This is a genomic window from Qipengyuania flavescens (genome assembly GCF_029688735.1).
Classification (GTDB): domain Bacteria; phylum Pseudomonadota; class Alphaproteobacteria; order Sphingomonadales; family Sphingomonadaceae; genus Qipengyuania.
The window spans coordinates 1-109399 of record NZ_JARULD010000005.1; the positions used below are offsets into that span (position 1 = coordinate 1).

Sequence of the window (109399 nt, forward strand, 5' to 3'; positions counted from 1 at the left end):
AGACCATATAAATAGGCTGCGATATCTGCCGCCTCAGCCTCGCTAATTGGCATTGGCGGCATGGAAGAGCCCTCCTTGACGGCAGGTGCGTTGCGGATGAAGGCCGCCAATACATCCGGCCGGTTCGGCAATTGACCAGCTATCAAGCCGACATCGTCGAAGCCCTCAATCGATGGTCCCAAGCGCCCGGATGGCCAGTCCAGCCCGGGGATTTCGTGGCAAGATCCACAGCCTGCGCGCTTGATTGCTGCTAAGCCCCGATCCTTCGGGCCGGTAGCCGGCTCTCGCCGCGTCTCGACCGGGTCCTTGCATCCGGCAAGTGGTGCACAAGCGGCTAAGGCTACGCCAGTCACGATGGCTTTCCAATTCCGATGCCGATGCTCCACACTCCCCATTCCCATGGGAACCGGACAATTGCACGCTTCGTTCCCGCCAGACGATGCTTTTCCGCCCTAACCTGTCCGTCACCGCCCTTTCCATGGCGCTGGCGTCATGCAGTCCTGCCCCGACCGACGATCCATTCGACGACACCGGCGAATTGATTGCTTTATCGGGCGGGGACGCGGGTCCGCAGGCCGCGTGCCATACTTGTCATGGGCTGGACGGTCGCGGCGACGGGGCTCTGGTGCCGAGAATAGCAGGTATGGATACGGGGTATCTGGTGCGGCAGCTTGGCTTTTACGCGGACGGGCAACGCAGCCATCCCCAGATGTCCTGGCTTGCAGGCCGTCTAAATTCCGAAGAGCGGTTGGCTGTGTCAGCCTATTACGCGGCCATGGATTTACCGGAGGACGTGAAAGGAAGCGAGATTTTGCCTGAACCCTCGTGCGAAATCGCTAAAGCGTACGAGATCTATCATGCAGGTTTGCCCGAACGCGCTCTTTCGTCTTGCGCCTCTTGCCATGGAGAAACAGGTCTGGGTTCGGGTGCCGGCAATCCAGCCTTGGTTGGTCAGAACGCCGCTTACCTCGCCGAACAACTGCGCCGTTGGCGAAACGGCGAGCGATATGGCGATGCGCTGAGCGTCATGCACGATGCGGCCAGCAAATTGCGAGAGAACGAAATCAGCCCACTCGCGGCGTATATTGCGTATGGTCCGGAGCCGTCTCGTCGTCTCGGATTTCCGGTAGAATGCCCCTGACTGTATCGTCGCGATCCCAGAAATGGTGTTTCAACGCCGCAATGACATGAAGTGGCACGAGCAGTGCGAGGCCGATGACGCCGAGGACATGAACGCTCTCCGCCCAGTCGAGTACCTGATACTGCCACGCTGGGGAGAGTGTATGAAAGGGCATCGGGGGTATCGCGACCAATCCGGCAAGCCGCAGGGGCTGCACCGGCTGTATCGCCGACCACATCGCCCATCCGCTCAGCGGAAGTAATGCGAACAAGGCGTAAAAAAGGTACTGTGTGATATGTGCTGCCGTGCTCTGCCAGCCGGGCGCATCGGCATCATTGATCGGATCGGGGACGAAAAGTCGCCAGCCGAATCTCAAAATAGCAAGGAGCAGGATGGTCAGCCCCAGCTCGCTATGCAATTCGTAGGTGGCAAGTTTGCTGGCCCCGACCGGATAGCGCGACATCATCCAACCTGAGCCAAGCTGAAAAAGCACTAGCCCTGCCATGATCCAGTGAAACCACACGCCTACCGGAGAATATTTCCCCTGCTCGGTATAACTGACCGCCCATCTACGGATCAGATCATGAAGCCTCATGCAGGCGCTCTGCTACCAAGCGATCGATAAAGTATCGACAAAGCGGCAATTAAGTAGACCAGGCTCGCCGGTGCCCACATGATGATGCCCGCAATCTGCTGATCCTCCATCGGCGAGAGACCCCAGGACTGCGTCGTCAGCCAATGCGGAGCAAAGTAGGCTCGGTGCGCAAATGTCAACAATGCACCGAGTGCACCCATCGCGACCATCGTTGCGAGCAACGCCGTCGTGGCCGCGGGTGCTGGCGATCGAATGACCTTTATCCACCATATCGCAGCCGTGGCGACGATGCTGATCTGCATGATCCAGAAAATGCCGTCGCTGTTCATGGCGCTCTCGTACAGGAGGGGCGCATGCCACAGCCAGAATGTGAGGCCATGGACCGCTGTCCAGACAGCCAAGGTACCGGGAATTTCGGTTTCCTCGGCCCGGAATGCGGCAACGATCAAGGGGGCGAGCAAAGTGGCCAGTATAACGTCGTGAACGATGCGGACTGTGAACAATGCGGACCCGAGCGCGCAGAAGGGGCTGATGTAGAGAAAGCCGAAGACAGCCAGCATTGCGTATGTCGGCATGGCCCTCAGTCTTTCGCGTTGCCAATATGCGACCCCGGTCACGACCAGAAGACAGGCAATCAGTTCGGGTGCAAAATTCCAATGGGTCACCCAACCCTCAGGATCTGGGGCCATTCCACAGTAAGGCAACCAATTGTGCAGCAGTCGTCTCCGGTGAAGGTTCGGTGCGATCAGTTATCAAATGCTCACAACTTCTATTGGTGTCCTGTAAACCGACAAAATAAGCAGGAAGCGATAACGGACGCCGAGTTCAATCACCTCCTCCGGCTAGCCACAGACAGCCTCGCGGCAAGAGAAACAAAACTGAGGGATTGGCAGTGATCCATCCGGCTCACCACGCGTACAGAAACGCCACGCCCATAGGATCGGCCTGAAACGCTTGGCCGACGAATTCGCCGGCATCCCGCATCCTTCAAGGTTGGGTCAGGTCGATTCCGAATTACGCGGCACTTTCGTGTGTGGCAGACACGCCGCAAATGACTTCGATGCTGTACTGTTTGATCAAGAATTAGCTGATTTGCGCGATCTGCCGTCGGCAATTCTGGGAAAGCGAGAACCCGCAGTTTCTTGCGACGCCGTTCGTGATCCGGGCTTCTGCATGTCGCGGTTCAACGGCAGGTTGGTCCATGCAATCGAAGACATCCAGCTTATCCAAGCAGTCGAAAAGGCCCTCACGACCGCAGGGTTAGCGCTCTCGATCTCCGATCACTCCGCGAGCTTTCGAGTCTTGAATTGCTCGGCCGATAGCCTGTCGATGCGCGAATGTGTGAATCTATTGATGCAGACGCTGCTTTTCAACGCGCGCGAGCTGCAAGCAAACATTGCTCTCGTCCGCCAAGCGATGGCGCACCCAGTTGCCGGCCTGCTCGATAAGACTGATGTGGCAATCCGGATCAATGCGGTTCAATCCATTTTCAAGCCCATGCGGACAGACGCAGGCCAACACTTCTCGAATTACAGATCGCCAGCGATGCGCCGGACCGAGCGACGCGAGCGTCTGCAATCTCGTTTGCCGGGCCAGCCTATTCCGCCAATTGCCACGCCCGAAGGAACGGTAAGCTGAAGTGGCTAGAGCCGCTTCTGCGGCAGCGCCTCAATCAACGGAGCGGACGCGAAATGGTAAAAATTGCGGACGCGCCTCGATGCCATCATCCCCAGACTGTCGGAGCGTTTGGGGGGCGTTGCCTGGCGGCCTCCCGTTCGTACCCAACAAGGTCCTCCGTATTACAAGGAACGGGCAGCGCGAATGTTTCGAGACAAGGAACCGAACGGCCGTTGCAACCCGGCATTCTGGCCTTACTCCGGTCGAATGCCTCGCCGTAGGCGTCTGCCGCTTCGTCTCTTTCCTTGCGCAGGAATTTGAGGAGATGACTGCTTATAGGGAGAAGAAAAGAAAGCTCTTGCTTCGAGGTGCCGATGGCTTGTCCCCATTCGGCTTTGCAGATCTTCGGAGAGGATCGCGAACCAGGATCAGGGAACTCATAGATCACTATCGAAGGACTATTCTCCCGGATTTGAGCTTTGGCAGTAAATCTGGGCGGAAAGAGCCGATCGCCTCATACGACAGGCAGAGCGACAAGGAAATCGATACCGCTGCAAATCGCGACTGAGTTGGCAAATATTGCCGCTCAGAAGCGAGCCATTGAAGCCGACATCGATCTCGTCGAGTTACAGATTGCCAATGGCAGCCGCGCGATCACTCCAGAGACAATTGAAAAATTTGGCCCGCTGATCTCATCGAAGCTGCAAGACCGCAACGCCACTCTGCGACGCGAATACGTCCGGCTTCTCATCGAAAAGGTGGAAATCGGAAACGATATGATACGCATTACGGGCTCGAAAGATGCTTTGGCCGCTGCAGCTTCATGCTCCCAGCAAAACGGAGTGCCCAAAGCTGTACGTAGATGGCGCACCCGACAGGATTCGAACCTGGGACCTCTGCCTTCGGAGGGCAGTGATTTAGTGTTTCCTGAAGTTCATAGCTGTCAGAAACTCCGCTTTTCAGTATCTTGTTGTCGCCCATTGTGCACCCATGTATTACGTACTTATTACGTACTTATTACGTACGAAATTTCGGAAGGTTCTATGGCGCGCGACCTTAGCAGAGTGGGAGACAGGGAGCGCCTAAAGCCTAGGCGTGACCCTTATTGGCAACGCCTGTCCACCGGTTCCTTTTTGGGTTTTCGCCGCTCCAAGCCGCACGGTGACGGCACATGGATCGCGCGAGCGCTGGATGGTGAAAAACACAAATATGCCTTTTAGACTCTTGGCGATTTCGGTGCATTGCCCAAGAATGCGCGATTTGCGGCTGCGAAGTCTGAGGCGGAAGCGTCCGCCGACCTTACGCAGAACGGTGGAATTGCATCCCTAGAAATTGTCACCGTTTCCGATGCTTGTCGCGTGTATGCTGAAGGGAGGCCTGACGCAGAGGGCCGCTTCCGGAGAAATCTATACAGCGATCCTCTAGGAAGGGTGCGATTGGACAAGCTGCGCCGACATCATGTTCAATCCTGGCGCAGCCGTCTGGAAGCAAAGCCAGCGCTGGTGAGCCGCCGAAAGGCAGGCGAGAAACTGTACCGAGAGCGATCTCCAGGAAGCGTGAACCGGGAAGTGGCCATACTGAGAGCCGCTCTAGGAAGGGTCCTTCCTCCCGGTCCTCCTAAGACCAATGCCGCTTGGCAGGAAGCTCTTCAGAAGATTCCAAACGCGGATAGGCAGCGCACGCTGTATCTCGACCGGGAGCAGCGTAAGATGTTGCTCGACAACACCGATCCAGAGGCGAAGGAATTCTTCGAAGCATTGTGCTTGCTCCCACTTCGACCCGGGGCACTCGCCCGGCTGAGCGTGGGAGATTTCGATTCCCGCACGCATCAACTGACAATCAGAGACAAGGGTGGCACGCTGCGTCGCATCCAAATGCCTCTGGCCGTGTCCAAGCTTTTTAGGATGGTGGCTGAAGACAGAGATGAGGGTGCCCCCTTGTTCCTGCGGTTCAGCGGAGAGCCTTGGGACAAGTACGCCTGGAATAGGTCAATCAAGAAAGCCGTAAAATTATCAGGCCGACCGCCAGAAACCTCGGCCTATACGCTCCGCCATAGCACGATTACCGATCTTGTTAGGACAGGTTTCCCTCTGCTTAATATCGCCCAAATTTCCGGTACGAGCTATGAAATGATTGAGAGGCATTATGGACATCTAGGTCGTGAAGCCGCGCTTGATGCCCTCAGCACGCTGGAACTTTAGTAAAAATTACTCTCCTCATCACAATTGGGGAGATTATCGAGAAATTTTACTAAGTCCGAATGAAGAATGATGGTTCTCCTCCCAAGCTTCTTCCCGCCAATCTCCCCCACATTCAGAATGCGATAGAGTTTTCCTCGGCTTATCCCAAGCATAGCAGCCGCCTCTTCCATGCTGTAAGCAAGAGGCTCGATCTTTCGACCACCACTGACCGAAGATAAAGGTTCGTGCTTCATTTCTCTTACTCCGGAAAATTCATCTCCTTCCCTTATAGGAAGATTTTCCGGAAAAATTTCTGGTTCGGTGATTTTTTCAATCGCGGCAGATATGGCTGTTTCAATCAGGGAGGAAGATGAGGTGTGAGCCAGATACTAACCCAATCCCTGTCAATTCAACGGATGACCGGATTTGTCGTAGATTGATGGCAGGTCGGCATGCGGCATGGAAAAGATGGAGCTGAGTGAGTGAGGGATGCAGAGTATCGGGCATGGCTCGAAACCCAAGAGTTGGTGTCCAGCAGCGTCAGTACGAAAATGTCGGACGCTCGCCGGGTTTCTCAGGCTCATGGCGACCTCGACCAGCACTTTGTCAACGACCAGATGGCATCGCTTCTCGCTAAGTTCGCCTATTCAAAGGCTGATGAGGAGCAAGGACGGGCCAACCCGACCGAGCTTCCGATCGAAGGCAATCTCTACAACAACCTTTCCGGCTACCGCTCTGCGATCAACACATATCGCAGATTCTGTGAGGCCGGCGATAATCCGCAGGGGCGGCTGTCCGGCCTTGATCGGCAGATAATTCTGAATGCGATCGCCGCTTGCGACAAGGCCGGATCGGTTGCCGCCTTCGTGGCGACGCTCGAAGATCGAGGGCAACCCAGCAAATATTGGCTTCTGCACGAAGGCAATCGCTATCCCAGCAAAGCCATCGTCCATTGGGCCATGCGTGAGCGCAGTATCGACGCAAGTGCGGGCGGCAGCTTGTGCAAGGCTACGCTGGAGGAGCTCGGTTTCGTCGTCATTGATTGGCCCGAACTGCAACGTGCCCGGGAGAACTTCCTGCGTCAAATGCCCGGCTTCACTAGCTTCCGAGACGCGGATGGATCCTATTGGGACGTAGAGCGGCGATACAAAAACCAGTTGGTTGAGGATGCTCGCACTATCGCATAGGGCGAGGGTGACGATCGGTCTGCAGGTGAGGCCATCTACCGCATACTGGTTGGGGGGCAGCAGGGTGTGCCGCTAAACTGGCGCACCTTGCCAGAGATACAGCAAGCCGATGCTATCTTGGCTGACCGCTTTTACAGCGCTCTCGGTGAGCTAGCTCGCAGCCAGTCGCCGATCGACGAAGCTATCGCATCCGCTGCGCATGAACTCGAAGCGCTTCGCGAAAACGGTATCGCCGGTCTGCGGCGGGGCGAGGTCCTTTCTATACCGATCACCGTGTGGGCGACACTCCACCCCGAAGAAGCCAGCTGGTTTAAGATCGCGAAGATCGAAGAAATGGGTAAGCGTTTCTTCGGTCGAAAGCTCTTCCCGCAGAACGAGTTCCGCGAATCCGAAAGCATGCTGCGAAACCAGGCCTGGTCGATGTCTGCAGTCAGATGGATGACAAAATCACCGCCAATCCGTTCCGATTGCTGGTCGATCAGCATGTCGGGGCGAATCTGCGAGGCCATCTGGTCGATGATTTCGGCCGAGACCTCCGGCAAGCGCGAATGCCCGATCGTCTTGGTGAGCATGGTTAGCACGATTTCCCTCCGCGCTTCGCGTTGCGCGAGGCTCTGTGTGGTTGCCGTATCCTTCGTAATGACGGCCGAGCCGCGTCCTACCACTTCATCGGCCTTGGCCGGGGCGGCAAGCGCAAGAGAGGCTGCCAGAGCAGTGATGGATGCCCGGTAAGTACCGCGCAGCAATGTGTTTTTTCCTGCCGACATCAGCATGGATTCCTTTTTCTTCGTGATTTCGGACAGAGCTTCAGAAGTCAGTCGAGAGGGAGACGTCGCCGGCCTGTATGTGCGTTTCGCCATTCGGCAGTTCGAGGATGGTGACGTCCCCATCGGGGCCGGCCTCGACCAAAGCGTCGACCGGGCCGCCGCTCGATTTATTCGGTGAAGGAGGGGCTTTGCCGTGAAGGGCAGCAAATCGATCGGATCTCCGAAGACCGGCGAACGCTGCATCGTTGAGCGCAGTGGCCGCATTGGGCAGGCCAAGCTCGATGGCCTTTTCCAATTCGTCGAAGGCGCGGCCCTCGTTTCCCGCCAGCGCCTCTGCACGCGCTTGTTCATAAAATGCGGAAGGATCGTTCGGATGGGCTTCTACAACATCGGCAGCAAGCTCGACCGCCCGCCCGAAGTTGCGCGCGACGATCTCGGCGCGCACCGCGTCGATGCTTTGCGAACCGTCAGACCAATCGTCCAATCCGCAACCACATAACAGAACGGGGAGAAACACTCCCGCGCTGCGCGCCAAAAATCTCGCCATTTCTTTCCCCCCTGGGATCGCAATCTCTTTCGGATTCAGCGATCTAGGTGATGCATAATCAGATCCGGCTAAGTTTCTAGATTAATTTCTTAATAATTTTCCGTGCGGTGGAAAACTTAGTTGCCGTGGGTATTTGACCGATTTCGCCATTCGTCGAAGAACGGCACTAAATCAGCAGGCAACTCGGCGGCGAATGCTTCGTCCAAGTTGTATTGCGGCATAGCCTCGGAAACTGCATCGAGAAGCGCCTTGCCCTGCGCAACGTCTTTCCTTCGCTTCAAGGAATTGCGCTTGGCCTGCGAGCCCAGCCATAGTTTGTGGAGCGCGAACCAGCGTGGATCGGGCGCAACAATGCGTGCGGGGGTTCCGTCGCGGCATGGCACGACTTGATCGACGCGGCGACCGGGTAGCAGCCATTCCTGTTCCGGCAAGGGCACGGGCTTGGGCCGGTCTTTAGCTCCCAGTGTCTCAGCCCGCGACGGGGCAACCAGCAGCTCGACCTCGTAGGCCTTGGCGTTGCGCGCCTGAAAGTCGCGTTCGGTGTTGATCGTGAAGGTGGGATCGACCGCCTTCAGCATCTCCCACACGACAGCCTCGTTGGCTTCTTCCTCGGCGGCCCAGGCGAGATCGAAGTCCTCAGTTTCATCAGGCACGTCGTTGAAACTTCCCGCCGCCTCGATCGCATAGGCCGCCATGGCGTTTGTACCGACGACGAGAAGGTGGGAGCCCAGCAGGCCGCGGCGATCGGCCTCCCTCAGTATCGGGCCGGCGTCTGCTGACAGGAGGGGGAGGCGGAGTGCGCGCGCGATCCGGCTGCTCTCGGACAGCGCCTCGCCCGCGCCTTCGCGGCGCTGCTTGGCGGACTGTTTGCGCTCCCTGTATTCCTCGAACTGCTGCTGCTTCTCGTCATCCCAGGCGCCAAGGCTCGTCCCGTTGCCCGATCTGTCGTGAATTTCGTAAAGATACTCGTACTCGCCGACCTTCTTGCGGCGCAGGTCGTAGGGCAGGGATGCAAGGTCCCGCTCGGCCTCGATCCATACTTCATAGCGCTGGCGCAGGTTGATGAGCGCGCGTTCCTGCTCAGGTGAAAAGGGGCGAATAACAGGCATCAGGAGTTGTTATCCCACATTCTGCCGAGTCGCAAGAATGTGGGATAAATAAGGATTATTGGAAGGGGGAGGGGTGGCTGACGCCGGAAGGTGAAAATTCCATCCAGGGCGCGCAGACTTGCAGCCAGCTGCGCGCCGCCCGGAGACATTCCATGAGAAAGAAGACCAACGGTGCCGGTGCGGTGTCCTACGCCCGTGCCTTGAAGGTCTGTCAAAATCTGGCGGTGCTCACCGCCTACGAAGTGCTTGGCGACCAGATATTGCATCCCGCCGATGAGCGGCGATCGTCGCCGACCGAATCTTTGGTTCTCATGCCGGGCATCCGGCTCACCTCGGATAAGATGGCAGAAGGTATTGCGAGGCTTGGCACGAGCGCCCTCGGCGTGAGGGCGGTCCAGGCTTCTAGCGGCGAATATATTGCCGACTTCACAGTGCTCTTCGCCACCGGCGCAAGCGCGGAACGCTATCAGGACATGCGCGCATGGCTCCACCGCGACGAAGGGCTCTATCTCATCCCGGATGACACGGGGAGGGGAAGCGGAAAGCCATCGCGTAACGCTCTCTGCTTGGACTTGAGCTGTTCTGGGTGAAGCTGGTCATCGAGCTGATAATAGGGAGCCATCGCGCCAGCGTAGCGCAAATTCGCAATTGCACCAGTGGGATAGGTGTTTGAGCCCGATCTGCTCTGACAGCTTGCATGCGAAGCCGCACCAATACGATCATTGATCGCTTCGTCGGCCGCTTCACCGCCAGCCATTCGTGTCGGACTGGGATGAGTGATTCACTCGATAGCATACGGAAAACATACCGCAAGAATTGCGTACGCATTACGTACGCGTCTCGTATGAGCCATCTAAGTCATTGAAAAGGTGGCGCACCCGACAGGATTCGAACCTGTGGCCTCTGCCTTCGGAGGGCAGCGCTCTATCCAGCTGAGCTACGGGTGCTTGCGGGGCTGTTCGGCCCTTCGGCGAGCGGGCCGCTTAGCAAAGCGGGCAGGGGCTCGCCAGTGCTAATCGCATTCCCGCGGATCGGCGCGCCGCGTTAGCCATTTGGCAAGGAGCGGGGCGTAATTCTTGCCGAATGAGCGCGATCTCCCACGAATTCGACCTGAGTGAAGCCACCATGCTGCCGCCGGCCGATCCGGGTCCGCGCGCAGTGCCCGAGGTCGAGGATCTCGCTGCCCGCTGGGAGGCGGTGCACGAAGCAGCCGCAGCGGTCGGAAAGCTGGCGCAGCTGGGGCGCGAAACCCTGACCGAAGACATCGCCTCGCTCCCGCTTCGCGCCGCTGCGAGGGGCGGATGGCATTATGAGATGGTTGCCCGCGGAATCGACGATCTGGCCGCCGTCATGCAGCCGGGCCTGCGCGCGCTGCTGTCGCTGACGGCCGGCGGGCAAGATACGACTGCCGCCGCGCTCACATTATGGCGCGAATTCCATATGGCGCGCACGGCCATTCTGGGCTTGGTCCCGGTCGAATAGTCTCTGCAAATTGAATTACCGGTCGCGACGCTTGACTGCGTTCGCGCTCTGTTCCAATTGGAGGCGATGACCGAACCGGCTCTCGCCCAAACAGATACGGCTGCCAACGTGGCGCGCGGGATCGCGCGGCTTTTCGCGCGCAACGACATCTGGTGCATCCCCGAGATGCCGCTGCGTAACGGGCGGCGGGCGGACCTTATGGGCATCGATCCCAAAGGGCAGGTGATCATCGTCGAGATCAAGGTCCAGCGCAGCGACCTGCTGGGTGATGGCAAATGGCCCGACTATCTCGACCATTGCGACCGATTTTATTGGGGCGTACCGCCGGGGCTCGATCGCGCACCGCTAGAAGGTCTGGACTACCAGCCGGACTGCTGCGGCATCATCGTGGCCGATGGCTACGACGGCGAGATTCTGCGCCCCGCGCCACTTCGTCCGCTGGCCGCCGCGCGTCGCAAGGTCGAGGTCGAGCGGCTGGCGCGTGCCGCCATGCGGCGCACGACCGTTGCCTATGATCCACACTGCGCGCCCTGGGGCGGCGGGGACTGACACAGGACCTGTTAACCGGCTTCGGGTTAGGGCATGGTCCGACCAAGCCATGTGGACCGCCATCATCCTTTCCGCCGTTTCGATGACGCTGATCGTCGCCGCGCGCTATGCCGCGACGAGCGGGCTGTTCGCGGCGATCACCGGGCGTGTGAAGCCCGGCTATCATGCAAAGCTCGGCCCGCAGATCAGGCGAGAAATCGGCTGGTCGCTCGCGTCGGCGGCGATCTACGGAATTCCGGCAGGCGTGGTCGCCTGGGGCTGGCAGGAACGCGGCTGGACACAGATCTACACCGGCTGGAACGACTATCCGCTATGGTACCTCGCCCTCGCTCCACTGCTCTACCTGTTCGCGCACGACACCTGGTTTTACTGGACCCACCGCTGGATGCACGAGCCGCGCCTGTTCCGCATCGCCCATGCCGTCCACCATGCCAGCCGCCCGCCGACGGCCTGGGCGGCGATGAGCTTCCATCCGTGGGAAGCGCTGACCGGGGCGATCGTCATCCCCCTGCTCGTCTTCGTGATCCCGATCCATGTCGCCATGCTGGGCGTCGTCCTGCTGGTGATGACGGTGATGGGCGTCACCAATCACATGGGTTGGGAGATGTTCCCCCGCCGGCTGGTTCATTCGCGGTTAGGCGGGTGGCTGATAACCGCCAGCCACCACCAGCGTCACCACGAAGAATACAAATGCAATTACGGCCTCTATTTTCGCTTCTGGGACCGGCTGTGCGGAACCGACCGCGGCCTGAGCGCACGCATATGAAGCGCGGACCTAGAACGAAAGCCATCGCCCTGCTGGCTCTGCCCTTTGGCTTGGTGCTGGCCGGCACATCGCCGCATATCGACCAGGCCAAGGTCACGGTGACCGTCACCGACCTGCGCAATGCCGAAGGGGTCGTGCGCGCCTGCATGACGAAGGACGAGAGCAAGTTCCCAAAATGTCGCGGCGTTCCGGGTGCCTACGCCACCACTGCGGATGCGCGCGAGGGGACCGTCACCTTCACCTTCTCCGACGTGAAACCGGGCCGCTATGCCATCGCGCTGCTGCATGACGAGAACGGCAACGGCAAGGCCGACCGCGCGCTCGGCATGATGCCGAAAGAAGGGTTCGGTTTCTCGCGCGATGCGAAGGTCCGCATGGGGCCGCCCAGCTTCGAGGATGCGGTCTTCCCGGTCGGTGCCGCGAACGAGAAGCTGACGATCCGCATGCGCTACATGCTGTAACGCCACACGCTGCTGGCGCGGCAAAGGTTGGTAAACGTATTTAACCATATGTTTACCACGCACCCTTCATACCCCCCTGCGAACGAGCACAACTCTTCGGGGGCGTAGGAAACCATGGACAGGCTAGGCGGCTATTTCGGCGCGCATGAACCGGACGATCCGGTCGACGACTATGTCGACGAGGACGATGCCGATATCCAGCCCCCGCCGTCTCCCGTCGGTCAGGACGAGCGGCGCATGCAGGTGCGCGCCTACAACCACTGGGCCAGCCTGCTCGGCGATCGCAACTATCCCGACATCGACGATCTCGAGCCCGACCGGCTCGACGACTTCGGCCCCTATTCCGTGCTGCTCGACTTCACCGACGGGATCGAGGACCCGGCCGTGCAATATGTCGGCGCGGATCTGGCCGACGAGTGCGGCCATGACGAGCTGATCATCCGCCTGTCGGATGTGCCGAGCCGCTCCGTGCTCAGCCGCATCACCGACCACTACATGCAGATCCTCGCCAACCAGGCGCCGATCGGATTCGAAGCGGAATTTGTCAACGATCGCGGTTCGACAGTGCTCTATCGCGGGATTTTGCTGCCCTACTCGAGCGACAACGAGACGATCGATTTCATCTACGGCGTCATCAACTGGAAAGAGATGGCCGACCAGTCGACGGCGGACGAGCTGCTGCTCGAAATCGGGCAGTCGCTGGGCGAACACGAGGAAGAAGCGGCCAGCTCCGCCGAGCCGGATACGCTCGAAACAGCCGAGACCCTGACAGCCGCCGATGGTGCTGAAGAAGCGGTTGAGGGCGAGGACGTGAGCGACGACATTCTCGACCTCGGCAGCGCGGAGATGGTCGTGGAAGAAAGCGAAGACGCCCTGCCCCTGCCCGCCTTCGGAGCAAGCGCCACTAGCGAGCAGGACATCGGCTCGAGTCGGATCGACGCGCTCGGCAATCCGATCGGCGCGCACCCCGGCCAGGACGACACCGACTATGTCGACGATGGCGGCGGGTTCGACGATTTCGACAACAGCATAAAGACGGCGGCCGATTACGGCCTGCCCGACTGGGACGAAGATCCCGAAGCCGACGATGTGGACGATCTGGTCGATCCGCTCGACGACGAGGAAGCCTCGAGCAGCCTGATGTCGCTCGTCAGCCGTGGAGAGCGGAGGAAGAAGGCCGTCGACCTTTCGGCCAGCGAAGCCGCGCCTGCCGTACCGCAAGGCTACGAAGGGGAAGAGCCCGATGCGGCTTTTGTTATGCCCGAAGCCTATACGCCGCCGGTGGAGGACGAAGCCGAGGCGGACGAAACATCCGAATGGGCGGATTGGGATGGCGCGGACGAGGCGGTCGAAGCCTTCGAACCGGAACTCGCGCCCGAAGAAACACCCGAGCCCGAACCGGTCGCCGAAATGGTGCCGGAACTCGAACCGGAAACGGCGGTCGAGGCGGAGCCCGAAACCGACTCGGTCCCAAGCGAACCGGACTACCGGCCGGCCGTCGTGGTCGATCCCGAAGATGCGCCGGAAGGCCTCTACGATTGCCTCGCCGCAGCGCGGGAGCAGGCGCAGGCTGCACAGAATACCGAGGATCGCAGCCGCAAGGCGCTCTATGCCGCGGTCGCGCTGGCTTACGACTTCAGCCTCGAATCGCAGGACGATCCCGACGGCTTCGAAGACCTGCTTTCGGACAACGGCCTGACCGTTCAGGACCGGGCGCCGATGACGCCGGTGGTCAAGCTGGTCTTCGGCGCGGATTACGACAAGACGCGCCTTACCGAATATGCCGCCGTCTTGTCCCACGCCCATCGCCTCAACGTCGAGCGCGGTGCGCTGGCAGCCTTCCTCCACGAAGCCGAGGGCGGGCTCAAGGGCGTCGTCCAGGCCGAGCGCCGGGCGCGCAAGGAAGAGCAGGGCAAGCAGGTCGACGACCACAAGGCGATCAAGCCCGCGCTGGCACGCAAGCTGCGCAAGCTCGACGAACTGGCGCTGGCCGATCTCGACGAACACGGTCCGGAATTCGCGCTGGTCATGGTTCGCCGGACACCTTCGGGCGAGCTGGTTGTGCTGGGCGAATTGCCCGAGGATATCCCGGCGCTGGAGCGCGCCGCACGCAAGCTGCTCGGCTGACGCGGCTTACGCATTCCAACTTTGCAGTTGCTTAGGGGGCCCGCGCTTCGCTAGCTCCGGCGGCGATGCCCTTTCGCCCGACCGCTCCGGTTCGTATCCAGCCCTATTTCGGCTATCGCAACGAAACCCGCCTGTTCATCACGGGCCGCGCCCTGCGCTCGCGTGTGGGCGCCTTCGAGAAGCGCAGCAAATGGCGCGCCGCAAAAACCATGCTGGCGCAATTCGCCAGCCACGAGGTGCCCGAACTGCCGGTCCAGCTGGAGATCGTCAGTCCCTCCGGCGAAAACCGGCGGCATCAGGGGCTGACCGACAAGGAAGGTTTCGTTCGCTTCGACATTACGCTCGACGGCGACTGGCCGCTGGCCGACACGCCGGAATGGGAAACTGTCGTCTTCCACTGGAGCAATGGCGAGGGCGAACATTGCGTGGACGGACATGTCTTGGCTCCCGGCCGGACCACCGGCCTCGGTGTCATTTCCGACATCGACGATACAATCATCGAAACCGGCATTACCGGCGATTTCCGAGCGGTGCTGCGCAACTGGCGGCGCGTGTTGCTGCAGATGCCGGAAGAGCGCATTCTCGTGCCGGGTGCGGATGTTTTCTACAACGCACTCGGTGGCGGTGAGCCCCTATCCGAAGGGCAGGGTCATGCGGGCGAGCATCTGAGAGCAAGCGACCGGCCGTTCTTCTACGTTTCTTCAAGCCCGTGGAACCTCTTCAGCTACCTCGTTACCTATATCCGAAGCCGCGGACTGCCGCTTGGCCCCATCATGCTGCGCGACTGGGGCCTCAACCGCGACACGTTCGGATCGGGCAGCCACGGTGCCCACAAGCGCGCCGCTATCGAGGGCATTCTCGCGACCTATCCAGATCTCAAGTTCGCCATGATCGGCGACGACAGCCAGGGCGATCTGACTGCATTCGGCGCCATCGCGGTCGATAATCCCGGCCGCATCCGCGCTATTTTCATTCGCAAGGTCGGCGAAGCCATGAGCCCCGAAGAAACCGCCGCCAAGGCCGCGATCGAAGCGGCTAACATCCCGCTGTGGCTGGGCGACAGCTATGAGACCGGGCACGAATTTCTCGCCTCGATCGGCCTGCTCGGCGATCAGGAAACGCGCGCGATTGTCGATACGATCAAGGAAACGGACCCGAAAGCGAAGTGAAACGCATGCTGAAGATAGTCGCAGTGCTGGTCGGCATATTCGTGCTGCTGGGGATTGGCCTGTGGCTGGCGGTGCGTGCGAATGGCCCTGCCGTCCTCGACACGGTCGACCGGATTGCCGGTCCCTCGAACGAAGTCGAACTGGTCGAAACCGCGCGCTATGGCGACAATCCCGAGCAGAAGCTGCGCGTCTATCGCGATGAAACGGCATCCGGCCCGCTGCCCGTATTCATCTTCTATCACGGCGGTGCATGGGCGCATGGCGACCCCGACGATTACGGCTTCATCGCGCGCAATATCGCGCCGGAAGGCTATGTCGTGGTTCTCGGCGGTTATCGCTTGAACGAAGCTGGCCGTTATCCCGCGATGCTGCAGGATACCGCGTCGGTCATTGCATGGACGCGTGCCAATATCGCGCAATTCGGCGGCAATCCCGACCATATCGTTCTGTCCGGCCATTCCGCTGGAGCCTACAATGCGGTGCAGGTCGCGCTGGATAAGCAATGGCTCGACGATGCCGGAGTCCCGATGGACGCAATTCGGGGCGTGGTGGGCCTGTCCGGGCCCTACGATTTCCACCCGTTCGACACCGATCGCAGCAAGGCCGCCTTCGAAAGCGTGGGTGCCGGACCGGAAAGCCAGCCGGTCAATCAACCCCTCGCTAATGCGCCGCCAATGCTGCTGGTCCATGGCGAAGCCGACACGGTCGTAAAGATCCGCAATTCGCAGGCACTGGCGCGCGGTCTGGACGAGGCTGGCTCGCAAGTCGACACACTGTACCTACCCGATGCCTCGCACAACGCGCCTCTGCTCGCGCTCACCAGTCCATGGCGGCGAGACCCTCAGGTGTTCGACCGTGTGACGCAATTCCTGCGCCGGGTTACCGACGTTTCAGTTCCGGTTCAGGCCGCGAAGCCTTAGCACGGCATGATGCGCTTTCTCGCCCGCCTGCTCGCCGTTCTTGCCGCCGCCATGCTGGCCGCACAGCCGGTCGCCGCACAAAGCGTTCTGCGCGATGCGGAGACCGAGCAATTCCTCGACGAAATATCCGAACCGCTGATCGAAGCCGCCGGGCTGGAGCCGGCGAATGTCGACATCATTCTGGTCAATGATCCCTCCATCAACGCCTTCGTTGCGGGCGGGCAGGCAGTCTATATACATAGCGGCCTGATCGAGGCCGCCGACAGCGCCGGAGAAGTCCAGGGCGTGATTGCGCACGAACTCGGCCACATCACCGGCGGGCATATCATTCGCTACAGCGAAGGTATCGGCACGGCGTCGAAAATCTCGCTGCTCTCCGTGCTGGCCGGCATTGGCGCGGCCTTGGCAGGCGCGGGTGAAGCTGCGGCGGGGATCATGGCGCTCGGCCAGCAGGCGGCGATGGGCAAGTTCCTCGCCTTCACCCGCACGCAAGAAGCCTCCGCCGACCTGGCTGGTGCGGAATATCTTTCCGAAGCGGGAATTTCCGGCCGCGGTTCGCTGACCTTTTTCGGCAAGCTGCTCAACCGTGAATTCCGCTATGGCTACAGCCAGTCCGACGAGGCAGGCTTCTACCGCACCCACCCGCTTTCCGGCGATCGCATCCGCACGCTGACCGAGGTCTACGAAAAAGACCCGGCCTGGGATGCGCCGCGCAATGCTGCGCAACAGGCCAGGTTCGAGCGGGTGAAGGCCAAGCTCACCGGCTACATCGCCAAGCCGAACGAGACGCTGCGCGACTATCCCGAAACGACGAACACCATCCCCGCGCTCTACGCCCGGGCCTATGCCTACCACAAGAACGCCCGCGTCGATCGCGCACTGGAAACCGCGGATGCGCTGCTGGCGAAGGACCCGGAAGATCCGTATTTCCTCGAGCTGAAGGGTCAGGTGCTGCTCGAATCGGGGAGGCCTACCGAAGCGCTCGATCCGCTTCGCCGCGCGACAACTCTCACCAATTCGCAGCCGCTGATCGCCAGCATGCTGGGCCACGCGCTGATCGCGACCGAGGACCGGGTTAATTTCGAAGAGGCCGAGAAAGTGTTGCGCGCTGCCGTGGGCCGCGACCGCTACAATCCCTTCGCGTGGTACCAGCTTGGCGTGGTTTATGCCGAACGCGGCGACATGCCGCGCGCCCGCCTTGCGAGCGCGGAGCAGCAGGTGATGAGCGGGCAGTACGGCCTCGCCATGCGCAGCGCGCAATTTGCCGAGGCGGCGCTGCCCCACGGTTCGCCAGACTGGCTGCGCGCGCAGGATATCGGCATGCAGGCCCGGGCCCTGCTGGAACGACAATGCGAAATGGAAAAGGGTCGCAATTGCGACGGACGGCGTTAGGGTCGCAGGCGACATGAAACGCAACCTCGTCACTGCGCTGCTGGCGCTTGTCTTCGGCTTCCTGGGCGCCGCGATCTGGTCGGCAAGCGGGCTCGGCAACGGGCAGACGCGCGAATACCTCGTGTCCAATCCCGACATTTTGCCCGAGATGGCGGAAGCCTATCAGCGGGGGCAGGCGAGTGATCGGCTGGCGCAGGTGGACGACAGCGTGCGGGAAGCCTTCCCTGGCGCGGTGCTCGGCAATCCGGACGGGTCGAAGGTGCTGGTCAAGTTTACCGACTACGGCTGCACCTATTGCCGCCAGTCCATCGCGCAAATCGACGCAATGATCGCTGCCGATCCCGACCTCAAGGTCGTGGTGCGCGAATGGCCGATCTTCGACGGCAGCGAGCAGGCGGCGCGCATGGCCCTCGCCGCGGCGCGACAGGGCAAGTACCCTGCGTTTTACCACGCCATGTTCGAACTCGGCCCGCCGAGTGAAGCGACGATCGCGCAGGCCGGGCGGATCGCGCAGCTCGACATGGAGGCGGCGCAGCGCTTTGCAGCGTCGGAAGAGGCGACTGCCGAACTCGCGCGAAACATGGGCCTGGCCCGCACGCTCGGGTTCAGCGGCACGCCGAGCTGGATCGCAGGCGACGAGGCGATCGAAGGGCTGGTCCCCGCAGCACGCCTGCAGGACGCGCTCGACAGCGAGGCCTAGGAACTACTCGTCGAGCGCCTTGGCATAGGCGGAGGCCAGCGGGCGTGCCATCACCCGGCGCACCATCGGTTCGAAGAATTCCAGCGGTTCGCTGTCGTAATCCGGGTCGAACGCCGCCTGGTCGTATTTTTCGCAGAATTCGCGGCACGCCTCGTAATGCGGATTGTCCTTGAACTGGTCGCGCGCGTTCTGGTCCATGCCCAGGAAATGGAAGTAGTAATATCCCTGGAAGGCGCCGTGGTTCTGGCAGATCCAGTGGATCTCCTCGCTCACGAAGGGCTTGATGATCGAGGCCGCAACCTCGGGATGGTTGTAGCTGCCCAGCGTGTCGCCGATATCGTGCAGCAGCGCCATCACCACATATTGCTCGCCGCGACCGTCGCGATGCGCGCGAGTCGCGGTCTGCAGCGAATGCTCCAGCCGGCAGACCGGGAAGCCGCCGAAATCGCCGTCGAGCAGCTTCAGATGGTCGAGCACGCGATCGGGCAAGCCCTTCGCAAAGGCGCGGTATTCGCCTGCAATCAGGTTCCAGTCTTCCTTGGTGCCTTCCTTCATCTCGCGGAATTTCGCGCGTTCCGCGACCGAATGGCCTATGTTTTCCTGAATGCCCATCGCATGCCTCTCTCGCTTTGCCTGTTGCAAGCAGTGTAGCGGCTGGCGCAGTTCGTCGCAATTGGGCTAGGGAGCAGGGCAATGGCCGTGTTGCCCATCCGTCCGACGCCGTTCTTCGCCAACAAGAACCAGGCGTTCTGGAACCTCCAGCTGGCCGGCTGGGGCGGGGCGACGATGCTGCGCGCAATGTCCGCGCTCGCCAATGGCCAGCCGGCCGACCGGCTCGTCATCATCCTGATCGCGACGATCACAGGCTTTTCGATCAGCCTGATCCTCGCCGTCGTCTACAGCCAGCTGATCAAGCAGAAACCACTGGTGACCTGGGGTGTCACCGCTGTCGTGCTAGGCGGCGCGACCGGCGTCTATGCCTTCATCGACAGCTGGGTGCTGGAGGTGGCAGGCGGCGCCAATACGGGCAATTTCGCCAGCCTCTTCGTCGGCATCTTTTTCTTCGACCTCACTCTGCTCGGCGCGTGGTCGGCGCTTTATTACGCGATCAATTTTTTCCTCCAAGTGGAGGAACAGGCAGACCGGCTGGAGCGGCTGGAAGCGCAGGCCACGAGCGCGCAGCTCGCCATGCTGCGCTACCAGCTCAATCCGCACTTCCTGTTCAACACGCTGAATTCGATCAGTACTCTGGTGCTGCTGAAGCAGACCGAGACGGCCAATGCGATGCTCACGCGCCTGTCCAGCTTCCTGCGCCATACGCTGGTCACGCAGCCCGGCGGCAAGGTGACGGTGGCGCAGGAGGTGGAGACGCTGAAGCTCTATCTCGATATCGAACGCATGCGCTTCGAAGAGCGGCTCCGCACCGATTTCCGCATCGAGGAGGAGGCCGCCAAGGCCACTCTCCCCGCCATGCTGCTGCAGCCGCTGGTCGAGAACGCGATCAAATATGCCGTCAGCCCGCAGGAGGAAGGGGCCGAGATCGCAGTGATGGCGCAAGTCGTCGGCCCGCGCCTGCGCGTGACCGTGTCCGATACCGGTCCCGGCATGAATGCGCAGAACGTCGAGGACGGGCTCCCCGCCGTACGCCCCAGCCGCGCGCGCCGCGATTCGACCGGCGTGGGCCTCACCAACATCCGCGACCGCCTCGCCCAGGCCTATGGCGAAGAACATCGCTTCGAAATTCGCTCGCCCGAAAGCGGGGGCTTTTCGGTTCTCATCGAACTGCCCCTGGGATCGGACGAGGAGCCGGCCGCGCTAACCTCAGCGCCACAATCCGCCCCCCAAACCGCAGCATCCCAGAAACCCGCGGGCCCCTCACCCGTTGAACCGCTGCAACCTCCCCGGAAAGCACCGCAAACGACATGACTATTCGCACTATCCTCGTCGACGACGAAAAGCTCGCCATCCAGGGTCTCCAACTGCGCCTCGAAGCGTTCGAGGACGTCGAGATCATCGAAACCTGCCAGAACGGACGCGAGGCGATCCGCGCGATCAAGACGCAGAAGCCCGACCTCGTCTTCCTCGACATCCAGATGCCCGGTTTCGACGGTTTTTCCGTCGTCCAGGGCGTCATGGAAATCGACCCGCCGCTGTTCGTTTTCGTCACCGCGTTCCAGGAACACGCAATCCGCGCCTTCGAGGCGAACGCGGTCAATTACCTGATGAAGCCGGTGGACGAAGACAAGCTGGCCGATACGATCGAGCGCGTCCGCCAGCGCCTCGCCGAAAAGAAGAGCACCGACGATGTCGAGCGGCTCAAGAACGTCCTCTCCGAAGTTGCGCCCGAAGCGGCCGAGGAACTGGCGTCCGGCGAAGATGCCGAGACCGCCGGTCGGTACGAGAAGCTGATCAACGTAAAGGATCGCGGCCAGATCTTCCGCGTCGAGACCGACACGATCGAGCATATCGAGGCCGCGGGCGACTATATGTGCATCTACACCGGCGACAATTCGCTGATCCTGCGCGAAACGATGAAGGATCTCGAGCGCCGCCTCGACCCGCGCAAGTTCCAGCGCGTACACCGGTCCACCATCGTGAATCTCGACCAGGTACGCCAGGTGAAGCCGCATACCAACGGCGAATGCTTCCTTGTGCTGGATTCCGGCGCGGAGGTGAAGGTGAGCCGTTCCTACAGGGATGTCGTTGCTAGGTTCGTCCACTAAAAACCTTGGATGAGTCCGTTTGCCCTGAGCTTGTCGAAGGGCCGCCCTTCTTTTCGATACCAGCATCGGAAGTAAGAACGGTGCTTCGACAGGCTCAGCACGAACGGAGAATTTCTTTTGTTTAGACTCGCAGGCTTCGATCTCGACCAATTCGTCCGCGATACGCTGGCCGAAGATTTGGGCGAGGGCCTGCCCGGCGGCGGGGTGGACGTTACAAGTGAAAGCGTGATCCCCGCCGACGCGCGCTTCGCGGGCGTGATGGACACGCGCGATGCGATTTATGTCGCGGGGCTATTGGTGGCCGAGGCGTTCTTCCGCGCGCTCGATGCGGACATTCGGATCGATATTCTTGTCGAGGAAGGGGCTAGCGTATCCGCAGGCACCGATCTCATGCGACTGGAAGGCAATGCCCGCGCCATGCTTACCGCCGAGCGGGCTGCGCTCAACACGGTGCAGCACCTCTCCGGCATCGCGACCATGGTCGCCCAATATGTCACCGCGATGGACAATCCCGACTGCACTCTGCTCGACACACGCAAGACCATCCCCGGCCTGCGACATCTCGAGAAATACGCCGTGCGCATGGGTGGCGGCGCTAATCACCGCATGGGCCTGTGGGATGCCGCGATGATCAAGGACAATCACGTGCTTGTCGCCGGCAGCGTGGGCGAAGCCGTCCGCCGCGCGGTCGAGGCTGGCGTAAAGGATATAATCTGCGAGGTCGACCGGATCGACCAGATCGAACCCGCGCTCGAAGCCGGTGCCACCCGCCTGCTGCTCGACAATATGGAGCCGCCGGCCTTGCGAGAAGCGGTCGCGCTGGTAGCAGGCCGCGTGCCGACCGAGGCGAGCGGCGGGATCAACCTCGACACCATCAAGGCAAAAGCGGCAACAGGCGTGGACTACGTCTCCGTCGGCCGCCTCACACAAAGCGCGCCCGCCGCCGATATCGGACTGGACTTTACGCCGCTCTGATTACGCGGCATCTGCCGTCCAGTAACGCAAATCATGCGGGAGAGACCGGGTGCGCCCCCAATCCATAGTCCTGTTCGATCGCCTGTTTCTGGCGTCGCTCGTGCTGGCCCTGATGAATGCCGTGCTTGCCTATTCAACGCTGGTCGAAGAGGTCGAGGCCGATCCCGCGCTTGCGCAAATCGGTGGCGGGCCGATCGTCATCGGAGTGGTGCTCACCAGCCTGCTGATACCGCTGGTGCTGTGGTATTTCATCGCGCACCGCGCCAGTAACATCGCCAAGTGGCTGCTAGTCGCCCTGGTTGCGATCGGCCTGTTCTTCGGCAATTTCAGCTTCAGCGATGGATTCAACTTGCCGGCAGTGCTCGGCCTCGTGGTGACGCTGCTGCAGGTCGTCGCTATCGTCATGCTCTTCCGTGCGGATGCCCGCGCCTGGCTCGAAGGCGACGCTGCCGCCAGCGAATGACACCTCCAGCTTGTGTGACACTGTGTTGTGCCATCTTTACGCTAAACAAGTAATCGGCCATTCCCCAGATGGACGGGTGGGGAGAGAACATTGAAGCCAAGGTCGATCAGCCGGTTCGAGGGGTGGTACTTCCTCGCGGTCGTGCTCAGCATCGTGTCGACGGCGCTCGGCTGGTCGGACATGTCTACCTATACCGACGCTGTCATCGACGAATCCGGCGCAAGTTCGCGGGGTATGGGTCTTGTTCTGCTGTTCTCCTCGGTGGCGATGTTCCTCGTGCTGGCGCTGATCTTCTGGGCCGCCATCGTGCTCTCGCGCCTTGGCGCTGCCCGTTGGGTGCTGGCCCTCCTGATCGCCTATGCCACCTATTCGGTTGGCATGCGGATCGCCAATACTGCCATGGGTCTCGGCCTCATCGCCGACATCGCTGCCGTGGCGAGCGCGGCCATCGCCGTGTCTTTCCTGTTCAGAGCGGATGCTAGGGCATGGTTCGGCAAGGATGACGGGCAGGTTTCCGATCAGGTCTAGCCTCGCCCGCGCTGCAATTGCTGCGCTGGGTCTGGGCAGTATCGCCAGCCCGGCGCTTGCTCAATCCTACCAGTGCCGTCTTCCCGCTCAACTTAGCGTCCCCGCAATTACGCCGGATGCTCCGCCGCGCAGACTGCCGGTGACCGGCTACACGCTGGCGGTCAGATGGAGTCCGGAGTTCTGCAAGGGCCGCGAGGGGCAGGCGCGCCATGCCCGCCAATGCTCGCACCGCGCGGGCCGCTTCGGCATGGTGGTGCACGGATTGTGGCCGGAGAGCGGACGGACATGGCCGCAATGGTGCGGATCGCAGCGACTGCTGACCGCGCGAGATTTGCGCCCGAACATGTGCCTCTCGCCCTCCGCCAGCCTGCTCGCCCGGCAATGGGCGAAGCACGGCAGCTGCATGACGCGCCGCCCGGCGACCTATTTCAAGGTGACCCGCATTCTGTGGAACGGCCTGCGCTGGCCGGACTTCGACCGCATCAGCCGCGAGGACGACCTGAAGGCCAGCACGATCCGCACACGCTTCGTCGACGCAAACCCCGGCTGGACCCGCGCGGCAGTAGGCGTGAAGCTCAATTCCCGCGGCTGGCTGCAGGAACTGCGCCTCTGCTACGACAAGCGCTTCATGCCCAAGACTTGCGACCGGGCACGATTCGGCGCGCGAGATGCGGTGCGGGTGAAAATCTGGCGGGGTTTGTGAGATCCCCCTCACCAAACCCAAATATATCGGTCGCCCTCCGTGGGCCCTCGCTCAGCGCCGCGCCCTAAAAAACTCGCGCATCAGCTCCGCTGCGCGCGCCTCTCCCATGCTGGAGTAGACTTCAGGCCTGTGAAGGCACTGCTTCTGTTCGAAAACTCGCGCTCCGTGCTCGACTGCGCCGCCCTTCGGGTCGCTTGCGGCGTAGTAGAGCTTTGCGATGCGCGCATGGACGATGGCGCCGGCGCACATGGCGCAGGGCTCCAGCGTAACCCACAAATCGCAGTCGGTCAGGCGTTCGTCGCCCAGTGCCTCTGCGGCGCGGCGGATGGCGAGGATTTCCGCGTGGGCGGTGGGGTCGTGCGTCTGGCGCGGCGCGTTGTGCGCCTCTGCGATTACCTCGCCATGGCGCGTCACAACCGCCCCCACCGGCACCTCGCCCGCCGCCGCGCTGGCTTCGGCCAGTTCGAGCGCGCGTTGCATGGGTTGCGGGAGGGTCCAGGCGGGCATATCGAGGCCTCGCTAGCCCCCGCGTAAGGGCGGCGCAACGTGCTTGACGATTCGCACCCCCGCCGCTATGCGCGCCGCTTTCCGGGATAAACGAACCCCGCATCCGCCTCGCGCGGGCAAGGGAACGCGCCCAACCATTCGAATCGAACGAGAGACGTATCATGTCGCGCATTTGCGAACTCACCGGCAAGGGTCGCCAGGTCGGCCACAATGTGAGCCACGCCAACAACAAGACCAAGAAGGTCTTCCTGCCGAACCTGCAGAACGTCACGCTGATGAGCGAAAAGCTCGATCGCAGCTTCAAGTTCCGCGTCTCGACCCAGGGCTTGCGCTCGGTCGAACACAATGGTGGCCTTGACAACTGGCTGCTGAAGACCAAGGACGAGAAGCTTTCGGCCAACGCGCTCAAGGTGAAGCGCGAGCTGAAGAAGGCGAACGCCGAAGCCGCTTAAGGACGAGCGCTGCGGCGCTACTCCTGACGAGCAGACGAAAGGGCGCGCGGGGTCACTTGCGCGCTTTTTGTTGTGGGAACCTCTCCGGTTCGTCCCAGCGAAAGCGGAGCAGAAGGGTGCGCTGGTAACGCATCATATTATCGTCCGAAATGATCCAAATGTGCCGGCCCTCAGAATTTTCGGTCACGGCTAGGCCTTCGTAGTTCTCCTTGGGAATATCGTCTCCGGTTTCGGCAATAAGTCGTAGTTCGACGGTGTTTCCGGGGGCAATCTCGTCCGTGTCGAGGATCGCGAAGGCCGTATCGAATGCGGGCGGGATCGCAAAAACCAGTCGCCTCAACAGCACGAGAATACGGTTCTCGTCGAGTACCGCCATATCGACCGGGCTATATCCGTCCGGTACGATCACGCGGAGCGGCGCGCCGCTCGCCCCGGCCACCGGATCGTCCTCGAAGACCACTGCTCGGTGGATCTCGTCACCCCAGCTTTCCGGGTCTTCCTCGATCGCCAGGAAGCGACCGTCGCTCAAACGGACGAACGCCTCTGCACCGGTATTGTCGCCCCAATTAGCAATTAGTGCCGGTTCGACAGTCCCCTGAACATCCAGCTCCGGTCCGAACCGGCGAATGGAGTTCGTGCCCTCGTATGCGCCCCAAAAGGTCCCGCTTTCAGGATCACGCGTAAGCGATTCGAGGTCCGCCAGGATCTTGTCGGTATCGCTCGCCGTCCCGAACCAAAGCAGATCCGGAGAGGGCCCTCTTCGATCCGGACGGCTGAAGATAAGGCGGCGGCCGGTATCGCTGGCTGCCATGAGCCTGTCGTCGGGCAGGGAAACGAGCGCGGAATAGCCGCCGAACATGTTGCGAAAGCCATGCAGGGTCCAGCCCCCGTCGAGCACCAGCGGCCCGAAACGGCCCTGCTCGATTGTCAGGGGCGCGATGGCCACCGTGGGGTTGCGCACCTTCGGTTTGGGCGGCGAGTGCACGAAGGTGCCAGGCGCAAGTGCTGCCACAACCAGCAGCGCGAGCGCGAGCCGTACGGGGCGCATGTCAGAAAGCGTCCGTCATCGGGCAGCCGCAGTTCGGATCAGGGCATCGGCCCGAGGAAGAGCAGCGGGTCGAGCCGCGCATTCTTCCACTTGATGCTCCAGTGGAGATGCGGCCCTGTGGCGCGACCCGAGGCTCCGATGCGGCCGAGCGGCTGGCCCTGCTTTACAGCCTGGCCATCGCGCACGAGCAGCTCCGAAGAATGGAGGAAGGCGCTGTTGAGGCCCTGTCCATGATCGATGATGAGCAGCTGACCCTCGAGACTGAAATCGCGCTCGGCTAGCGTTACTATGCCGTCCGCCGGGGCGACATAGGTCGTGCCTGCGCCGCCCGCGATATCGAGGCCCGAGTGATAGCTCCCCGGCTCGCCGCGGTAGATGCGCTGCGATCCGAAGCGGCCCGGAATGCGCCCGCTGACCGGCCAGATAAAATCCTGCCGCCAACCTTCGGCACCGGTACGCTCCTGTCGGGCATCCCAGATCGCGGCGAGTTCCGGGCGGCGGCGCTGCATGAAGCTTTCCGAAGCGCCCCCGGCTCGTCGCGCGACATTCACGCGCTCGATATTCCAGTCGCGCGGAGCGATGGTGAGCGGACTGCGGATCGTGCGGCCATCCGCCAGCGTCGCGACGAGTTCTGCCGAGGCGCCCGCATCGCGGTCGAACGCGGCGAAGAAACGACCCTCGTCATCGAATGCCACCTCTTCCTCACCGAGCTGCAATTTCGTCGCGCCGCCCGGCGCAGTGCCACGGATCCAGCCGCCTTGCGTCAGTTCTCCATCGAAGCTGAACGTGGCCGGACGGGTCGGCTCGGACGGGGTCGGACTAGGTGCGGGAGTCGGCGTGCGAACAGGCTGGACGACCTCCGTCGGCCCTGCAGGCTGAACGCTTTCCGAAGGATCTGGCTGCGATACACAACCGGCAGTAATCAGGACTAACGGCGCGACCCGTGCGAAACTCACGGCTTCAGCCGCTCGGTGGCGAGCTGGGGACTCGCATAAGGCTCTTGGTGCTCCACCGACCAGTAGCGCAATTCGTCCAGCGGGATCGGCACGCCGCTCATGGCGCAGATCACGTGCTGGCCGGGGCGCAGCACGCGAAACCCGCTCGGCCCGTATTGCAGTTTGGCTTCGCCGTTCGACGGCGAGGAATTCTTGTTCATCAGCATGGCGTAAATCCTAGCAGGTCCACCTTAACCGAACAAATCATCCTGCCTGGGCGGTGTTCCGGTGGCAGAGGGCGTTCGCTTCGGTTTCGGCGCGACCGGTGCATTGCCGGTCGTTACCTCCAACTCGCCATCGCGGAACTTGAGCGTCAGTGCCGCCTCCTTCGCAGCCTCCGCCCGGTCGGTCACCGTACCGCTCGACCCGATCACGCGGACATATCCGCGCTGCAGAGGCCGGTCGGGGTGCAACTGCTCGGCAAGTCGCACCAGCGATGCGAGGCGCTCACGCCGCTCCGATAAAGGCCGTTCGATCAATGTGCGCGCCAGGCGGATGCTATCGAGCCGCCCGCGCGCCTCGCGCAGCCGACCTGTCACCAAGGCAGGCGAAAGCCGCAATTCGCCCAGCCGCTCCCGCCCCCTGGTGGCGCGATCGCGCAGCCCCTGCTGCAATCGCGCGGCCAAATCGTCGAGCTTTTGTGCCTGCGGTTGTAGCAATGCCTCGCGCTTCGGCAGGCGTTGCACGCGCGCCTCCAGCCGCTCGCGGCCCACCTGGACCGGGCGCAGGATCGCACGTTTCTTGCGCGCCTCGAAATCCGCCAGCACCGCGGCAAGCTCGGCGCGCACCGGCACCGCCATTTCGGCGGCGGCGGTCGGCGTCGGCGCGCGGCGGTCGGCCGCATAGTCGGCCAGTGTGGTGTCGGTCTCATGCCCCACCGCGCAGATCGTGGGGATCGGGCAGTCGGCGATGGCGCGGACCACCGCTTCCTCGTTGAAGCTCCACAGATCCTCGATCGAACCGCCGCCACGCGCAACGATAACGAGGTCCGGACGGTCGGGATGGTCTTCCGGCATAGCGGAAAAGCCGCGCACCGCGCCTGCCACCTGCTCCGCCGCGCCCTGCCCCTGCACCAGCACCGGCCAGACGATCACGCGGCTGGGAAAGCGGTCCGCCAACCGGTGGAGGATGTCGCGGATCACCGCGCCGGTGGGGGAGGTCACGACGCCGACGGTGCGCGGCAGGAAGGGCAGCGCCTGCTTGCGCTCGCTGTCGAACAGCCCTTCCGCCTGCAATCGCGCGCGGGTCTTCTCGAGCAGCGCCAGCAGCGCGCCCTCGCCCGCCAGTTCCATGCGCTCGATCACGATCTGGTATTTGGAGCGGCCGGGATAGGTCGTCAGCTTCCCGCTCGCGACCACTTCCAGCCCGTCTTCCGGATTGAACGGCAAGCGGCCTGCATTGCCGCGCCACATCACCCCGTCGAGCACGGCCTTCTCATCCTTGAGCGCGCAATACATATGCCCGCTCGCCGCGCGCTTCACGCCCGACAGTTCGCCGCGCAGGCGCACGAAGCCGAAGCGGTCCTCCACCGTGCGCTTCAGCGCATTCGATATTTCGCTCACCGTCAGCGGCTCGGCGTTGTCGCCCGCGCGGCCCTTCGCTACCAAGTTCGCATCGTCAGTATCTGGTGGGAAATCGGAAGCCATGAATATCCTGTTGCTCGGGTCGGGCGGGCGCGAACATGCGCTGGCTTGGAAACTGGCGCAATCGCCGCTGTGCGACAAGCTGTGGGCGGCACCGGGCAATCCCGGCATCGCACAGGAGGCGAGCTGCGTCACGCTGGATGCCACCGACCACGAGGTAGTCATCGCTTTCGCGCGAGAGAACGACATCGGCCTGGTTGTGATCGGCCCGGAGGCTCCGCTGGTCGACGGCCTCGCTGATTCGCTGCGCGCCGCGGGCATCGATACCTTCGGCCCTTCGCAGCAGGCGGCGCAGCTCGAGGGCAGCAAGGGTTTCACCAAGGAGCTGTGCCAGCGCGCAAACATCCCCACTGCGCGATACGAGCGCTGTACCTCGCTGGAGGCGGCGTGGGGCGCGCTGAAACGGTTCAAGCCGCCCTTCGTGCTCAAGGCCGACGGGCTGGCCGCGGGCAAGGGCGTGGTGATCGCCGAGACCTATGAGGAAGCGCAGGAAGCGCTGAACGAAATGTTCGACGGCAAGTTCGGCAGCGCGGGCAGCGAGGTCGTGATCGAGCAGTTCCTGATGGGCGAGGAGGCGAGCTTTTTCGCCCTGACAGACGGCGAGACCATCCTCCCCATCGGCACCGCGCAGGACCACAAGCGGGTGGGCGAAGGCGATCGCGGCCCCAACACTGGCGGTATGGGCGCATATTCCCCCGCCCCGGTGTTGACCGATGAACTTCAGGCGCAGGTCATGCGCGAGATCGTGGAGCCGACAGTGCGCACCATGGCCGCCGAGGGCACGCCCTATTCGGGCGTGCTCTATGCCGGATTGATGCTGACCAGGGACGGCCCGCAACTGATCGAATACAATGCGCGCTTCGGCGATCCCGAATGCCAGGTGCTGATGATGCGGCTGGAAAGCGACCTCGTCGAGCTGATGCAGGCCTGCGCGCGCGGCACGCTGGCCGAGGTCGCCACGCCCGCGCTGTCGGACGATTTCGCGCTGACCGTCGTGATGGCGGCAGAGGGCTATCCCGGCACGCCGAAGAAAGGCGGGACGATCGATCTGGGGCAGGCGGAGGCCGGCAGTGCCAAGGTCTTCCACGCCGGCACCGCGATGGAGGGCAGCAAGCTGGTGTCGAGCGGCGGCCGCGTTCTCAACGTCACGGCCACCGGCGCAAGCGCGACCGAAGCGCAGCGCGCCGCCTATGCCGCAGTCGACGCGATCGACTTTCCGGACGGCTTCTGCCGCCGCGACATCGGCCAGAGGGAAGTGCGGCGCGAGCAGCATGGGTGAGGCGTGTCGAGCGGCTTTGGGGCCGCTCTTGGGTTGCGGGGAAGATAGAACGGATAAACCGGAAGTGGGTGGAAAGCGGACATCCGAGTAATGCAGAAAAAATCAGACAAAGAGTGAGATTGTCATGCCGAAAAGCGCGAACAGTGCAAATACGCCCCAAGCTATTACGACATAGTTCACTACGTAGCGGCCCACGGTTTTTGCCGTAGTCCGTGGTCTGACAATCCTGAAACTGAAGGCAAAGATTGCAGCGCCATAGGCTGCAACTCCGAGAAGGAGGAAGCTTGTTGAAATCGAGCGGGGTTCAACGAAGAACAACGGGACTAGAGTAGCGCCCAATGCAGCCTGCGCCGGAGCAAACGCCAATCCGAACTGACGTTCAGCGGCTTTGTTTGCCCTCTGTGTCACAAGCCATTCCGGTTCGTCAGGTTGTGGTGGAGGTAGGTGCATTCCAATCCGATCTATAAAATCAAGCTTTCAGGACATTTGCAGGTTCACAGAACGTCAGCAATCGGGCCGTAAGCGAAATGACAGATTTTGGCTGCTTTTTGTAGGATAGCGGTCAATCTCAAGGACGCCACCTTCCGCTCTTTCCTACAGGTGAGCCAGTACGGTATGATCGGGATGCTCTTTGAAATCATGCTCACTCCCAACGCAAAAAGCCCCGCCGAACGAGCGGGGCTTTTGCATTTTCGGAATGCGTCCTTATAAATATACCGGGGGCCGCGGTAATGTGTTTCGTCAACTTGCGTTTCGCACACCAGGCCGTCACGGGGTGACGTCGAAAAACGGACCTAGCCCAGCTTCTGGCTCACCAGTGCCTTCAGATCTGCTTCGCTCCGCGCGCCGTAATGGCTGATGATCTCAGCCGCACAGATTGCGCCCATGCGGAGGCAGGTTTCGAGGTCCTCGCCGCGCGCGTGGCCGGTGAGGAAGCCCGCAGCGAAGAGGTCGCCTGCGCCGGTGGTGTCGACCACCTTCTCGACCGGCTCGGCAGCCACTTCGGCGCGGGTACCGTCGGCGATGGCTACGGCTCCTTTGGCGCTGCGGGTGGCAACGATCACCGGGACCTTGCCCTCCAGCGCGGCGAGGCCGGCGTCGAAATCGCTCTCGCCGGTCAGCGAGGCGAGCTCGTGTTCGTTGACGAACAGGATGTCGATCTGCCCTTCCTCGATCAGCGCGCGGAAATCGTCGCCGTGGCGGTCGATTACGAAACTTTCGCTGGCGGTAAAGGCGACCTTGCGCCCGGCCTTGCGTGCAACGTCGATCGCGTGGCGCATGGCGCTGCGCGGTTCCTCGGGGTCCCAAAGGTAGCCTTCGAGGTAGAGGATGCCGGCGCTGGCGATCAGCTCGTCGTCGAGCGCTTCGGGCGGCAGGAACTGGCTCGCGCCGAGGAAGGTGTTCATCGTCCGCTCGCCATCGGGAGTCACGAAGATGAGGCAGCGCGCAGTCGGCGGCTCTTCGTCGCGGGCAGGCGTGTCGAAATCGATGCCGACGGCGCGGATATCGTGGCTGAACACATCGCCCAGCTGGTCCTTCGCCACCTGGCCCACGAAAGCGCATTGCGCGCCCAGCGCGCTCATCCCGGCGAGCGTGTTGGCAGCCGAACCGCCGGAAATCTCCTTGGCCGGCCCCATGGCGGAATACAGTTCCTCTGCCCGCTCGGTATCGACCAGCGTCATCCCCCCCTTGGCAAGGCCGAGGTCCTCGATCAAATCGTCTTTACAGGGCGACATCACGTCGACGATCGCATTGCCGATGGCGATAACGTCGTAACGGGGCTGGGTCATGGGTACTCCGGTGGTCTGGATTTTCGATATGTCGGGCGCGGTTAGCGGTTCATCGGGGGAAGGCCAAGCGCGGCGTTGACTTGATGCCCGCCGCCGCCCAATCGGCACGGCAATGATTTCGCTGCCCCGCGCCCTGTCCCTCGCCCTCGGCCAGCTTGGCGATTCGGCCATCCTGCGCGTGCTCGGCAAGAGCTTGGCGGTGACGCTGGCTATCTTCGTGGCGGCGGCATTTGCGCTGAATGCGGCCCTGCCGTGGCTGCTGTCGCGCTGGATTAACCTGAGCGGCGAGGTCTACGCCGTTCTGTCGATCCTCATCTTCGTGATCGGTGCGTGGCTGCTGTTCCGCATCGTCGCGCTGGCCGTGTTGCAATTCTTCGCCGATGAAGTCGTTCATGCGGTCGAGGCGAAGCACTATCCCGCCCATGCCGCCGGGGCGCGCAAGGTGCCGTTCGGTGAAGAGCTGTTGAACAGCCTGCGCGCCACAGGCCGGGTCATCCTGTTCAACCTGCTTGCCGCGCCCATCGCCGTGGCGCTGCTGTTCACCGCCATCGGCCCTGCGATCGTGTTCTGGTTCGTCAACGCCCTGCTGCTGGGCCGCGAGTTGCAGGACATGGTCTGGCTACGGCACAGGCGTGACGCAGTGGAAGTCCAGCCGATCGGCGGCCTGACCCGTTTCGCGCTGGGCGGCGTCGTCGCCGGCCTGCTGGCAATACCCTTCATCAACCTTCTTGCGCCCATTATCGGCGCGGCGAGTGCGACGCATCTGGTCCACCGCAGCACACGGAAACCGATCGACCATGCGCAGTAGCGTCCTCCTCGTCCTCCCACTCCTCGCTGCCTGCGCGACCACGCCGAGCGGACCCGCGGCACCGACGCAACAGCCGCGAGCAGAGCCTCCGCCGCAGGACATCGTCACCGCTCCTTCGAGCGGCGGTTTCATCGCCCCCCGCGTCATGAACCTGCCTGGGCTGGAGGGCGTGATCGGCAAGAACGAGACTGCACTGGCCAATCTGTTCGGCCCGCCCCGCCTGACGGTAAAGGAAGGCGATGCGCGCAAGCTGCAATTCGTCGGCCCGGCCTGCGTGCTCGACATCTATCTCTACCCCCTTGAACCGCGCGGCGAGCCGAGCGCGACCTTTGTCGACGCGCGTCGGGCCAGCGACGGGCTGGACGTGGACCGCGCCGCCTGCGTGAAGGCGCTGCGCCGCTAACCCGGTCTTAAGCAAACCGCGCTAGCTTCCTCGCGACGTGAAACTTACGGGAAGTGGGCAGGCAATGAGCGTGCATTTCGGCGAATTGGCGAAGAAGATCGGCGCGGACGGCGCGATTACTGGCGCGGACGTGCTTGCATTGCGGCGCGAGGCTTGGCCGGACGGGCGCATCTCGCAAGGCGAAGCCGAGGCGATTTTCGCGCTCAATCACGAGCTGGCGACCAAGCCCGCCGAATGGGTCGACTTCTTCGTCGAGGCACTAGGCGAATATGTGATCAACCAGCGAGCGCCGGCAGGCTATGTCGATGCCGAGAACGCGCAATGGCTGATGGGCCAGATCGATGCCGACGGACAGCTGGGCTCGATGGCCGAGCTGGAACTGCTGGTCCGCGTGTTCGAGCGGGCGCAGAACGTGGCGCAGTCCCTTAAGGACTATGCGCTGAAGCAGATGGAAAAGGCGGTCATCGAAGGCACAGGTCCGACCCGCGATGGCGGCGCGCTGGAAGCAGGCAATGTCAACGCGACTGAAGCGAAGCTGCTGCGCCGCGCGATTTTTGCGCCGGCCAGCGAGCGACCCGCTGCGGTCGGTCCGAACGAGGCGAGCATGCTCATCCGCCTGAAAGATGCGACGCTTGGCGCGGACAACGATCCGGAATGGAAGCGGCTGTTCGTGCAGGGTGTCGGGAATTACCTGCAGGGCTACAGCGCCGAGAACGCGCAGATCAGCCGCGAGCGGGCCGGCGAGTTGCAGGCCTTCATGGCCGACACCTCCTCCAGCGTCGGCGGCTTTCTCGGCCGCATGGCGAAATCCGCACCGAACTCCTTCGGCGTCGTTTTCGGGCGAAAGGATTATGATCCGGCGCGCGAAGAGCTTGTCGCCGAGGCCGAGGAAGTCACCGGCGACGAATCGGCCTGGCTGGCGGCGAAGATCGAAGCGGACGGCAAGGTCGACGAATACGAGCAGGCGCTTCTCGACTTTCTCGCCGAGGACTGACTAGGCCTTACTGGCTGGGTGCAATCGTAGCCGATATCCGGTCGATCTAGACCATGAAGCTTTCGCCGCAGCCGCAGGCGCCTTTGGCATTGGGATTGTCGAACACGAAGCCGGCGGTGAAGTCGTCCTCAACCCAGTCCATCGTGCTGCCGATCAGGTAGAGCACGCTTGCGCTGTCGATGTAGAAGATGCCGCCCGGGGTTTCGATCTTCTCGTCGAACTTCGCCTCTTCGGTGACGTAATCGACCGAATAGGCGAGGCCCGAACAGCCACGGCGCGGAGTCGAGAGTTTCACACCGATGGCATCCTCGGGCGCTTTCGCCATCAGGTCGGCGACACGCTGCTCGGCGCGCTCGGTGAGGATGACGGCGGCCTTGGGAGCCGGACGTGTAGTGGTCTCGGTCATCAGAGCATCCCCAGTTCGAGGCGCGCCTCATCAGTCATTTTTTCGGGGCCCCAGGGCGGATCCCAGACGAGATTGACCTCGGCATCGCGGACGCCCGGCACACTGGCGGCGCGTAGTTCGACCTCGCCCGGCATGGTCTCCGCGACCGGGCAATGCGGCGTGGTGAGCGTCATGGTGACGGTTACGTCGCTCTCGTCGTCCACATCCACGCCATAGATCAGTCCCAGATCGTAGATGTTCACCGGGATCTCGGGGTCGTAGATCTCTTTCAGCGCGGCAACGACGGCCTCGTAAAGATCGCCGCCCGGCGCGCCTGCGGGCACGTTTTCCGGCTTCTTCTGCAGGAAACCTTCGAGATAGTCGCGCTTGCGCTCCATGCTTTCGCGGGGAGACTCCTCCGTATCGACGGCATCCTCGACGCGTGCGCGTTTCGGCTTTTCGGGCGGCTTGCCCACAACGGCATCAGCCGGCGAGGGAGCCGCAATGAAATCCTGGTCGTTGTTCGTTTCTTCGCTCATCCGAAGATCCTTTGGGTACGGTCTATGCCGCGCAACAGGGCGGCGATATCGCTTTCGTCCGAGTAGAGCCCGAAGCTTGCCCGCGCGGTCGCGGGGACGCCGAGGTGCTCCATCAGAGGCTGTGCGCAGTGGTGTCCGGCACGGATCGCGACATTCTCTTCATCCAATATGGTGCCGAGATCGTGGGGATGAACCCCCTCCATTGCAAAACTGACGATCCCGGCACTCTCGTCGGGTCCGAACAGCGTCACCGAATTGAGATTGCGGAGTTCGTCGCGCAATTGCCGCGCGAGGCCGCTCTCGTGGGCAAACAGCCTGTCGGGACCCATCCCGGCGACATAGTCGATCGCCGCATGCAATGCGATCGCCTCGGTGATCATCGGCGTGCCTGCCTCGAAACGCTGCGGCGGCGGGGCATAGGTGGTTGTGTCGAATGTGACCTTGTCGATCATCGCGCCGCCGCCCTGCCATGGGGGCATTGCATCGAGGATCTCCTCGCGCGCCCACAGCACGCCGATGCCCGTGGGGCCGTAGAGTTTATGGCCCGACCAGGCGTAGAAATCGCAATCGAGCGCCGCCATGTCGAGCGCCATCCGCGGCGCGGCCTGGCAGCCGTCGAGCATGATCTTCGCGCCGACCGAATGCGCAAGGTCCGCCGCCTTGCGCGCATCAAGGATGGAACCCAGAACATTCGATACGTGCGCAAGAGAAACCAGTTTGGTTCGCGGCGTCAGCAGCGCCTCGAGCGCGCCAAGGTCGATCCGGTGGTCCTCGGTCAGCGGGCAGACGTCGATCTGCGCACCGGTCCGCTCGGCGACCATCTGCCAGGGCACGATGTTGGAGTGATGCTCCAATGTGGACAGGACGATCCGGTCGCCCTCGCCGATCTGCGTCATGCCCCAGCTGGCGGCGACGAGGTTGATTGCCTCGGTCGCGCCGCGCACGAACACGACTTCGTTCTCGCTCCGTGCGCCCATGAAGTCTGCGACCCGGCGGCGGGCGGCTTCGTACCCCAGCGTCATCTGGGCCGAGCGACCATAGACCCCGCGATGCACCGTCGCATAATCGCGGCCGAGCGCATGGCTCATCGCATCGATCACCGGATGCGGCTTTTGCGCCGTCGCGGCCGTGTCGAGATAGTGCCACGGCGCGCCGTCGCCCGTTACGAGGCCGGGGAAATCCGCTTTGCGCGTCAGAGTTGCCGTCTCGTTCACAGGTTCCGGTCCACCTTGGCGAGCGCAACGTCCATCAGTTCGTCGCGCAAAGCCTCGTCGTCGAGATTGACCAGCGCATCGCCGAGGAAGGCCTGCGCGAGCAGGCGCTTTGTGAGCTCCGGCGAGACACCGCGCGCCGCCATGTAGAAGCGCGCATTCTCGTCCAATTGGCCGACGCTGGCGCCGTGGGCGCACTTTACGTCGTCGGCAAAGATCTCGAGCTGCGGCACGGCGTTCACGCTCGCGCCCTTTTCCAGCAGCAAGCCCTTGAAGTCCTGCGCCGCGTCGGTCTTCTGCGCATCGCGCACAACGTCGATACGGCCGAGGAAATTGCCCGTGCCATGACCCCAATGAACCGCCCGGACGACCTGATTGCTGGTCGCCTCGGGTTCGGCATGGGTCACATGCGTAACGAACTCGCGTACGGTTTCCCGCCCGCCGACCGTGATGCCGCCAAGCTCGAAATGCGCGCCTTTCTTCAGCACGACCTCGATCTCCAGCCGCGCGAATTCGGCGGAAGCAAGCACGGCAAAGAGCTCGCAGGTCGCGCCCTCGCCCACGGTCACGCGCCAGCGGTGCAATTCGGTCGGCTTGGTCGCCTCGCCATCGGCCACGACCAGCGTATCGCGAAAGCTCTCGCCGGCGGGCACATCTATCGTGCGCCATTGGTCGAGCGGCACGCCCTGCAGCCGCTCGACGCGCGAATAGCGCCAGGCTTCGTCCTTGCGGGTGGGAAGATCGGCGACTTCGCTCATAGCTCGCCTGCCCGGCTCTGCGCGAGGCGCATGACGGCCGTCTTGTGATAGGCATCCATGCACGGCACCGCGCCTTCGGCGATGGCCTGCACCTGCGCCTGCTTTTCCTTGCGGGCGATGTCGGACGCCATCACCTCGTCGATCTGCGGAGCGAGCTCGCCCATGCAGGTCAGCATCGCGCCGCAGCGGATCGCATCGACCATCTCGTCGCCGCTGCTTTTCTTCGTGCGGCAGGTGAGCTTGCTGTCAACCTTCGCGAGGCCGCCGTTCCATTCGTGCATCCGCTCGCCGATGACGACGATCTGTTCTTCGACCTCGGTCTGGGGTTCGGGCGCAGCATCCTGCGCCGCAGCTGCGTCGGGCAAGGCCAGCATCAGGGCAATCGCAAGCGTCCTCATGCCGCCATCACCGCGTCGTAGCCCTCTTCCTCGAGCCGCACGGCCAGCTCCGGCCCGCCGGTCTGGACGATGCGGCCCTGCGAGAGGATCGAGACCTTGTCGGGCTTCACCACTTCGAGCAGGCGCTGGTAGTGCGTGATCAGCAGCACCGCCTTGTCCGGGGCGCGCATGATCGAATTGATGCCTTCGCCCACGACGCGCAGCGCATCGATGTCGAGACCGGAGTCGGTTTCGTCCAGCACGGCGAACTTGGGATCGAGAATGCCCATCTGGACCATCTCGGCGCGCTTCTTCTCGCCGCCGGAAAAGCCGACGTTGACGTGACGCTTGAGCATTTCGGGATCGAGCTTGAGCAGCGCGGATTTTTCCTTGGCGAGCTTGAGGAATTCGCCGCCAGTCAGCGGTTCTTCGCCGCGCGCCTTACGCTGCGAATTGAGCGCCTCGCGCAGGAACTGCACGTTGGACACGCCGGGAATCTCGACCGGGTACTGGAAGCCGAGGAACAGCCCCGCCGCCGCGCGTTCGTGCGGCTCCATGTCGAGCAGATCCTCGCCGTCGAAACGCACGCTGCCGCCCGTCACTTCGTAGCCGGGACGGCCGCCGAGCACATAGGACAGCGTGGACTTGCCCGCGCCATTGGGCCCCATGATCGCATGGACCTCGCCCGCGGGCACGGTCAGCGTAAGGCCGTTGAGGATGGTCTTGCCGTCTATCTCGGCAGTGAGGTTTTCGATTTCGAGCATTTACCTGTCGTTCCTGCGCGGTCCGCCGGTGCGGTTCGGGCGCGAATAGTGCTGGTTGGGATTGGCCTCGCGGTGGGCGCGGGCCCGGGCTTTCTTGTCTGCGATCCGCTCGCGCATCGCGATGGTGAGGCGTTGGAGCACATCGTCCATGTTCTCGAGGATTTCTGCGGCGGGAATGCGCATCACGCGGATGTCGACCGCCTCGAGGCTCTTGTCGCGGCGCTTGGCCAGCGTCTCGTCCGCATCGTCCTCGTCGATCATCACGGCGAGGCCGAGGTTGTGGCAGTTGAAATCGACGATTGCGCTGCCGACGACGGCGTGGCGGGTGAACTTGTAGCGGCCCATGTCGGCCTCGGCGAATTTCTTCGCCAGCGCCTTGTGCGCCTGGGTCGAATGTCGCCGCAAATCGCGCGCGCGATCATGCAGCGCGTCGAGCCGCTTGTCCGAAATCTCCCACCCGCGGCCCTTCTTCTTGAGCGCGGGAGTGTCGTCGGCGATCTCGGATGGATCGCGGAGCTGGAGGGTCTTGCGGTCGGTCATGCCGCCTCTTCCTCTCCAAACCAATGTAGGCGCATAGCGTGAAGAAAGGCGGGATCTGTGACCGGATATGGGCAAGCATCCCCTAGTACCGAATCTATACCACAATCAGGACAAAGGGCGGTGAAAGGGTCCGGCGCCTCCGAATAAGTGCCTTGGGTCTCTTCAATCCACTCTTCGATGCTCGCAGGCGAAAAGATCGATTCACAGTGGAAACAACCGCACTCATTGCTTTGGCGTAGGAGCATTCGATTGGTCGCGGCAAGCCGGTGAGCCGCTTGGATTATTTGTGGGTCGAGCATCACCCCACACTCCCCTCGAGCGAGATCGCCAGCAGCTTCTGCGCCTCGACGGCGAATTCCATCGGCAGCTCTTTCAGCACCTCTTTCGCAAAGCCGTTGACGATCAGCGCCATCGCTTCCTCGTCGTCGAGGCCGCGCTGCATGGCATAGAACAGCTGGTCGTCGCTGATCTTGCTGGTGGTCGCCTCGTGCTCGATCTGGGCGGTGGGGTTCTTCACCTCGATATAGGGTACGGTGTGCGCGCCGCACTGGTCGCCGATCAGCAGGCTGTCGCATTCGGTGCGGTTGCGCACACCATCGGCATTGGCTGCCACGCGCACCATGCCGCGATAGGTATTGTCGCTCTTGCCTGCCGAAATGCCCTTGGAGATGATCGTCGAGCGGCTGCCCTTGCCGTTGTGGATCATCTTGGTGCCGGTATCGGCCTGCTGGTAATTATTGGTCACCGCGACCGAGTAGAACTCGCCCACGCTATCCTCGCCGTTGAGCACGCAGCTGGGGTATTTCCACGTCACGGCGCTGCCGGTTTCGACCTGCGTCCAGCTGACCTTGCTGCGCGCGCCCTGGCACAGCGCGCGCTTGGTGACGAAATTGTAGATCCCGCCGACGCCTTCCGAATTGCCCGGATACCAGTTCTGGACGGTCGAGTATTTGATCTCGGCATCTTCCATCGCGACCAGCTCGACCACGGCGGCGTGCAGCTGGTTCTCGTCGCGCATGGGGGCCGTGCAGCCTTCGAGGTAGCTGACGTAGCTGCCCTTTTCGGCCACGATCAGCGTGCGTTCGAACTGACCGGTATTCTCCGCATTGATGCGGAAATAGGTGCTGAGCTCCATCGGGCAGCGCACGCCTTCGGGTACGTAGACGAAGGTGCCGTCGGAAAAGACTGCGCTGTTGAGCGTGGCGAAATAATTGTCGTGCTGCGGCACCACTTTGCCGAGCCACTTCTTCACGAGGTCCGGATATTCGCGGATCGCCTCGCTGATGGACAGGAAGATGACGCCGGCGCGCTTCAACTCCTCGCGGAAACTGGTGGCGACGCTGACGCTGTCGAACACGGCGTCGACGGCGACCTTCTTGGCGCCCTTCACGCCCGCCAGCACCTCCTGCTCGCCGAGCGGGATGCCGAGCTTGTCGTAGACCCGCTTGATCTCGGGATCGAGGTCGTCGAGCGAATCGAGCTCCACTTTCTTCTTCGGCGCCGCGTAGTAATAGGCATCCTGGTAATCGATCTCGGGATAGCCGAGCTTCGCCCAGTTCGGCTCTTCCATCTCCTGCCACAGGCGAAAAGCCTTGAGCCGCCAGTCGAGCATCCATTCGGGCTCGCCCTTTTTGGCCGAGATGAACCGGACGGTGTCCTCGTTCAGGCCCTTCTCGGCAAATTCGGTCTCGATGTCGGACGACCAGCCGTGTTCGTACTCGGCCGCCTTCTCGGCAGCTTCACGGGCTTCGCGGTCCTGAATATCGATATCTTCGCTCATGCCATTTCTTCCATTCGTGCGAGCTGCGTCAGCGGGATGGCCGCCAGCGCGCCGCGCAATGCATCGTTCACGACCGGCCAGTGCGGCTTGACCGAGCAGTCATGCTCGACCGAGCATTCCGTGCCTTCGACGCAGGCGGTCAATGCGATCGGCCCCTCGACGGCCTCGACGATATCCGCCACGCTGATTGCTGCTGCCGGGCGGGCCAGTTGCAAACCGCCGCCTGCGCCGCGCGTCGAGCGGATCAGCCCGGCTGCGGATAGCTTGCTCACCAGCTTCTGCACCGTCGGCAGAGGCAATCCTGTTTCACCCGCCAGTTCCGCAGCATTCGTCCGCTCACCACCACAGTGCCGCGACGCGGCGCACATCGTGACGACAGCATAATCTGCAAGATTGGATAGGCGCATAGCTCGTTCGTATTAAATCGGACCAAATCGTTCCGATTGCCGAACTAATGGTCGAGACACGCATTTTCAACGCATTTCCGCCAGTTGCGAGTCGTTAGCAGCTAGCGGATTTCCTTGCCGAGCTGCTTGGCTTCGCCCGATCCGAACAGGTCGACCGAGCCGTAGCCTTCCGGCCCGAGCATGTCGTGGACCGGCGATTTACCTTCCGGCAACAGGCGCTTCGGCGTCCGCCCGGTGAAGAAACGGATTTCCTTGATGAGGTGCGCCTGGTCGTAAAAGGCCTCGCGGATGTCGGCCTCCATTTCCTCCGAAAGCTCGGGGAGCGAAAGGAGCGTCGCCGCGCGGACTGCGCGATAGCGGCGGACGAGCCGCACGGGGGACTGTCCGAAGAATTGCGCCACGAGTCGCTGCACCTGACGGCGCGAATAGGGCAGGCTCTCGTAAAGTTCTTCCAGATCGGGGCGGAAGGAGGCAGACAGCCATTCCAGCGTCCGGTCGATGACGTTAAGATGTGCCTCCGGCAGGCGCGAGAGGCTGTGACGCACGACATCGGCCATGGCGTCGAGGATGCCCTCGTCGTCGAGTTGGCCCTTGCGCCAGCGCTGCGCCAGACCTTCGAACACTTTTGCGCGATCCTCGCTCAGCACCCGGTCCGGCTCCAGGAAGCAGTCGTGGTGTTCGTTCACCGGCAAGCCGGTCATCGCTGCCCAGCCCCGGAAATTCAACGAGACGCCAAACATCTTGGCGGGCCCCTTGATATGGAATTCGCGCGCCTGGCAAAGCGGAGCGAGAAAGAAAGCGTCGCTTGTCTCGCCGACCTGGCCATCGTCGAACTGCATCCGGCCGACGCCTTCGACAAAGGTCGTCATCTGGCCGGAATAGGCCGGCAGGACATCGACCAAGTCGGCATCCTCACAACGCCACACGTACAGGGAGTTCAGGTACCGCGAAAGATCGTCGGGCGCGGCGACGAAATGAAAAAGATGCTGCTCTTCGTCTGGTGAATCGTCAGCCAACTGCGCCCCCGCCGCTTTGCCCCGATGATAAATTGTATAAATACGTCATTGCTGCGAAGCGCAACCCGCTGTCAACAAACAATCCAGCCACACGCGTATGACAGTCGACAAAAAAAGGGCGGCCCCAATACAGAGCCGCCCCTTGAAGTCGAGAACTCGTTGCAATGCTGCTCCGAGCCCTTCGGGTCGCAGGAGTGTGATAGACCGAGTCTGTTACATTTGATTGTATGCAAGCGACACTATCGCAAAATTCGTTATTGATGGCGCGCAATATGTGCCCCCGAGACCGGCCATTGCGCGGAATCTCGACAAGGTTGCGGGCCTTCGCCATAGGCGCGCCATGCTGTTCGATCTCGCGCGCCCCGCTCTCTTCCTGCTCGACCCGGAGCGCGCCCATCGGCTGACGATCCGGGCACTGGCAGCTATGCCGAGCCGCGCTGCCGGCAGCAAGGGGCAGGAGAACGCGCTGGGCATTCGCGTTGCCGGGATCGACTTTCCCAATCCTCTCGGCATGGCAGCCGGCTTCGACAAGGATGCCGAAGTGCCCGACCAGCTGCTAGGGCTGGGTTTCGGGTTTACCGAGGTCGGATCGATCACTCCGCGCCCGCAAGCCGGCAATCCCAAACCGCGCCTGTTCCGCCTGGTCGAGGACCGCGCGGTGATCAACCGGATGGGCTTCAACAATGCCGGGTCGGAGATCGCACGCAAGAGGCTCGAAGCCCGCCGAGGGCGATCCGGAATCGTCGGCATCAACGTCGGCGCGAACAAGGATAGTGAGGACCGCACGGCCGACTACGCCGATATGACCCGCATCATGGCCCCGCTGGCATCCTATCTGGCGGTCAACATTTCCAGCCCCAATACGCCCGGTCTGCGCGCGTTGCAGGACGAAGGCGCATTGAATGGCCTGCTCGATGCCGTGCTGGAGGCCCGGGGCGGCAAAGGCCCGCCGGTGTTCCTGAAAGTCGCGCCGGACCTCGAGCCTGCGGACATCGACGCGATCGCGCGCATCGCGATGGACAAGGGGCTCGGCGCACTAATCGTCTCCAATACGACCATCCGGCGCCCGGCGCTGCGGTCATCCGATGCGGCCGAAACGGGCGGCCTGTCCGGGCAGCCGCTGCGCGACCTCGCACAGCAGCGATTGCGTGACTTCCGCAAAGCCACGGGCGGCGTGCTTCCGCTGGTTGGAGTCGGCGGCATCGCGAGCGCCGAAGATGCTTGGGCGCGTATCCGCGCCGGGGCCAGCCTGGTGCAGCTCTACAGTGCGATGGTCTATGAAGGGCCGGGCCTGCCGCGGCGCATCCTTCGCGGCGTGGAGCGGCTGATGCAGCGCGACGGCTTCGCTTCGATTGCCGAAGCGGTCGGAAGCGAATAGCAAGCGGCGGCATGAACCGCCTCGTACTCGCTTCGCTCCTCGCGCTCCCGCTCGCCGGTTGCGCCACCTATCCCGCCGATTCCGCGCCTGACGATGGTGCAGCCGCTGCTTCGCCTGTCTGGGCGGTCAGCGCCGCCGATCCACGCGCGCAGGAGGCAGGCGAAGGCATCCTGCGCAAGGGCGGCAGCGCAACCGACGCAGCCATCGCCACCATGCTCGCACTCACTGTAGTTGAACCGCAAAGCTCCGGCATCGGGGGAGGCGGCTTCATGGTCCGTGGCACTGCCGATGGTGGCGTGACCAGTTACGACGGGCGCGAAACCGCTCCGTCCGGCGCAACGCCCGAGTGGTTTTTCGGCGAGGATGGCGAATTGCCGCCGTTCATCGAATCGGTCCGCAGCGGTCTCAGCGTCGGCGTGCCGGGCAATATCGCTTTGGCGGCGAAGGCGCATGCCGAACATGGGCGCTTGCCCTGGGCGGAGCTGTTCGAACCGGCGATCGCGTTGGCCCGCGACGGCTTCGAGATCAATCCGCGCATGCACAATTCGCTGACGAGCGCCAAGAACCGTGCGGCGTTCAGCGAGAGCGGCCGGGCGTTGTTCTACGATGCCGCCGGCGAGCCGCGGGCTGTCGGAACGCGGGTGGTGAACGAGCCGCTTGCCCGGACCTTCGAGGCGATTGCCGCAGGGGGCAGATCCGCGTTCTATTCCGGCGATCTCGCCGCGGAGATCGCCGCGACCGTCGCCGCGGACACGCCGCGAGCTGGCGCGATGACCGCCGCGGACGTCTCCACTTACGAAGCGAAAGAGCGCGACGCGCTGTGCGGCGATTATCGCGGATATCGCGTGTGCTCGATGGGCCCACCGACATCGGGCGGGATCGCCGTGCTGCAAATCCTCGGCCAGCTGGAGCGGTTCGACCTGACCGCGCTGGGTGCCGAAAATCCGGTCACCTGGCACCTCTTCCTCGAATCCCAGCGCCTCGCCTATGCCGACCGCGAGCTTTACGCGGCCGACAGCGATTTCGTATCCGTCCCGGTGCGCGGCCTCGTCGATCCGGACTACCTCGCAGCGCGCTCGTCGTTGATTTCCGCCGACAGCACCATGGGCGAAGTTACAGCGGGTACGCCGCCGGGCGCACCGCAGGCGCTTGGCGACGGCGACGAGCCCGAAGAGCAGGGCACCACGCACTTCGCGGTGGTCGACGATGCGGGGACCATGGTCAGCTATACCTCGACCGTCGAGGGGCCGTTCGGTTCGGGCCTGATGGTCGGCGGCTTCTTCCTCAATAACGAGCTCACCGATTTCAGTCGCGCGCCGGAGGTGGACGGGCAGCTGGTCGCCAATCGCGTCGAACCGGGCAAGCGACCGCGCAGCTCGATGTCCCCCAGTCTCGTTTACGATCCCTCCGGCCAGCCCTTCATGGTGGTCGGCGCAGCGGGCGGGGGCACGATCCCGGTGCAAACCGCGCGCAGCATCATCGGGGCGATCGATTTCGGACTGGGCGCGGAAGAGGCGCTCGGCCTGCCGTTCCTGATGGCCTTCGGGGACCGTGTGCTGCTGGAAGAGGGCACTTGGCTCGAAGCACAGGCCGATGCCTTTCGCGCGCTGGGCCATGGCGACATCATGATCCGCGAGGCGCCGGTCAAGGCAGGCGCAATCCTGCGCGGAGCCAGCGGTTGGAATGCCGCCCGCGATCCGCGGCTCGAAGGCCAGCTGGAAACGCCGTGATCGCGCCGCCGCTTGCCGTGACGATGCCGGACGCTTAAGCCCCGCGCTCAACGGGGCGCAGACCCTTCACTACTTCGAGGAGCGGAGCCGTGCTGGCCGACATCGATACAGCGAACAATCTCGTCGAGCTTTTCCTGAAGCGCGCCGACGAAAAGGGCGACAGCGCTTTCCTCGGCGCCAAGATCGACGGAAGCTGGCAGACGATCAGCTGGGCCGAAGCCGCCAACCGGGTCTGCCTGCTGGCCGAGAACCTGCGTGCGCTTGGATTGCGCGATGGGGACCGGGTGTGTCTCGTCTCCGAAAACCGCCCCGAATGGTGCATTGCCGATCTCGCGATCATGGCGGCGGGCTGCATCACCGTGCCGACCTACGTAACCAATACCGAACGCGATCACGTTCACATCCTCGACAATTCGGGCGCAAAGGCAGTCATCGTCTCGACTGAGAAGCTGCTACGCCCCCTGCATGGCGCGCTGCAGGCGTCCGGTGTCGCCGAACACGTCATCGGCATCGAGGACCTCCACCGCCAGCAATCGGGCAGTTTCGAATTCCATACCTGGGCGAAGATGACTGCCGGAGATGCTGCAGCCGCACGCAAGGCCGTCGAGGAGCGGGTCGCGTCGATCGGTCGCGGCGACACCGCCTGCATCATCTACACCAGCGGCACGGGCGGCGCCCCGCGCGGGGTCAAGCAGCATCACGGTGCGATCCTGTGCAATGCGGCCGGGGCGGCGGAAATCCTGAGCGAGGATTTCGGCATCGACGACGACGAGCGTTTCCTCTCCTTCCTGCCGCTCAGCCATGCCTATGAGCACACGGGCGGCCAGTACCTGCCGATCGGTGTCGGCGCGCAGATCTATTATGCGGAAGGGCTGGAAAAGCTCGCCAGCAATATCGAGGAAACCAGGCCGACCATCATGGTCGTCGTCCCGCGCCTGTTCGAAGTGCTGCGGACGCGCATCATGAAGCAAGTCCAGAAGCAGGGCGGGCTGGCCGAGAAACTGATGAACACCGCGTTGGAAGTCGGCGAGCGGCGCGCCGAAGGGCGCAGGCAATTCGGCGACGGCGCGAAGGATTTCGTGGTCGGCAAGCTTCTGAAACCAAAGATCCGCCAGCGGTTCGGCGGACGGGTGAAGGCGATGGTGTCGGGTGGCGCGCCGCTCAATCCCGAAGTCGGCGTATTCTTCGAATCGATGGGTCTCACCATGCTGCAGGGCTACGGCCAGACCGAGGCCGGGCCGGTGATCAGTTGCAATCGCCCCGCTGCCGGCATCAAGATGGACACGGTCGGCCCGCCGATGCGCGGCGTCGACATCAAGATCGCCGAGGATGGCGAGATCCTCTGCCGCGGCGAGCTCGTGATGCACGGCTACTGGCAAAACCAGGGCGAGACCGAGCGCACGATCAGGGACGGCTGGCTGCATACCGGCGACATCGGCCATCTCGACGACAAGGGCCGGATCGTCATCACCGATCGCAAGAAGGACATGATCGTCAACGACAAGGGCGACAATATCGCCCCGCAGAAGGTCGAGGGCATGCTGACCCTCCAGCCCGAGATCGGCCAGGCCATGGTCGCGGGCGACAAGCGGCCTTACATCGTCGGCCTGATCGTGCCCGATCCCGAATGGCAATTGGAATGGTGCCAGGCGCAGGGCAAGAAGTTCGACTGCAAACAGCTGCAGGACCTGCCCGAATTCAAGGCCGCCGTTCGCGCCGCAGTCGACCGGGTGAACAAGGACCTGTCGGTGACCGAGAAGGTCCGCCAGTTCGCCATCGCCGACGAGCCCTTCACCATCGAGAACGAGGAAATGACCCCCTCGATGAAAATCCGCCGCCACAAGATCAAGGAACGCTACGGCGAGCGCCTTGACGGGTTGTATCGGGGTTAGATTTCACCCCGTTTGCAAGCAGCATGGATTTGCCCGAACTGGACGACCATGAAATGATGTACTGTACATAGCCTATTTAGAAGTTCGCGCATTTCCGCTCGCTCGTAACGTTTGACTCCCATGTCTTTCCGCTCACCGCTGAGATAGGTGAAAAGCCGAAAGTCTGCTGCCGGCCCAGCGATTGTCATCACTCCGTGAGCAAGCCAAAGTCTATGTTCGTCGTGGAGGTGCCGCCAATCGTCAAGTTTAGCCGCAGCGACTTTTGAATGCCCTGCGAACTCGTGTGTCGTGAATGCCGACGATAGCGCTCTCATACGAGCGGCATGCCCGGGATGCACACCTTCCGGGTCAAGTGAGACCTTCGCGTCACGCATAGCTTCGAGACAATTTGCGACCGCAAGCTCGCCCATGGCGAAAAAATTCAGACATTCCGCTCGCCAAAAAGATGGTAGCGGATCGAAAGTCTCGAAGTCGGTTGGCTCTTCGGCGAGCCGAATCGCGGTCATCTGGAAAACGTCGGCATATCTAAGCCGCCGCTTCCTCGATGAATTCCGGGTAAAAACTCGGCGCGCGGTCGCTCCAACCCGGGGCGGTAGCGGCGGCCTCACTCAGGCTTTGCAGCAGCATCTTGCGGCGCTCCGGACGGATATGCGGCAGGGCGGCGGCGGCGCAGAAGGCGCTCGGCAGCCAGGGCCGCGCTTCGGCGGAGATCAGGCGTTCGTAGAGGAAGCGGAAGGCGGAAAAGCTGTCGATCCGCTCCTGCGCCAGGTCGAAGGCGGCCACGCGGGTCAGCTTGCCGACGAAGGGTTCGATCGCATCGAAGCCCGACGCCACCGGGATCGACTGGCGCAGCGCCTTCAGCTCCTGATAGGCGACATACTGGCTGCGGATCGCGGCATTCTCCACCGCATCGCGGCCCCAGATGCGAAACGCATCGCAGCGCCCCAGCCCGATATCGAGGCTGCGACGGATGTAGCGCTGCTCGGCGGCGGTGAAGCCGGCGAACTCGCGCATTTCGGCGATGGTCAGCGAAGCGGTATTGGTAACGGCCATGATCGGTGCCCCCGTTGTGTCAGGGCGAATGTCACCGAAGATGGTTAACAAGCGGTAAGCGGGATTAAATTAGTCCAGCAAGCGGGCTGCTCGGATCGGCATATTTGCGCGTCGCCATACGGCCGGAGAGGTAGGCATCGCGGCCTGCCTCGACCGCGAGTTTCATCGCGCGGGCCATGCGGATGGGGTCTTTCGCCTCCGCGATGGCGGTGTTCATCAGCACTCCGTCGCAGCCAAGCTCCATGGCGACTGCGGCGTCCGAGGCCGTGCCGACGCCGGCATCGACCAGTACGGGCACGCTTGCGCCTTCCTTGATCAGGCGGATGGTCACGCGGTTCTGGATGCCGAGGCCGGAGCCGATCGGCGCGCCCAGCGGCATGACCGCGACAGCGCCTGCATCTTCCAGCTGTTTCGCGGCGATGGGATCGTCGACGCAATAGACCATCGGGAGGAAGCCCTCCTTGGCGAGCGTCTCGGTAGCCGTCAGCGTCTCGCGCATGTCGGGATAGAGCGTGCGCGCCTCGCCCAGAACCTCCAGCTTGACGAGGTCCCAGCCGCCCGCCTCGCGTGCCAGCCGGAGCGTGCGGATTGCATCGTCGGCCGTGAAGCAGCCCGCAGTGTTCGGCAGGTAGGTGATCTTCTTAGGGTCGATATAGTCGGTCAGCATCGGCGCCTTGGGGTCGCTGACATTCACGCGCCGCACCGCGACCGTGACGATTTCGGCTCCACTCGCTTCCAGGGCGGCGGCGTTCTGCTCGAAATCCTTGTATTTGCCCGTGCCGACGATGAGGCGGCTTTTGAAAGTGCGCCCGGCCACGCTCCACGTGTCGTCGTCACCTTGCCCGCCGCCGACGAAATGGACGATCTCCAGCGTATCGCCTTCGCTTAGCGCATGACTGCCCAGCTCGCTGCGCGGGGCAATCGTGCCATTGTGCTCGACCGCGACCTTCTCGGGCGCAAGGTCGAGTTCGCGGACCAGCTCGGCGATGGTGGTGGCGGAGGTGCGGCGGCTTTCGCCGTTGACGGTAAGGGCAATCATGCCGCCCGACTTAGTCGCCGCAACGCTCCTTGCAAGCGCTGGAATGCACATGGCGCAGGTTGAGGATATGCCCCAGTGAGACGAGCGCGACGCCGATGATTGTCAGGATCGCCTCCTTGTAGCCATGCGGAACGGCCAGCGCTGCACCCATGAAGGTGAGGCCGGTCATCGCAATCACGAAGGGCGCAGCCATCCGGTGACGCAATGCTCCCCAGCCGATCGCTACGCCCGCGATCAGCGTGGCGAGCAACAGGCCGTAACGGTGGATGTCGGGCGACAGGAAGAATTCCCCGCCGATGCCCAGACCGGATACGATGACGATCGAAAGCAGGCAGTGCAGCGCGCAGGCCCCGGACAGGAAGATGCCAACACGGTCAAGCCGGCGTCGAATCGGAAGGGTGGCGCGCTCGAACATTGCGATTTGCCACTTATGTGACGATGTAACATAATTCAAGCGGAACCGCGCGCCAAAGCGATAGCCGGTGCTTTCATAGCGAGCGACAGCGGTTGCCCGCTTTGCACTTGCGAAAGCTCGGAGGTCGCAGCACATGGGCGCGCATGACGGCAGATACCGAATCCCTGCGCCCGCGGGCTATTGCGATATGGCTCCTCGTCGTGGCAGTGCTGGTCGTACTGATGGTGTCGGTCGGCGGAATCACGCGGCTGACCGAGAGCGGGCTCTCGATCACCCAGTGGAAGCCGATCAGCGGGGCGATCCCGCCACTGAACGAGGCGGCATGGCGGGCCGAGTTCGACCTCTACAAGGCGACCGGGGAATACAAGAACGTAACCGGCCCGGCGGGCATGGACCTCGCCGCCTTCAAGTTCATCTATTTCTGGGAGTGGTTTCACCGCCAGCTCGGCCGCGTAATCGGGCTGGTCTACGCGCTTCCGCTGGTGTGGTTCTGGGTGCGCGGTGCTATTCCGCAGGGCTACAAATGGCGGCTGGTCGCATTGCTCGCGCTGGGCGGCCTGCAGGGTGTCTTCGGCTGGTTCATGGTGCGGAGCGGCCTTGCCGGGACGATGACCGACGTCAGCCATTTCTGGCTGTCGATCCATCTGCTCACCGCGCTGTTCACCCTCGGCGGCCTGATCTGGACGGCGCTGGACCTGCTGCGGCTGAAGGCGAGCGGCGCACCGCCCGCCCGCTGGACCAGAACCGCGAGTTGGGTCGGCCTCATCCTCTTCATTCAGCTTTTGCTCGGTGCATGGGTGGCGGGGCTCAATGCCGGGCTGGCAAGCGACACATGGCCGCTGATGCAGGATCGCTTGGTGCCGGAGTACGATACAGGCAAAGGTTTCTTCTACGCGTTGACCCATGACCCCTATCTGCTCCACTTCCTGCATCGCTGGTGGGCCTGGGTCGCCGTGGCCGCGCTCGTTATCATGGCGCGCAAGGTGAAACCGGTGCAGCGGCAGGCTTCGATTGCGATCCACGCAGCGTTCGGAACGCAGATCCTGCTCGGCATCGCAACCGTGATGACAGGGGTCGCCTTGTGGATTGCTGTCGCGCACCAGGTGGTGGGGGCGCTCCTCGTAGCGGCATTTGCATGGGGCGCGCACGTGTTGGGCCGGGAGCGATGACGGCGCTGATCTATTGCTCCTTTCCGGATCAGGAAACGGCAGCAAAGATCGGGGCGACCTTGCTCGACGAAGAGCTGATCGGTTGTATCAATATTGGTGGGCCGATCCACTCTCTCTTCGCTTGGGACGGCGAGCGTGGGGAGGGAACGGAAGTTCCGGCCCTGCTCAAAACTCACGCCCGGTTGCTCGACTCTGCAATCGCACGCCTTGAAAGCTTGCACCCCTACGATGCCCCGGCAATAGTGGGCTGGAATTGCGATGCGGCTGGCGCGGCGACGCAGGCGTGGCTTGATGGGGTCGGCCCGGCTTTGGGGGGATAGGAAGATGGCAGGGCCCGACCGACGCGAGGCGATGCTTCGCCTTGGCGCAATTGCCGTCCTGCCCATTGCGCTGGGCGGACACCCCGCATTCGCAGCGGAGAACCGCCCTATGCGCACAGCGCCGATGGGCGAGTATCGGCTTTCCCGCAAAGTGTCGCGTTCGCTTGTCGACGGCCGGATGCTAACGGTCGAGCGCGAGTGGTCATGCCGTTTTTCCGCAAGCGGAAGAGGCTTTTCGGTCAGCAGTTTCGACCAAAGCGCCAAAGTCGACGCTCCTGAAAGTCTGCAAGCGCTGGCCACTATGGAAGAAAAGCGGCGCGATAGCGGCCCCTTCCCCGCGCTGCTTGATGGCTCGGGCATGATTGTCGCTGCTCGAAGCACGCCGACAGGTGCGTCGAGCGATGCGATCGCTGCCGCAATGAGGGCGCTTCGGAATTTTACCGCGAGCGATGTCGACGTCGCCGATGCCCGCCAATTCCTGCACCGCCTCGCCGGCGCCGCAGGCGCGGCAATGAGCGCCATTCCACCGGACCTTTTCTTTCCAATACCTGGCGAACGCGAAGACGTGCGCGCTATCGCACTGCCCGGCGGCGGATCTGGGACCGTGGCCATCGCGCTGCGGAGTTCCGCTCACGAGCAAAGCGGGTTGCTCGACCGGTTCGAACGATTGGTGCAAACCCGGTTGGAGGGCGACACCCGTCACTCGAGCGAGGTCTGGCACTTGTACCGTTTTTAGCTAGGGTATTATTTTACCGCCCCGAAGGCCCCCGGAATCGCTTGACTTGCGGGCCCTTCACCGCCATTTGCCGCCCGCTTCGCGAATGCGGCAACGCTGGATTCGCAGGAAAGGCCGCCGACCAGGCGGCATGAACACTAGATACGGAAAACCAGCCATGAAGGCTCTCAGCAAGGTGACCCGGTCGGTCAAGCCGTCCGAGGTCGAAAAGAAGTGGCACATCATCGACGCCGAAGGTCTCGTCGTCGGTCGTGTTGCGGCGATCATCGCCAACATCCTGCGCGGCAAGCACAAGCCGATCTACACGCCACACGTCGATTGCGGCGACCATGTCATCGTCATCAATGCCGACAAGGTGAAGTTCACCGGCAAGAAGATGACCGACAAGGTCTATTACAAGCACACCGGCTGGGTCGGCGGCATCAAGGAAACGACGCCCGCCAAGGTGCTGGGCGGCCGCTTCCCCGAGCGCGTGCTCGAAAAGGCCGTGGAGCGCATGATCCCGCGCGGTCCGCTGGGCCGCGACCAGATGCGTGCGCTGCACGTCTTTGCCGGCACCGAGCATCCCTATGACGGCCAGAAGCCCGAGAAGCTCGACGTTGCCTCGATGAACCGCAAGAACAAGGCTGTTGCATAATGGCTGACGAAACCAAGAACGACACCGTCTCCGATCTCGCCGATCTGAAGGACATCGCTTCCGACGCCCCGCAGGGCGACGCTGCGGACATCGCCGCCACCGCCGAGGTTCCTCTGCGCGAGCAGGAGCTCGACAAGGAAGGCCGCGCCTATGCTACCGGTCGCCGCAAGGACGCGACGGCTCGCGTCTGGCTGAAGCCCGGCAGCGGCAAGGTCACCGTCAACGGCAAGGACCAGGAAGTCTATTTCGCACGCCCGACGCTGCGCCTGATCATCGACCAGCCCTTCGCCATCACCGAACGCCAGGGTCAGTACGACGTCGTCGCCACCGTCAAGGGTGGCGGTCTTTCGGGCCAGGCCGGTGCGGTCAAGCACGGCATCAGCCAGGCGCTCACCAAGTACGAGCCGGCCCTGCGCAGCACGGTCAAGGCCGCCGGCTTCCTGACCCGCGACAGCCGCGTGGTCGAGCGTAAGAAGTACGGCCGCGCCAAGGCACGCCGCAGCTTCCAGTTCTCGAAGCGCTAACCGGCTTACCGAGTTTTTCGGTCACCGAGGAAGGGCGGTCCCGCGAGGGGCCGCCCTTTTCACATGTGCTCAGTGCACGGGCGGATCGACACGCGGGACCTGCCTGACCGGCGCGACCGGCTCGCCGCTCTTCCGCGGGGGCATCGCATCTTCCGGCACGTCGTCGATCTGCATGTCGCGCGTCTCGACGTCTTCGAGATTGCGAACCGTGACCTTGAGGTTCTGCCCGTCGAATTCGATCTCGTTGAAGCTCGGCGGCGTCGAGCGGGTGCGTTGCGACAGCGTCCCGGCACCGATCATCCGTACCGGGCCTTCTGGCGTCTGCTCCATGATGTCGAAGGCATCGTGCACATGGCCGGACAGCACCGCGCGTACGGGCCGCTTCGCAAGGGCCCGAAGCGCCTTCTCGCCATGCTTGGTCAGCGCCGTGCCCTCTGTCCCGACCTCGCGCAGCGGATGATGCACGGCGACCAGCGCTTCTTTCCCCGCAGGAAGCGCATCGATTGCTGCCAGACATTTCTCCAGCGCCGCATCGGTCACCCACCCTTTCGACCAGTTGAAGCGGGGTTGTGCGCGTACGGCGGTCTTGAGTGGCACGATCGCAAGGCTGCCGAGATCGAGTTCTTTCTCGACCTTTTCTTCCATGCCGCGAAAGCGTTTGTAGGGCGTGAAGAATCGCTCGAACGGATTGAAATAGGGCATGTCGTGGTTGCCCACCTCAACCGTCACCGGCGCATCGAGCGAATTGATCCAGTGCGTCGCCGCTGCGAATTCCCGGTGGCGCGCACGCATTGTGAGATCGCCTGTGATCGCAACGGCATCGGGACGCCGTTCGGCAATTTCCTGCTTTACCCAATCGAGCGCGCGATTGTCTTCCAGCCCGAAGTGAATGTCGCTGAGGTGGAAAATGCGCCGGAAGTCAGTAGCCATGGTCGGTCGCTAGCAGATCGACTTCGGTTTCGGCCAGTTGCAATACCGCTTCGGGGCCGAGCATCTCGGGCTCCCCGTCCAGCAGAACATTCAATGGTTCGCCCTCGCAATTCGCGATCTCGATTCGGTCGAACAGGCCCAGCCGTTCGTGCGGGCCCTCGCGAAAGCGGTGTCGAAGCAGTGCCCAGCCCTGCCGCAGATAACTGGCGGCATCGTCGGCGCAGTAGGCGTCAACCTGCATACCCCGAGCGCTGGGCGTAATTTCGAGAAGGGGATACCCGTCCGGTCGACCTTGGGCCGGATCGGTCATTCGCACACGGGCGCCGTATGTGGTTTCGGCCACGGCATCGCTCGTATGTTCGGCAAGTCCGGCGACATCGATATCGCGCATCGCTTCGCGTACATTGGCCCATGCGGTCCCCGGGCCCGCGAGGAACCCAGCCAAGGCAATCCCCTTCTCGCAACGAACCACCGGAAGGCGAATCCGCCGGTATGCGCCCTGGGCTACGCGCGCGAGTATTTCCTCGGCCTCGACCTCTTCGCCATGGAGCCGGCCGCTGAGCAGGTTCATGGTCCCGCCCGGGAGAAAGAGTACCTCTCCGCCCCATCCGGCAAGCTTGGCGATTGCGCCATTGGCGGTGCCGTCGCCGGTGAAGATGATGAGTCGTTCTATGCCGCTTTCCTCGAGCAGCGACTTGCTCGGCAGGTCGGCATCGGGAAAGGACACGGTAAGGTCGCAGGCCAACCCCCGCTCGGCCAGGACCCGTTTCAACTCTTCCTCGCGCGCGTCGCTGTGGCTCCCGCTGCGGGTGTTGACGATCAACCAGCTCGGAGGACAGGCGGCCATACCCGGCAAGCGCGCGGTGTCGCCTTTTGGTTCCCCATCAAAGCCTTCCGGTTGCGACCAGCCAGCCGAACGCGCCGTTGGCGATTGTATAACCGGCATATAGCCAAGCCGCCGAAGGCCAGCCATTGGCGGCAAGGAGCATCGCGACCACCAGCACGGCAAACTCGAATGCCAAGGACACGCGTCCGCCGTTGCGGCGAAACGCAGCCGGCAAAGTCTCGAGAATCGGATGATCGCTTTCGATCAGAGCCTTGCTGAGCGCGAAATTGGCTACGCCGCACACAAAGAGAACCGCAAGCATCATCGATTGACGGCATAGTCTCGACGCCCGCCGATTGCCAAGCGCGCTTCGTCGGCCAGTTCGCGCCTTCCGTCCAATACGCGAGTCGTCCGTCGAATGCGCCGCGCGATTACAGGTGTAGCTGGGTAATACAGTTCCTGCGGAGGGCCTTCCAACAGTCCCCCAAAACCCTTCGGGCCCTCCGCAATCGCAGGAGAGATTCTAATGAGCAAAACGTTTGCAGCAATCGCCGCGCTTGGCCTCGTCGCCACAGCAGCGCCGGCAGTGGCGCAGGAAGGCGCCAACATCATCGTGACTTACGACGATCTCGATCTGGACACCGCAAAGGGGCAGAAGGAACTCGATCGGCGGATCGAAAAAGCCGCTCGACAGGTGTGCGGGCTGGATCGCCAGCGCACCGGCACACGGATCCGGGACCCTAAGGCTACCGAATGTCTTGCCTACGCCCGCAACAGCACGCGCGAATACGTCGCAGCAGCCGTCGTATCAGCCGGAAAGGGCGGATGACATCAGGACGAAACAAGCAGTTGTAGCTGCCTCAGAGCAGCGCGAGACGGGTGGCTGAGAAACCCCTGGCCAAACCCAAACTAGGCCCCGACCGGACGCAGTCCCCCGGTCGGGGCCGTCTTTGTTTTGGAGCTAACGCAATGGTCGCAAGCGAGCTCAATGCGTGCAGTCAGCGACCGGCCATCGCCTTGACCTTCGGCAGATAGGTTCGGCCGATCCGGAGAGCCTCGTCGTTTTCCAGCTCCACCGACCAGACTCCCAGGCCATCATGGCGGAGGCCCTGGATACGATCCTTGCGCAGGATAGTGGAGCGGTGGATGCGGATGAACTTTGCCGGATCGAGGCGCTTTTCCAGACCGGCGATCGTCTGCAGCAGCAGGTAAGTGCGCGCCTCGTCGCTTTCGCCGACATAGAGCCGCACATAGTCGCGCTCGGCATCGATGCGACCGACTTCGCTGGTGGCGATACGGATAAGCTCGGACCGGTGGGGGATCCAAAGCTCTTCGAGCCATTGGCTCTCTTCGCGCTCGCCGTCTCCGCGCCGGGCCATCGCGCGCTTGATCGCGCGCTCGAGACGATCCGGCTTCACCGGCTTGAGCACATAGTCCACCGCGTCCAGATCGAACGCCTCGACCGCGTAATTGTCATGCGCCGTCACGAAGACCACGGCCGGCCGCTGCTCCTCTTTGGCGAGCGCTTTGGCAACCGAAAGGCCGTCGACTTCCGGCATGGTCATGTCGAGCAACACGAGATCGGGCTTCAACGCTTCGATCAGCCGCAACGCCTGCGCGCCGTCGCTTGCCGTACCGACGACGGCGAGGTCCTCCATCCTGGCGCAGATGACCTGCATCCGCTCGACTGCCAGCGGCTCGTCATCGACGATCAGGGTGCGCAGTTTTTCCGACGTGTTTTCAGCCATGCTCATTTCACCATGGGTAGCCTGAGTTCGGTTTCATAGCCCTGCAATCCCGGGCCGGAAGTGACCGTCGCCTCTGCGCCGAACCGTGCCTCCAGCCGGTCGCGGACATTGGCGAGGCCGATACCGAAACCGCCGCTGTGGCCTGCGGGAACGCCCGGCCCGTCGTCGGCGACGGTAATGACCAGGCGACCATACTCCTCGCGCGCGACGATCGATACGGTAACGGGCCGCGCGCTGGCCGACACGCCGTATTTGACCGAATTCTCGACCAGTGGCTGCAGGATCATGCCCGGCACCCGGTAATGCTCCAGCTCGCGCGGGATGTCGACGTGGACGCGCAGGCGCTCCGGGAACCGCACCGCCTCGATCTCGAGATAGTGCTCCTGCAGGTCCACTTCGTCGGCCAGCGTCACATCGCCGGTCGATTCGTCGGCCAGGCTGTGCCGGTAGAAGCGCGAAATCGTCTGGATCATCTCCTCGGCCCGGTCCGACTTGCCGGTCATCACCAGCGCCGACAGCGAATTCAGCGTATTGAAGAGAAAGTGCGGATTAACCTGATAGCGCAGCGAACGCAGTTCCGCCGCCTTGGCCGCGCTCCGGAACCTCTCGCCTTCGCGCTCTGCCGCCAGCGCCTGCGCCCGCGCCTGCGTGGCGATATATAGCGCCGCCCAGGCCAGCAGCAGAAAATAGCGGCCCAGCGCGATGTCGAAAGTCATGCGCCATTTGTCCATCGCTGTCGGTGCCGGGGCGATGACGACGCTTTCCGGGGGCGCGAGACCTTCGGCAGCCTCTTCCACCTCACCGGTGATCTGCGGCCGCGGCAGGTCCACCAGGAGATTGCCGGACTCGTCGCGACGGATAGCTATGCCGCGCTCCTCACCGATGCGTTTCTCGATCTTTTCCTGGATGTTTGCAAAAACCCACTGGTTCGCCTGGGCAATCGCGATGGCGGCGGGAAAGGCGATGATCGCGGCTACGGCCACCTTGGCGGCCAGCGCCCTCCGATCGAACAGGCGCAGGATCAGCCACATGACGACTGTCACGGCCATGCCGATCGCGCAGACCAGGGCACGCCGCCACAGCATTTCCCATTCGAAGCCGAATCCGGAAAGCTCGCCACGAACGGTAACGAGAAGAAAGTAGATTCCCCAGACGGCCAGGATCGATCCCAGCACCGTCCGGGCCGGCAAGTGCGGCGTCGTAGAATTCATCAGGCGTTCAGCATCCAAATCATGCCCCGATGTGGCCGTTCGAGCCGCCAAAAGCCAGTCCGGCGGTCGAGAGCGTTCAGGCGTTGGTCGAGCGGAATGCTATTCAGCGGGCTCCAGATCACCTTCGGCGATCCGGCGGCGCCACTCGGCAGGCGCAAGCGTGTGGACGTTGTTGCCTTCGGCATCCACTGCGACCGTCACCGGCATGTCCTCGACCTCGAACTCGTAGATCGCTTCCATTCCGAGATCCTCGAAGGCCACGACCTGTGCGCCCTTGATCGCGCGGCTGACGAGATAGGCCGCGCCGCCGGTCGCCATGAGGTAGGCGACCTTGAAGTTGCTGATGATCTCGACGGCATTGTGCCCCCGCTCGGCCTTGCCGATCATCGCCAGCAGGCCGAGATCGAGCATCATTTCCGTGAACTTGTCCATGCGAGTGGCAGTGGTCGGACCGGCTGGGCCGACGACTTCGCCCATCACCGGGTCGACCGGGCCGACGTAATAGATCGCGCGGCCCCTGAAATCGACCGGCAGTTCCTCGCCAGCCTCCAGCATGTCGTGGATGCGTTTATGCGCCGCGTCGCGCCCGGTCAGCATCTTGCCCGACAGCAACAAGCGGTCGCCATGCTTCCAGCTCGCGACTTCTTCGGGCGTCAGCGCATCGAGGTCGACCCGCTTCGCCGCGCTGTCCGGTTTCCAGGTGACCTGCGGATAGTCGTCCAGTTTAGGCGGCTCCAGATACGCTGGACCGCTGCCGTCGAGCGTGAAATGGGCGTGGCGCGTGGCCGCGCAGTTGGGAATCATCGCCACCGGCTTGCCTGCCGCGTGACAGGGCGCGTCGAGGATCTTCACATCCAGCACGGTCGACAGGCCGCCCAGCCCCTGCGCGCCGACTCCCATCGCATTCACCGCGTCGAAGATGTCGATCCGCAGCTGCTCGATATCGTTCTGCGCCCCGCGTTGCTTGAGCTGGCCCATGTCGATCGGGTCCATCAGGCTGAGCTTGGCTAGCCGCATGCAATGCTCCGCCGTGCCGCCGATGCCGATGCCCAGCATGCCCGGCGGGCACCAGCCGGCGCCCATCGATGGAATCTGTTCGAGCACCCATTCGACGATATTGTCGGACGGGTTCATCATCTTGAACTTGGACTTGTTCTCGCTGCCGCCGCCCTTGGCCGCGACGTCTACGCCCACCGTGCTACCCGGCACCATCTCCACCGATAGTACGGATGGCGTATTGTCGCGCGTGTTGCGACGGGTGAAGGCCGGATCGGCGAGGATCGAGGCACGGAGCTTGTTGTCGGGATGGTTATAGGCGCGGCGGACACCCTCATCGACGACTTCCTGCAGCGATCGTTCGCTGTCGAGGCGGCAGTTCATGCCCCAGCGCACGAAGACATTGACGATGCCGGTGTCCTGACAGATCGGGCGGTGGCCTTCGGCGCACATCCGGCTGTTGGTGAGGATTTGCGCGATCGCATCCTTGGCCGCCGGGCCTTTCTCCGCCTCGTAGGCATCGCCCAAGGCGCGGATGTAATCCATCGCGTGGTAGTAGGAAATATACTGGAGCGCGTCGGCCACGCTTTCGATCAGGTCGTCTTCGCTGATGACGGTCATGTCGCTCATCGCCGGAAATTCCCATGTTGCAGAATTGCGCTCCCCGATAGGCGTGTTTGCCGCCATCGGTCAAAGCGCTTGGACACAAAAGCTCTTGCGCCTACAGCAAGCCGGCTTGACCCAGCGTGTTATTAGAGCAATACAGCGACCCACCATGACCACTACCCTCGCCCCCAAGACCGATTTCGCCGCCGCCCGCAAAGCGATGCTCGACAGCCAGCTGCGCACCAGCGGCGTGAACGAACCTTTCGTGCTCGAACGCATGGGTGCCGTTGCGCGCGAGGAGTTCGTGCCCGAATCGATGCGCAGCGTCGCCTATAGCGATCGCGCCGTGCGTCTGGGCGATGGCAAAGTCCTGCCGCAACCGCTGTTCCACGGCATGATGCTGTCCGAAGCGCAGCCGCTTGCGAGCGATGAAGTGCTCGTGGTCGACGGCGGCAGCGGATACCTGCCCGCGCTGGTCGAGCCGATGGTCAAATCGGTGCGGGTGATGAGCCCCGAGGACGCCGTCGGGGCTCGCAAGAAGGGCGTCTATTCGCTGGTCCTTGTCGATGGCGCGATCGAGCATGTCCCGGCGGGTCTCGCCAAGCTGGTTGCCGACGGCGGCCGGATCGTGACCGGCCTGGTAGAGCGCAATGTCACGCGGCTCGCGACAGGACGCAAAACCGCCGATGCGCTCGCCCTGTTGCCGCTGGCGGAGCTCGGCGTTCCGCGGCTCGCGCAGTTCGATCGGCCGACCAGCTGGAGTTTCTGATGGCGTCGATGCCCCCCATCAAGCGCCTGCTGGCGGGTAGCGCCCTGACAAGCGTCGCGCTTGCCCAACCCGCTGCGGCCGACACTCTGCAGGAAGCGCTGACCCAGGCTTACCTCTACAATCCTGTCCTGCTCGCCGCACAGGCCAATCAGCGGGCGACCGACGAGAATGTCCCGATCAACCGCGCGCAGGGCCTGCCGAGCGCCGATGCGACCGCGACCTATACCGAATTCGTCAGGACCTCGACCAATAGCTTCACCTCGCCCGACCGCGTGCTGCAGATCGGCCCGCAACTCAATGTGCCGATCTATTCCGGCGGCGCGATCAAGAATTCGATCGCCGCCGCAGAGCAGCGCGTCGAGGCCGGACAGGCGGATCTCCGCGGCACGGAAAGCGCGCTCTTCAGCCAGGTCGTCGCGGCCTATATGGACGTCCTCCTCGGCCAGGCGGTGACATCGCTGCGCGCCAACCAGATCGACGTGCTGCAAGTCAATGCGCAGGCGACCAGCGACCGCTTCGAAATCGGCGACCTGACACGGACCGACGTGGCGCAATCGGAGGCGCGACTGGCGTTGGCCCGCGGTGACTTCCGCAATGCGCAGGCAAATCTGATTTCAGCGCGCGAGACCTATATCCAGCTCGTCGGCGAAACGCCCGATAATCTCCAGCCGCCGCCGGCCCTGCCCGGCCTGCCGGAAAACGTCCAAACCGCCGTGGCTGTCGCGCTCGAAGACAATCCGGACCTGATCGCTGCCAAAGAACGGGCGCAGGCTGCGGGCTTCGACACCGAGGTCGCTGGATCGGGCCGCCTCCCCAATGTCGGCGTTTTCGCCAATGGCGGGTACAACAATTACTTCGGCACGCTGGCCGGCGGACAGGCAGGCATTTCGCAGGCGGAAACGACCGCCAATGTCGGCGTCCAGCTGCGGCTTCCGATTTTCCAGGGCGGCCTCCCGGCCGCACGGCAACGCCAGGCGCAGGCGCGCGAGACCGCCGCGCTGGAGCAGGTCATTGCTGCCGAACGCGACGTGATCGCGCAGGTTCGCGCCGCGTGGTCGAGCTGGCAGGCCTCGCTCGCCGTGATCGAGAGCAGCCAGGTCGCCGTCGATGCGGCGGCGCTCAGCCTCGAGGGTGTGCGGGCGGAAAACTCGATCGGCAATCGCACCATCCTCGACGTGCTGAATGCGGAGCAGGAGCTGCTGAATTCGCAGGTTCAGCTCGTGACTGCACGCCGGAACGCCTATGTGGCAGGCTTCACCCTGCTGGCCGCGATGGGCCGCGCGGAAGCGCGCGACCTCAACCTTGGCGATGCGGGCGTGCTTTACGATCCCGAGCTCAACTACCGGCGGGTGCGCGGCAAGATTTGGGATTGGGACCGCGATCCCGAGCCTGTTGCCGAGGCCACCCGCACCGTCGATCTGCCGGCAGCAAACGCCGATATCGCCGAAGAGGATGATTTCGCGGATAGAATCGATTAAGCATACTTTCCGAACGCTGCGAAAGCGTCGATTCGTGAAGCAGGGGTGCAATCGATTATGAATCAGGCTGGCGAACCTTCGGTCGAAGAGATTCTCGACTCGATCAAGAAAGTGATCGCGCGAGACAATCGCGATGCGATCATCACGGATCGTCGCCGCAAGTCTGCGCCCGTGGCCACTCCAGAACCGGCCGATGAGGAAGAGGCCGAAGAAGTCCTCGAACTCGATGCCGATTATGCCGTCGAAGATGCGGGCGACGAACCCGACGACGAGGAAGAGGATGCGCTGACCCGCGGCGATACACGCAAGGCGATGCAGGAAAACTTCGCCGCGCTCGCCATGCTGTCGCAACCGAGCAAGCAGCCGCAGATCGTCCGCTCGGGCGAGACTTCGCTGGAGGGCCTGGTGCGCGAAATGCTCCGCCCGATGCTGCGCGAATGGCTCGATGCCAACCTGCCCGGCATGGTCGAGGATATGGTCAAGGCGGAGATCGCCCGGATCGCCGGCAAACGCTCCTGATCGCGGAGCGCAATCTAAACGCTTAACTTTGCCGCGCGGCGCGGATAAGCCCTGCGTCCATGACTGCACGCAACCGGGTCGCTTTCCCGCTCGCCAGCGCCATTGCGCTTCTCGCTTCACCACTCGCCGCGCAGGACCGCGCGCCGATGAGCGCTCAGGACCTCGTCACCATGCCACGCCTCGGCGCGCCAAGCGTCGATCCGTCGGGACGCATGGCGGTCTATTCGGTGACGACGACCGATCCCGAGACCTATGAGCGGAGCAGCACGCTCTACATGCGCTCGCTCGCCGACATGGATGCCGCGCCGGTTGCGCTTGATCTCACGGGTGGCGACGCAAGGTTCGGCGGTGATGGCTGGCTCTATTACCTGCATGACGATCAGGTCTGGCGCACCCGGATCGGCCCCGACGGTAGTGTTTCCGAGACCTCGCAGGTCACCGACCTGCCCCGCGCCGTGAACGGCTTCCAGGTAGCGCGCGACGGATCGCGGCTGGCGATCTGGACCGATGTTGCGCGCAGCTGCACCGATCTTTCCTGCGATGACAGCGCGAAGACTTACGAGCCGGGACCCGGCACCGGACTGCTATTCGAAGGCGACGGCGGCTTCATCCGGCACTGGGACAGCTGGGAAACGCCCGGCACCTATAGCCGCGTATTCGTGCTGCCGCTCGAAGGCGGCAAGCAGGTCGGCGCAGCAAGGCCGGTCGATGGTGCCATCGGTGCTGGCGGACCGAGCGGCGATACGCCCACCGCGCCCTTCGGTGGAAGCGAGGATGTCGCCTTCGCGCCCAATGGCCAAGGCCTTTATTTCACCGCGCGCGAGGGCGGGCAGACCGAGCCATACTCGACCAATCTCGACATCTGGTTCTCAGATTTCTCCGGCAACGCACCGACCAATCTGACCGACGCCAACGAGGCTCTCGACGCGCTACCGACCCCGTCGCCCGACGGCCAATATCTCGCCTATGTCGCCATGGAGCGGCCCACCTACGAGGCAGACCGGCAGGTAGTCATGCTCCGCGATCTGCGCACCGGTGTGGCCACGCCGCTGACGAAGGACTTCGACCGCAGCTTCGGCTCGCTCGCCTGGACGCCCGATTCCCGCTGGATCGTCGCCACGGCGCAGGACGTGCTCGACACGCCGGCCTTTCGCATCGATCCGCGCACCGGAGAGGTCGTCCGGCTCGATCTGATGGCGGGGAACGAGGCGCATATCGGCAATGTGGTGCCGCTCCATGGCGGCGGGCTGGTGTTCACCCGCGACTCGATCGGCGCGCCTGCGGAGATGTACCTCGCCAGCGACTGGGATCAGGCCACGCCGCTGACGGATGTCGCGATGAGTCGGATGGGCAATCTGACGCCCGTCTCGGTCGAGCGGTTCAGTTTTACCGGAGCGGGGGGCGACACCGTCTGGGGTCAGATCACCAAGCCGGACGGCGTTTCCAGCCAGCTTCCGGCAATCCTCTACGTCCATGGCGGCCCGCAGGGATCGTTCAACGATGGCTGGTCGAGCCGCTGGAATCCGCGTGTCGTTGCGAGCCAGGGCTATGCGGTGATCTCGGTCGATTTTCATGGGTCCACCGGATACGGCCAGGCCTTCACCGATGCGATCAATCGCGACTGGGGCGGCAAGCCGTTGGAGGACCTGCAGAAGGGCCTCGCAGCCGCGCTCGAATTCGACACGCAGATCGACGGCAGCCGCGCCTGCGCCATGGGCGCGAGCTACGGCGGCTACATGATGAACTGGATCGCCGGCCAGTGGCCCGACCGTTTCGACTGCCTCGTCCAGCACGACGGCCTGTTCGACATGCGCAGCTTCTATTTCACGACCGAGGAATTGTGGTTCCCGCGCTGGGATTTCGGCGGTGGCTATCTGGAAAACCCCCAAGCTTACGAGAAGTGGAATCCGGTCAACCACGTCGATGAGTGGCAAACACCCATGCTGGTCATCACCGGCATGAAGGATTTCCGCGTGCCGTACACGCAAGGCATCGCCAGCTTCACCGCCTTGCAGGAAAAGCAGATACCCAGCCAGTTGCTCGTTTTTCCCGACGAGAACCACTGGGTGCTGAAGCCGAAGAATTCGCTGCAGTGGCACAATACCGTGTTCGCGTGGCTCGACCGCTGGCTGAAGCCCGCAGAATGAGTGTGAGCGACAAGAAACTACACAAGGCGCGCAGGGCCCTGACCAAGATCGGCGGTGCCTCGGCAGAGCGGCAGATCTTCCTGTGCGCCGTGTCCGAGAAGCAGAAGTGCTGCAAGCGCGACGAGGGCAAGGCCGCCTGGAATTACCTCAAGAAGCGGCTGAAGGAGCTGAAGCTCGTCGGGCCGGGAGCGACGGTGCAACGGACCAAGGCCGATTGTCTGCAGGTCTGCGAGGCGGGACCTATCGCGGTCGTCTGGCCGGAGAACGTCTGGTATCACTCCTGCAACGAAGAGGTGCTGGAAGCGATCATCCAGCGTCACCTCATCGGCGGCGTGCCGGTGGAGGAATTCCGGCTCTATCCAGCGGACTGATCGTCGCGGTCGTCGGCCAGCGGATCGTCGATCGATTCGTCGTGGCCGGTGCCCGATGACAGAAACACCAACCCCATCAGCGCGCTCGCCAGCAGCATGGTGAAGCCGATCCCCAGCGCCGCCGCAATGTAGTAATGGATCGAGACGGCATCGCTGCCGAACTTCCATAGCAGCGCCAGCGAAATCGCGACCACGCCCACGGTCAGCAGGAACATGAAGCGCATGATCCGCCGGAACCGCGCCCAGGCGAATGCGGCGTTTTGCGGATCGTCGAGGGGAGACTTCTTCACCATCGCGCTTCCTCTGGCCGCTTGCCCCGCGCCTTGCAATGACCTTGCCGGGCCGCCCCGCGTCACGGATTCGCATTTTGCGCCGTTTGATGGCATTCTCCCGACCATAAAAAGGGAGACGACAGCGCCATGGATATCGGATCGCTCATCGCAGATCGCAGAAGCTCGGACGTGATTTCCTGTTCGGTCGATGGCCAGGTCAGGGAGGCGGTGCGGTTGCTGGCTTCCAAGCGCATCGGTGCTTTGCCGGTAATGGAGGGTGGCAAGGTCGTCGGCATCTTCTCCGAACGCGATGTGATTTATCGCCTGGCCGAGGAGGGCGACGCCTGCCTCGCTCGCCCGGTCGGCGACGTGATGACCTCGCCGCCGATCACGGTCGATCGCGCGACCAAGATCGACCAGGCGCTCGCGCTGATGACCAAGCGCCGCATTCGCCACCTGCCCGTGCTCGACGGCGACACCATGTGCGGTTTCATTTCGATCGGCGATCTCGTGAAATCGCGCTTCGACGAGGTGCAGCACGAAGCCGAAGCCATGCGCGATTATATCGCCCACGCTTGAGCGCAGGCGCAGCGATCCCTACATTCAAGCCATGACAGGCACACCCACATTGACTGAAGCGGCGGCAACGCGCGTCGCAGCGATCGCGCAGAAGCAGGCGAAGCCCGCAGTATTGCGCTTGTCCGTCGAGGGGGGCGGTTGTTCTGGCTTCCAGTACAAGTTCGACCTCGCCCAAGCGCCGGACAGCGACGATGCCGTCAGCGAAACCGATGGCGTGAAACTCGTCGTCGATCCCGTAAGCCTGGATCTGCTGGCCGGGAGCAAGGTCGATTTCGTCGAGGATCTGGGCGGCGCGGCCTTCAAGGTCGAGAACCCCCAGGCGGCCGCCGGGTGCGGTTGCGGATCGAGCTTCGGGATTTGAGTTAGACCCGCGCGCACCTTTCGGGCATCACGCCTGAATGCGTATCGCCACCTACAACATCAACGGCATCAAGGCGCGCCTGCCGCGCCTGAAGGAATGGCTCGAGGAAACCCGCCCCACCGTCGCCTGCCTGCAGGAAATCAAGACGATGGACGACGGCTTCCCCGCCGACGAGTTCGAGGCCATCGGCTACAAGGCGATCTGGCACGGCCAGAAGAGCTTCAACGGCGTCGCGATCCTGGCCGACGGTATCGAGCCGGTCGAAGTGCAGCGCGACCTCGGTATCGATGGCCCGAAGGACGGCGAGGGCGAACAGGCCCGCTATCTCGAAGGCGAGGTGAACGGGGTGCGCATCTGCAACCTCTACCTACCTAATGGCAATCCGCATCCGGGGCCCAAATTCGACTACAAGCTTGCCTGGATGGACAAGCTGCGTGCCCGCATGCGCGAAATCTGGCGCGAGGAAGTTCCGGCGGTCGTCCTCGGCGATTTCAACGTCATTCCCGAGGACAAGGATGTCTGGTCCGTCCGCGCGATGGCGAACGATGCGCTGATGCAGCCCGAATCGCGCGATGCCTATCGCCGCTTTCTCGACGATGGCTGGACCGATGCGATCGACACGCTCAATCCACGCGGCGGCGTATGGACCTACTGGGACTACCAGGCCGGTGCCTGGCAGCGCGATCACGGATTCCGCATCGATCACCTGCTGCTGTCGCCCGAGACCGCCGATCGGATGACGGCAGCCGGCGTGGACAAGGAGTATCGCGGGCGTGAGAAAGCCAGCGATCACACGCCCGTCTGGGTAGAGCTACGCGACTGAGCGCCATGCGAAAGGGGCCGCCGCTCGCGCGACGACCCCTTACGTTTCCGATCCGCCGATCAACGGTAGAAAATGTGCGTATCGATGGTCGCAGTGGCGATCTTCTTGCGGCTCCAGCTCGGCCGCACGTATTTCGCATGGAAGAACAGGGCATCGCCGGCTTCGCTCTCCCACAAGCCGCGGTGGGCGATGCGGGCAAGGGCCTTGGCCTTGGTCCACGCTGCGGTAGCGGTGCGAATGCGCGGCATGCGACCGCCCTTCACGAATGAGAACTGCGCGCGCTGGTAGACGACGCCGCAATAGCTCGACGGGAAGCGGCGGTCCTCCGCGCGGTTGATGATGACCTGCGCCACGGCCAGCTGGCCCGCCAGCGGCTCGCCGCGGGATTCGAAATAGATCGCACCGGCAAGGCACTGGAGTTCGGGCGACAGCTCGCCGGTGGCGGGCATCGCGTCGACCAGCTCGCGCAGGCTCTGGGCGCGCGGCGCTTCTTCGACGACGGGAATTTCGGGTTCGGCTTCCTCGGGAAGCTCCTGCACCACCTCGTTCTGTACGAAGACCGGAACGACCTCTTCGGTCACTTCGGGTTCGGCGGTGGCGATTTCGGTTGCTTGCGCCGCAACCTGGGCGTTGGCGCCGGAACTTTCCGCTCCGGCGAGCGTGGTAAGGGCGATCGCCGCGACAGCCGCGGTGAAACCGGTAAATTTACGGACCATTTTTCTGCTAAACTAAGCGGTTGATGGCCTGATGCAGACTGGGATCCGTGCGCGTTGTTCGCGTCGTTGAACTGGATCCGTTACGGGCCTGCCGCCCATCCCCCGTCTGCGTGCTAGCCTACCGACCCCATTGCCGAAGCAGGCCGCCTACGCATCGAAGTTGGGCGGCCAAGTAGTCACATCCGAAACCAAGTCAAGTTATTGCACTGCGGAATCGATGAACCGTTCCGCATCGGCGATATCCAGCTCGACCACCCAGCAATCGGGATCCGACTGTTTTCTGCGAGCGATGTATTCGTTAAATTCTTGTGGATTTTCAGAGTCTTGCTTTCGAGAGCGAGTGAAGCTGCGCGATCCGTCTAGCTGGGGCATGCGTTCCCAAAGAGTTGCGTTCTCGCCGCGATCGAGAGCGACGATAAGGAGCGTCCCGGCGTCCTTCTCTCCGCGCTGCAAAACGGTTGCAAAGCCACCTGCAGCCGATACCGAGCGCACCAGGCCCGAAACCTCGACATGTGCGGGGAGCCGCGCATCCATCTCGTTCAAACCTTGGTTACGTAGCCGGGGAGACTCGACAGAGCGATTCGCGAGCGCATGAAGGTGCCGGTCCCACGACCGATCTCGTCTCCCTCCTCATCGACCAGCCGCGATTCGGCGACGAATACCCGCTTGCGGCCGCTGACCCATTTGCCCTCGGCTATCACCTTCCCCGTCCGGACCGGCTTGGTGAAATGGAGGTTGAAAGACGTGGTCAGAAGGAAGCGATCGGTCGCCAGCGTGTTCGCGGCGTAGAACGCCGCATCGTCGAGCATCTTGAAGTAGATCGTGCCATGCGCGGCACCGGCCGCGTGATAGACTTCCTCGGTCACATCGAAAGCGATCCGGGCATGGCCCTCGTCAGGGATCGAAAGGCGCGAGGCGAACAGAGCATTGACCGGCGCCGAAGTGTAAAGCGCCTCCAGCGCGCGATAATGCCGCTCGGCCCCGCTATTTGCCGCCCCGTCCGCCATCAATCAGCTCCGCCTAGCGCGGCTCGACCCAGCCGATCGAACCGTCGTGGCGGCGATAGACCATATTGTGCTGCTCGCTCCCGGCGTTCTTGAACAGGAGCGCATTGGCGTTTTGCAAATCGAGCATCATGACCGCATCAGCGACGCTGCATTCGGGAATGATGGCGCGCGTTTCGGCGATGACCGGCGGGCTGTCGACTGTGACTTCCTCGTCGTCGTCGGCATCGGGTGCGGCGAGGATGGTGTAGGCAGCCTCTTCCTCGCGCAGCGCATGTGCGGCCTGTTCGTGGCGGTCCTGGATCCGGCGCTTGTAGCGGCGCAGCTGCTTTTCGATCTTCGCTGCGGCCTGATCGAAGGATTGGTGTACGTCATGCGCCTCGGCATGGCCCTTGAGGATCAGGCCCTGCATCACATGGGTGACAATATCTGCGGTGAACGAGCCGCCCGGACCCTTGCCGAACGTGACATGGGAGGAGATCGCGCGATTGAAATACTTGTCGACGATGGCGTTCATGCGGTCGTCGACATGCTCCTGCAGAGCGGCGCCGGTATCGATCTGGTGGCCGGAAACGCGGATATCCATTGCTTTCGTTCTCCTTGTTCGTCCCCGCTTACAATCCCGACCGGCCCCGTCCGCCGGCATGGCCCGCAATCTATCCCCAGAGCGGGTTTTCGATCCCGGCCATGAAGTCCCTATGGCGCGCAAGCTCCGCGGCAGATGCCGAATGCGGGCGCGGTTCACGGCGTGGCCGGTCCGGCGCGCGGCGCACGGCCACGAGCTCTTCGACCGCCTCGCCCTGCTGCACTTCGATTTCGGCTGCCAGTTCCAGCCCGATCTGCCGTCCGCCCTTGAGCTCGACATAGACCTGCGCGAGCAGCTCGGCATCGAGCAGCGCGCCGTGCTTCACGCGGTGGCTGCGATCGATCCCGTAGCGCGAACACAGCGCATCGAGCGATAGCTTGGCGCCCGGGTGCCGCTTGCGGGCCAGCGCGACCGTGTCGATCATACGGCTGGTGCAGACGGCATCGCGCCCGCAGATTCCCAGCTCGGCATTGAGAAAGCCGAAATCGAAGCCGGCATTGTGCGCGACCAGCGGAGAGTCGCCGATGAACGCGAGCAGTTCCTCTGCCGCATCCGAGAACAGGGGCTTGTCCGAGAGGAAGGCCGCCGAGAGCCCATGCACCGCTTCCGCGCCGGCAGGCATGTCGCGCTCGGGATTGAAATAGGCGTGGTAGGTTTTGCCCGTGGGCACGAGATTGATTATTTCGACACATCCGATCTCGACCATCCGGTCCCCCGTCTTGGGGTCTAGGCCGGTGGTTTCGGTATCGAACACGATCTCACGCATTGCTTATCCTATCGGCCCCAATTGCGGCGATTTCAAGGGTCGATCGGTCAGCGCGCGGCAGCGGCTTCCCGCAATCTAGCGACAAGGGCGATGACGGTCTCTTCGGTTCGTTCGAGCGAGGTGCCGGTGTCGATCACATGATCGGCCCGCTCGCGCTTCTCGGCATCCGGCACCTGGAGAGAGAGGATATGCGCGAACTTTTCCTCGGTCATCCCGGGCCGTGCAAGGACGCGCTTGCGCTGGGCTTCGGCAGGGGCGGAGACCACGACCACGCGATCGACCGCCTCGGCGCCGCCTTTCTCGAACAGGAGCGGAATGTCGAACACCACGACCCGCGCACCCGAATGCTCGATCAGGAATGCCTCGCGTTTGCGGGCCACGGCGGGGTGCACGATGCTTTCGAGCCGGGCGAGAGCTTGCTTGTCGCCGAACACTTTCGCGCCGAGCGCATCGCGCAGGACGCCGTCCGCCCCGGTACTGCCGGGAAACGCTGCCTCGATCTCCGGTGACAATTCGCCGCTCGGACCCTGCATGGCACGCACTTCGGCGTCGGCATCGAACACAGGGACGCCGGCTGCCTGGAACATGGCGGCCACGGTCGATTTACCCATGCCGATGGACCCGGTGAGACCGACGATCAGCGGCCGCGTCACGCGAGCAGCCTTTCGCGTAATTCCGCGTCGTATTGTCGCGGCGGCTCGACGCCGAAAAAGTGATTGAAGGCGGCGGCTGCCTGCCCGATCAGCATGGCGAGTCCGTCGACGGTTGCGAATCCGGCCGCGCGCGCATTGGCGAGGAATTCGGTCTCCACAGGATCGGTGACAATGTCGTAGGCGATCGAGCCGGGCGGTGCGTGGCTCCAGTCGAAAGCGAGCGGCGGTTGGCCACGCATTCCGAGCGGCGATGCATTGATGACGAGATCGCAGCACCCCTCGCGGTCGTCGAAGGCGAAGTCGGTCGGCGTGGCGAAATGATCGAGCGGGGCGACATGATGCTCACCGCCAGGATCGAGCTCGTCAAGTAGCGCGCGGGCCTTGTCGGGATTTCGTCCGGTGAGAACGAGGGTGAAGCCTTCACCCGCTAGTCCGGCGACAATGGCGCGCGCCGCACCCCCAGTTCCGAGAATGCGGGCCATGCGGAAATAGTGCGTATCGCGAAGCTGGCCGAGCAAGGGTTCGAGAAACCCCGCGACATCGGTATTGCGCCCGACAAGAGCGCCATCGCGAGCTTTGACCACCGTGTTCACCGCGCCGACCCGCTTGGCGAGTGGCTCGATCCGGTCGAGCAACGGCATGATCGTCTGTTTGTGCGGCATGGTAACATTGCAGCCGCGCCAATCCGCGTCCTCACGGCGCTCTTCGAAATAGCTTTTCAGATCGCCTGTGGTCACATGATGCGCACGATACCCCGCATCGAGCCCGAGCTTCTCGATCCAGAACCCTTGGATTGCGGGCGATTTCGACTGGGCGATGGGATCGCCGATGACTTCGGCGTAGGCCTGTCCCGGACGACGAACCGGGGTCATCCGGGCAACATGCCTTCGTCGCGCAGCGCGTCCAGCAGCTGCAGCAGCGGCATGCCGAGCACGGTGAACTGGTCGCCCATGATGGTCTCGAACAGCTGCACGCCCGGCCCCTCTATGCGGAACACGCCGACGCAACAGGACACCGCAGGCCATTCCGCATTGAGATAGGCTTCGATAAAATCCTCGCTTAGTTCTCGCACGCGCAGCCGTGCGAAGTCGGAGCCGACCCAGACGATCTGCCCGTCCCGAGCCAATGCCGCCGCGCTGTGCAGCGTCATCACCTTGCCGGAGAAAAAGCGCAGATGCTCGGCCGCCTGCTCGCGCGATTGCGGCTTGTCGAAGCGTCGGCCATCGACCTCGACCAGCGAGTCCGACCCGAGCACGAAGCCATCCGCCGTGACGGCCGCAGCCTTCGCGGCAGCCAGCGCCTGGGCCACTTCGGCAGGCTCTGCACCCTCCATCTCGGCTTCGAGCGCTCGCTCGTCGATATCGGCCGCCTGCGCGGTAAACGCCACGCCCGCCGCCTCGAGCATCGCCTTGCGCGAGGCGCTGTTCGAAGCAAGCACGATTCCGCTTCCCGAAATTCCGCTCATATCGGTTTCGCCCCTTGCGATGTGCCGCGCATTTCGCGCTCGTTATACAGGCGGATCACCGCAGCAGCGGTTTCCTCGATCGACCGGCGCGTCACGTCGATCACGGCCCAGCCGTTGTCGGCGAACATTCGCCGGGCGAACGCCACTTCGCTCTTCACCTTCTCCTGATCGGCATAGTCGGTCTGCGCCTGCTCATTGAGGCTGAGCAGCCGGTTGCGGCGGATCTGCACCAGCCGCTCCGGCGCCGTCGTGAGGCCGATCACCATGGGATTTTTAAGTGAATAGAGCGCCGGCGGCGGCGGGCTTTCCACGACCAGCGGGATATTGGCCACCTTGTAACCGCGATTGGCGAGATAGATGCTGGTCGGCGTCTTCGAGCTGCGCGACACGCCGGCGAGGACGATGTCGGCCTCTTCCCAGTTTTCCCAGCCGACCCCGTCGTCATGCGCGATGGTGAACTGGATCGCCTCCACCCGCTCGAAATAGGCCTTGTCCATCGTGTGCTGGCGGCCCGGGCGGCCATGCGCTTCCTGGCCGAGCGCTTTCTCCAGCGCCGCCGTCACATGGTCGAGGATCGGCACGGCGGGCAGGCCCTGCTGCGCACAGACCTCTTCCAGCCGGGCGCGCGTGTCCGGATTGACGAGCGTGAAGAGGACAAGCCCGGGATTGGCCTTGAGTTCGGGCACGATCCGCTCGAGATGCTGCTTGCTCCTGACCATCGGCCAGAAGTGGCGCATGACATCGGCATCCTCGAATTGCGCGAGCGCGGCCTTGGCCAGCATTTCGAGCGTTTCGCCGGTGGAATCGGACAGCAGATGAAGATGGATGCGGTCGGGAATTTGGGGGCCTGCCTGCCTGTGGAGAAGCACCGGCATAAACCACGGGAGAAAGCTGCCGACAAGTTCGGGAGCAGATTGTGTGCCCGATCCGAGTCCTTCGCGAGCCGATTCCCGCACACCAAACGCAAGTTTTGCGCAAGGGGTGGAACAGCGAGGATAAGTTTGACTCGACTCAACCCTGCAGCCGAGTCGCGATCCGGGACACACCCTTTGCACGGCGGGAGAAATCGGGCAGGGGCGGCTTATCCCTGAAATCCACAGGGCCAACAGACTCCATCAACTCTTATAAATAATACTATTATTATTGGATTGGACTCTCCGATGCCCGGTCTCCTCCTCGATACGCTGAACGGAAAACGCGGGAGCCGCGTGCCGCTCTGGCTCATGCGCCAGGCCGGCCGCTACCTGCCCGAATACCGCGCGTTGCGGGCGGAGAAAGGCGGCTTTCTCGCGATGGCCTACGATAGCGAGGCGGCGTGCGAGATCACCCTCCAGCCGATCGAGCGCTTCGGCTTCGACGGAGCGATCCTGTTCTCGGACATCCTCATCGTGCCGCATGCGCTGGGTCAGCATCTCGAATTTCTGGCGGGCGAAGGGCCGAAGCTCTCGCCGCCCCTCGTCGATGCGGCACTCGAAAGCCTCGAGCCTGATCCCTCGCGCTACGAACCGATATACGAAACGGTTCGCCTGTGCCGCCAGCGGCTCGGCCCGGAAACGACCATGCTTGGCTTTGCGGGCAGCCCATGGACGGTCGCGACTTATATGGTTGCTGGCGAAGGGAGCCGCGACCAGCACGAGGCGCGGGCCATGGCCTATCGCGATCCGGCGGCGCTCCAGGGAATCGTGGATGCAATTTCCGATCAGACGATCGAATATCTGCGCGGTCAGATCGATGCCGGTGCGGAAGCGGTACAATTGTTCGACAGCTGGTCGGGCAGCCTCGCACCGGACGAGTTCGAGCGCTGGGTGATCGCGCCCAATGCGGCCATCGTGGCGGCGTTGGGCGAAAGCCATCCGGACACCCCGGTGATCGGTTTTCCGAAGGGCGCCGGCGAGAAGCTTCCGGCCTATGCGCGCGAAACCGGCGTAAAGGCCGTCGGGGTGGACGAGACGCTCGATCCTGCATGGGTCGCGCGGGAATTGCCCGCCGGCATGGCGGTGCAGGGCAATCTTGATCCGTTGCTGCTGCTGGCGGGTTCCGATGCTCTCGAGGCGCGTATTCGCACGATCCTCGATGCATTCGCCGACCGGCCGCATGTCTTCAACCTCGGGCACGGGATCGACCGGCGCACGCCGATCGGACATGTCGAGCGGCTGATTGCAGCGGTCCGCGGTTTCGAGGGGTGACGCGCGCGTGAGCAGCGCTTACATGCACCGGCGATGCAGGACGTTCTCGCGATGACCTATCTCTGGCTCAAGGCCGGCCATATCATCTTCATGGTGTTCTGGATGGCCGGGCTGTTCATGCTGCCGCGCCAGATGATCTATCTGTACCCGGCCGCTGCAGATTCGGACGAGACCGCGGTCTGGACGAAACGGATGGGGCTGCTGCGCAAGGTCATCCTGACACCCAGCCTGATCGTCGTGTGGGTGCTCGGCCTGCTGCTGGCGATGACCATCGGCGCCTGGGACCAGGGGTGGTTTCATGCGAAGCTGCTGATCGTGATCGCGCTTACCGGCTTTCACGGCTACATGGTGGCGCAGGCGAAAAAGATGACCGCGGGCGCGCGTCCCCTGACCGAAAAGCAGCTGCGCCTCTGGGGTGAATTCCCCGGCATCGCGCTGGCGCTGATCGTCGTGCTGGTGGTCGTCAAACCGTTCTGAGCGCCGTATGGCCCGATCCTGACAGGGCCTGATTCCGAATTGACGGCTTGGCGCAGTCCCCGTATTTGAATGCGCATCAATCCGGCTGAAGGCCCTGCATCAGACAGGGCCGGGTCCGCTTTCTCCAAGCCCAGTCCCATGCCAACCGCACGGACATACCGACCTGCCGGCCATCCCTAGCCAAATACCGAGTAAACATCATGCATCTCAAGGATTTGAAAGCAAAAGCCCCGGCGGACCTGGTCGCGATGGCCGAGGAACTGGGCGTCGAAGCGGCCGGTACGATGCGCCGCCAGGACCTGATGTTCTGCATCCTGCGCGAACTCGCTGACGACGAGGAATATGACGAGGAGATCATGGGGATCGGCACCATCGAGGTGCTGCAGGACGGCTTCGGCTTCCTGCGAAGCCCGGAGGCGAATTACCTGGCCGGTCCCGACGATATCTACGTCTCGCCCAACCAGATCCGCAAATGGGGCCTGCGCACCGGCGACACGGTCGAGGGCCAGATTCGCGCCCCGCAGGAAGGCGAGCGCTATTTCGCGCTGACCGGGCTGACGACGGTCAATTACGAGGATCCGGATCAGGTCCGCACGCGCACCAATTTCGACAATCTCACGCCGCTCTATCCCGAAGAGAAGCTGACGCTCGACACGCTCGATCCGACGGTGAAGGACAAGTCGGCGCGGGTGATCGACATCATCTCGCCGCAGGGTAAGGGGCAGCGCGCCCTGATCGTCGCCCCGCCGCGCACGGGTAAGACGGTGCTGCTGCAGAACATCGCCAAGGCGATTACCGACAACCATCCGGAGGTCTTCCTGCTGGTCCTGCTGGTCGACGAGCGGCCCGAGGAAGTCACCGACATGCAACGTTCGGTCAATGGCGAGGTTATCTCCTCGACCTTCGACGAGCCGGCCAATCGGCACGTCCAGGTGGCGGAAATGGTGATCGAGAAGGCCAAGCGCCTCGTCGAGCACAAAAAGGATGTGGTGATCCTGCTCGACTCGATCACCCGTCTGGGCCGCGCCTACAACACTGTCGTGCCGAGCTCGGGCAAGGTGCTGACCGGCGGTGTCGATGCCAATGCGCTCCAGCGCCCCAAGCGCTTCTTCGGTGCGGCGCGCAATATCGAGGAGGGCGGATCGCTCTCCATCATCGCCACTGCGCTGATCGATACCGGCAGCCGCATGGACGAGGTCATCTTCGAAGAGTTCAAAGGCACGGGTAACAGCGAAATCGTGCTCGACCGCAAGGTCGCCGACAAGCGCATCTTCCCGGCGCTCGACGTCGGCAAGTCCGGCACCCGCAAGGAAGAGCTGCTGGTCGACCAGGGCCAGCTGTCGAAGATGTGGGTCCTGCGCCGGATCCTCATGCAGATGGGCACGGTCGACGCGATGGAATTCCTGCTCGACAAGATGAAGGATTCCAAGACCAACGAAGACTTCTTCGCGAATATGAACCAGTAGGTTTGCACCACGGAGGGCGGGCCATCGGGCATGCCCTCCCTAATGCCGATTCCGCTGCCAGCTTCGCGATAGCGGCAGGCGAACTGCTCTAACACAAAATTAACCCTGTTTCCCCTAGGAAAGCCTAGTGGCGGGTGACGACCCGGCATCGCCGGGCAGGCGGTCTGCCCAGTTGGTTTTTCACGGGGGACAGCATGATCGGTTTTCGCGCCAGCCTGCGCGTGTTCCCGAAAGCCTTCGGTCGCGCCGCGTATCGCATCTGACGTGGCGTCGCTCGGCTCTCTTGCACTCCCTCACACGATGACTGCCTCGCGCGGTGCGCGGGTGCTTACGCGCGAGCGGTTTGCCAGCGTGCTCCTGCCGATGACGACCGTGATCCTGCTCGGCATCCTCCACCAGGCGCAGGTCTTTCGCGACATCGACGGGCGGATTTTCGATCGGTTCGCCGTCGTTGGGAGTGCCACGGCCCCCACGGTGGTCGTGGTGGCACGCGATCCGCGCTTCGTCGCAATGGGAGCCGACCGCTTCGATGCTATCGACCGCGTCCTGGCCGGTTCGGGTATCGAGCGGATCGGCTACCTCGGCGCCCGCGACACGCCGGGGCCGGGAGCGAGCGTGCCGGTGATAGTGGGCCGAAGCGCCGACAGAGTGCCCCTCAGCGGACGCTGGCGGTTCGATTCCACACCCGATGGCCCCGAGCTTGGCGCAGTTCGAGCGGCTTCCAATCTTGCACCCTCCGAATATGGAATCCAGCGTAGCCAGTTTCGCGGCCTGTCGGGTGGTGAAACTGTCATGCCATCCTTCGAAGTCGCGCTGGCCGGTGTCGAGCCAAGCGAGGGCGAGTTCCTGGTTCGCATGCCGCGGGCGCAGTCGATCCCCGTCATTCCGGCGAGCCAATTGGTCTCAGGCGATTTTTCGGCTGCCGACCTTGCCGGAACCGTAGCCCTGGTCGCACCATCGTCCGCGCTCGAGCCTTCGCTTGCTACGCCACGCGATCCCGACATGCGGACCATGTCCGAAGCGATCTTCCGCGCCCATGCAGTCCATGATTTGCGGACCGGTCGGCAGGTCGTCCGTGCAGCCGCTTGGAACAGCTGGATCTTGCTGCTCGCTGTCGGGTTGGCATTGGCAATCACCTATCGCCGAAGCGATCCAAAGCAGCTCATCCTGCGCGTTTCGTTCATTGCCAGCGTGCTGATCGCCGCCGGCGGTTGGCTCGCGCTCGAATTCGCCGGGCGCCTGCTGCCGATGACGGCGCTGCTGCTGGCCCCTTGGATCATTGCCATCCAGCGCATTCTCATTCGCGAGCGCCGCCAGGATAACCGGCTGGAACGAGTTGCCGCGCGCGCGGTCCAGCATTCGGTGCATCGCTCGGCCCTGCGCGAAGGAGCAAGGCTGCCGCAATTCGTCGATCCGACGGCGCGCATCGCGGGGGTCGAGAAAAGCCTGCTGCTAGAACTCACCCGCACCGGCGAACTTCAGCTCGTGAGCGCTATCGACGCCAAGCTCGACGATATCGCAATGGATCATGCCGAGCTATCGAAAGAACTCGCGAAAATGCGTGGACGGCAAGTCGGCTTCGATGCCGCCGCTCTGGTGCCTGGCTGGGGCGGCGAGGCGCGGCTGACCTGGATCGGCGGGGCCGAACGCAATCTCTTCTGGCTCTACGCTGTTCCCCCTGGCGGGCGCAGTGGCAAACGCGGACAATTGGTGCGCGCAGCCGCCGCTTCCTTCCGCGAGCTGTTTCGCTGGCGCGGAGATCTCAATGCACGCGAGCGACAGGAGGAACGCTACCTCCCGATCGACGAGAAGGTCGCCAGCGCGGTCTCGCTTGTCGCTCGCGAATCCGACCAGGTCCGCCGCGGTTTCGATACGATCGATACCGCGGTGATGATTTTCCACCTCATCGGATCGCCGCTTCATGCGAACCGCGCGATGGAAGACCTCTACCGCGAAGCCGAGATCGCCGTGAACGAGACGCCGCTGGTCGACGCGATCGTCGCACTGACCCGGCTCGATGTCGTCCGGGTGGAGGCTCTGCTGCAGGAGCTGGTGTTCCGCGGCGGAGAGATGCGCCTGCCGATGCGGCAGTTCGGTCCGGTCGAACGCATCCTGCGGGTAGCGGCCCCCGACAGCATGGCGCGGAGCACGGACCGGCTGATCGTGATCGAAGCGGTCGACATCACTGAATTGCACGCCGCTGCGGACCTGCGCCAGTCGGTGGGCCTGTTCATCGACCTGCAGCTTCGCAACGATCTCGAGGCGATCCTGCTTGCCGCCGACCTTGCGCGGGATCCGCGGGTCGGCGCCGACAAGATCGGCCCGATCGTGGGGCGGATCGGCGAGGCGGCGCGCCGCGCGACCGGGCGGCTTGACGAGGTCGCCGAGCTGGTACGTGGTGCAAACGAGGAGCTGGTCGAGGCCTGTTACCCTGTCGATGCGCGCGCGCTGGTCCTCCAGACGCTCGAGAAAACCGCCGAGATGGCCGAAGAGCTGGAAGTCGGGATTGATATCCAGCTGCCGGCGATGAGCGGGTTCACCATCGCCGAACCGCGGGCGCTTGGCGACATGCTGGAAGCCATGCTGCGCGTCGTGGTGGCCGATACCCCGCAAGGCGAGACGGTCACTGTCCGGCTCGAAGAGAAGAATACCGAAACGCAGGTCCATATCTCCGGCGGTTTCGGGATCGGCTTCGGCCGGCTCGTCTATCTGCTTACGAAGGGCGAAGACCAGTCGGTCGGCGAGTACCGGCAGATCAATCGCGGCATCGCCCGCACCGCCAAATGGGGCGGCAGCGTCTCCTACTGGGGGCGCGAGGCCAATGGGTTCGGATTCAACGTAAAACTGAGGCGCATCGGATGATCCTGCCGCATATCCTTATCGTCGACGATGACGAGATCCTCGCCAGTCTCCTGCAGATCACGCTGGAAGTCGAGGGTTACGAGGTATCGACCGCACCCGATGGCGAAGCCGCTCTGGCGCGGCTGGCCGAGGGTGGGATCGATCTGGTCGTGCTCGATCTCGTGATGCCCAAAATGGACGGAGTGCGCTTCCTGCGCGTGCTGAACGAACAGGGCGAGGCGCGTCCTCCGGTAATCGTCATCTCGTCCACTGCGGGCAACACCGTGTCGGACGAATTCCGTGCGCTCGGCGTCGTCGCGATCGCGCGCAAGCCGGTCGAGCCCAGATGGCTCGTGGAGAATATCGCAGAGGCGCTTGAAAGAGGGGCCGCGAACGCCGGATGAGCCTCTTCCCGCTCGCCATATTCCCCGAGGGCGGCCTCGTCAGCTCGATCATCACGACCGTGTGGGTCGGGGTGTTCGTGCTGTGCTTTTTCAACCTGCGCTACGGCTGGGTCCTCTCCGGCCTGGTCGTGCCGGGTTATATTGTGCCATTGCTGATCGTGAAGCCGGTGGCTGGCTTCGTCATCATTTTGGAGGCGGTTCTAGCCTACGCGCTCGTGTGGCTGTTCTCCGAAAAGCTGAGCCGCGGTCGTTATCCCAGCCTGTTCGGGCGCGACCGGTTCATGGGGCTCATCCTCGCCAGCATCGCCGTGCGCCTCGTGATGGACGGCTATGTCCTGCCCGAATTCGCCGGGTGGCTGGAAACCAATTTCGACCGCCGCTTCGACTGGCGCGACAATCTCCAGAGCTTCGGCCTCGTCATCATCTCGCTGCTGGCGAACCAGTTCTGGAAGCCGGGACTGGTGCGCGGGCTGGGCGCTGCCGTGGTGACGATGGGAATCACCTATCTGGTGGTCCGCTACGGCCTGATGGAGTTTACCAATTTCCGCATGAGCGCGGTGACCTATATGTACGAAGGGCTTGCCAGCTCGATCCTGGCTAGCCCGAAGGCCTATATCATCCTGACCCTGACGGCGCTGATCGCGAGCCATATGAACGTGCGCTACGGCTGGGATTTCTCGGGCATCCTGATTCCGGCGTTGATTGCACTGCAATGGTATCAGCCGACCAAGATCGTCACCTCTTTTCTCGAAGCGATCGTGATCTACGTGATTGCGCGGCTGGTCCTGAAGCTGCCGAGCCTGGCCAATGCGACGATCGAGGGCGGGCGCAAACTGCTGCTGTTCTTCAACATCAGCTTCGCCTGGAAGATGGCTCTGGGCTGGTTCATCGTCTGGCAGGGCTACGATGTGAAGACGACCGACTTTTACGGCTTCGGTTACCTCCTCTCCACGCTCATTGCGATCAAGGCACACGACAAGAACATCTTCCCGCGTCTCGCCCGTTCGACCCTGCAGGTGAGCTTCATGGGCGCCGTCTTCGGCAATATCGTCGGTTTCGCCCTCTCGGCGGCGGTCTCGCGCGTCCCAGGCGGCGAGCAGATGGCCGAAGTGGACGTGGTGTCTCGCAGCGAAGAGCGCATCGAGATGCTTGTCGTGGACGCAATCGGCGACGCGCATATCCGCAGGGTCTCGGGCAAGGCGGCGCCATTGTCGGACGGTGCGCGTGAAAATCTGGCGGAGCTTGTCTATGGCTTGCAGCGAGGTGTGCCCGCGTCCTCTCCCGATTTCGACATGCAGGCAGAGGGCTGGCGGTTGATGGCGGTGGGCGATGGTCGTCTGGCGATAGTCCGGGCCGATGACGCCGGTCACGAAATGCTGCTGTTCGACCCGTCGGCAACGCGCGATGTGGCTATCGTTCTGCGGGATCCGGCAAGCAAGCCCGGGCTGGGCGTAGCCGGTCTGGCACTTCGCCAGCAACTCGATGCACGGTGGCTCGTCATTTCAACTCCCGAGGGCGCCGGAAACATCGCGGAAGCGAGTGTGGCAGATGTATTCGCCGCTTCCAGCGACACCGTCCTGCTCGAATTGCAATCCGGGATGGGCCAAAATTCCGAGGTCGCCTATGCCAATGCATCGGCCGGTGTCCTGGACCTGCCAAGCCTTGAATCCGCAGTACCTGATGTACGTGCCGGCATCGATATCGGTGCGAGCGATGGGGGGCGGGATCGTGCGATCCTATCACTCAGCAATGCGGCGCTCGAAGAACTCACCAGGATGCGTGCGCCACGCCTGCGCGACGATGCTGCCTGTCGCCTCGTGGCCAATGACAACGCGGATCGGAAATGGCGGAAAGTCGAGCGCCTCGCGTTCATGCGCTACGAAGTTGCCGAGCCCTTCGTCGCTTCTGTACGTGAAGGAGAAGCTGCAACCCACGCACGCGCCTCTGCCACGATCGCAGGCTTCGGCGTTGCGCGATGCACGCTCGGAGGGCGTTATCACTGGACACTCTTTTCGGCGCGGCGGGACGAGGGCCAGATCTTCCTCGCCGAAGGTGCGCCCCTCGCCAAGAGCGTGCTTACCTGGCGCGAGGAAGACTATGGCAAGGCCGCCCGGCTCGGTATCGCTGTGCATCGCAACTGGGCAAGCGATGTTTTGCTGGTCGCAGCGCAGCCCGATGGTTTTTCCCGCTCGCCGCGCTCGGCTATGACGGTGCTCTGGCAGGAAATCGTTCGACAGCAGGAGGGGCAAGAGGAAGCCTTTTCCTTCCACCTGCGCCAGCGACCGAAGGGCTCTGCCTTTCCCGAAGGACGGCCCGAAGTCCTGCTTGTGCAGGACGTACTGGGGCCAGCGTACCCCGAACTCGGAAACCTTGCATCGGCACTGCGCGGGGCCGGAATTCGCACCGAGTTGTCGGATGGAAGCCCGGCCTTCGCGGGATATGAGGCCCGCCCGGCGCAGGCGGAGCGCTACTTTAATGCTACGAGCGGACGCCGCTCCGCGATCGGATGGGTGGTCAACTACGGAGGCGTCGCGCAATGAGCCTGACCTTCGTCGGCCGTAGCATCGTGTTCGCGATCCTCGCGGCGCTTGCCGCCTATGGCGGATGGGCCTGGGCGGTACCGCTGGCGCGCTATCTCGTTGCAGCGCAGGATTCGACCCAGATGGACCTGCGCATTTCAGGCCGGACTCTCGCCTACCGGTTGCAGCAGGACAGGCCGATGACCTTCGTCTTGTCGCAGCCCGCCGACGAGGTGAAGCTTCTCGCGCATGCGGCGGTGGTAGAACCCTCGAGAGCATCGGAAGGCGCGTATTACACATTGCGCGTTGCCCTGTTCGATGCGCAGGGCGCAGAAATTGCGGAGTATCAGCGGACACTTCTCTCGGGCCGCGACGATGGATATCTACCCGACGGCCGCGCGCGTCGGTTCTACCGCGCCGGCGGACAGGAGATCTGGGGCCAGGATCAGCTCGTTATCCAGGACGATCAACCTTTCACGCGGGTGGAAGTGACGCTGGAGGCTGCCGAGAACATGGTCGCGGGCGTCGATGCGCGGCTTTACGAGCAGCGCCCCGTTTCTGCCGGTGACGGGCGCGCCGTCTTCCTGCGTCGGAGCAGTGAGGAGCGTGCGGCCCTGACCGCCTTCAGTCCATTCCCGCCCGAAATGTTGTCCGAGTCCGAAATCGCTAATCTTGCCGGCAATCTCTGGCGCCCTGTCGGTCCCGTCGGTATCGAGGGGCGCGATTACGACGCCCTCGTGATCTACGAAGCCGACAGAGCGGGCGAAGAAGCCGCATCGTGATCCGCTGGGCCATCCTCTTGCCATTCGGCTTCTTGGCCGCCGGATGCAGCAACGCGGATGCGCGCGATTATTTTGCGCACGGAATTTTGCAGGAGCGCGAGGCGACACAGTTCGGCCTGACCCGGAGCGAAGAGGGCGGGTCGATCGTGTTGCGCGACACGCGCCAATGCGGCAGCGGCGGCGAGTATCGGCTCCGCAAGGGTGCGGCAGTCCCGCTTGGCGTCACCGCCCCCCACGCCTTTCACGATCGCGGCACGGGTGAGCTTGCGATGCAAATCTTCGCGCGCAGCCGGGCGGCGGTTGCTGCGCGGAACACCGTCGCACGGGATGGCAGCGACGGTTGCGAAGCGCTCGATATCGCGCGTGAAGGCGAGCATCTGTTTACGCATTTCGCGCTGGGGTTTTCAGACCGTTTTCCGGGTGGCCTCGTCGTCCAGCTGCATGGGTTCGACGGCGCGAGGCGCTCTACCGCGCGAGCGGAAGAAGCCGCGGCCATCGTGAGCAATGGAACGCCTTCCCCCGACGCCGATACACTCGATCTTGCGGATTGCCTGAGCCATGCTCTCGCCCCACGCGCTGTACTGGTGTACCCCACCGAAACGATCGAATTGGGGGCAGAGGACAATGCCCAGGGGAAGGCCTTGCGCGATGCAGGCGGCGCACGCTTTGCGCATATCGAACTGTCTGCCGACCTGCGCGAGGCAATGCTGAGCGACAAGACGCTTCTCGAAACCTTCGCCGCGTGCCTCGAGGAAGCTGCGGCATGAATGCGGCCGCGAACATCGATGTTGCGCAAGCGCGGTCGATCGGGATTCCTCTTGGCGAGCGCCTCGATCATGGCTTCGCAGACAAGTTGCTGCCGGTCTATGCCGATTTGCGCGAGGAAATTCTCGCTTATGCCGGGGAGCGGGGCGACGCCCTGCCGCCTGCTCGCCACGCGACGGTCCTTGCCGATTTCTGCCTATTGCAGCGCGACGAGATCGCTAGGCTGACCAAGGCGGAAGAGCGCTTCCAGTCGCGCTTTGCCAGCGCACTCGACACGGCGGAGCAGCGGGCCGCGATCCTCGATTTCGCCCGGGCGCTCGGTTCGCGCGGTCGCCAGATCAGGCGCGACGAACAGGCAACGCGGGACTTTTTCGATGCCGATGCGGTGGTTGAACGCTTTACAAAGCGGCTCGGCGAGCGCGAGCGCGTTCTGGCCTTCGCGCTGGAGCGGTTGGGATGGGTGGCCGGTGAAGCGGTCGGTTACGATCTTGCCCTGACCGAAGGCGAGACGATGACCGAGATCTTCGAGGTCCTCCTCCCCGCCACGCGGAACTGGCATGGCGATGCGCGCATCCGCCGGGCGGCCCATGCCTGCATGCGGCGCGTTGCCGAGAACCTGCCACCGCGGACCGGCGGCCTATGGCTCGATGCGGTGCTCAGTGCGACGCGCCGGGCGTGTCTCGATCTTTCCGAAGATGTCTGGACCCAGTGCGAGGCGTTCGACGTCATGTTCGCGCTTTCGCCGCACACCGTGCATTCGCTCGTCGAGCGGCGGCTGGCAGTCGATCTCGATACGAGAGCTCCTGCGCAGCGCGATGGCGAGGTTTTCGTTCGCCGCCACCTCGTTCGGCGGATCGCGGGCCTCCTCCACACTTCGAACCGCTTGCAGAGAGCCTTCGACATTCTCTGCAACGACCCCGACGGCGCCGTGCGACAGGTGGTGGCCGAATGCCTCCCTGTCCTGCATCCAGGCCGCGCCGCGCAGGCTGCCAAAGAGCTGCTGCGCGACGAAGACGCTCAGGTTCGTGCCGCGCTCTTCGCTGCGCCTGCCGCCAATCTCGCAGCGCTTAGCGCAAACCTCTATTTGCGGGCGATCGCATCGACCCTGAAGCGCGACGACGACGAATTCGTCCTGCGGATCGCGCTGGAGGCTTGCGCCGACATCGCGCAGCATGCCGCAAGCAACGCGGGCGATGCTCCGGCGGCACTGGTCGGACAATTGCTGGGCGCGGTCGAAGGGCTCCGGCATCGCAATCCCTCACCGAAGTTATGGCGCTGGAGCGACGAGGTACGGGAGCGCATCTGGTTCTGGACCGATCCCGAGGCGCGCGAGATCGGCCGCAATCTCGCCGAAACGGTTCATCCGATGCGCGAAGGGGCGTTGCGAAGGATCCCGGCGCTGCGCCAATGGCTGGCCGAGGATGAGGACAAGGTAGGCCGCGTGATGGCAGTGCTGGCGCAGCGCGATTTCGGCCTTGCGCTGAAATCGGGCCTGATGCCGTCGATCCAGCGCGGTGAGTATTTCCGCCGCCGTGCCTGGCGGATGCTGTTCGAGGGCCGGCACAGTGCAACCGACAAGCGCCAGGCGTTCCATCACACCAAGGGTCGCCACTATCACGGCAGTCTGATCGCTCCGAGCGCGCGCATGGCCGAACTCGCCCCGACCAAGGTGCCTGGCGAACCGCTGTTTGAAAGCGGCGAGGGGGGCTGGCGCAATTACCTCCCATTGGTCGACCAGGTGCTGTCCGCGCTCGACCGCGGCGGCACGACCAAGATCTTCACCAGCGCGGGGAAAACCGAGATTAGTGCGCCCGCCGGGATTTCCGCCCGGATGAAGGCATTCTGGAATGTGACTCGTAGCTTTCCCGAGCTGGCGAGCCTGAGGAATCGCGATCCCGAGGCCTATATCGCCAGGCTCCGCGAACTTGACCTAGATCTGGTCTTCCGGGCGTATGACGACGCGGCGGGCGCGCCGACCCCGCACATCGTCAAGCTCTACAGCGCCGGCGGCATCTTTGCGGCGCTGCCGATCTTCTGGGACCGCGCATCGGCCTATGTTTCGACCGTCTTCGCCAACAATCTCGTCGAGCTTGGTGTCTTCGTGGTGCTGGCGAGTGCATGGTTTCTCGGACGGCACATATGGCTCGGCTGGCAGGCTCGGCGGCTGCGCGACGGGCTGTCTCTGGTGCTCGGCGGCTGGGGGACACGCGGGAAATCCGGGACGGAGCGGCTGAAGGCGGGCCTCATCAATGCGCTCGGCCCCTCGATTGTCTCCAAGACCACCGGCTGCGAGGCGATGTTCCTGCTCGGGAACCCCTATGGCGAGCTGACCGAGATGTTCCTGTTCCGCCCATACGACAAGGCAACGATCTGGGAGCAGTTCAACCTGCTCAAGACCTCGCGCGGGCTGAAGGCGCGCGTGTTCCTGTGGGAATGCATGGGGCTCAACCCCTCCTATGTCCGCGTGCTGCAGCAGGACTGGATGCGCGACGATATCGGCACCATCACCAATACCTATCCCGACCACGAGGACGTACAGGGCCCCGCCGGGCGCAATATTCCCGAGGTCATGTGCGAATTCATTCCGCACAATTCGACGCTGCTGACGACCGAAGAAGAAATGCTGCCGATCCTGGCCGAGGGAGCGGACAAGGCGGGCACGCGCATGCGCTCGGTCGGGTGGAAAGAGGCCGGGTTGATTCACAAGAATCTGCTCGACCGGTTTCCCTATGAAGAGCACCCGTTCAACATCGCGCTGGTGACAGCCATGGGCGACGAGCTGGGGCTGGAACCCGATTTCTGCGTCAAGGAAATGTCCGACCGCGTCGTCGCCGACCTCGGCGTGCTCAAGACCTATCCGCGCGCGGAAATCGACGGGCGCAGCCTGCAGTTCGTCATGGGCATGTCGGCCAACGAACGCTTCGGCGCGATGGGCAACTGGACCCGCATGGGCTTTGCCGATCACGACCTCGAGAAAGACCCGGAGATCTTCGTGACCACCGTGGTCAACAACCGCGCCGACCGCGTGCCGCGCAGCCGGGTCTTCGCGCGCATGCTGGTGCGCGATGTGGCAGCCGACCGGCACTTCCTGATCGGCAGCAATATCGAGGGGCTGCTCGGCTTCATCGAGGAGGAGTGGGCGGAATATGCCGCGTCGCTGAGCATCGTTGCAAAGGATGTCGAGCCGCTGGAGCACTTGCGTGCGCTGGCCCGCCATCAGCGCATCCCGCTTAGCCAGGGCGCACTCGATGGTCTGCTGACGGCGATGCTTGCCCCACAAGCGCACAAGCTGGTGCCGGAGGACGCGCTTGCAGCTGCGAAGGACGGCAAACTGGGCGAAGCTCTGGCGAACGTAGACCACGCCGACGCTATCCTCGCGCACTACGAAGCGATGGCCGCGCTCCACCGTGAATATCTCGATATCGAGCAGGCCGTGGCGGGCGGCGGCGATCCGGCAGCGCAGGATCAGGCGCTGAGAGCTCTGTTACACAAGGCCTTCCACGCAAAGCTCGTCCCGGTGCGCGACTATTACATGAAGGGCGAGGCGATCGTCCGTCTGGTCGCCGCGAACACGCCGCCGGGCCTGCTCAATCGCATCATGGGCATGCAGAACATCAAGGGCACTGGGCTCGACTGGGTCTATCGCTGGCAGGCCTGGGAAGCGGCCTCGAAAGCGTGCCAGCAGCTGCGCGAAGAGGACCCGGCTACGGTGGAGCGCGGCTATCGCATGCTCGCCAGCTTCCACGAATTCGGGGTCCTGAGCGAAGCGGAATTGCGCGCCGTGCTGGCCGAATTGCGCGAGCAGGGCATGCAGTCTGCGCTCTCTGCCGCGCAATGCGATGTGCTCGAAACGCGCCTGAACGAGCAGATGGAGAAGCTGTCCGGCCTGTCGATCGAAACCGGCGGCGGGGAGGGGGCGTCCGGCGGCCAGCTGGCGAAGATCGGTTCCAACCTTGTCACGACGGTGGAGGCATTCATCGATGCAGGCGATGCGGTGCGCCGGCGTAAGGCTTCCGATCGCATTTACGCCTCGCTGATTGCCGAGCAGATCTCAAACCAGCGCGCTGCCGCAGAGCTGAAGGAGCTGACGTCACGACAGAAGGGTGGCTGGCTCGCCAAGTCGATCAAGGCGCGGCGCGAACGCCGGGCGGCCTGAGGCTTATCCGAGGGATGGTGCGAAGATGGGGCGGGCCGCTCGAGTAATTGCTGTCAGCGGAGTTCATCCGCCAACTCGAGGTCATGCCGCTACAGTCAGAAGCGATAACCGACCACAAGGCCGAACCGCGCGCCATCCATATCGTAGCGGGAATCGTTTGAGTCCCTGAAGCGGTATTCGGCGCTGGCGCGGGCATAGGGGCCGCGGTTCCAGTGGCCGTAGGATAGGTCGACTGCCGGCGCAACGTAGCTGTCTTCGCGCAAGGCCAGATCGGGATCTCCCCGTGCGATACGGCCGGCGTAATCCCATTCGCGATATTCGATCGATGGGCGTACCCTCAGCATCCGTGTGACCGGATGGCTGTACTTCAAACGCACCCCACGCCGGTCGTAGCTGCGGCGTTCCTCGTCATCGCTGGTCATTTCCTCGACGCGGGCGTCGATGCGAAGCCAGTGGTAGGAACCGAGTCGCCGATTGTATTGGGCAGCGACCCGATAGCCGTCGCCGGTTCCGGCACGCGTCGTGTCATATTCGCGCTGGCGATAATCGGCTTCGACGCGCACACGGTCGTTGCCTTTCGACCATTCCACTTGGGCTGCGACGGAGGTCTGGTCGGCGCTGAACGCCTCCAAAACAGCGATATTTTCGATTCTGCGCGCGCGGAGCCTGACCGTCACCGTCTCCGACACTTCGTGCTCGATGCTTGCGGAGACGCCGTAGCTGGTCAGCGTGTCGCGATTGAGGCCTTCATAGTCGAAGACCCCCGCATCCACCTCGATCCGTGCTGTCGTCCGCGGGCTCAGGCTCCAGTCGAGTGCCAGATCGCCGCGAATGCCGTAGCCCGAGCTGTCGAATTCGTCGCCGTCCTCGATCATGATGTCCGACTGGATCCCGATTGCTTCGACCCGCGCCTCGACCTTCACGGGATCTCCGTTCTGGGCGATGGCGGGTGCGGCGAGCAAAGCGAGCGCTGCGAAGAACAGCAACCCGGTTGCGTGGCGGAGATGCTGAAGGAATATGGCGCGCGTCATTTAGAGCTCTGCCTTCAAAGCACTTTTTGCATTCTCGAGGACGGGTTTCACATCCTCGCCCGCAAAGAACGCGGCAAGCAGTGCCGCTTCCTGGTTGCGCGCCACCTCGCCCAACCGGGGCTGACCGAAGGAGCCTGCGGTGCCGGCAAGCTGGTGCAGCAAATTGCGCAATTCCATGATCAGGGCCTCATCGATGTCGGAGCGGTCGAGCGCACCGTCGATCTGCCGGAGCAGGCCGAGCGTACGGTCGTCGAAGCGCAGTTTGAGCGCTTCGAGAGCGGCGCTGCGCTTGCGCTGCGGAGTATTGCGCGTGCGGTGCCCCCAGGCCCTTAGCGTGGCGCGGAGATCGTCCAGCGCGACGGGCTTTTCCAGATAAGCCTGCATGCCCGCTGCGCGGTAGGTGCGCACTTCGTCGAGATCGGTGGCGGCCGTGACGGCTATGATCGGCAGGTATTCTGCGTCGTAGCCTTGCGCGCGCAGCCGCTTGGCGGTCTCGACACCGTCGAGGATCGGCATATTCACGTCGAGCAACAGCATCGAGTAGGGCTTGGCAGCATTCTCCGCTGTTTTAATCATCGCGATCGCTTCTACGCCGTTGGTCGCGTGATCCATCTGAACCGAAAGATGGCGAGTCATCGCCATGAGCACGTCGGCGCTGATCTGCGTGTCTTCGGCGAGCAATACGCGCAGCGCACCGGCGGCCCCGTCGGGGGACTCGTCCTTCGACACGCGTTTGTCGGTCCAGCTGGCGGATTTCGGCTCGTACACGCAGCCGCTATCGCAGGATATGGTTAAACGAGCGCTAACGGTGAATGCGGAGGGCCTGAATGCCGACGGTTCAGCCCGCTTTCATGCGCTCCAGCTGTGCCGCCATCTGCTCCCAAACCTTGTTCACTGCTTTCAGCGGACGCACCATGACCTTGAAATCGACGATCTTCCCCTCGTCGTCGAAGCGGATGAGATCGATGCCGTTGACGTGGATGCCGTCCATCTCGGTCGTGAATTCGAGCATTGCATTTTCGCCGTCGACCAGCTCCCGAACATATTCGAAACTGTCGTTTCCAAGCGTTTCGCCCGCTGCCGAGAGATAGGCGACCACGATCGCCTGCCCGCGCTGGGGCGTATGCACGACGGGGGAATGGAACACGGCATCCTCGTGGATCATCGCGGCGAGTTCTTCGGACTTGCTGCCGCCCTCGATCACGCGATGCCAATTATCCAGACCGGTTCTTGCGGAACTCATTGTGCCCTCCTGAAGCTATCGGCCCGGGCTGCGTGCCAGTGGCGCGCGTAGGCAGTGGAATCGGGGTCCTCGAGCAGTTCTCCGGGCTCGAGGAAGGTGTAGATCCGGTCGATGGCATCGGAACGCGCCCCGTTCAAGCGCTCGCGCATGTCCTGCGGCGTGATCTCCCACGGGCTGGACAGCCCCATCGCGACCACGATTTCCCGCAGCGAATGGAGGGTCTGCTTCTGGAAGCGGGCGACGCGCGGGCCTTTGTCTTCGACCACCAGGCCGCGCTGCCGCCAGGCTTCCTGCGTTGCCACGCCGGTCGGGCAGGTCCCCTTGTGGCAGTTCATCGATTGCACGCAGCCGAGCGCGAACATGAAGGGGCGGGCGGCGTTGCACCAATCGGCGCCCAGCGCGAAGGCCTTAGCCATTTGCGCGCCGGAATGGATCTTGCCCGAGGCAGCGATCTTCACCTTCGATCTGAGGTTCAGGCCGACCAGCATGTTGCGAACCATGATCTGCCCTTCGCGCAGCGGCATTCCTACGGAATTGGACAATTCGAGCGGGGCAGCCCCAGTCCCGCCCTCAGCGCCATCGACGGTGATGAAATCGGGATGTAGCCCGGTTTCGAGCATGGCCTTGCCCATGGCGAAAAGCTCGTGCGGCTGACCGACGCACAGTTTGATGCCGACCGGCTTGCCGCCCGACAGCTCGCGCAGTTTCGCGACGAATTCTAGCATTTCGATGGGCGTGGAAAAGGCGGGATGGGCGGCGGGAGAGGTCACCGTGACCCCGGCGGGAACGCCGCGAGCTTCGGCGATTTCCGGCGTGACCTTGGCGGCGGGAAGCACGCCGCCGTGCCCCGGCTTCGCGCCCTGGCTCAATTTGAGCTCGATCATCTTGACCTGGTCGGCGGCAGCGCGCTCGCGAAATTGTTCGGGATCGAAATTGCCGTCCGACTTTCGTGCCCCGAAATATCCGCTGCCCAACTCCCAGATCAGGTCGCCCCCGTGGGAGCGGTGGTATTTGCTGATCGACCCTTCGCCCGTGTTATGCGCGAAATCGCCCATCGCAGCCCCGGCATTGAGCGCCTCGATGGCCTTGGCGGAGAGCGAGCCGAAGCTCATCGCCGAGATATTCAGCATCGCGGTAGAGTAGGGCTTGGCACAGGTCTCTTCACCGACCGTAAGCCGCCAAAATTCGGGCGCGTCGGCTTTTGGCGCGATCGAGTGGCTCAGCCATTCGTACTCGTCCGAGTAGACGTCGTACTCCGTGCCCATGGGGTGCGAGTCGAGGTCGCCCTTGGCGCGCGCATAGACGAGAGCGCGGGCTTGATGGCTGAAGGGCCGCCCTTCGAGATCGCTTTCGACGACATAGGCTTGGGCGAAGGGCCGCAGGTCTTCCATAAGCCAGCGGATACGCGCGACAAGCGGATAGTTCCGCCTAAGCGTATGATCGTGCTGGAAAAAATCCCACAGTGCAATGGCGGCGAGGGGAACAAACGCCACCAGCGCCCACCGCGCCGGTTCCCAGAGCCATGCCGCCGCGCACAGCAGCAGCAATAGCCCCGGGATGATATAGCGAAACGGAAGGCGCTCCACGCGTCAGCCGAGATGCTCGGCGAAGAACTCCGCCGTGCGGCTGTCCGCGAGCTGTGCCGCTTCTTCAGACCGACGCTCGCCGAATTCGGTGGCGAAGCCGTGGTCGAGGCCTTCGTAGTCGTAAAGCGTGACCTTCGGATGGTCGTCCAGCCCTTCGTGCATGGCCTTCTGCGTATCCTTGTCGACGAAGCCGTCCTCGGTCGGGATGTGCAGCATGAGCGGGTTCGCGATGGCATGCTTCTCGCCGAGCAAGCCGTCGATTCCGACGCCGTAATAGCCGACCGTCGCATCGACATCGGTACGCGCTGCGGTCATGTAGGCCAGCCGGCCGCCGAGGCAGTATCCAACCGCACCGACCTTGGCGACGCCTTCGGTATCGCGGATGTAATTGATCGTTGCCTCGATGTCGCGGATGCCCTGATCCTGGTCGAACTTGCCCATCAGGTCGAGCGCGCGCTGGAATTCGGGCTCGATATCGGGATCGAGCTCGATGCCCGGTTCAAGACGCCAGAACAGGTCGGGCGCAACGGCGAGATAGCCATCCTCGGCCAGCTTGTCGCATTTGCGCCGGATGCCGGCATTGATGCCGAAGATTTCCTGGATGACGAGGATGGCGGCCTTCGCGGTGCCCGAAGGGCGGGCAACGTATCCTTTGAAACTATCGTTCCCGGTAAGGGTGGAAATCTGGACGGTCTCGCTCATGCGTGGCATCTCCTCTGGTGTTTCGGGCTTAGCGCTTGCCTCGAAGGCTTGGCAAACCCAGATAGGCGGTACAGCGCCATAACGGAGGAAGCGCCATGAAGGTCCATATCGAAATCGACTGCACCCCCGAAGAGGCGCGGACATTCATGGGGCTGCCCGATGTGGGGAAAGCCAACGCCGTCTATGTCGACATGATGTCCAAGGCGATGAAGGGCGTCTCCAGCACCGACCAGTTGCAGGAATATGCCAAGCAGCTCGCGCCTATGGGGCAAGCCGGGTTCAAGCTGTTCCAGAGTTTCATGGAAGGTGCCAATTCGGCGCGGACGGTGTCTCCGGGAGACAAACCGGCGAAGGACGACTGATTTCTCCGGAATCTCGATGCAAGACACGATCTTCGCGCTTTCGAGCGGCGCGCCCCCTGCCGGAATAGCGGTGATCCGCATCAGCGGCCCGGGTGCCGCTGGCGCTCTGGAAGCGCTCGTGGGCGACTTGCCGGAGCCACGCTTGGCAGGCCTCCGCACATTGCGCGATCGCGACGGGCATGCGCTCGACGAGGCTCTGGTCCTTTGGTTTCCTGCACCGAGGACAGTGACTGGTGAGAATGTTGCGGAACTGCACTGCCATGGCGGGCGCGCTGTAGTCGCGGCCGTTATGGCCGAGCTCGCGACGCTGGCGGATCTCCGCGAGGCGGACGCTGGCGAATTTACCCGGCGCGCTTTTGCCAATGGACGCATCGATCTGGCCGAGGCCGAGGGGCTGGGCGATTTACTTGCAGCTGAAACCGAATGGCAAAGGCGCGGGGCCATGTCGGCGGCCGGGGGCGGGCTCTCTCGCCGTATCGAGGAATGGCGGACGCGGCTGCTCGGCCTTTCGGCCCAAGTGGAAGCAGCGATCGACTTTTCTGATGAAGACGATGTGGAAGCGCTGCCGACCGACTTCGCGGACGAGCTTTCGACCCTGAGGGGCGAGATCGACAACGTCTTGTCGCGCCCCTCGGCGGACCGGCTGCGCGACGGCGTGCGGGTCGTGTTCGCGGGGCCGCCGAATGCGGGAAAATCATCCCTTTTCAATGCCCTGCTGGACGAAGGCGCCGCGATCGTTTCGCCCGTGGCGGGAACTACCCGGGACGCGATCGAGCGCCCCGTGGCAATTGGCGGCGTTCCTTTTGTTTTCATCGACACCGCCGGGCTCCGGGAGGAGGGCGCCGGTGATATCGAGGCCATCGGCATCGATCGAGCGCAGAGGGAGCTGGAGAAGGCCGACATTGTGCTTTGGCTCGGTCCTCCGGCGGACTGTCCGGCCGGTGCAATCCTGATCGCACCCAAGGCGGATCTGGCCGATGCCGGAAATGAAGGTCATGCAGTTTCGGCTGTAACCGGTTCGGGCCTCGATGATCTGGTGCGAATGCTGGTAGATCGGGCCAAAGACCTGCTTCCCCCGCCGGATCGCATCGCCTTCAACCGGCGTCAGAAATCACTAGCCGGGACCTGCGGCGAGCATCTCGCCGCCGCTGGCCGGGTGAGCGACACCTTGATTATCGCGGAAGAGTTGCGACTGGCGCGCGTGGCGCTCGACTCTATGTCAGGCCGGAATTCGACCGAGGACATGCTCGATGCGCTGTTTGGACGCTTCTGTATCGGGAAATAGGCGAACGGGTTTCGACGTGCAGCAAGTGTTCCACGTGAAACACTGCGCCTTTGACCCGCCGAAGCGACCGCGATAAAGGCGCGTCATGCACCATTACGATGTCCTGATTGTCGGCGGTGGTCACGCCGGTGTCGAGGCGGCTTGCGCAGCCGCGCGGATGGGTGCGCGCGTCGGACTGGTTACTTTCGATCTCGCCGCAATCGGCGCAATGAGTTGCAATCCTGCGATCGGGGGCCTCGGCAAGGGTCACCTCGTGCGCGAGGTTGATGCGCTCGACGGCGTACTCGGTCGAGCGGCAGACGCCGGCGCTATCCATTATCGCATGCTCAATCGATCCAAGGGTAGCGCAGTCTGGGGTCCGCGCGTTCAGGCCGACCGTCGGCTGTTCAAGGCGGAAGTGCAGCGCCTGGTCGCGCTTGAGACGAAGCTCGATTGCATCCAGGGCGAGGCGGCAGCGCTCATTCTCGAGGGTGGTGGGGTTGCCGGGCTCGAATTGGCTGACGGTACGCTCCTGCGCGCGCGCGCGGTGGTTCTCTGCACGGGCACATTCCTCGGAGGAGTGCTGTTTCGCGGCGAGGAGCGTTTCGAAGGGGGCAGGGTAGGCGAGAACGCCGCTCGGCGGCTCGCAGAGCAGCTAAGGGATGCCGACTTGCCGATGGGGCGGCTGAAGACCGGCACGCCGCCGCGTCTCGACGGGCGAACGATCGACTGGGCGGCGCTGGAAGAGCAGCCTTCGGACGGCGAGGCATGGACGATGTCATCGCTCACCAAGGCGCGTCGCAATCCGCAAATCTTCTGTGCCGTAACCCGCACGAACACTCGTGCACACGACATTATTCGCGCAAATCTGGACCGCTCCCCGCTGTTTTCCGGTGCGATCGGGGCGGCAGGTCCGCGATATTGTCCGTCGATTGAGGACAAGATCCACCGGTTCGGAGACCGGGAAGGACATCAGGTTTTCCTCGAGCCCGAGGGCCTCGACACGCATCTGGTCTACCCGAACGGCATATCTACCTCGCTACCGACAGACGTGCAGGTCGATTTCCTGCGCGAGATGCCAGGTCTGGGTCGTGTAGAGGTGGAGGTGCCCGGGTATGCTGTCGAGTACGACCATATCGACCCGCGCGGCCTGAAGTCGTCGCTGGAACTGCACGCCATCCCAGGGCTCTACTGCGCTGGTCAAATTAACGGCACGACAGGCTATGAGGAGGCGGCTGCACAGGGCTTGGTCGCTGGCATGCATGCTGCGGCCGAAGCGGTTGGCAAGGAGCCTGTCGCGCTTGACCGGGCGAATTCCTATATGGCCGTCATGATCGACGACCTGACGCTGCATGGCATAACCGAGCCCTACCGGATGCTGACAGCACGTGCGGAGTACCGCCTGCGACTACGGGCAAGCAATGCCGACAGTCGTTTGACCCCGCTGGCAATCGAGGCTGGCCTTGTCGGCGAACAGCGGGAAGCATGGTTCGGTGCTCGGACTGAGCGTCAGGAACGCTACGAAGCGCTATTTGCTGCAAGCATCCACTCTAAAAACCTCGCCGACGCAGGGCTCCACGTGAAACGCGATGCCGGAATCAAGTCGCTGGCCGATTGGCTCGGCACGGGCAACGTCACGCTCCGTAACGCAGCGACACTGTATCCGGACCTCGATCCTCTGGATGAACTCGCAGTCGAGATGGCCGAGGATGCGTTCTACGCGCCCTATCTGGCGCGACAGGACGCGGAACTTTCCGAGCTCCGCACCAGCGAGTCTCTTCGCCTTTCGCGCGATTTTCCCTATTCGGAGGTCCCCGGCCTTTCCAACGAAATGGTGGAGCGCCTTTCAGCTTCCCGGCCGGAAAGCATGGCTGCGGCCTCCCGCGTTCAGGGGGTAACTCCGGCGGCACTTTCCGCCTTACTGGTACATGCCAAGCGTATCGGGCGAATCGCCGCGTGATCGCGACAGAGGAAGAAGCGCGGGAATTCGTATCGCAGCAATGTTCGGGCGAATCGCTGAAGCGCCTGGATCAGTTGGTCGGTGCGCTCAAAGAGGAAAATTCGCGGCAGAACCTGGTGGCGAAAAGTTCACTCGAGCAGATCTGGCTTCGCCACATTGCAGACTCCGCTCAGCTGCTGCGCTGGGTTTCCGAGCCGCGAGGTATCTGGATCGATCTCGGCGCGGGTGCGGGCTTCCCCGGTCTGGTAATTGCGGCCTTGCGCCCGCAACAGGCTGTAATCCTCGTGGAATCCCGCAAACGAAGGATCGAGTGGCTCCAGCGGGTGACACACGATTTTGGTCTCGACAATTGCCGCGTCGAGGGCCGACGCCTCGAACACGTCGACGATCTGGAAGCTGGCGTAATCTCGGCGCGAGCCTTCGCACCGCTCGACCGCTTGCTGCGATTATCCGCACGCTTCTCCACAAGCGGTACGCAATGGGTGTTGCCCAAAGGGCGGTCTGCAGAGCAAGAAGTACAAGCATTGCCGAGACGGTATCGGCGAATGTTCCACGTGGAACAATCATTGACCGACGCCGAGGCCGGCATCATCGTCGGCAAGGGTAAGTGGAAGGGTTCGACATGATCACCATCGCAATTGCCAACCAAAAGGGTGGAGTGGGCAAGACTACGACGGCGATCAATATCGCCACCGCGATGGCTGCGACCGGGTGGAAGACTTTGCTGGTCGATCTCGATCCGCAAGGGAATGCCTCCACGGGTCTCGGCGTCGATGCCGCATCGCGCGAAAACAGCAGTTACGATCTGTTGCTCGATCAGGCGACCCTTGGCGAATGCGCCCTAGAAACCGAGATACCGAATCTTGAGATCGTGCCGGCCACGCAGGACCTTTCGGGGGCGGAAGTGGAGCTCGTCTCGGTCGACGATCGGACCCATCGCCTGAAAAGTGCTTTGAGCCACCCGGCCGCAGCCTACGATGTGTGTTTTGTGGACTGTCCGCCGTCGCTCGGATTGTTGACGCTGAACGCATTGTGCGCGGCCGATACTCTGATGGTGCCGCTACAGTGCGAGTTTTTTGCATTGGAGGGGCTGAGCCAGCTCCTTCAGACGGTCGAGCGCGTGCAGCAAGGCTTCAACGCCGATCTCGGCATCGTCGGCGTCGTGCTCACCATGTTCGATCGTCGCAACCGCCTGACCGACCAGGTTGCCGACGATGTTCGCGATTGCCTAGGCCCGCTCGTTTTCGAGAATGTCATTCCGCGGAATGTACGGCTGTCAGAGGCACCGAGCCACGGTTTGCCAGCGCTCGTCTACGATCACCAATGCCCGGGAAGCCGTGCCTATATCGGCCTGGCCCGCGAATTGATCGGGCGGTTGCCCGAAGCAAGGAAAGCCGCATGAGCGACAGCACGCAAACGTCACGCCCGATCGACCGCAAGAAGAAGCTCGGCAAGGGCCTGAACGCCCTACTCGGCGAAACCCGCCGGGAAGAGCCGCTGGTCAAGCGTGAAATCACAGGCGAACTTGCACCAGATGCCTCGCCGGCTCCGGTTCCGCCAGTAGACGGGGAGGGCCTCGCGTCAATTCCGGTCGCCGATATCGAGCCCCTGCCGGGCCAGCCCCGTACCCACTTCCGCGAAGAAGCGTTGGACGAACTCGCCTCCTCGATTGCCGCGCGCGGGGTGATCCAGCCGATCATCGTGCGGCCGCTCGGGTCGGGGCGCTATCAGCTCGTCGCCGGGGAGCGGCGATGGCGCGCCGCGCAGCGCGCCCGATTGCATGAAATTCCGGCAATCGTGCGCAAGCTGGAGCAGCGCGAAATCATGGCGCTGGCGCTGATCGAGAACCTGCAGCGCGAAGATCTCAACCCCATCGAAGAGGCGCGCGCCTACCAGAAGCTAGCCGATACCGAGGGTATGACCCAGGCAGAGATCGCTAGACTGGTCGACAAATCGCGCAGTCATGTTGCCAATTTCCAGCGGCTATTGGCGCTTCCTGACGATGTCCTCGCGCTGGTCGCGGAGGGCAGTTTGTCGATGGGCCATGCCCGAGCCCTGATCGGCAATGACGATGCTTCCGATCTCGCGCGCCGCGCGGTCGCAGAAAAGCTCTCTGTGCGAGACGTAGAAAAACTTGCCCGCGATCCTGCGAAGGCTGCCCCCCGAAAGAAAACGTCGAAGGGCGTAGGCAGCGGCTCGGGCGATGCCGATATCGAGGCCGTTCAGGGCCACCTCGAGGAATTCCTCGGCATGCAGGTCCGGATCAAGACGGAGGATACGCCGAACACCGGCACCGTTACAATCCGCTATCGCACGCTGGACCAGCTCGACCTCATCTGCCAGCGGCTGACGGGCGGAGATATCTAACTAACTTAGTTACTTATTCAAGTCACGCCGCGCGACTTCTAGTCTCTGGCGCGAACCGGCGTCCCATCTCTGTATCGCGCCTGCCGCATCTGCATGACGGTTACCGGAACGAGCATGTAATCGCCCGTGGGCGAGGCACTGTTTTGCAGTCCGCCACTTCGGGCGCTGGCCATATAGCTATCGACATAGGCCTCGCACCGCCGCGTTGCGGCGTTTGCCCGCTCCGGATCATACTCGATCTCTTCGTAAGCGTAATATTCGTCCGAATTGTCGGTATAGCCACGCTGGGGGGCAAGCCGCCGCGAGCATTCCTGCAACCACGCCACACGATCGAACTGTACGACCCGCCCGCCAAGCGGCAGACGCGGCTCCTCGCCGGCACGATAGACATAGGTCTGTCCAGCGCCGCTGCGATCAACAGCAGCCGGCATTCGGGTGCCGATCGCGCCGCTCGTGACCGGAGGCGCATCGGTATAGCTCACAGGAGCTTGCACTGCGCTATCCTGCGCGAAGTCGGCTCCGGCAACAGTGGGGCCGATTATGCTGGTGCGGTTCGGGTCCACGGTGCGAAGCGGCTGAAGGATCGGTCGTTCGACGAATGTGGGGGCGGTGCCGTCCTGCCGCGCCTGAATGGCTCGCTGTGCGCCCCGCTCCTCGGTGGGTTCGAGAACAATCCGAGGCTGGACCTCTTGCTCAGCAACTTCCTCCGGCAATGGCTCCGCATATTCGTATCCGCCGATTTCATATTCCAGCGCGGCCTGGGCGAATGCCGCTCCCGGCAGCATTGCGATGCCGCTCGTCAGTGCGATGATGCTGCGCATTGTCATGGTCCACCTCTACGATCGGTACCTCCGCTCGGCGGAGTTGTAGAAAGAATAGCTCTTGCTCCACCCGATGCCACAGCGCTCCCTAACTTGTGCCGTCGTGGGCCGATCCTGACTAAATCCGCTCGGCTATAACGTCGGCCAACTCTTCGATTCCGTGCAAATCCTGTTCTTCGAAGCGCGCCTTTTGCGGGCTGTCTAGATCGATGACGGCAATCACCGCCCCATTGCGCACGACCGGAACCACAAGCTCCGAATTCGTGTCCGAATCGCACGCGATATGGCCGGGGAAGGCGTGCACGTCCTCGACCAATTGCGACGCCGCATCCTTGGCCGCGACCCCGCACACTCCCTTGCCGAGCGGGATACGGATACAGGCCGGGCGCCCCACGAACGGGCCGAGCACGAGTTCGCCGTCGATCATGCGGTAAAAACCGGCCCAGTTGAGGTCCGGCAGGAAATCCCACAGCAGCGCTGCGACGTTCGCCATATTCGCCACGCCATCGGGCTCGCCTGCAGTCAAAGCGTCTGCTGCCTCGCGTAGCTGGCGATAGGCTTCGGGTTTCGGACAATCGGGGGCGGGGCGGAAATCGAACATGGGCGTGATCTAATGCGCACCGGGCGAAGGGCAAGCCCATTGCCGCGCCCGCAAGCCTCGCCTATTCGCTATGGCCATGAGCCTCGCCAAGAAACTGGGCATCGCCCTCCTCGTGATCCTCATCGTCCTGGCCGCCGCATTCTGGTTTTTGACCCGCGGCGACACCGCGAGTGTCCCATGGGAAGACGTGGTCGGCACCGATCCTACGCTGGAAGAGCCGAACGCCGAGGGAATTCCCACAGTCGCCATCGCCGAACCGGTCGGCTGGGCCGCCGACGAAGTGCCGGTCGCTGCTGAGGGCCTCGCCGTCATGCGCTTTGCCGACGGGCTCGAGCACCCGCGCACCCTCCAGGCGCTGCCGAATGGCGATATCCTCGTTTCGCTGACGCGCGCGCCGGCCAAGCAGGACGATGGCGGGATAACGGCCTGGATTGCAGGCCTGTTGATGGATCGCGCAGGCGCAGGGGGCGAGTCGCCCAATCAGGTCGTCTTGCTTCGCGATGCCGATGGGGACGGCCGTGCCGAAGTGCGCCAGACGCTGCTCGATGGGCTGGACTCGCCCTCCGGCCTCGCATGGCATGACGGCACGCTCTATGTCGCCAATCACGACGAGGTGCTTGCCTACCCCTACGAACTGGGCGCCGCCACGGTGTCGGGCGAACCCCGCAAGATCACCGATCTGGCCGCTGCCGGCGGGCACTGGATGCGCAATCTCGCGATCAACGAGGAGGGCACGAAGCTCTATGTCGCGGTCGGATCGGATACCAACATCGCGGACAAAGGCATGGAAGCCGAGGAAGGGCGTGCGCTGATCTGGGAGGTCGATCTCGAAAGCGGGCGGCGTCGGATTTTCGGCGGGGGTTTGCGAAATCCCAACGGTCTCGACTTCAGTCCATGGTCCGGCGAGCTTTGGACCACGGTCAACGAGCGCGACATGCTCGGCTCCGACCTGGTGCCGGACTATCTCACCAATGTCCCCGTCGGCGCGCAATATGGCTGGCCATGGGTCTATTGGGGCGACAATTTCGACCGCCGCGTAGACTATCCGATCCCCGCTTACATCAACTACGTGCGCACGCCCGAGTATGCGCTCGGCCCGCACGTCGCGGCGCTGGGGTTCGTGTTCAGTGCGGAGGGCGCGCAGATGGGCGAGGACTTCTCGAGCGGCGCTTTCGTCGCGCGGCATGGCTCGTGGAACCGCAAGCCGCCCTCCGGTTACGACGTGGTCTATGTCGCCTTCGACGAGCGCGGTAACCCGACCGGTAAGCCGATACCGGTGCTGACCGGCTTTCTCCAGGACGATGGCACGACGCGCGGACGCCCGACCTGGGTCGAATGGGCCGGCGATGGGGCGTTGCTGGTCAGCGACGATACCGCCGGCATCATCTGGCGCGTCATTGCTCCCGGAGGCACGCGGCAGGGCGCGATCGAGCAGGTCACGGGCAATCGCCTGCCGCCGCAGCGCAATCTGCGCGGGCAGGAAGCGACCTTCGGCGAAGATGACTACGCCCGGAGCGTGACCGCCGAGTAAGTCGCGCGGCGCGACTTCTCAGCCGAGGAGTTGCGCGGTCTCCAATTCGTAGAGGCCGATCGACCCGGCAGTCGCTGCAGCTTTCAGGCCCGCGGCTTCCGGTACGATGCGATCGAGGAAAAAGCGGACAGTCGACTTCTTCGTGGCGGCCAGTGCGGGCGAGGCACCTGCTTCGACGGCGCGCAATTGGCATAGCAACTGCCAACCAGCGACAGCGACCGAGAGCATCGTGCAGAACGGCACCGACCCGGACAGCCGATCGTCGAGGCTTGCCTCTTCCCGCATCCAGCGCGCAACCGCGGCGCAATCTCCCGCGAGGGCGAAGAGCGCGGGCTCGTCGGCACAATCGCGGGCAATTTCCTCCGTGAGGCCGATGACGGCCTGCCCGTCGTCCATGCCGAGCTTGCGGGTAACGAGATCGGCCGCCTGGATGCCGTTGGTGCCTTCGTAGATCGGGGCAATACGCGAGTCGCGCCAGTGCTGCGCCGCGCCGGTTTCTTCGACGAAACCCATGCCGCCATGGACCTGCACGCCGAGGCTCGCAATCTCGATCCCGATATCGGTGCCCCAGGCCTTGATCAGCGGGGTGAGGACTTCGCCGCGCATCTTGGCGGCCTCGTCCCCCAGAACGCCGCGATCGACTTGCCCGGCGGTGTAGTAGAGCAGGGCGCGTGCGCCCTCGGTCAGCGATTTCATCCGCAGCAGCATGCGACGCACGTCGGGATGTTCGACGATGGCGACAGGCGCGCGATCGGGCGATCCGGCGCGGGCGGACTGGATGCGCTCCTTCGCGTAATCCAGCGCCTGCTGCGTTGCGCGCTCGCCGATCTGCACGCCCTGGTTGCCGACATTGATGCGCGCATTGTTCATCATCGTGAACATGGCCGCGAGGCCGCGGTTTTCCGCCCCGACCAGCTCGCCGATGCAGTCATCGTTGTCGCCATAGCTCATCACGCAGGTGGGCGAGGCATTGATGCCGAGCTTGTGCTCGATGCTGACGCAGCGGACATCGTTGCGGGCACCCGGCGTCCCATCCGGTTTCACATGATACTTTGGCACGATGAAGAGCGAGATGCCGCGGCTGCCCTCCGGAGCATCGGGCAAGCGCGCGAGGACGAGGTGGATGATATTCTTCGACAGATCATGCTCGCCCCAGGTGATGTAGATCTTCTGACCCTTGATGAGGTATTTCCCAGCGTGCTCGCCGTCCTCGATCGGCGTTGCCGTTGTGCGCAGGGCACCCACGTCAGACCCGGCCTGCGGCTCGGTGAGGTTCATTGTCCCCGACCATTCGCCGCTGACCAGCTTGGGCAAATACTTCTCCTGCATCTCGCGCGAGCCGTGATGCTCCAGCGCTTCAATCGCGCCGACGCTCAGCATCGGGAGCAGGTTGAACGCCATGTTTGCGGTGCCGAGGTTTTCGAGCACGTTGCAAGACAGGGTGAAGGGCAGGCCCTGGCCGCCGAAGTCGACCGGACCGGCGATCGCGTTCCAGCCCTGCTCGACATAGGCTTCGTAAGCTTCGGCAAATCCGACGGGCAGGCGGACCACGCCGTTTTCCAGCTTCGCGCCTTCGAGATCGCCGACGCGGTTGAGCGGCGCCCATTCGCCGGCAGCGAACTGCCCGATGCCTTCGACGATCGCCTCGACCATGTCGGGCTCGGCGGCAGCGAAACTCTCGCTCTGCGCGAGCTCTTCGATCCCGGCATTTACGCGGATGGCGAGCAGCTGGTCCTGGGTGGCGGCGGTATAGGTCACGTGGCTTCCCTCTTGGCTTTCCTGACGCCCAGATATAGCGCGCGGGCATGGTCGGCAAATACGTTACGGAAACGATACTGGCAGATGCGGCAGGAATCGCGCACGCGGCGCAGATCCTGCGCGATGGCGGGCTCGTCGCCGTGCCGACCGAGACGGTCTACGGCCTGGCAGCGCGCGCCGATAGCGACGAGGCGGTGGCGCGAATTTACGAGGCGAAGGGGCGACCGAGCTTCAATCCGCTGATCGTGCATGTGCGGGATGTGGAGCAGGCGCGGGAACTGGCAGAATTCGGCGAAGAAGCCAGCCAGCTAGCCGCGGAGCACTGGCCCGGCCCGCTCACCTTAGTCCTTCCCCGTCGGGGCAAGGCGGCGCTCAGCGGTGCCGTGTTGGCGGGATTGGCGACCGTGGCCCTGCGGTGTCCGGCGCATCCAGTTATGCGAGCAGTGCTTGCACAGGGCGACTTTCCGCTCGCTGCGCCGTCGGCCAATCGAAGCGGGTTCATCAGCCCGACAACAACCGCGCATGTTCTCGCATCGTTGGACGGGAGGATCGACGCGGTCCTCGACGGCGGGCCATGCGAAGCAGGTGTGGAATCGACGATTGTCGCTGTGCGTGATGATGGCCGGCTCGACGTCCTACGGCCCGGTCCAATCGAGATTGGGGCTTTATCCAGCGACGGGAATATCGAGGCACCCGGTCAGCTCGCTAGCCACTACGCTCCCGGCAAGCCGGTGCGCCTCAACGCGATGGAAGTCGCGCCAGACGACTTTATGATCGGATTCGGAGCGATAACCGGAGACTGCACCCTCTCCGCTAGTGGCAGTCTTACCGAAGCCGCCTCGCGCCTCTATGCCTGCCTGCACGAAGGCGCTCGCTCGGAGAAGCCGCGTATCGCTGTCGCGCCCATCCCGGACGAGGGCATCGGCATTGCCATCAATGATCGGTTGCGCCGCGCCGCTACCCCGCCGGATTAGCGCTCCGGTTCGACCGGAATCGTCGGAATGATCTGCTGCATCTCGGCATAGGTGTCGCGTGCTTCGTTGCAAGCGCGGCGGCTGCCGTCGGTGCAATCGTCCATCTGCCGGTTATAGTCGCGCTCCAGTTGCGCGAGCCGTTCTTCGCGCTTGCGGATTTCGCGACCGCGATTCTCGTCTGCCTCGGACTGGCTGGTCGTGGCGAGATCGACGCCCTTGCTGACGACCTTCACCGGGGCCGTTACGACATCGTAAGCGGTTTTGGCGAGGCAGCCTTGGACCAGCACGCAGGCAGGCAGGAGGGCAATGAGGGCCAGGCGACGCATGGAAAATTCCTTTCGCTGCGCCGCCTAGCGGGTTTTGCCGTAACCGTCGATGAACTCAGGCGTCTGGCGCCTCAGGCGCCTCGGGAGCCTCGGGGCTTTCGGGGGCCTCTGGAGGACGCGGCGCCTCCGGTGCCTCGCTCGCATCGCGCGTCGACCGCTCGCTGTGCGGCGCGGCGTTGCGGCAGTTCAGCGAGCCGGAGCCCATCGAACTGACTTCGCAATCGGCGCTGCCGTTTACGGTGATATCGCCCGATCCGGCAATCGACGCGTCGACCTTGCCGTCCGAGCTGAATTCCGCATCGCCTGACCCCACGACCGAGACATCCGCCCGATCGACCTGCAGGCCGCCTAGGCGCGCATCGCCCGATCCGGCAATGGTCAGCTCCAGTCGTTCCGCCCGGCCGCTTGCCTCGAGGTCGCCCGATCCGGCGATCGTCACTTCGAAGCGCCCCGCATCCACCTCATCGATCGCGACGCTGCCCGACCCCGCGACCGTTACGTCTGCACGCCCGTCCATACGGTCGGCACGAATATCGCCGGATCCAGCCAGCACCAGGCTCGTCAATCCGGGCAGGGTGACGCGAACCGTGGCCTTGCCCTTGTCGCTCCAGCTATCCTTCTCGCGGTGCACGGCGAGCGATTCGTCGCTGAGCGCGAACCGCAGGGCATCGACGGCAGAATCATCGCCCGACACGTCGATGTCGAAACTGTCGCCGCGGGTCACGATTACCTCGTCCGAGCCGGCGAGCACCAGCTCCGTCGGGGCCGCACCGCTCATGTCGAGCTCAGCCAACGGCACGCCTTCGGTATCGCCGAACTGGATGTTCATCCCGTCGCATCCCGCCACCAAGGCCGCGCCTGCCAGCGCCGCCACCGGTGCGAGCCGTTTGAAAAAAGTCTGTACCGTCATCGAGCAAATCCTCCTGCTAACCCCCGGGCAGTCCGTATTGCCGATATAATACAGCGTGGCGTTATCTTCAACCCGAAGAAAAGGGGCCGCCCCCTGCGGAGCGACCCCTTGATCGAGCCACGAGGACTGCCTGTCGATCAGGCGTCTTCGGTGTTCTCGTAATATTGCGGCGCGTGTTCACGCAGGACGTCGAGGATTTTCTCGAGCGCGGTGGGCTCGTCGGTCTTTTCCATCGCGGCGAGTTCGCGCGCGAGCCGGCTGGACGCCGCTTCGAAGATCTGGCGCTCCGAATAGCTCTGCTCCGGCTGGTCGTCCGGGCGGAAAAGGTCGCGGGTAACCTCGGCGATCAGGACGATTTCGCCCGAATTGATCTTGGCTTCGTATTCCTGGGCGCGGCGGGACCACATGGTGCGCTTCACCTTGGGCTTGCCCTTGAGGGTTTCCATCGCTTCCTTGAGCGTCTTGTCGCTCGACAGCTTGCGCATGCCGATCGATTCGACCTTGTTCACCGGAACGCGCAGCGTCATGCGTTCTTTCTCGAAGCGCAGAACATACAGATCGAGCTGCATGCCGGCGATTTCCTCGCTCTGCAGTTCGATCACACGGCCGACACCGTGCTTGGGGTAGACAACGTAATCGCCAACGTCGAAGGCATCAGCCTTGCTTGCCATGCAATCCATCCTTTCGTGGGGCGCAGCCGGGGTGGGGGACAACGTCGACAGTGCCTTTGCCGCGACCCTGACCGGGTTGCGGGGCGGTACCGAATATCGCGTTGCGGGTGGCCTGCCCTTTCTTCTTTCACACCTGACCGGGAGCAAACCGGTACAGTTGTTGCATTATATAGCATGAAAGGGCGGATATTGCGAGTCGTTGTAACGAAGCGCTTATCCGTCTGCGTCAGCCTTGGTTGTGACAGCGACGATTTCAGCACCGAAAAGCAGCGCGAATCCGCTGACCCAGAACCAGGTAATCAGCGCCACGACCGCACCGAGCGAGCCGTAGGTCGCATTGTAATCGGCGAAGTTCGAGGCGTAGAACGCGAATGCCCCGGTGGCGACGATCCAGAGTATGGCGAAGATCACGGCTCCGCGCAGCGCTGCCGACCAGCCCGCTCGCGGCCCCGCCGGTGCGTAGTGATAGAGCAGCATCGACCCGGCTACGGCGGAGATCGCCAGCAAGACCAGCCCGATGATCGAGGCCGACGGTCCGGAAAGCGCGGCACTTGCAGCAATGAGGGCAGCCAGGGCGACGACACCGGCGACGCCGGCCAGGGTGATCGCCAGCGCAACCAGATTGCTTCTCAGGAAGCTGCGCGGTTCGCTCACTTCGAAAGCGATATTGAGGCCGGTCAGGAGTGCATTGGCGGCGCCGCGTGCTCCTATGAGGGCCAGAACAAGGGCGATGAGTAAACCGAAACCTTTGGCGCCGCCCGACCCTTCGGAGATCTGCTCCAGCTGGTCGCCGATCAGAGTCGCGGCGCTCGGCGGCAGCACGTCGGCCAATGTCGTGATGTGCTGCGAAACCGTCGCGGGGTCGGCGAACAACCCATAGCCCAGCACGACCGCACCCAGTGCCGGAACGAGCGCCAGCAGCGCGTAATGCGCGATCCCGGCTGCGACGAGCGAGATATTGTTCTCGCTCCCCGCGGCCCAGGCGGATTTCAAACGGTCAAGCAATGGATCGGATCAATCGCCCTCGCCGGGCTCGGCGGAGAAGTACTTCTCGTACTTGTCTTCCTCGTCCTTGTGCTCGTCGGCGTCGGCAGGCGGCTCCTTGCTCTGCGTGATGTTCGGCCATTCGGCGGAGAACTTCGTGTTGAGCTCGAGCCACTTTTCGAGATTGTCCTCGGTATCGGGCAGGATCGCCTCGGCCGGGCATTCCGGCTCGCACACGCCGCAGTCGATGCATTCGCTGGGATTGATGACGAGCATGTTCTCGCCCTCGTAGAAACAGTCGACCGGGCACACTTCGACGCAGTCGGTATATTTGCATTTGATGCAGGCGTCGGTGACGACATAGGTCATTGGGTCGGTGATCCTTCGCGAAGTGTTTACCTGGTTCGGTGCTGCTAGGGCCGATCATCCGTTCGGGTCAAGCTCCCGATAGCAGGCTTGCGCTTCGCGCGGCGGGCCGCGGCGCTCGGGCAGCTCCAGTACTTCGACCAGCCGCACCTGATTGCCCAGCGGGATCGTGAGGACGTCGCCAACCCGAATATCGAGTGAGCCGCGCAATACCCGCTCGCCGTTGCGGCGGATATAGCCCTGATCGACCAGCTTCTGTGCCGCGCTGCGCGTGCGGGCAAAGCGCAGGGTGCAGAGCAGCCGGTCGATCCTCATTCGGCGCTCATGCCGTCATGTCAGCTGAGGAGGTCGGCGAGGCCGGCGAAAGCACTGCCCTCGCGCGGTTTGGCAGGAGCGGCGCGCTGCTGCTTGCGGCGCGATGGGCGCCACTCCCAGCGGTCGGGGCGCGGTGGGCCGAACTGCCCTTCGGCAAGCGGTTTGGCGCGTTGAACCCGGAAGCCTGCGACACCTAACAAGCGAATGGCGTTGTTCTCTTCCAGTCCGATCGAGACCGGCAGCGCCAGGTCGAGGACGAACTTGCGCCTGCGATCCTTGGCTTGTGCCTTGGCGCGGGTTTCGTGCGCCGCGCGAAGGATCTTCTCCGCCAGATCGATGCGGATCGCCTGGTCGCCGGCAGGGCGATAGCCGGACGGCAGCTTCTTGCCGCCCGGGATGACCGGCAACATCGCCTCCTGCAGCGGACGACGATCCACACCCAGCGCATGCAGCAGCTGACGGGGGGCAGGCTTGAGCAGGAGCGGCGAGAAGATGTCCAGCGCGCCGAAAGTCACGCCGATCTTGCGCAGGAAGGGCCGCATCTCCTTCGGCAGATGCTCGATCCCCGCTTTCTCGCGGCTGGTGTAGCCATGGCCCGCGATGAGATTGAGGAGCAGTGCGCGCGCTTGCGATCCCGCCTCCGGATTGGCGGAAGCGTGGTGCATCTTTTCGAGCGGAGCGAGGGGTTCCAGCTTCGCAGCTAGCCATGCCTCGAGCGCTGCGAGCAATTTGGTGCGTGGCCCTTCCGGCAAGGCCTTCACCTCGGGCGTGGGTTGCAGCAACGGCGTCGCGGTGCCGTCGCGCTGTTTGAGCCTCGCCAGCGGCTGGCCGTTCCAGCGCAGTTCGCCGCGCGCGATTTCGAGCTCTTCCAGGCCCGACGCCGCCAGCGCCTCTGCCTTCTCTCCCAGCAGGCGAGGGAGCGCTTTCTCGGCCGCGGCGAGCAACATGCGGCGGTCTTCGTGCCGGGCCGAGGGATCCACCGTGAAGCGCAGCCCTTGGATGGTGCCCATCGGCTCGCCTTCCACGCTTACCGCGCCATCGTCGGCGAGCTCGATCGGTAACAGGTCGGGATTTTCGCCCAGCGATTTCATGAGTATTGCCGTCCTCCGATTGACGAATCTTTCCGTAAGCCGCGCGTGCAATGCGTCCGACAGCTTGGCTTCGACTGCCCGCGCGCGCGACGCCATTTCGTCACGCGCCAGCACCCAGTCGGGCCGCTGGCAGATATAGGCCCAGCTGCGAATCGCGGCGATGCGCCCCTGCAGCGTATCGATGTCGCCGGACATATTGTCGAGTTCGCTGATCCGCGCGGCGACATAGTCGGCCCCGAGATAGCCTTCGCGCAAATCCTGCCACAGCCGCGCGACGAAGCGGGCGTGGACATCCGGCCCCCGCTGGCGGAAGTCGGGCAGCGAACAGGCCTCCCAGAAGCGGCGGACGTTCCCCGGCCCTCGGATCGTCTGGCCGAGCGGCTCTTCGGCCAGGCGTTTGAGAGTCGCGAGATCGATCGCTTCCGGCGCCAGGCGCAGGACGGGATCGTTCGGCGAGGCTTCGAGATCTGCGATCAGCGTTCCGAGCGAATCGAAACGCGGCTCGGGCTCGCGCCAGAACAGATGTGTCAGCGGCGCGAAGCGATGCTCCTCGACCGCGTATACCTCTTCCTCGGTGAACTCGGGGGTTGCACTACCACGGTTCTGCCCGCCCAGCGTGCCGAAAGTCCCGTCGCGCTGATGGCGTCCTGCGCGCCCTGCAATCTGGGCCATCTCCGCCGGAAGGAGCCGCCGCATTCGCTGCCCGTCGAACTTGGAGAGGCCCGCGAAGGCGACATGCGTCACATCGAGATTGAGCCCCATACCGATGGCATCGGTGGCGACGATGTAATCGACCTCGCCGTTCTGGAACAGCTCGACCTGCTTGTTGCGCGTCTCCGGGCTCAGCGCGCCCATGACGACGGCGGCACCGCCGCGGAAACGGCGCAGCATCTCGGCCACCGTGTAGACCTGCTCCGCACTGAAGGCGACGATGGCGCTGCGCGGCGGCAGGCGGGAGAGCTTGCGCGGACCGATATGCGTCAATGTGGAAAAGCGCGGCCGGTCGGAGACCTCCGCGTCCGGCACGAGTTCGCGCACCAGCGGCTCAACCGTCGCGCTGCCCAGCAGCATCGTCTCTTCGCGACCGCGTGTGTTGAGCAGCCGGTCGGTGAAAATATGCCCCCGCTCGCGATCGGCGGCCAGCTGCACCTCGTCCAGCCCGACGAAGGCCGCGCCTGCGCCGTCGCGCGGCATCGCCTCGACCGTGCAGCACATGTAGCGCGCGTTCGGCGGCTCTATCCGTTCCTCGCCGGTAATCAGCGCGACATTCGCATCGCCCTTGATTGCCCGCACCCGGTCGTAGACCTCGCGCGCCAGCAAACGCAGCGGGAAGCCCATGCATCCGCTGGAATGGCCGCACATACGCTCGATGGCGAGGTGCGTCTTGCCGGTGTTGGTGGGCCCGAGGACCGCCTTGATCGCGCTATCCTGCACGCGGTCTTCAG

118 protein-coding genes, 1 tRNA gene and 1 pseudogene (1 of these 120 cut by a window edge) are annotated in these 109399 nt (G+C 63.4%); 60 read left to right on the forward strand and 60 right to left on the reverse strand.

The window, feature by feature from the left end:
* Positions 1-182 (reverse strand): annotated as a pseudogene (locus tag P8R33_RS12660) (c-type cytochrome); the annotation flags it as partial.
* 257 nt (positions 183-439) lie between these two features.
* Here P8R33_RS12660 and P8R33_RS12665 point away from each other — a divergent pair.
* Positions 440-1141, forward strand: a complete 702-nt coding sequence (locus P8R33_RS12665) for a c-type cytochrome (RefSeq protein WP_278329328.1) — start codon at positions 440-442, stop codon at positions 1139-1141.
* On the opposite strand, the gene P8R33_RS12670 is transcribed toward P8R33_RS12665, so the two are convergent.
* Positions 1065-1715, reverse strand: a complete 651-nt coding sequence (locus P8R33_RS12670) for a cytochrome b (RefSeq protein ID WP_278329329.1) — start codon at positions 1713-1715, stop codon at positions 1065-1067. The genes P8R33_RS12665 and P8R33_RS12670 overlap by 77 nt on opposite strands.
* A complete protein-coding gene (locus tag P8R33_RS12675) occupies positions 1712-2290 on the reverse strand; it encodes a cytochrome c oxidase assembly protein (protein ID WP_347569052.1) in 579 nt (192 codons plus the stop codon). The genes P8R33_RS12670 and P8R33_RS12675 overlap by 4 nt, the downstream gene beginning before the upstream one ends.
* Positions 2291-2669: 379 nt before the next feature.
* On the opposite strand from P8R33_RS12675, the gene P8R33_RS12680 reads away from it, so the two are divergent.
* From P8R33_RS12680 to P8R33_RS12690, 3 genes are all read left to right on the forward strand, one after another.
* A complete protein-coding gene (locus P8R33_RS12680; RefSeq protein ID WP_278329331.1) occupies positions 2670-3353 on the forward strand; it encodes a hypothetical protein in 684 nt (227 codons plus the stop codon).
* 548 nt (positions 3354-3901) lie between these two features.
* On the forward strand, positions 3902-4552 hold the full coding sequence (locus P8R33_RS12685) for a hypothetical protein (RefSeq protein WP_278329332.1): 651 nt from the start codon (positions 3902-3904) through the stop codon (positions 4550-4552).
* Between the two features lie 216 nt (positions 4553-4768).
* Complete coding sequence (locus tag P8R33_RS12690) at positions 4769-5533, forward strand: tyrosine-type recombinase/integrase (RefSeq protein ID WP_278329333.1); 765 nt, start codon at positions 4769-4771, stop codon at positions 5531-5533.
* Here the strand turns inward: P8R33_RS12690 and P8R33_RS12695 are convergent.
* A complete protein-coding gene (locus P8R33_RS12695; protein WP_278329334.1) occupies positions 5530-5766 on the reverse strand; it encodes a helix-turn-helix domain-containing protein in 237 nt (78 codons plus the stop codon). The genes P8R33_RS12690 and P8R33_RS12695 overlap by 4 nt on opposite strands.
* Positions 5767-5994: 228 nt before the next feature.
* Between P8R33_RS12695 and P8R33_RS12700 the strand changes: the two genes are divergently transcribed.
* On the forward strand, positions 5995-6699 hold the full coding sequence (locus tag P8R33_RS12700) for a ScoMcrA-related endonuclease (RefSeq protein WP_278329335.1): 705 nt from the start codon (positions 5995-5997) through the stop codon (positions 6697-6699).
* 131 nt (positions 6700-6830) lie between these two features.
* Here the strand turns inward: P8R33_RS12700 and P8R33_RS12705 are convergent, their stop codons facing one another.
* From P8R33_RS12705 to P8R33_RS12715, 3 genes are all read right to left on the reverse strand, one after another.
* Positions 6831-7559: a hypothetical protein gene (locus P8R33_RS12705; RefSeq protein ID WP_278329336.1), complete on the reverse strand. Its 729-nt coding sequence runs from the start codon at positions 7557-7559 to the stop codon at positions 6831-6833.
* Positions 7507-8001 carry a TPR end-of-group domain-containing protein gene (locus P8R33_RS12710; protein WP_278329337.1) on the reverse strand — a complete coding sequence of 165 codons (495 nt, stop codon included), beginning with the start codon at positions 7999-8001 and terminating at the stop codon, positions 7507-7509. Before P8R33_RS12710 ends, P8R33_RS12705 begins: the two co-directional genes overlap by 53 nt.
* A 128-nt stretch (positions 8002-8129) precedes the next feature.
* Entirely contained in the window at positions 8130-9122 is a 993-nt protein-coding gene (locus P8R33_RS12715; RefSeq protein WP_278329338.1) for a GSU2403 family nucleotidyltransferase fold protein, read from the reverse strand.
* A 152-nt stretch (positions 9123-9274) separates the two neighbouring features.
* Between P8R33_RS12715 and P8R33_RS12720 the strand changes: the two genes are divergently transcribed.
* Positions 9275-9712 carry a hypothetical protein gene (locus tag P8R33_RS12720; protein ID WP_278329339.1) on the forward strand — a complete coding sequence of 146 codons (438 nt, stop codon included), beginning with the start codon at positions 9275-9277 and terminating at the stop codon, positions 9710-9712.
* A gap of 280 nt (positions 9713-9992) precedes the next feature.
* On the opposite strand, the gene P8R33_RS12725 is transcribed toward P8R33_RS12720, so the two are convergent.
* Positions 9993-10069 (reverse strand) — tRNA-Arg (locus P8R33_RS12725).
* Between the two features lie 136 nt (positions 10070-10205).
* Between P8R33_RS12725 and P8R33_RS12730 the strand changes: the two genes are divergently transcribed.
* The 9 genes from P8R33_RS12730 to P8R33_RS12770 all read left to right on the forward strand — a co-directional run bounded on the left by P8R33_RS12730 (position 10206) and on the right by P8R33_RS12770 (position 18688).
* Positions 10206-10604, forward strand: a complete 399-nt coding sequence (locus P8R33_RS12730) for a hypothetical protein (RefSeq protein ID WP_278329340.1) — start codon at positions 10206-10208, stop codon at positions 10602-10604.
* 66 nt (positions 10605-10670) lie between these two features.
* Entirely contained in the window at positions 10671-11153 is a 483-nt protein-coding gene (locus P8R33_RS12735) for an MmcB family DNA repair protein (RefSeq protein WP_278329341.1), read from the forward strand.
* A gap of 49 nt (positions 11154-11202) precedes the next feature.
* Complete coding sequence (locus P8R33_RS12740) at positions 11203-11919, forward strand: sterol desaturase family protein (protein ID WP_278329342.1); 717 nt, start codon at positions 11203-11205, stop codon at positions 11917-11919.
* Positions 11916-12380 carry a DUF2141 domain-containing protein gene (locus tag P8R33_RS12745; RefSeq protein ID WP_278329343.1) on the forward strand — a complete coding sequence of 155 codons (465 nt, stop codon included), beginning with the start codon at positions 11916-11918 and terminating at the stop codon, positions 12378-12380. Before P8R33_RS12740 ends, P8R33_RS12745 begins: the two co-directional genes overlap by 4 nt.
* Before the next feature lie 114 nt (positions 12381-12494).
* Positions 12495-14507, forward strand: coding sequence for a PAS domain-containing protein (locus tag P8R33_RS14835; protein WP_446532516.1), 2013 nt, complete (start codon positions 12495-12497; stop codon positions 14505-14507).
* A gap of 65 nt (positions 14508-14572) precedes the next feature.
* Positions 14573-15676 (forward strand): App1 family protein phosphatidate phosphatase, encoded by a 1104-nt coding sequence (locus P8R33_RS12755; protein WP_278329344.1) that lies wholly within the window; start codon positions 14573-14575, stop codon positions 15674-15676.
* A 5-nt stretch (positions 15677-15681) separates the two neighbouring features.
* Positions 15682-16596, forward strand: coding sequence for an alpha/beta hydrolase (locus tag P8R33_RS12760; RefSeq protein ID WP_278329345.1), 915 nt, complete (start codon positions 15682-15684; stop codon positions 16594-16596).
* Positions 16597-16605: 9 nt separating this feature from the next.
* Positions 16606-17988: a M48 family metalloprotease gene (locus tag P8R33_RS12765; RefSeq protein ID WP_278329563.1), complete on the forward strand. Its 1383-nt coding sequence runs from the start codon at positions 16606-16608 to the stop codon at positions 17986-17988.
* Positions 17989-18001: 13 nt separating this feature from the next.
* On the forward strand, positions 18002-18688 hold the full coding sequence (locus tag P8R33_RS12770) for a DsbA family protein (protein ID WP_278329346.1): 687 nt from the start codon (positions 18002-18004) through the stop codon (positions 18686-18688).
* Positions 18689-18691: 3 nt separating this feature from the next.
* On the opposite strand, the gene P8R33_RS12775 is transcribed toward P8R33_RS12770, so the two are convergent.
* Entirely contained in the window at positions 18692-19300 is a 609-nt protein-coding gene (locus tag P8R33_RS12775) for an HD domain-containing protein (protein ID WP_278329347.1), read from the reverse strand.
* An 81-nt stretch (positions 19301-19381) separates the two neighbouring features.
* Between P8R33_RS12775 and P8R33_RS12780 the strand changes: the two genes are divergently transcribed.
* From P8R33_RS12780 to P8R33_RS12805, 6 genes are all read left to right on the forward strand, one after another.
* Positions 19382-20614, forward strand: a complete 1233-nt coding sequence (locus P8R33_RS12780) for a sensor histidine kinase (protein ID WP_278329348.1) — start codon at positions 19382-19384, stop codon at positions 20612-20614.
* Positions 20611-21411: a LytR/AlgR family response regulator transcription factor gene (locus P8R33_RS12785; RefSeq protein WP_278329349.1), complete on the forward strand. Its 801-nt coding sequence runs from the start codon at positions 20611-20613 to the stop codon at positions 21409-21411. Before P8R33_RS12780 ends, P8R33_RS12785 begins: the two co-directional genes overlap by 4 nt.
* 117 nt (positions 21412-21528) lie before the next feature.
* Positions 21529-22386: a carboxylating nicotinate-nucleotide diphosphorylase gene (gene nadC / locus P8R33_RS12790; protein WP_278329350.1), complete on the forward strand. Its 858-nt coding sequence runs from the start codon at positions 21529-21531 to the stop codon at positions 22384-22386.
* A 49-nt stretch (positions 22387-22435) separates the two neighbouring features.
* Positions 22436-22849, forward strand: coding sequence for a hypothetical protein (locus tag P8R33_RS12795; protein WP_278329351.1), 414 nt, complete (start codon positions 22436-22438; stop codon positions 22847-22849).
* Between the two features lie 90 nt (positions 22850-22939).
* Positions 22940-23377, forward strand: coding sequence for a hypothetical protein (locus P8R33_RS12800; RefSeq protein ID WP_278329352.1), 438 nt, complete (start codon positions 22940-22942; stop codon positions 23375-23377).
* Positions 23349-24080: a ribonuclease T2 family protein gene (locus P8R33_RS12805; protein ID WP_278329353.1), complete on the forward strand. Its 732-nt coding sequence runs from the start codon at positions 23349-23351 to the stop codon at positions 24078-24080. The genes P8R33_RS12800 and P8R33_RS12805 overlap by 29 nt, the downstream gene beginning before the upstream one ends.
* Before the next feature lie 51 nt (positions 24081-24131).
* On the opposite strand, the gene P8R33_RS12810 is transcribed toward P8R33_RS12805, so the two are convergent.
* Positions 24132-24587 carry a nucleoside deaminase gene (locus P8R33_RS12810; RefSeq protein WP_278329354.1) on the reverse strand — a complete coding sequence of 152 codons (456 nt, stop codon included), beginning with the start codon at positions 24585-24587 and terminating at the stop codon, positions 24132-24134.
* Positions 24588-24748: 161 nt separating this feature from the next.
* On the opposite strand from P8R33_RS12810, the gene rpmB reads away from it, so the two are divergent.
* Positions 24749-25039, forward strand: a complete 291-nt coding sequence (rpmB, locus tag P8R33_RS12815) for a 50S ribosomal protein L28 (RefSeq protein ID WP_278329355.1) — start codon at positions 24749-24751, stop codon at positions 25037-25039.
* 52 nt (positions 25040-25091) lie between these two features.
* On the opposite strand, the gene P8R33_RS12820 is transcribed toward rpmB, so the two are convergent.
* The 4 genes from P8R33_RS12820 to xseA are packed head-to-tail and all read right to left on the reverse strand — an operon-like array spanning position 25092 to position 28728.
* Positions 25092-26087: an esterase-like activity of phytase family protein gene (locus tag P8R33_RS12820; protein WP_278329356.1), complete on the reverse strand. Its 996-nt coding sequence runs from the start codon at positions 26085-26087 to the stop codon at positions 25092-25094.
* Between the two features lie 38 nt (positions 26088-26125).
* The gene (locus tag P8R33_RS12825; RefSeq protein ID WP_278329357.1) at positions 26126-27043 is read right to left on the reverse strand and encodes a M23 family metallopeptidase; all 918 of its coding nucleotides are present in this window, start codon (positions 27041-27043) and stop codon (positions 26126-26128) included.
* Complete coding sequence (locus P8R33_RS12830) at positions 27040-27249, reverse strand: DUF2093 domain-containing protein (protein WP_278329358.1); 210 nt, start codon at positions 27247-27249, stop codon at positions 27040-27042. The genes P8R33_RS12825 and P8R33_RS12830 overlap by 4 nt, the downstream gene beginning before the upstream one ends.
* Before the next feature lie 24 nt (positions 27250-27273).
* The gene (xseA, locus tag P8R33_RS12835; protein WP_278329359.1) at positions 27274-28728 is read right to left on the reverse strand and encodes an exodeoxyribonuclease VII large subunit; all 1455 of its coding nucleotides are present in this window, start codon (positions 28726-28728) and stop codon (positions 27274-27276) included.
* Here xseA and purD point away from each other — a divergent pair.
* Positions 28727-30004, forward strand: a complete 1278-nt coding sequence (purD, locus tag P8R33_RS12840; protein ID WP_278329360.1) for a phosphoribosylamine--glycine ligase — start codon at positions 28727-28729, stop codon at positions 30002-30004. The two genes, xseA and purD, sit on opposite strands and share 2 nt — an antisense overlap.
* Positions 30005-30798: 794 nt before the next feature.
* Here purD and P8R33_RS12845 read toward each other — a convergent pair.
* Entirely contained in the window at positions 30799-31794 is a 996-nt protein-coding gene (locus P8R33_RS12845; RefSeq protein ID WP_278329361.1) for an adenosine kinase, read from the reverse strand.
* A gap of 112 nt (positions 31795-31906) precedes the next feature.
* On the opposite strand from P8R33_RS12845, the gene P8R33_RS12850 reads away from it, so the two are divergent.
* The 3 genes from P8R33_RS12850 to P8R33_RS12860 all read left to right on the forward strand — a co-directional run bounded on the left by P8R33_RS12850 (position 31907) and on the right by P8R33_RS12860 (position 33999).
* Complete coding sequence (locus P8R33_RS12850; RefSeq protein ID WP_278329362.1) at positions 31907-32602, forward strand: EI24 domain-containing protein; 696 nt, start codon at positions 31907-31909, stop codon at positions 32600-32602.
* Positions 32592-33005 carry a hypothetical protein gene (locus P8R33_RS12855; RefSeq protein ID WP_278329363.1) on the forward strand — a complete coding sequence of 138 codons (414 nt, stop codon included), beginning with the start codon at positions 32592-32594 and terminating at the stop codon, positions 33003-33005. The genes P8R33_RS12850 and P8R33_RS12855 overlap by 11 nt, the downstream gene beginning before the upstream one ends.
* A gap of 64 nt (positions 33006-33069) precedes the next feature.
* A complete protein-coding gene (locus tag P8R33_RS12860) occupies positions 33070-33999 on the forward strand; it encodes a hypothetical protein (protein ID WP_278329364.1) in 930 nt (309 codons plus the stop codon).
* A 46-nt stretch (positions 34000-34045) separates the two neighbouring features.
* Here the strand turns inward: P8R33_RS12860 and P8R33_RS12865 are convergent, their stop codons facing one another.
* The 10 genes from P8R33_RS12865 to P8R33_RS12910 form a co-directional block, all read right to left on the reverse strand.
* Positions 34046-34405 carry a HesB/IscA family protein gene (locus P8R33_RS12865; RefSeq protein WP_278329365.1) on the reverse strand — a complete coding sequence of 120 codons (360 nt, stop codon included), beginning with the start codon at positions 34403-34405 and terminating at the stop codon, positions 34046-34048.
* The gene (locus P8R33_RS12870; RefSeq protein ID WP_278329366.1) at positions 34405-34923 is read right to left on the reverse strand and encodes an SUF system Fe-S cluster assembly protein; all 519 of its coding nucleotides are present in this window, start codon (positions 34921-34923) and stop codon (positions 34405-34407) included. Before P8R33_RS12870 ends, P8R33_RS12865 begins: the two co-directional genes overlap by 1 nt.
* The gene (locus tag P8R33_RS12875) at positions 34920-36137 is read right to left on the reverse strand and encodes a cysteine desulfurase (protein ID WP_278329367.1); all 1218 of its coding nucleotides are present in this window, start codon (positions 36135-36137) and stop codon (positions 34920-34922) included. The genes P8R33_RS12870 and P8R33_RS12875 overlap by 4 nt, the downstream gene beginning before the upstream one ends.
* On the reverse strand, positions 36134-36892 hold the full coding sequence (locus P8R33_RS12880) for a SufD family Fe-S cluster assembly protein (RefSeq protein WP_278329368.1): 759 nt from the start codon (positions 36890-36892) through the stop codon (positions 36134-36136). Before P8R33_RS12880 ends, P8R33_RS12875 begins: the two co-directional genes overlap by 4 nt.
* Positions 36889-37290: a hypothetical protein gene (locus P8R33_RS12885; protein ID WP_278329370.1), complete on the reverse strand. Its 402-nt coding sequence runs from the start codon at positions 37288-37290 to the stop codon at positions 36889-36891. The genes P8R33_RS12880 and P8R33_RS12885 overlap by 4 nt, the downstream gene beginning before the upstream one ends.
* Complete coding sequence (gene sufC / locus P8R33_RS12890) at positions 37287-38033, reverse strand: Fe-S cluster assembly ATPase SufC (RefSeq protein WP_278329371.1); 747 nt, start codon at positions 38031-38033, stop codon at positions 37287-37289. Before sufC ends, P8R33_RS12885 begins: the two co-directional genes overlap by 4 nt.
* Positions 38034-38573: an endonuclease domain-containing protein gene (locus P8R33_RS12895; protein WP_278329372.1), complete on the reverse strand. Its 540-nt coding sequence runs from the start codon at positions 38571-38573 to the stop codon at positions 38034-38036. It abuts the gene before it with no gap.
* 298 nt (positions 38574-38871) lie between these two features.
* Positions 38872-40353 carry a Fe-S cluster assembly protein SufB gene (gene sufB, locus P8R33_RS12900; RefSeq protein WP_278329373.1) on the reverse strand — a complete coding sequence of 494 codons (1482 nt, stop codon included), beginning with the start codon at positions 40351-40353 and terminating at the stop codon, positions 38872-38874.
* Positions 40350-40760 carry an SUF system Fe-S cluster assembly regulator gene (locus P8R33_RS12905; RefSeq protein WP_278329374.1) on the reverse strand — a complete coding sequence of 137 codons (411 nt, stop codon included), beginning with the start codon at positions 40758-40760 and terminating at the stop codon, positions 40350-40352. The genes sufB and P8R33_RS12905 overlap by 4 nt, the downstream gene beginning before the upstream one ends.
* 101 nt (positions 40761-40861) lie before the next feature.
* Positions 40862-41776, reverse strand: a complete 915-nt coding sequence (locus P8R33_RS12910) for a helix-turn-helix transcriptional regulator (protein ID WP_278329375.1) — start codon at positions 41774-41776, stop codon at positions 40862-40864.
* A 340-nt stretch (positions 41777-42116) separates the two neighbouring features.
* Between P8R33_RS12910 and P8R33_RS12915 the strand changes: the two genes are divergently transcribed.
* The 3 genes from P8R33_RS12915 to P8R33_RS12925 all read left to right on the forward strand — a co-directional run bounded on the left by P8R33_RS12915 (position 42117) and on the right by P8R33_RS12925 (position 46776).
* Entirely contained in the window at positions 42117-43154 is a 1038-nt protein-coding gene (locus P8R33_RS12915; protein WP_278329376.1) for a quinone-dependent dihydroorotate dehydrogenase, read from the forward strand.
* An 11-nt stretch (positions 43155-43165) separates the two neighbouring features.
* Positions 43166-44884, forward strand: coding sequence for a gamma-glutamyltransferase (ggt, locus tag P8R33_RS12920; protein WP_278329377.1), 1719 nt, complete (start codon positions 43166-43168; stop codon positions 44882-44884).
* Between the two features lie 89 nt (positions 44885-44973).
* Positions 44974-46776 carry an AMP-dependent synthetase/ligase gene (locus tag P8R33_RS12925; RefSeq protein ID WP_278329378.1) on the forward strand — a complete coding sequence of 601 codons (1803 nt, stop codon included), beginning with the start codon at positions 44974-44976 and terminating at the stop codon, positions 46774-46776.
* Here the strand turns inward: P8R33_RS12925 and P8R33_RS12930 are convergent.
* The 4 genes from P8R33_RS12930 to P8R33_RS12945 form a co-directional block, all read right to left on the reverse strand.
* Positions 46773-47282: a hypothetical protein gene (locus tag P8R33_RS12930; RefSeq protein ID WP_278329379.1), complete on the reverse strand. Its 510-nt coding sequence runs from the start codon at positions 47280-47282 to the stop codon at positions 46773-46775. The two genes, P8R33_RS12925 and P8R33_RS12930, sit on opposite strands and share 4 nt — an antisense overlap.
* Before the next feature lie 19 nt (positions 47283-47301).
* Positions 47302-47829: a hypothetical protein gene (locus P8R33_RS12935; protein ID WP_278329380.1), complete on the reverse strand. Its 528-nt coding sequence runs from the start codon at positions 47827-47829 to the stop codon at positions 47302-47304.
* Between the two features lie 64 nt (positions 47830-47893).
* Positions 47894-48868: a sulfur carrier protein ThiS gene (thiS, locus tag P8R33_RS12940; RefSeq protein ID WP_278329381.1), complete on the reverse strand. Its 975-nt coding sequence runs from the start codon at positions 48866-48868 to the stop codon at positions 47894-47896.
* Between the two features lie 10 nt (positions 48869-48878).
* Positions 48879-49283: a MerC domain-containing protein gene (locus P8R33_RS12945; protein WP_278329382.1), complete on the reverse strand. Its 405-nt coding sequence runs from the start codon at positions 49281-49283 to the stop codon at positions 48879-48881.
* A 143-nt stretch (positions 49284-49426) separates the two neighbouring features.
* Here P8R33_RS12945 and P8R33_RS12950 point away from each other — a divergent pair, with 143 nt between their 5' ends.
* The 5 genes from P8R33_RS12950 (at position 49427) to rpsI (ending at position 52669) form a co-directional block, all read left to right on the forward strand.
* Complete coding sequence (locus tag P8R33_RS12950) at positions 49427-50452, forward strand: COX15/CtaA family protein (protein ID WP_278329383.1); 1026 nt, start codon at positions 49427-49429, stop codon at positions 50450-50452.
* Positions 50449-50772, forward strand: a complete 324-nt coding sequence (cutA, locus tag P8R33_RS12955; RefSeq protein WP_278329384.1) for a divalent-cation tolerance protein CutA — start codon at positions 50449-50451, stop codon at positions 50770-50772. Before P8R33_RS12950 ends, cutA begins: the two co-directional genes overlap by 4 nt.
* 4 nt (positions 50773-50776) lie before the next feature.
* The gene (locus tag P8R33_RS12960; RefSeq protein ID WP_278329385.1) at positions 50777-51508 is read left to right on the forward strand and encodes a hypothetical protein; all 732 of its coding nucleotides are present in this window, start codon (positions 50777-50779) and stop codon (positions 51506-51508) included.
* 157 nt (positions 51509-51665) lie between these two features.
* Positions 51666-52145 carry a 50S ribosomal protein L13 gene (gene rplM, locus P8R33_RS12965; RefSeq protein WP_278329386.1) on the forward strand — a complete coding sequence of 160 codons (480 nt, stop codon included), beginning with the start codon at positions 51666-51668 and terminating at the stop codon, positions 52143-52145.
* Positions 52145-52669 (forward strand): 30S ribosomal protein S9, encoded by a 525-nt coding sequence (rpsI, locus tag P8R33_RS12970; protein WP_278329387.1) that lies wholly within the window; start codon positions 52145-52147, stop codon positions 52667-52669. The genes rplM and rpsI overlap by 1 nt, the downstream gene beginning before the upstream one ends.
* A 69-nt stretch (positions 52670-52738) precedes the next feature.
* Here the strand turns inward: rpsI and P8R33_RS12975 are convergent, their stop codons facing one another.
* Genes P8R33_RS12975 through P8R33_RS12985 form a run of 3 tightly spaced genes read right to left on the reverse strand, consistent with a single transcriptional unit; the run spans position 52739 to position 54750 of the window.
* Positions 52739-53599 carry a metallophosphoesterase family protein gene (locus P8R33_RS12975; protein WP_278329388.1) on the reverse strand — a complete coding sequence of 287 codons (861 nt, stop codon included), beginning with the start codon at positions 53597-53599 and terminating at the stop codon, positions 52739-52741.
* On the reverse strand, positions 53589-54446 hold the full coding sequence (locus P8R33_RS12980; RefSeq protein ID WP_278329389.1) for a diacylglycerol kinase family protein: 858 nt from the start codon (positions 54444-54446) through the stop codon (positions 53589-53591). The genes P8R33_RS12975 and P8R33_RS12980 overlap by 11 nt, the downstream gene beginning before the upstream one ends.
* Positions 54447-54483: 37 nt before the next feature.
* Positions 54484-54750, reverse strand: a complete 267-nt coding sequence (locus tag P8R33_RS12985) for a hypothetical protein (RefSeq protein ID WP_278329390.1) — start codon at positions 54748-54750, stop codon at positions 54484-54486.
* A 201-nt stretch (positions 54751-54951) separates the two neighbouring features.
* On the opposite strand from P8R33_RS12985, the gene P8R33_RS12990 reads away from it, so the two are divergent.
* A complete protein-coding gene (locus P8R33_RS12990) occupies positions 54952-55254 on the forward strand; it encodes a UrcA family protein (RefSeq protein ID WP_278329391.1) in 303 nt (100 codons plus the stop codon).
* A 169-nt stretch (positions 55255-55423) separates the two neighbouring features.
* Here the strand turns inward: P8R33_RS12990 and P8R33_RS12995 are convergent, their stop codons facing one another.
* The 3 genes from P8R33_RS12995 to P8R33_RS13005 all read right to left on the reverse strand — a co-directional run bounded on the left by P8R33_RS12995 (position 55424) and on the right by P8R33_RS13005 (position 59001).
* Complete coding sequence (locus P8R33_RS12995; RefSeq protein WP_278329392.1) at positions 55424-56173, reverse strand: LytR/AlgR family response regulator transcription factor; 750 nt, start codon at positions 56171-56173, stop codon at positions 55424-55426.
* A gap of 2 nt (positions 56174-56175) precedes the next feature.
* A complete protein-coding gene (locus P8R33_RS13000) occupies positions 56176-57384 on the reverse strand; it encodes a sensor histidine kinase (protein WP_278329393.1) in 1209 nt (402 codons plus the stop codon).
* 99 nt (positions 57385-57483) lie between these two features.
* Positions 57484-59001: a fumarate hydratase gene (locus P8R33_RS13005; RefSeq protein ID WP_278329564.1), complete on the reverse strand. Its 1518-nt coding sequence runs from the start codon at positions 58999-59001 to the stop codon at positions 57484-57486.
* A gap of 154 nt (positions 59002-59155) precedes the next feature.
* Between P8R33_RS13005 and P8R33_RS13010 the strand changes: the two genes are divergently transcribed.
* From P8R33_RS13010 to P8R33_RS13030, 5 genes are read left to right on the forward strand one after another with little or no spacing between them, the layout of a single operon-like run.
* Complete coding sequence (locus P8R33_RS13010) at positions 59156-59755, forward strand: protein-L-isoaspartate O-methyltransferase family protein (protein ID WP_278329394.1); 600 nt, start codon at positions 59156-59158, stop codon at positions 59753-59755.
* Positions 59755-61233 (forward strand): TolC family outer membrane protein, encoded by a 1479-nt coding sequence (locus P8R33_RS13015; protein WP_446532518.1) that lies wholly within the window; start codon positions 59755-59757, stop codon positions 61231-61233. The genes P8R33_RS13010 and P8R33_RS13015 overlap by 1 nt, the downstream gene beginning before the upstream one ends.
* A gap of 57 nt (positions 61234-61290) precedes the next feature.
* Positions 61291-61752, forward strand: coding sequence for a DUF2497 domain-containing protein (locus tag P8R33_RS13020; RefSeq protein ID WP_278329395.1), 462 nt, complete (start codon positions 61291-61293; stop codon positions 61750-61752).
* Positions 61753-61811: 59 nt separating this feature from the next.
* Positions 61812-63899 (forward strand): dipeptidyl-peptidase 5, encoded by a 2088-nt coding sequence (locus P8R33_RS13025; RefSeq protein WP_278329396.1) that lies wholly within the window; start codon positions 61812-61814, stop codon positions 63897-63899.
* A complete protein-coding gene (locus P8R33_RS13030; RefSeq protein WP_278329397.1) occupies positions 63896-64270 on the forward strand; it encodes a (2Fe-2S) ferredoxin domain-containing protein in 375 nt (124 codons plus the stop codon). Before P8R33_RS13025 ends, P8R33_RS13030 begins: the two co-directional genes overlap by 4 nt.
* Here the strand turns inward: P8R33_RS13030 and P8R33_RS13035 are convergent.
* Positions 64255-64563, reverse strand: a complete 309-nt coding sequence (locus P8R33_RS13035) for a hypothetical protein (protein ID WP_278329398.1) — start codon at positions 64561-64563, stop codon at positions 64255-64257. The two genes, P8R33_RS13030 and P8R33_RS13035, sit on opposite strands and share 16 nt — an antisense overlap.
* A gap of 126 nt (positions 64564-64689) precedes the next feature.
* On the opposite strand from P8R33_RS13035, the gene P8R33_RS13040 reads away from it, so the two are divergent.
* From P8R33_RS13040 to xth, 3 genes are read left to right on the forward strand one after another with little or no spacing between them, the layout of a single operon-like run.
* Positions 64690-65121: a CBS domain-containing protein gene (locus P8R33_RS13040; RefSeq protein ID WP_278329399.1), complete on the forward strand. Its 432-nt coding sequence runs from the start codon at positions 64690-64692 to the stop codon at positions 65119-65121.
* Between the two features lie 31 nt (positions 65122-65152).
* Positions 65153-65482, forward strand: coding sequence for an iron-sulfur cluster insertion protein ErpA (erpA, locus tag P8R33_RS13045; RefSeq protein ID WP_278329400.1), 330 nt, complete (start codon positions 65153-65155; stop codon positions 65480-65482).
* Between the two features lie 37 nt (positions 65483-65519).
* Positions 65520-66305: an exodeoxyribonuclease III gene (gene xth / locus P8R33_RS13050; protein WP_278329401.1), complete on the forward strand. Its 786-nt coding sequence runs from the start codon at positions 65520-65522 to the stop codon at positions 66303-66305.
* Positions 66306-66364: 59 nt separating this feature from the next.
* Here the strand turns inward: xth and P8R33_RS13055 are convergent, their stop codons facing one another.
* The 9 genes from P8R33_RS13055 to P8R33_RS13095 form a co-directional block, all read right to left on the reverse strand.
* Positions 66365-67021, reverse strand: coding sequence for a cell wall hydrolase (locus P8R33_RS13055; protein WP_278329402.1), 657 nt, complete (start codon positions 67019-67021; stop codon positions 66365-66367).
* A gap of 198 nt (positions 67022-67219) precedes the next feature.
* Complete coding sequence (locus tag P8R33_RS13060) at positions 67220-67555, reverse strand: DUF1491 family protein (RefSeq protein WP_278329566.1); 336 nt, start codon at positions 67553-67555, stop codon at positions 67220-67222.
* Positions 67556-67560: 5 nt separating this feature from the next.
* On the reverse strand, positions 67561-68028 hold the full coding sequence (locus tag P8R33_RS13065) for a PaaI family thioesterase (RefSeq protein WP_278329403.1): 468 nt from the start codon (positions 68026-68028) through the stop codon (positions 67561-67563).
* A gap of 13 nt (positions 68029-68041) precedes the next feature.
* Complete coding sequence (hpf, locus tag P8R33_RS13070) at positions 68042-68611, reverse strand: ribosome hibernation-promoting factor, HPF/YfiA family (protein ID WP_278329404.1); 570 nt, start codon at positions 68609-68611, stop codon at positions 68042-68044.
* 70 nt (positions 68612-68681) lie between these two features.
* A complete protein-coding gene (gene dnaQ, locus P8R33_RS13075; protein ID WP_278329405.1) occupies positions 68682-69377 on the reverse strand; it encodes a DNA polymerase III subunit epsilon in 696 nt (231 codons plus the stop codon).
* A 47-nt stretch (positions 69378-69424) separates the two neighbouring features.
* Positions 69425-70030: a dephospho-CoA kinase gene (coaE, locus tag P8R33_RS13080; RefSeq protein WP_278329406.1), complete on the reverse strand. Its 606-nt coding sequence runs from the start codon at positions 70028-70030 to the stop codon at positions 69425-69427.
* Positions 70027-70902 carry a shikimate dehydrogenase family protein gene (locus P8R33_RS13085; protein WP_278329407.1) on the reverse strand — a complete coding sequence of 292 codons (876 nt, stop codon included), beginning with the start codon at positions 70900-70902 and terminating at the stop codon, positions 70027-70029. Before P8R33_RS13085 ends, coaE begins: the two co-directional genes overlap by 4 nt.
* Positions 70899-71495: a Maf family protein gene (locus P8R33_RS13090; RefSeq protein WP_278329408.1), complete on the reverse strand. Its 597-nt coding sequence runs from the start codon at positions 71493-71495 to the stop codon at positions 70899-70901. The genes P8R33_RS13085 and P8R33_RS13090 overlap by 4 nt, the downstream gene beginning before the upstream one ends.
* Positions 71492-72370, reverse strand: coding sequence for a pyruvate, water dikinase regulatory protein (locus P8R33_RS13095; protein ID WP_278329409.1), 879 nt, complete (start codon positions 72368-72370; stop codon positions 71492-71494). Before P8R33_RS13095 ends, P8R33_RS13090 begins: the two co-directional genes overlap by 4 nt.
* A 285-nt stretch (positions 72371-72655) precedes the next feature.
* Here P8R33_RS13095 and hemE point away from each other — a divergent pair, with 285 nt between their 5' ends.
* The 9 genes from hemE (at position 72656) to P8R33_RS13140 (ending at position 87091) form a co-directional block, all read left to right on the forward strand.
* A complete protein-coding gene (gene hemE / locus P8R33_RS13100; protein ID WP_278329410.1) occupies positions 72656-73681 on the forward strand; it encodes a uroporphyrinogen decarboxylase in 1026 nt (341 codons plus the stop codon).
* Positions 73682-73714: 33 nt separating this feature from the next.
* Positions 73715-74158, forward strand: a complete 444-nt coding sequence (locus P8R33_RS13105; RefSeq protein WP_278329411.1) for a CopD family protein — start codon at positions 73715-73717, stop codon at positions 74156-74158.
* 200 nt (positions 74159-74358) lie between these two features.
* Positions 74359-75624 (forward strand): transcription termination factor Rho, encoded by a 1266-nt coding sequence (rho, locus tag P8R33_RS13110; RefSeq protein ID WP_278329412.1) that lies wholly within the window; start codon positions 74359-74361, stop codon positions 75622-75624.
* A gap of 300 nt (positions 75625-75924) precedes the next feature.
* A complete protein-coding gene (locus P8R33_RS13115; RefSeq protein WP_278329413.1) occupies positions 75925-78486 on the forward strand; it encodes an ATP-binding protein in 2562 nt (853 codons plus the stop codon).
* A complete protein-coding gene (locus P8R33_RS13120) occupies positions 78483-78869 on the forward strand; it encodes a response regulator (protein WP_278329414.1) in 387 nt (128 codons plus the stop codon). Before P8R33_RS13115 ends, P8R33_RS13120 begins: the two co-directional genes overlap by 4 nt.
* The gene (locus P8R33_RS13125) at positions 78866-81409 is read left to right on the forward strand and encodes a poly-gamma-glutamate biosynthesis protein PgsC/CapC (protein ID WP_278329415.1); all 2544 of its coding nucleotides are present in this window, start codon (positions 78866-78868) and stop codon (positions 81407-81409) included. Before P8R33_RS13120 ends, P8R33_RS13125 begins: the two co-directional genes overlap by 4 nt.
* Complete coding sequence (locus P8R33_RS13130) at positions 81406-82170, forward strand: hypothetical protein (protein ID WP_278329416.1); 765 nt, start codon at positions 81406-81408, stop codon at positions 82168-82170. Before P8R33_RS13125 ends, P8R33_RS13130 begins: the two co-directional genes overlap by 4 nt.
* Positions 82167-82937: a hypothetical protein gene (locus P8R33_RS13135; protein WP_278329417.1), complete on the forward strand. Its 771-nt coding sequence runs from the start codon at positions 82167-82169 to the stop codon at positions 82935-82937. The genes P8R33_RS13130 and P8R33_RS13135 overlap by 4 nt, the downstream gene beginning before the upstream one ends.
* Complete coding sequence (locus P8R33_RS13140; protein ID WP_278329418.1) at positions 82934-87091, forward strand: hypothetical protein; 4158 nt, start codon at positions 82934-82936, stop codon at positions 87089-87091. Before P8R33_RS13135 ends, P8R33_RS13140 begins: the two co-directional genes overlap by 4 nt.
* Positions 87092-87186: 95 nt before the next feature.
* Here the strand turns inward: P8R33_RS13140 and P8R33_RS13145 are convergent, their stop codons facing one another.
* The 5 genes from P8R33_RS13145 to P8R33_RS13165 all read right to left on the reverse strand — a co-directional run bounded on the left by P8R33_RS13145 (position 87187) and on the right by P8R33_RS13165 (position 91653).
* A complete protein-coding gene (locus tag P8R33_RS13145) occupies positions 87187-88122 on the reverse strand; it encodes a hypothetical protein (protein WP_278329419.1) in 936 nt (311 codons plus the stop codon).
* On the reverse strand, positions 88123-88890 hold the full coding sequence (locus P8R33_RS13150; protein ID WP_278329420.1) for a response regulator: 768 nt from the start codon (positions 88888-88890) through the stop codon (positions 88123-88125).
* A gap of 70 nt (positions 88891-88960) precedes the next feature.
* Complete coding sequence (locus P8R33_RS13155; RefSeq protein WP_278329421.1) at positions 88961-89365, reverse strand: nuclear transport factor 2 family protein; 405 nt, start codon at positions 89363-89365, stop codon at positions 88961-88963.
* Complete coding sequence (locus P8R33_RS13160; protein WP_278329422.1) at positions 89362-90951, reverse strand: FMN-binding glutamate synthase family protein; 1590 nt, start codon at positions 90949-90951, stop codon at positions 89362-89364. The genes P8R33_RS13155 and P8R33_RS13160 overlap by 4 nt, the downstream gene beginning before the upstream one ends.
* A gap of 3 nt (positions 90952-90954) precedes the next feature.
* A complete protein-coding gene (locus P8R33_RS13165; protein ID WP_278329423.1) occupies positions 90955-91653 on the reverse strand; it encodes a dienelactone hydrolase family protein in 699 nt (232 codons plus the stop codon).
* A 95-nt stretch (positions 91654-91748) separates the two neighbouring features.
* Between P8R33_RS13165 and P8R33_RS13170 the strand changes: the two genes are divergently transcribed.
* The 6 genes from P8R33_RS13170 to P8R33_RS13195 all read left to right on the forward strand — a co-directional run bounded on the left by P8R33_RS13170 (position 91749) and on the right by P8R33_RS13195 (position 97606).
* Complete coding sequence (locus P8R33_RS13170; RefSeq protein WP_278329424.1) at positions 91749-92015, forward strand: DUF6489 family protein; 267 nt, start codon at positions 91749-91751, stop codon at positions 92013-92015.
* A 16-nt stretch (positions 92016-92031) separates the two neighbouring features.
* The gene (mnmE, locus tag P8R33_RS13175) at positions 92032-93300 is read left to right on the forward strand and encodes a tRNA uridine-5-carboxymethylaminomethyl(34) synthesis GTPase MnmE (RefSeq protein ID WP_278329425.1); all 1269 of its coding nucleotides are present in this window, start codon (positions 92032-92034) and stop codon (positions 93298-93300) included.
* Between the two features lie 85 nt (positions 93301-93385).
* Positions 93386-95239, forward strand: a complete 1854-nt coding sequence (mnmG, locus tag P8R33_RS13180) for a tRNA uridine-5-carboxymethylaminomethyl(34) synthesis enzyme MnmG (protein ID WP_278329426.1) — start codon at positions 93386-93388, stop codon at positions 95237-95239.
* Complete coding sequence (gene rsmG / locus P8R33_RS13185) at positions 95236-95865, forward strand: 16S rRNA (guanine(527)-N(7))-methyltransferase RsmG (protein WP_278329427.1); 630 nt, start codon at positions 95236-95238, stop codon at positions 95863-95865. Before mnmG ends, rsmG begins: the two co-directional genes overlap by 4 nt.
* A complete protein-coding gene (locus P8R33_RS13190; protein WP_278329428.1) occupies positions 95862-96641 on the forward strand; it encodes a ParA family protein in 780 nt (259 codons plus the stop codon). The genes rsmG and P8R33_RS13190 overlap by 4 nt, the downstream gene beginning before the upstream one ends.
* Positions 96638-97606: a ParB/RepB/Spo0J family partition protein gene (locus tag P8R33_RS13195; protein WP_278329429.1), complete on the forward strand. Its 969-nt coding sequence runs from the start codon at positions 96638-96640 to the stop codon at positions 97604-97606. Before P8R33_RS13190 ends, P8R33_RS13195 begins: the two co-directional genes overlap by 4 nt.
* 38 nt (positions 97607-97644) lie before the next feature.
* Here P8R33_RS13195 and P8R33_RS13200 read toward each other — a convergent pair whose 3' ends face one another.
* Both P8R33_RS13200 and msrC read right to left on the reverse strand, forming a co-directional pair.
* Entirely contained in the window at positions 97645-98433 is a 789-nt protein-coding gene (locus tag P8R33_RS13200) for a hypothetical protein (protein ID WP_278329430.1), read from the reverse strand.
* 112 nt (positions 98434-98545) lie between these two features.
* Complete coding sequence (gene msrC / locus P8R33_RS13205; RefSeq protein WP_278329431.1) at positions 98546-99028, reverse strand: free L-methionine (R)-S-oxide reductase MsrC; 483 nt, start codon at positions 99026-99028, stop codon at positions 98546-98548.
* 76 nt (positions 99029-99104) lie between these two features.
* Here msrC and P8R33_RS13210 point away from each other — a divergent pair, with 76 nt between their 5' ends.
* Positions 99105-100559 (forward strand): PQQ-dependent sugar dehydrogenase, encoded by a 1455-nt coding sequence (locus P8R33_RS13210; protein WP_278329432.1) that lies wholly within the window; start codon positions 99105-99107, stop codon positions 100557-100559.
* 18 nt (positions 100560-100577) lie between these two features.
* Here P8R33_RS13210 and P8R33_RS13215 read toward each other — a convergent pair whose 3' ends face one another.
* Entirely contained in the window at positions 100578-102317 is a 1740-nt protein-coding gene (locus P8R33_RS13215; RefSeq protein ID WP_278329433.1) for an acyl-CoA dehydrogenase family protein, read from the reverse strand.
* Between the two features lie 47 nt (positions 102318-102364).
* Between P8R33_RS13215 and P8R33_RS13220 the strand changes: the two genes are divergently transcribed.
* Complete coding sequence (locus tag P8R33_RS13220) at positions 102365-103291, forward strand: L-threonylcarbamoyladenylate synthase (RefSeq protein ID WP_278329434.1); 927 nt, start codon at positions 102365-102367, stop codon at positions 103289-103291.
* Here the strand turns inward: P8R33_RS13220 and P8R33_RS13225 are convergent.
* The 7 genes from P8R33_RS13225 to P8R33_RS13255 form a co-directional block, all read right to left on the reverse strand.
* Entirely contained in the window at positions 103288-103617 is a 330-nt protein-coding gene (locus P8R33_RS13225) for a hypothetical protein (protein ID WP_278329435.1), read from the reverse strand. The genes P8R33_RS13220 and P8R33_RS13225 overlap by 4 nt on opposite strands.
* Before the next feature lie 55 nt (positions 103618-103672).
* Positions 103673-104527: a head GIN domain-containing protein gene (locus tag P8R33_RS13230; protein ID WP_278329437.1), complete on the reverse strand. Its 855-nt coding sequence runs from the start codon at positions 104525-104527 to the stop codon at positions 103673-103675.
* A gap of 137 nt (positions 104528-104664) precedes the next feature.
* The gene (locus tag P8R33_RS13235; RefSeq protein WP_050601467.1) at positions 104665-105198 is read right to left on the reverse strand and encodes a CarD family transcriptional regulator; all 534 of its coding nucleotides are present in this window, start codon (positions 105196-105198) and stop codon (positions 104665-104667) included.
* A 213-nt stretch (positions 105199-105411) separates the two neighbouring features.
* Positions 105412-106203: a YihY/virulence factor BrkB family protein gene (locus tag P8R33_RS13240; RefSeq protein WP_278329438.1), complete on the reverse strand. Its 792-nt coding sequence runs from the start codon at positions 106201-106203 to the stop codon at positions 105412-105414.
* Between the two features lie 9 nt (positions 106204-106212).
* Positions 106213-106551, reverse strand: coding sequence for a ferredoxin FdxA (gene fdxA, locus P8R33_RS13245; protein WP_278329439.1), 339 nt, complete (start codon positions 106549-106551; stop codon positions 106213-106215).
* 54 nt (positions 106552-106605) lie between these two features.
* Complete coding sequence (locus P8R33_RS13250) at positions 106606-106863, reverse strand: RNA-binding S4 domain-containing protein (protein ID WP_278329440.1); 258 nt, start codon at positions 106861-106863, stop codon at positions 106606-106608.
* 20 nt (positions 106864-106883) lie between these two features.
* Positions 106884-109399, reverse strand: partial view of a helicase-related protein gene (locus P8R33_RS13255; RefSeq protein WP_446532519.1) — the 3' portion only. 58 nt of this gene lie beyond the right edge of the window; only the last 2516 of its 2574 coding nucleotides appear in the window; its start codon lies beyond the right edge, outside the window — the gene reads right to left on this strand; it ends in the stop codon at positions 106884-106886.

Bases quoted from the DNA above. Each gene is read 5' to 3' on its own strand.
- P8R33_RS12665 (WP_278329328.1), top strand. From the start codon at position 440: ATGCTTTTCCGCCCTAACCTGTCCGTCACCGCCCTTTCCATGGCGCTG.
- P8R33_RS12670 (WP_278329329.1), bottom strand. From the start codon at position 1,715: ATGAGGCTTCATGATCTGATCCGTAGATGGGCGGTCAGTTATACCGAG.
- P8R33_RS12675 (WP_347569052.1), bottom strand. From the start codon at position 2,290: ATGCCGACATACGCAATGCTGGCTGTCTTCGGCTTTCTCTACATCAGC.
- P8R33_RS12695 (WP_278329334.1), bottom strand. From the start codon at position 5,766: ATGAAGCACGAACCTTTATCTTCGGTCAGTGGTGGTCGAAAGATCGAG.
- P8R33_RS12705 (WP_278329336.1), bottom strand. From the start codon at position 7,559: ATGGCGAAACGCACATACAGGCCGGCGACGTCTCCCTCTCGACTGACT.
- P8R33_RS12715 (WP_278329338.1), bottom strand. From the start codon at position 9,122: ATGCCTGTTATTCGCCCCTTTTCACCTGAGCAGGAACGCGCGCTCATC.
- P8R33_RS12720 (WP_278329339.1), top strand. From the start codon at position 9,275: ATGAGAAAGAAGACCAACGGTGCCGGTGCGGTGTCCTACGCCCGTGCC.
- P8R33_RS12730 (WP_278329340.1), top strand. From the start codon at position 10,206: ATGAGCGCGATCTCCCACGAATTCGACCTGAGTGAAGCCACCATGCTG.
- P8R33_RS12735 (WP_278329341.1), top strand. From the start codon at position 10,671: ATGACCGAACCGGCTCTCGCCCAAACAGATACGGCTGCCAACGTGGCG.
- P8R33_RS12740 (WP_278329342.1), top strand. From the start codon at position 11,203: ATGTGGACCGCCATCATCCTTTCCGCCGTTTCGATGACGCTGATCGTC.
- P8R33_RS12745 (WP_278329343.1), top strand. From the start codon at position 11,916: ATGAAGCGCGGACCTAGAACGAAAGCCATCGCCCTGCTGGCTCTGCCC.
- P8R33_RS14835 (WP_446532516.1), top strand. From the start codon at position 12,495: ATGGACAGGCTAGGCGGCTATTTCGGCGCGCATGAACCGGACGATCCG.
- P8R33_RS12755 (WP_278329344.1), top strand. From the start codon at position 14,573: ATGCCCTTTCGCCCGACCGCTCCGGTTCGTATCCAGCCCTATTTCGGC.
- P8R33_RS12760 (WP_278329345.1), top strand. From the start codon at position 15,682: ATGCTGAAGATAGTCGCAGTGCTGGTCGGCATATTCGTGCTGCTGGGG.
- P8R33_RS12765 (WP_278329563.1), top strand. From the start codon at position 16,606: ATGCGCTTTCTCGCCCGCCTGCTCGCCGTTCTTGCCGCCGCCATGCTG.
- P8R33_RS12770 (WP_278329346.1), top strand. From the start codon at position 18,002: ATGAAACGCAACCTCGTCACTGCGCTGCTGGCGCTTGTCTTCGGCTTC.
- P8R33_RS12775 (WP_278329347.1), bottom strand. From the start codon at position 19,300: ATGGGCATTCAGGAAAACATAGGCCATTCGGTCGCGGAACGCGCGAAA.
- P8R33_RS12780 (WP_278329348.1), top strand. From the start codon at position 19,382: ATGGCCGTGTTGCCCATCCGTCCGACGCCGTTCTTCGCCAACAAGAAC.
- P8R33_RS12785 (WP_278329349.1), top strand. From the start codon at position 20,611: ATGACTATTCGCACTATCCTCGTCGACGACGAAAAGCTCGCCATCCAG.
- P8R33_RS12805 (WP_278329353.1), top strand. From the start codon at position 23,349: ATGACGGGCAGGTTTCCGATCAGGTCTAGCCTCGCCCGCGCTGCAATT.
- P8R33_RS12810 (WP_278329354.1), bottom strand. From the start codon at position 24,587: ATGCCCGCCTGGACCCTCCCGCAACCCATGCAACGCGCGCTCGAACTG.
- rpmB (WP_278329355.1), top strand. From the start codon at position 24,749: ATGTCGCGCATTTGCGAACTCACCGGCAAGGGTCGCCAGGTCGGCCAC.
- P8R33_RS12820 (WP_278329356.1), bottom strand. From the start codon at position 26,087: ATGCGCCCCGTACGGCTCGCGCTCGCGCTGCTGGTTGTGGCAGCACTT.
- P8R33_RS12830 (WP_278329358.1), bottom strand. From the start codon at position 27,249: ATGCTGATGAACAAGAATTCCTCGCCGTCGAACGGCGAAGCCAAACTG.
- purD (WP_278329360.1), top strand. From the start codon at position 28,727: ATGAATATCCTGTTGCTCGGGTCGGGCGGGCGCGAACATGCGCTGGCT.
- xseA (WP_278329359.1), bottom strand. From the start codon at position 28,728: ATGGCTTCCGATTTCCCACCAGATACTGACGATGCGAACTTGGTAGCG.
- P8R33_RS12845 (WP_278329361.1), bottom strand. From the start codon at position 31,794: ATGACCCAGCCCCGTTACGACGTTATCGCCATCGGCAATGCGATCGTC.
- P8R33_RS12850 (WP_278329362.1), top strand. From the start codon at position 31,907: ATGATTTCGCTGCCCCGCGCCCTGTCCCTCGCCCTCGGCCAGCTTGGC.
- P8R33_RS12855 (WP_278329363.1), top strand. From the start codon at position 32,592: ATGCGCAGTAGCGTCCTCCTCGTCCTCCCACTCCTCGCTGCCTGCGCG.
- P8R33_RS12860 (WP_278329364.1), top strand. From the start codon at position 33,070: ATGAGCGTGCATTTCGGCGAATTGGCGAAGAAGATCGGCGCGGACGGC.
- P8R33_RS12865 (WP_278329365.1), bottom strand. From the start codon at position 34,405: ATGACCGAGACCACTACACGTCCGGCTCCCAAGGCCGCCGTCATCCTC.
- P8R33_RS12870 (WP_278329366.1), bottom strand. From the start codon at position 34,923: ATGAGCGAAGAAACGAACAACGACCAGGATTTCATTGCGGCTCCCTCG.
- P8R33_RS12880 (WP_278329368.1), bottom strand. From the start codon at position 36,892: ATGAGCGAAGTCGCCGATCTTCCCACCCGCAAGGACGAAGCCTGGCGC.
- P8R33_RS12885 (WP_278329370.1), bottom strand. From the start codon at position 37,290: ATGAGGACGCTTGCGATTGCCCTGATGCTGGCCTTGCCCGACGCAGCT.
- sufC (WP_278329371.1), bottom strand. From the start codon at position 38,033: ATGCTCGAAATCGAAAACCTCACTGCCGAGATAGACGGCAAGACCATC.
- P8R33_RS12895 (WP_278329372.1), bottom strand. From the start codon at position 38,573: ATGACCGACCGCAAGACCCTCCAGCTCCGCGATCCATCCGAGATCGCC.
- sufB (WP_278329373.1), bottom strand. From the start codon at position 40,353: ATGAGCGAAGATATCGATATTCAGGACCGCGAAGCCCGTGAAGCTGCC.
- P8R33_RS12905 (WP_278329374.1), bottom strand. From the start codon at position 40,760: ATGCGCCTATCCAATCTTGCAGATTATGCTGTCGTCACGATGTGCGCC.
- P8R33_RS12915 (WP_278329376.1), top strand. From the start codon at position 42,117: ATGCTGTTCGATCTCGCGCGCCCCGCTCTCTTCCTGCTCGACCCGGAG.
- ggt (WP_278329377.1), top strand. From the start codon at position 43,166: ATGAACCGCCTCGTACTCGCTTCGCTCCTCGCGCTCCCGCTCGCCGGT.
- P8R33_RS12930 (WP_278329379.1), bottom strand. From the start codon at position 47,282: ATGACCGCGATTCGGCTCGCCGAAGAGCCAACCGACTTCGAGACTTTC.
- P8R33_RS12935 (WP_278329380.1), bottom strand. From the start codon at position 47,829: ATGGCCGTTACCAATACCGCTTCGCTGACCATCGCCGAAATGCGCGAG.
- thiS (WP_278329381.1), bottom strand. From the start codon at position 48,868: ATGATTGCCCTTACCGTCAACGGCGAAAGCCGCCGCACCTCCGCCACC.
- P8R33_RS12945 (WP_278329382.1), bottom strand. From the start codon at position 49,283: ATGTTCGAGCGCGCCACCCTTCCGATTCGACGCCGGCTTGACCGTGTT.
- P8R33_RS12950 (WP_278329383.1), top strand. From the start codon at position 49,427: ATGACGGCAGATACCGAATCCCTGCGCCCGCGGGCTATTGCGATATGG.
- cutA (WP_278329384.1), top strand. From the start codon at position 50,449: ATGACGGCGCTGATCTATTGCTCCTTTCCGGATCAGGAAACGGCAGCA.
- P8R33_RS12960 (WP_278329385.1), top strand. From the start codon at position 50,777: ATGGCAGGGCCCGACCGACGCGAGGCGATGCTTCGCCTTGGCGCAATT.
- rplM (WP_278329386.1), top strand. From the start codon at position 51,666: ATGAAGGCTCTCAGCAAGGTGACCCGGTCGGTCAAGCCGTCCGAGGTC.
- rpsI (WP_278329387.1), top strand. From the start codon at position 52,145: ATGGCTGACGAAACCAAGAACGACACCGTCTCCGATCTCGCCGATCTG.
- P8R33_RS12975 (WP_278329388.1), bottom strand. From the start codon at position 53,599: ATGGCTACTGACTTCCGGCGCATTTTCCACCTCAGCGACATTCACTTC.
- P8R33_RS12980 (WP_278329389.1), bottom strand. From the start codon at position 54,446: ATGGCCGCCTGTCCTCCGAGCTGGTTGATCGTCAACACCCGCAGCGGG.
- P8R33_RS12985 (WP_278329390.1), bottom strand. From the start codon at position 54,750: ATGATGCTTGCGGTTCTCTTTGTGTGCGGCGTAGCCAATTTCGCGCTC.
- P8R33_RS12990 (WP_278329391.1), top strand. From the start codon at position 54,952: ATGAGCAAAACGTTTGCAGCAATCGCCGCGCTTGGCCTCGTCGCCACA.
- P8R33_RS12995 (WP_278329392.1), bottom strand. From the start codon at position 56,173: ATGGCTGAAAACACGTCGGAAAAACTGCGCACCCTGATCGTCGATGAC.
- P8R33_RS13000 (WP_278329393.1), bottom strand. From the start codon at position 57,384: ATGAATTCTACGACGCCGCACTTGCCGGCCCGGACGGTGCTGGGATCG.
- P8R33_RS13005 (WP_278329564.1), bottom strand. From the start codon at position 59,001: ATGACCGTCATCAGCGAAGACGACCTGATCGAAAGCGTGGCCGACGCG.
- P8R33_RS13010 (WP_278329394.1), top strand. From the start codon at position 59,156: ATGACCACTACCCTCGCCCCCAAGACCGATTTCGCCGCCGCCCGCAAA.
- P8R33_RS13015 (WP_446532518.1), top strand. From the start codon at position 59,755: ATGGCGTCGATGCCCCCCATCAAGCGCCTGCTGGCGGGTAGCGCCCTG.
- P8R33_RS13020 (WP_278329395.1), top strand. From the start codon at position 61,291: ATGAATCAGGCTGGCGAACCTTCGGTCGAAGAGATTCTCGACTCGATC.
- P8R33_RS13025 (WP_278329396.1), top strand. From the start codon at position 61,812: ATGACTGCACGCAACCGGGTCGCTTTCCCGCTCGCCAGCGCCATTGCG.
- P8R33_RS13030 (WP_278329397.1), top strand. From the start codon at position 63,896: ATGAGTGTGAGCGACAAGAAACTACACAAGGCGCGCAGGGCCCTGACC.
- P8R33_RS13035 (WP_278329398.1), bottom strand. From the start codon at position 64,563: ATGGTGAAGAAGTCTCCCCTCGACGATCCGCAAAACGCCGCATTCGCC.
- P8R33_RS13040 (WP_278329399.1), top strand. From the start codon at position 64,690: ATGGATATCGGATCGCTCATCGCAGATCGCAGAAGCTCGGACGTGATT.
- erpA (WP_278329400.1), top strand. From the start codon at position 65,153: ATGACAGGCACACCCACATTGACTGAAGCGGCGGCAACGCGCGTCGCA.
- xth (WP_278329401.1), top strand. From the start codon at position 65,520: ATGCGTATCGCCACCTACAACATCAACGGCATCAAGGCGCGCCTGCCG.
- P8R33_RS13055 (WP_278329402.1), bottom strand. From the start codon at position 67,021: ATGGTCCGTAAATTTACCGGTTTCACCGCGGCTGTCGCGGCGATCGCC.
- P8R33_RS13060 (WP_278329566.1), bottom strand. From the start codon at position 67,555: ATGGATGCGCGGCTCCCCGCACATGTCGAGGTTTCGGGCCTGGTGCGC.
- P8R33_RS13065 (WP_278329403.1), bottom strand. From the start codon at position 68,028: ATGGCGGACGGGGCGGCAAATAGCGGGGCCGAGCGGCATTATCGCGCG.
- hpf (WP_278329404.1), bottom strand. From the start codon at position 68,611: ATGGATATCCGCGTTTCCGGCCACCAGATCGATACCGGCGCCGCTCTG.
- dnaQ (WP_278329405.1), bottom strand. From the start codon at position 69,377: ATGCGTGAGATCGTGTTCGATACCGAAACCACCGGCCTAGACCCCAAG.
- P8R33_RS13085 (WP_278329407.1), bottom strand. From the start codon at position 70,902: ATGACCCCGGTTCGTCGTCCGGGACAGGCCTACGCCGAAGTCATCGGC.
- P8R33_RS13090 (WP_278329408.1), bottom strand. From the start codon at position 71,495: ATGAGCGGAATTTCGGGAAGCGGAATCGTGCTTGCTTCGAACAGCGCC.
- P8R33_RS13095 (WP_278329409.1), bottom strand. From the start codon at position 72,370: ATGCCGGTGCTTCTCCACAGGCAGGCAGGCCCCCAAATTCCCGACCGC.
- hemE (WP_278329410.1), top strand. From the start codon at position 72,656: ATGCCCGGTCTCCTCCTCGATACGCTGAACGGAAAACGCGGGAGCCGC.
- P8R33_RS13105 (WP_278329411.1), top strand. From the start codon at position 73,715: ATGCAGGACGTTCTCGCGATGACCTATCTCTGGCTCAAGGCCGGCCAT.
- rho (WP_278329412.1), top strand. From the start codon at position 74,359: ATGCATCTCAAGGATTTGAAAGCAAAAGCCCCGGCGGACCTGGTCGCG.
- P8R33_RS13115 (WP_278329413.1), top strand. From the start codon at position 75,925: ATGACTGCCTCGCGCGGTGCGCGGGTGCTTACGCGCGAGCGGTTTGCC.
- P8R33_RS13120 (WP_278329414.1), top strand. From the start codon at position 78,483: ATGATCCTGCCGCATATCCTTATCGTCGACGATGACGAGATCCTCGCC.
- P8R33_RS13125 (WP_278329415.1), top strand. From the start codon at position 78,866: ATGAGCCTCTTCCCGCTCGCCATATTCCCCGAGGGCGGCCTCGTCAGC.
- P8R33_RS13130 (WP_278329416.1), top strand. From the start codon at position 81,406: ATGAGCCTGACCTTCGTCGGCCGTAGCATCGTGTTCGCGATCCTCGCG.
- P8R33_RS13140 (WP_278329418.1), top strand. From the start codon at position 82,934: ATGAATGCGGCCGCGAACATCGATGTTGCGCAAGCGCGGTCGATCGGG.
- P8R33_RS13145 (WP_278329419.1), bottom strand. From the start codon at position 88,122: ATGACGCGCGCCATATTCCTTCAGCATCTCCGCCACGCAACCGGGTTG.
- P8R33_RS13155 (WP_278329421.1), bottom strand. From the start codon at position 89,365: ATGAGTTCCGCAAGAACCGGTCTGGATAATTGGCATCGCGTGATCGAG.
- P8R33_RS13165 (WP_278329423.1), bottom strand. From the start codon at position 91,653: ATGAGCGAGACCGTCCAGATTTCCACCCTTACCGGGAACGATAGTTTC.
- P8R33_RS13170 (WP_278329424.1), top strand. From the start codon at position 91,749: ATGAAGGTCCATATCGAAATCGACTGCACCCCCGAAGAGGCGCGGACA.
- mnmE (WP_278329425.1), top strand. From the start codon at position 92,032: ATGCAAGACACGATCTTCGCGCTTTCGAGCGGCGCGCCCCCTGCCGGA.
- mnmG (WP_278329426.1), top strand. From the start codon at position 93,386: ATGCACCATTACGATGTCCTGATTGTCGGCGGTGGTCACGCCGGTGTC.
- P8R33_RS13190 (WP_278329428.1), top strand. From the start codon at position 95,862: ATGATCACCATCGCAATTGCCAACCAAAAGGGTGGAGTGGGCAAGACT.
- P8R33_RS13195 (WP_278329429.1), top strand. From the start codon at position 96,638: ATGAGCGACAGCACGCAAACGTCACGCCCGATCGACCGCAAGAAGAAG.
- P8R33_RS13200 (WP_278329430.1), bottom strand. From the start codon at position 98,433: ATGACAATGCGCAGCATCATCGCACTGACGAGCGGCATCGCAATGCTG.
- msrC (WP_278329431.1), bottom strand. From the start codon at position 99,028: ATGTTCGATTTCCGCCCCGCCCCCGATTGTCCGAAACCCGAAGCCTAT.
- P8R33_RS13210 (WP_278329432.1), top strand. From the start codon at position 99,105: ATGAGCCTCGCCAAGAAACTGGGCATCGCCCTCCTCGTGATCCTCATC.
- P8R33_RS13220 (WP_278329434.1), top strand. From the start codon at position 102,365: ATGGTCGGCAAATACGTTACGGAAACGATACTGGCAGATGCGGCAGGA.
- P8R33_RS13225 (WP_278329435.1), bottom strand. From the start codon at position 103,617: ATGCGTCGCCTGGCCCTCATTGCCCTCCTGCCTGCCTGCGTGCTGGTC.
- P8R33_RS13230 (WP_278329437.1), bottom strand. From the start codon at position 104,527: ATGACGGTACAGACTTTTTTCAAACGGCTCGCACCGGTGGCGGCGCTG.
- P8R33_RS13235 (WP_050601467.1), bottom strand. From the start codon at position 105,198: ATGGCAAGCAAGGCTGATGCCTTCGACGTTGGCGATTACGTTGTCTAC.
- fdxA (WP_278329439.1), bottom strand. From the start codon at position 106,551: ATGACCTATGTCGTCACCGACGCCTGCATCAAATGCAAATATACCGAC.
- P8R33_RS13250 (WP_278329440.1), bottom strand. From the start codon at position 106,863: ATGAGGATCGACCGGCTGCTCTGCACCCTGCGCTTTGCCCGCACGCGC.